The organism is Hahella sp. HN01 (genome assembly GCF_018986435.1).
GTDB lineage: Bacteria > Pseudomonadota > Gammaproteobacteria > Pseudomonadales > Oleiphilaceae > Hahella.
The window spans coordinates 1-114405 of record NZ_JAHMIN010000012.1 but is presented as its reverse complement, the minus strand read 5'-3'; the positions used below and the strand labels follow the sequence as shown (position 1 = coordinate 114405).

108 protein-coding genes and 5 tRNA genes are annotated in these 114405 nt (G+C 54.7%); 78 read left to right on the top strand and 35 right to left on the bottom strand.

The window, feature by feature from the left end; translation table 11 throughout:
- The first annotated feature begins 128 nt into the window (after positions 1–128).
- A complete protein-coding gene (locus KP814_RS13615) occupies positions 129–668 on the top strand; it encodes a hypothetical protein (protein WP_216737274.1) in 540 nt (179 codons plus the stop codon).
- Between the two features lie 23 nt (positions 669–691).
- Here the strand turns inward: KP814_RS13615 and KP814_RS13610 are convergent, their stop codons facing one another.
- Positions 692–1186 (bottom strand): hypothetical protein, encoded by a 495-nt coding sequence (locus tag KP814_RS13610; RefSeq protein ID WP_216737273.1) that lies wholly within the window; start codon positions 1184–1186, stop codon positions 692–694.
- 183 nt (positions 1187–1369) lie between these two features.
- On the opposite strand from KP814_RS13610, the gene KP814_RS13605 reads away from it, so the two are divergent.
- The gene (locus KP814_RS13605) at positions 1370–5509 is read left to right on the top strand and encodes a hypothetical protein (RefSeq protein ID WP_216737272.1); all 4140 of its coding nucleotides are present in this window, start codon (positions 1370–1372) and stop codon (positions 5507–5509) included.
- Between the two features lie 82 nt (positions 5510–5591).
- Positions 5592–6896 carry a M18 family aminopeptidase gene (locus KP814_RS13600; RefSeq protein ID WP_216737271.1) on the top strand — a complete coding sequence of 435 codons (1305 nt, stop codon included), beginning with the start codon at positions 5592–5594 and terminating at the stop codon, positions 6894–6896.
- A 200-nt stretch (positions 6897–7096) separates the two neighbouring features.
- Here the strand turns inward: KP814_RS13600 and KP814_RS13595 are convergent.
- Positions 7097–7173: transfer RNA gene (locus KP814_RS13595), tRNA-Pro, on the bottom strand.
- A gap of 25 nt (positions 7174–7198) precedes the next feature.
- Positions 7199–7274, bottom strand: a tRNA-Asn gene (locus KP814_RS13590).
- A gap of 110 nt (positions 7275–7384) precedes the next feature.
- On the opposite strand from KP814_RS13590, the gene KP814_RS13585 reads away from it, so the two are divergent.
- Positions 7385–8308 (top strand): universal stress protein, encoded by a 924-nt coding sequence (locus tag KP814_RS13585; RefSeq protein ID WP_216737270.1) that lies wholly within the window; start codon positions 7385–7387, stop codon positions 8306–8308.
- Positions 8309–8339: 31 nt separating this feature from the next.
- On the opposite strand, the gene KP814_RS13580 is transcribed toward KP814_RS13585, so the two are convergent.
- The 3 genes from KP814_RS13580 to KP814_RS13570 form a co-directional block, all read right to left on the bottom strand.
- Entirely contained in the window at positions 8340–10265 is a 1926-nt protein-coding gene (locus KP814_RS13580) for a methyl-accepting chemotaxis protein (RefSeq protein ID WP_216737269.1), read from the bottom strand.
- A 47-nt stretch (positions 10266–10312) separates the two neighbouring features.
- A complete protein-coding gene (locus KP814_RS13575) occupies positions 10313–11236 on the bottom strand; it encodes a hypothetical protein (protein WP_216737268.1) in 924 nt (307 codons plus the stop codon).
- 75 nt (positions 11237–11311) lie between these two features.
- Positions 11312–11986, bottom strand: coding sequence for an arylesterase (locus tag KP814_RS13570; RefSeq protein ID WP_253938358.1), 675 nt, complete (start codon positions 11984–11986; stop codon positions 11312–11314).
- Between KP814_RS13570 and KP814_RS13565 the strand changes: the two genes are divergently transcribed.
- Genes KP814_RS13565 through KP814_RS13550 form a run of 4 tightly spaced genes read left to right on the top strand, consistent with a single transcriptional unit; the run spans position 11985 to position 17413 of the window.
- Complete coding sequence (locus KP814_RS13565) at positions 11985–12662, top strand: ABC transporter ATP-binding protein (RefSeq protein WP_216737267.1); 678 nt, start codon at positions 11985–11987, stop codon at positions 12660–12662. The genes KP814_RS13570 and KP814_RS13565 overlap by 2 nt on opposite strands.
- Positions 12662–15181 (top strand): ABC transporter permease, encoded by a 2520-nt coding sequence (locus KP814_RS13560; protein WP_216737266.1) that lies wholly within the window; start codon positions 12662–12664, stop codon positions 15179–15181. Before KP814_RS13565 ends, KP814_RS13560 begins: the two co-directional genes overlap by 1 nt.
- A gap of 10 nt (positions 15182–15191) precedes the next feature.
- Positions 15192–16472, top strand: a complete 1281-nt coding sequence (locus KP814_RS13555) for a hypothetical protein (RefSeq protein WP_216737265.1) — start codon at positions 15192–15194, stop codon at positions 16470–16472.
- On the top strand, positions 16469–17413 hold the full coding sequence (locus KP814_RS13550; protein WP_253938357.1) for an alpha/beta fold hydrolase: 945 nt from the start codon (positions 16469–16471) through the stop codon (positions 17411–17413). The genes KP814_RS13555 and KP814_RS13550 overlap by 4 nt, the downstream gene beginning before the upstream one ends.
- Here KP814_RS13550 and KP814_RS13545 read toward each other — a convergent pair.
- Positions 17410–18900 carry a M48 family metalloprotease gene (locus KP814_RS13545; protein ID WP_371824059.1) on the bottom strand — a complete coding sequence of 497 codons (1491 nt, stop codon included), beginning with the start codon at positions 18898–18900 and terminating at the stop codon, positions 17410–17412. The two genes, KP814_RS13550 and KP814_RS13545, sit on opposite strands and share 4 nt — an antisense overlap.
- A gap of 139 nt (positions 18901–19039) precedes the next feature.
- Between KP814_RS13545 and KP814_RS13540 the strand changes: the two genes are divergently transcribed.
- The 3 genes from KP814_RS13540 (at position 19040) to KP814_RS13530 (ending at position 20822) form a co-directional block, all read left to right on the top strand.
- Positions 19040–19753 (top strand): DUF599 domain-containing protein, encoded by a 714-nt coding sequence (locus KP814_RS13540; RefSeq protein WP_216737263.1) that lies wholly within the window; start codon positions 19040–19042, stop codon positions 19751–19753.
- A 140-nt stretch (positions 19754–19893) separates the two neighbouring features.
- On the top strand, positions 19894–20385 hold the full coding sequence (locus KP814_RS13535) for a PaaI family thioesterase (RefSeq protein WP_216737262.1): 492 nt from the start codon (positions 19894–19896) through the stop codon (positions 20383–20385).
- Between the two features lie 2 nt (positions 20386–20387).
- Positions 20388–20822: a PaaI family thioesterase gene (locus KP814_RS13530; RefSeq protein ID WP_206618130.1), complete on the top strand. Its 435-nt coding sequence runs from the start codon at positions 20388–20390 to the stop codon at positions 20820–20822.
- 130 nt (positions 20823–20952) lie between these two features.
- Here KP814_RS13530 and xseA read toward each other — a convergent pair whose 3' ends face one another.
- The gene (xseA, locus tag KP814_RS13525) at positions 20953–22287 is read right to left on the bottom strand and encodes an exodeoxyribonuclease VII large subunit (RefSeq protein WP_216737261.1); all 1335 of its coding nucleotides are present in this window, start codon (positions 22285–22287) and stop codon (positions 20953–20955) included.
- Between the two features lie 167 nt (positions 22288–22454).
- On the opposite strand from xseA, the gene guaB reads away from it, so the two are divergent.
- The 6 genes from guaB to KP814_RS13495 all read left to right on the top strand — a co-directional run bounded on the left by guaB (position 22455) and on the right by KP814_RS13495 (position 29194).
- On the top strand, positions 22455–23927 hold the full coding sequence (guaB, locus tag KP814_RS13520; RefSeq protein ID WP_253938356.1) for an IMP dehydrogenase: 1473 nt from the start codon (positions 22455–22457) through the stop codon (positions 23925–23927).
- A 182-nt stretch (positions 23928–24109) separates the two neighbouring features.
- On the top strand, positions 24110–25690 hold the full coding sequence (gene guaA, locus KP814_RS13515; protein ID WP_216737260.1) for a glutamine-hydrolyzing GMP synthase: 1581 nt from the start codon (positions 24110–24112) through the stop codon (positions 25688–25690).
- A gap of 123 nt (positions 25691–25813) precedes the next feature.
- Positions 25814–26338, top strand: a complete 525-nt coding sequence (gene tadA, locus KP814_RS13510) for a tRNA adenosine(34) deaminase TadA (protein ID WP_253938355.1) — start codon at positions 25814–25816, stop codon at positions 26336–26338.
- A gap of 43 nt (positions 26339–26381) precedes the next feature.
- The gene (gene galE / locus KP814_RS13505) at positions 26382–27371 is read left to right on the top strand and encodes a UDP-glucose 4-epimerase GalE (RefSeq protein ID WP_216737259.1); all 990 of its coding nucleotides are present in this window, start codon (positions 26382–26384) and stop codon (positions 27369–27371) included.
- A 25-nt stretch (positions 27372–27396) separates the two neighbouring features.
- Entirely contained in the window at positions 27397–28746 is a 1350-nt protein-coding gene (locus KP814_RS13500; protein ID WP_216737258.1) for a UDP-glucose/GDP-mannose dehydrogenase family protein, read from the top strand.
- Between the two features lie 22 nt (positions 28747–28768).
- Complete coding sequence (locus tag KP814_RS13495) at positions 28769–29194, top strand: HIT domain-containing protein (RefSeq protein ID WP_216737257.1); 426 nt, start codon at positions 28769–28771, stop codon at positions 29192–29194.
- A gap of 10 nt (positions 29195–29204) precedes the next feature.
- Here KP814_RS13495 and fabR read toward each other — a convergent pair whose 3' ends face one another.
- The 8 genes from fabR to KP814_RS13455 all read right to left on the bottom strand — a co-directional run bounded on the left by fabR (position 29205) and on the right by KP814_RS13455 (position 37359).
- The gene (fabR, locus tag KP814_RS13490) at positions 29205–29849 is read right to left on the bottom strand and encodes an HTH-type transcriptional repressor FabR (protein ID WP_216737256.1); all 645 of its coding nucleotides are present in this window, start codon (positions 29847–29849) and stop codon (positions 29205–29207) included.
- A 71-nt stretch (positions 29850–29920) separates the two neighbouring features.
- Positions 29921–31039 carry an HD-GYP domain-containing protein gene (locus KP814_RS13485; RefSeq protein ID WP_216737255.1) on the bottom strand — a complete coding sequence of 373 codons (1119 nt, stop codon included), beginning with the start codon at positions 31037–31039 and terminating at the stop codon, positions 29921–29923.
- A 123-nt stretch (positions 31040–31162) separates the two neighbouring features.
- The gene (locus KP814_RS13480; protein WP_216737254.1) at positions 31163–31603 is read right to left on the bottom strand and encodes a PA2169 family four-helix-bundle protein; all 441 of its coding nucleotides are present in this window, start codon (positions 31601–31603) and stop codon (positions 31163–31165) included.
- Between the two features lie 243 nt (positions 31604–31846).
- On the bottom strand, positions 31847–33805 hold the full coding sequence (locus KP814_RS13475) for a response regulator (RefSeq protein WP_216737253.1): 1959 nt from the start codon (positions 33803–33805) through the stop codon (positions 31847–31849).
- A gap of 18 nt (positions 33806–33823) precedes the next feature.
- Entirely contained in the window at positions 33824–34279 is a 456-nt protein-coding gene (locus KP814_RS13470; protein WP_127969302.1) for a response regulator, read from the bottom strand.
- A complete protein-coding gene (locus KP814_RS13465) occupies positions 34272–35774 on the bottom strand; it encodes a CHASE3 domain-containing protein (protein ID WP_216737252.1) in 1503 nt (500 codons plus the stop codon). The genes KP814_RS13470 and KP814_RS13465 overlap by 8 nt, the downstream gene beginning before the upstream one ends.
- Positions 35767–35988, bottom strand: coding sequence for a histidine kinase dimerization/phospho-acceptor domain-containing protein (locus KP814_RS13460; RefSeq protein WP_011398684.1), 222 nt, complete (start codon positions 35986–35988; stop codon positions 35767–35769). The genes KP814_RS13465 and KP814_RS13460 overlap by 8 nt, the downstream gene beginning before the upstream one ends.
- 33 nt (positions 35989–36021) lie before the next feature.
- Positions 36022–37359, bottom strand: a complete 1338-nt coding sequence (locus tag KP814_RS13455; protein WP_216737251.1) for a sigma-54 dependent transcriptional regulator — start codon at positions 37357–37359, stop codon at positions 36022–36024.
- A gap of 269 nt (positions 37360–37628) precedes the next feature.
- Between KP814_RS13455 and KP814_RS13450 the strand changes: the two genes are divergently transcribed.
- The 16 genes from KP814_RS13450 to nadA all read left to right on the top strand — a co-directional run bounded on the left by KP814_RS13450 (position 37629) and on the right by nadA (position 50035).
- A complete protein-coding gene (locus KP814_RS13450) occupies positions 37629–37895 on the top strand; it encodes an FmdB family zinc ribbon protein (protein ID WP_011398682.1) in 267 nt (88 codons plus the stop codon).
- Between the two features lie 95 nt (positions 37896–37990).
- Positions 37991–39763, top strand: a complete 1773-nt coding sequence (gene aspS / locus KP814_RS13445) for an aspartate--tRNA ligase (protein WP_216737250.1) — start codon at positions 37991–37993, stop codon at positions 39761–39763.
- Between the two features lie 84 nt (positions 39764–39847).
- Complete coding sequence (locus tag KP814_RS13440; RefSeq protein ID WP_216737249.1) at positions 39848–40594, top strand: YebC/PmpR family DNA-binding transcriptional regulator; 747 nt, start codon at positions 39848–39850, stop codon at positions 40592–40594.
- A 144-nt stretch (positions 40595–40738) separates the two neighbouring features.
- Positions 40739–41257 carry a crossover junction endodeoxyribonuclease RuvC gene (ruvC, locus tag KP814_RS13435; RefSeq protein WP_216737248.1) on the top strand — a complete coding sequence of 173 codons (519 nt, stop codon included), beginning with the start codon at positions 40739–40741 and terminating at the stop codon, positions 41255–41257.
- A gap of 113 nt (positions 41258–41370) precedes the next feature.
- On the top strand, positions 41371–41985 hold the full coding sequence (gene ruvA / locus KP814_RS13430; protein WP_127969308.1) for a Holliday junction branch migration protein RuvA: 615 nt from the start codon (positions 41371–41373) through the stop codon (positions 41983–41985).
- Between the two features lie 54 nt (positions 41986–42039).
- Entirely contained in the window at positions 42040–43044 is a 1005-nt protein-coding gene (ruvB, locus tag KP814_RS13425) for a Holliday junction branch migration DNA helicase RuvB (RefSeq protein WP_127969309.1), read from the top strand.
- A 41-nt stretch (positions 43045–43085) separates the two neighbouring features.
- Positions 43086–43505, top strand: a complete 420-nt coding sequence (gene ybgC / locus KP814_RS13420; protein ID WP_216737247.1) for a tol-pal system-associated acyl-CoA thioesterase — start codon at positions 43086–43088, stop codon at positions 43503–43505.
- 67 nt (positions 43506–43572) lie between these two features.
- Positions 43573–44256, top strand: coding sequence for a protein TolQ (tolQ, locus tag KP814_RS13415; RefSeq protein WP_127969311.1), 684 nt, complete (start codon positions 43573–43575; stop codon positions 44254–44256).
- A 15-nt stretch (positions 44257–44271) separates the two neighbouring features.
- Complete coding sequence (gene tolR, locus KP814_RS13410; protein ID WP_253938354.1) at positions 44272–44694, top strand: protein TolR; 423 nt, start codon at positions 44272–44274, stop codon at positions 44692–44694.
- A gap of 27 nt (positions 44695–44721) precedes the next feature.
- The gene (tolA, locus tag KP814_RS13405) at positions 44722–45717 is read left to right on the top strand and encodes a cell envelope integrity protein TolA (RefSeq protein WP_253938366.1); all 996 of its coding nucleotides are present in this window, start codon (positions 44722–44724) and stop codon (positions 45715–45717) included.
- Between the two features lie 28 nt (positions 45718–45745).
- Positions 45746–47038, top strand: a complete 1293-nt coding sequence (gene tolB, locus KP814_RS13400; RefSeq protein WP_216737245.1) for a Tol-Pal system beta propeller repeat protein TolB — start codon at positions 45746–45748, stop codon at positions 47036–47038.
- Between the two features lie 27 nt (positions 47039–47065).
- The gene (gene pal / locus KP814_RS13395) at positions 47066–47629 is read left to right on the top strand and encodes a peptidoglycan-associated lipoprotein Pal (RefSeq protein ID WP_216737244.1); all 564 of its coding nucleotides are present in this window, start codon (positions 47066–47068) and stop codon (positions 47627–47629) included.
- A 36-nt stretch (positions 47630–47665) separates the two neighbouring features.
- On the top strand, positions 47666–48499 hold the full coding sequence (gene ybgF / locus KP814_RS13390; protein WP_216737243.1) for a tol-pal system protein YbgF: 834 nt from the start codon (positions 47666–47668) through the stop codon (positions 48497–48499).
- A gap of 93 nt (positions 48500–48592) precedes the next feature.
- A tRNA-Lys gene (locus tag KP814_RS13385) sits at positions 48593–48668 on the top strand.
- Positions 48669–48720: 52 nt separating this feature from the next.
- Positions 48721–48796 (top strand) — tRNA-Lys (locus KP814_RS13380).
- 177 nt (positions 48797–48973) lie between these two features.
- A complete protein-coding gene (gene nadA, locus KP814_RS13375; RefSeq protein WP_127969316.1) occupies positions 48974–50035 on the top strand; it encodes a quinolinate synthase NadA in 1062 nt (353 codons plus the stop codon).
- A gap of 43 nt (positions 50036–50078) precedes the next feature.
- On the opposite strand, the gene KP814_RS13370 is transcribed toward nadA, so the two are convergent.
- On the bottom strand, positions 50079–51515 hold the full coding sequence (locus KP814_RS13370; RefSeq protein WP_216737242.1) for a M48 family metalloprotease: 1437 nt from the start codon (positions 51513–51515) through the stop codon (positions 50079–50081).
- 210 nt (positions 51516–51725) lie between these two features.
- On the opposite strand from KP814_RS13370, the gene KP814_RS13365 reads away from it, so the two are divergent.
- Together KP814_RS13365 and KP814_RS13360 are read left to right on the top strand one after the other, a co-directional pair.
- Positions 51726–51965, top strand: a complete 240-nt coding sequence (locus KP814_RS13365; protein WP_127969318.1) for a sulfurtransferase TusA family protein — start codon at positions 51726–51728, stop codon at positions 51963–51965.
- Positions 51966–52000: 35 nt separating this feature from the next.
- Positions 52001–53062: an AI-2E family transporter gene (locus KP814_RS13360; RefSeq protein WP_216737241.1), complete on the top strand. Its 1062-nt coding sequence runs from the start codon at positions 52001–52003 to the stop codon at positions 53060–53062.
- Positions 53063–53124: 62 nt separating this feature from the next.
- Here the strand turns inward: KP814_RS13360 and KP814_RS13355 are convergent, their stop codons facing one another.
- Together KP814_RS13355 and KP814_RS13350 are read right to left on the bottom strand one after the other, a co-directional pair.
- The gene (locus KP814_RS13355) at positions 53125–53586 is read right to left on the bottom strand and encodes a peroxiredoxin (protein WP_216737240.1); all 462 of its coding nucleotides are present in this window, start codon (positions 53584–53586) and stop codon (positions 53125–53127) included.
- A gap of 112 nt (positions 53587–53698) precedes the next feature.
- Complete coding sequence (locus tag KP814_RS13350; protein WP_347815413.1) at positions 53699–54235, bottom strand: glycine cleavage system protein R; 537 nt, start codon at positions 54233–54235, stop codon at positions 53699–53701.
- Positions 54236–54590: 355 nt separating this feature from the next.
- Here KP814_RS13350 and dapA point away from each other — a divergent pair, with 355 nt between their 5' ends.
- The 10 genes from dapA to KP814_RS13300 all read left to right on the top strand — a co-directional run bounded on the left by dapA (position 54591) and on the right by KP814_RS13300 (position 62597).
- Positions 54591–55472: a 4-hydroxy-tetrahydrodipicolinate synthase gene (dapA, locus tag KP814_RS13345; protein ID WP_216737239.1), complete on the top strand. Its 882-nt coding sequence runs from the start codon at positions 54591–54593 to the stop codon at positions 55470–55472.
- 75 nt (positions 55473–55547) lie between these two features.
- Complete coding sequence (bamC, locus tag KP814_RS13340) at positions 55548–56519, top strand: outer membrane protein assembly factor BamC (RefSeq protein WP_216737238.1); 972 nt, start codon at positions 55548–55550, stop codon at positions 56517–56519.
- A gap of 26 nt (positions 56520–56545) precedes the next feature.
- Positions 56546–57256, top strand: a complete 711-nt coding sequence (gene purC / locus KP814_RS13335; RefSeq protein ID WP_216737237.1) for a phosphoribosylaminoimidazolesuccinocarboxamide synthase — start codon at positions 56546–56548, stop codon at positions 57254–57256.
- 197 nt (positions 57257–57453) lie between these two features.
- A complete protein-coding gene (locus KP814_RS13330; protein WP_216737236.1) occupies positions 57454–58185 on the top strand; it encodes a TIGR04219 family outer membrane beta-barrel protein in 732 nt (243 codons plus the stop codon).
- A gap of 110 nt (positions 58186–58295) precedes the next feature.
- Complete coding sequence (locus tag KP814_RS13325; protein ID WP_216737235.1) at positions 58296–59303, top strand: NAD-dependent epimerase; 1008 nt, start codon at positions 58296–58298, stop codon at positions 59301–59303.
- 3 nt (positions 59304–59306) lie between these two features.
- Positions 59307–59942: a carbonate dehydratase gene (gene can / locus KP814_RS13320; protein WP_216737234.1), complete on the top strand. Its 636-nt coding sequence runs from the start codon at positions 59307–59309 to the stop codon at positions 59940–59942.
- Between the two features lie 54 nt (positions 59943–59996).
- Positions 59997–60563 (top strand): molybdenum cofactor biosynthesis protein B, encoded by a 567-nt coding sequence (gene moaB / locus KP814_RS13315; protein WP_216737233.1) that lies wholly within the window; start codon positions 59997–59999, stop codon positions 60561–60563.
- Positions 60560–61831, top strand: a complete 1272-nt coding sequence (glp, locus tag KP814_RS13310) for a gephyrin-like molybdotransferase Glp (RefSeq protein WP_216737232.1) — start codon at positions 60560–60562, stop codon at positions 61829–61831. The genes moaB and glp overlap by 4 nt, the downstream gene beginning before the upstream one ends.
- Positions 61832–61949: 118 nt before the next feature.
- Positions 61950–62026, top strand: a tRNA-Val gene (locus tag KP814_RS13305).
- Between the two features lie 145 nt (positions 62027–62171).
- Complete coding sequence (locus tag KP814_RS13300) at positions 62172–62597, top strand: helix-turn-helix domain-containing protein (RefSeq protein WP_216737231.1); 426 nt, start codon at positions 62172–62174, stop codon at positions 62595–62597.
- 126 nt (positions 62598–62723) lie between these two features.
- On the opposite strand, the gene galU is transcribed toward KP814_RS13300, so the two are convergent.
- The 4 genes from galU to KP814_RS13280 all read right to left on the bottom strand — a co-directional run bounded on the left by galU (position 62724) and on the right by KP814_RS13280 (position 68363).
- Entirely contained in the window at positions 62724–63563 is an 840-nt protein-coding gene (gene galU / locus KP814_RS13295; RefSeq protein ID WP_127969330.1) for a UTP--glucose-1-phosphate uridylyltransferase GalU, read from the bottom strand.
- Positions 63564–63710: 147 nt separating this feature from the next.
- Positions 63711–64400: an NrdJb gene (locus tag KP814_RS13290; protein WP_216737230.1), complete on the bottom strand. Its 690-nt coding sequence runs from the start codon at positions 64398–64400 to the stop codon at positions 63711–63713.
- A 137-nt stretch (positions 64401–64537) separates the two neighbouring features.
- Complete coding sequence (locus tag KP814_RS13285) at positions 64538–66676, bottom strand: adenosylcobalamin-dependent ribonucleoside-diphosphate reductase (protein ID WP_216737229.1); 2139 nt, start codon at positions 66674–66676, stop codon at positions 64538–64540.
- A 646-nt stretch (positions 66677–67322) separates the two neighbouring features.
- Positions 67323–68363, bottom strand: a complete 1041-nt coding sequence (locus tag KP814_RS13280; RefSeq protein WP_216737228.1) for an NAD-dependent epimerase/dehydratase family protein — start codon at positions 68361–68363, stop codon at positions 67323–67325.
- A 225-nt stretch (positions 68364–68588) separates the two neighbouring features.
- Here KP814_RS13280 and KP814_RS13275 point away from each other — a divergent pair, with 225 nt between their 5' ends.
- The gene (locus KP814_RS13275; RefSeq protein WP_216737227.1) at positions 68589–69584 is read left to right on the top strand and encodes a metallophosphoesterase; all 996 of its coding nucleotides are present in this window, start codon (positions 68589–68591) and stop codon (positions 69582–69584) included.
- Here the strand turns inward: KP814_RS13275 and KP814_RS13270 are convergent.
- A complete protein-coding gene (locus tag KP814_RS13270) occupies positions 69538–71049 on the bottom strand; it encodes a hypothetical protein (protein WP_216737226.1) in 1512 nt (503 codons plus the stop codon). The two genes, KP814_RS13275 and KP814_RS13270, sit on opposite strands and share 47 nt — an antisense overlap.
- Positions 71050–71185: 136 nt before the next feature.
- Between KP814_RS13270 and KP814_RS13265 the strand changes: the two genes are divergently transcribed.
- From KP814_RS13265 to KP814_RS13255, 3 genes are all read left to right on the top strand, one after another.
- Positions 71186–72730, top strand: coding sequence for a long-chain fatty acid--CoA ligase (locus KP814_RS13265; protein ID WP_216737225.1), 1545 nt, complete (start codon positions 71186–71188; stop codon positions 72728–72730).
- Positions 72731–72903: 173 nt separating this feature from the next.
- Positions 72904–73107, top strand: coding sequence for a hypothetical protein (locus tag KP814_RS13260; RefSeq protein WP_216737224.1), 204 nt, complete (start codon positions 72904–72906; stop codon positions 73105–73107).
- A 129-nt stretch (positions 73108–73236) separates the two neighbouring features.
- On the top strand, positions 73237–73794 hold the full coding sequence (locus tag KP814_RS13255; protein ID WP_011398644.1) for a sigma-70 family RNA polymerase sigma factor: 558 nt from the start codon (positions 73237–73239) through the stop codon (positions 73792–73794).
- Between the two features lie 14 nt (positions 73795–73808).
- Here KP814_RS13255 and KP814_RS13250 read toward each other — a convergent pair whose 3' ends face one another.
- Positions 73809–75101: a serine/threonine-protein kinase gene (locus KP814_RS13250; protein WP_216737223.1), complete on the bottom strand. Its 1293-nt coding sequence runs from the start codon at positions 75099–75101 to the stop codon at positions 73809–73811.
- 331 nt (positions 75102–75432) lie between these two features.
- Between KP814_RS13250 and KP814_RS13245 the strand changes: the two genes are divergently transcribed.
- Positions 75433–75900, top strand: coding sequence for a flavodoxin family protein (locus tag KP814_RS13245; protein ID WP_216737222.1), 468 nt, complete (start codon positions 75433–75435; stop codon positions 75898–75900).
- A gap of 67 nt (positions 75901–75967) precedes the next feature.
- Here KP814_RS13245 and KP814_RS13240 read toward each other — a convergent pair whose 3' ends face one another.
- Together KP814_RS13240 and KP814_RS13235 are read right to left on the bottom strand one after the other, a co-directional pair.
- The gene (locus tag KP814_RS13240) at positions 75968–76603 is read right to left on the bottom strand and encodes a YchE family NAAT transporter (RefSeq protein WP_011398640.1); all 636 of its coding nucleotides are present in this window, start codon (positions 76601–76603) and stop codon (positions 75968–75970) included.
- Positions 76604–76774: 171 nt separating this feature from the next.
- Positions 76775–77527, bottom strand: coding sequence for an ABC transporter substrate-binding protein (locus tag KP814_RS13235; protein WP_127969340.1), 753 nt, complete (start codon positions 77525–77527; stop codon positions 76775–76777).
- A gap of 710 nt (positions 77528–78237) precedes the next feature.
- Here KP814_RS13235 and KP814_RS13230 point away from each other — a divergent pair.
- Together KP814_RS13230 and KP814_RS13225 are read left to right on the top strand one after the other, a co-directional pair.
- Entirely contained in the window at positions 78238–79083 is an 846-nt protein-coding gene (locus tag KP814_RS13230) for a helix-turn-helix transcriptional regulator (protein ID WP_216737221.1), read from the top strand.
- Positions 79080–79403 carry a cyclic-phosphate processing receiver domain-containing protein gene (locus KP814_RS13225; RefSeq protein ID WP_216737220.1) on the top strand — a complete coding sequence of 108 codons (324 nt, stop codon included), beginning with the start codon at positions 79080–79082 and terminating at the stop codon, positions 79401–79403. The genes KP814_RS13230 and KP814_RS13225 overlap by 4 nt, the downstream gene beginning before the upstream one ends.
- Positions 79404–79544: 141 nt before the next feature.
- On the opposite strand, the gene KP814_RS13220 is transcribed toward KP814_RS13225, so the two are convergent.
- Complete coding sequence (locus tag KP814_RS13220; protein ID WP_216737219.1) at positions 79545–80330, bottom strand: iron-containing redox enzyme family protein; 786 nt, start codon at positions 80328–80330, stop codon at positions 79545–79547.
- Between the two features lie 496 nt (positions 80331–80826).
- Between KP814_RS13220 and KP814_RS13215 the strand changes: the two genes are divergently transcribed.
- The 6 genes from KP814_RS13215 to KP814_RS13190 all read left to right on the top strand — a co-directional run bounded on the left by KP814_RS13215 (position 80827) and on the right by KP814_RS13190 (position 86413).
- Entirely contained in the window at positions 80827–81372 is a 546-nt protein-coding gene (locus KP814_RS13215) for a YbhB/YbcL family Raf kinase inhibitor-like protein (RefSeq protein ID WP_216737218.1), read from the top strand.
- Between the two features lie 128 nt (positions 81373–81500).
- Positions 81501–81962: a GNAT family N-acetyltransferase gene (locus KP814_RS13210; protein WP_216737217.1), complete on the top strand. Its 462-nt coding sequence runs from the start codon at positions 81501–81503 to the stop codon at positions 81960–81962.
- A 292-nt stretch (positions 81963–82254) separates the two neighbouring features.
- Positions 82255–84273 carry a methyl-accepting chemotaxis protein gene (locus KP814_RS13205; protein ID WP_216737216.1) on the top strand — a complete coding sequence of 673 codons (2019 nt, stop codon included), beginning with the start codon at positions 82255–82257 and terminating at the stop codon, positions 84271–84273.
- Between the two features lie 97 nt (positions 84274–84370).
- Positions 84371–85402 (top strand): oxidoreductase, encoded by a 1032-nt coding sequence (locus tag KP814_RS13200; RefSeq protein ID WP_216737215.1) that lies wholly within the window; start codon positions 84371–84373, stop codon positions 85400–85402.
- A 15-nt stretch (positions 85403–85417) separates the two neighbouring features.
- The gene (locus KP814_RS13195) at positions 85418–85828 is read left to right on the top strand and encodes a hypothetical protein (RefSeq protein ID WP_216737214.1); all 411 of its coding nucleotides are present in this window, start codon (positions 85418–85420) and stop codon (positions 85826–85828) included.
- 48 nt (positions 85829–85876) lie between these two features.
- A complete protein-coding gene (locus KP814_RS13190) occupies positions 85877–86413 on the top strand; it encodes an O-acetyl-ADP-ribose deacetylase (RefSeq protein ID WP_216737213.1) in 537 nt (178 codons plus the stop codon).
- A gap of 247 nt (positions 86414–86660) precedes the next feature.
- Here the strand turns inward: KP814_RS13190 and KP814_RS13185 are convergent, their stop codons facing one another.
- Entirely contained in the window at positions 86661–86927 is a 267-nt protein-coding gene (locus tag KP814_RS13185; protein ID WP_216737212.1) for a hypothetical protein, read from the bottom strand.
- A 134-nt stretch (positions 86928–87061) separates the two neighbouring features.
- Here KP814_RS13185 and KP814_RS13180 point away from each other — a divergent pair, with 134 nt between their 5' ends.
- Entirely contained in the window at positions 87062–87976 is a 915-nt protein-coding gene (locus KP814_RS13180; RefSeq protein ID WP_216737211.1) for a LysR family transcriptional regulator, read from the top strand.
- A gap of 4 nt (positions 87977–87980) precedes the next feature.
- Positions 87981–88970, top strand: a complete 990-nt coding sequence (locus KP814_RS13175; RefSeq protein WP_216737210.1) for a ribonuclease Z — start codon at positions 87981–87983, stop codon at positions 88968–88970.
- A gap of 130 nt (positions 88971–89100) precedes the next feature.
- Here KP814_RS13175 and KP814_RS13170 read toward each other — a convergent pair whose 3' ends face one another.
- Together KP814_RS13170 and KP814_RS13165 are read right to left on the bottom strand one after the other, a co-directional pair.
- Entirely contained in the window at positions 89101–89412 is a 312-nt protein-coding gene (locus tag KP814_RS13170) for a hypothetical protein (protein WP_216737209.1), read from the bottom strand.
- Positions 89413–89775: 363 nt separating this feature from the next.
- Entirely contained in the window at positions 89776–90267 is a 492-nt protein-coding gene (locus KP814_RS13165; RefSeq protein ID WP_216737208.1) for a hypothetical protein, read from the bottom strand.
- A gap of 402 nt (positions 90268–90669) precedes the next feature.
- On the opposite strand from KP814_RS13165, the gene KP814_RS13160 reads away from it, so the two are divergent.
- Both KP814_RS13160 and KP814_RS13155 read left to right on the top strand, forming a co-directional pair.
- Positions 90670–93252 (top strand): M14 family zinc carboxypeptidase, encoded by a 2583-nt coding sequence (locus tag KP814_RS13160; RefSeq protein ID WP_216737207.1) that lies wholly within the window; start codon positions 90670–90672, stop codon positions 93250–93252.
- 419 nt (positions 93253–93671) lie between these two features.
- Positions 93672–94103: a hypothetical protein gene (locus KP814_RS13155; protein ID WP_216737206.1), complete on the top strand. Its 432-nt coding sequence runs from the start codon at positions 93672–93674 to the stop codon at positions 94101–94103.
- A gap of 71 nt (positions 94104–94174) precedes the next feature.
- Here the strand turns inward: KP814_RS13155 and KP814_RS13150 are convergent, their stop codons facing one another.
- Together KP814_RS13150 and KP814_RS13145 are read right to left on the bottom strand one after the other, a co-directional pair.
- The gene (locus KP814_RS13150) at positions 94175–94381 is read right to left on the bottom strand and encodes a 4-oxalocrotonate tautomerase family protein (RefSeq protein WP_216737205.1); all 207 of its coding nucleotides are present in this window, start codon (positions 94379–94381) and stop codon (positions 94175–94177) included.
- Between the two features lie 41 nt (positions 94382–94422).
- Positions 94423–95613, bottom strand: a complete 1191-nt coding sequence (locus tag KP814_RS13145; RefSeq protein WP_216737204.1) for a YbfB/YjiJ family MFS transporter — start codon at positions 95611–95613, stop codon at positions 94423–94425.
- Positions 95614–95714: 101 nt separating this feature from the next.
- Here KP814_RS13145 and KP814_RS13140 point away from each other — a divergent pair, with 101 nt between their 5' ends.
- The 13 genes from KP814_RS13140 (at position 95715) to KP814_RS13080 (ending at position 109632) form a co-directional block, all read left to right on the top strand.
- Positions 95715–96569, top strand: a complete 855-nt coding sequence (locus KP814_RS13140) for a LysR family transcriptional regulator (protein ID WP_216737203.1) — start codon at positions 95715–95717, stop codon at positions 96567–96569.
- Between the two features lie 88 nt (positions 96570–96657).
- Positions 96658–97053 carry a diacylglycerol kinase gene (locus KP814_RS13135; RefSeq protein WP_216737202.1) on the top strand — a complete coding sequence of 132 codons (396 nt, stop codon included), beginning with the start codon at positions 96658–96660 and terminating at the stop codon, positions 97051–97053.
- A gap of 200 nt (positions 97054–97253) precedes the next feature.
- Positions 97254–99005: a phosphoethanolamine transferase gene (locus KP814_RS13130; RefSeq protein ID WP_216737201.1), complete on the top strand. Its 1752-nt coding sequence runs from the start codon at positions 97254–97256 to the stop codon at positions 99003–99005.
- An 88-nt stretch (positions 99006–99093) separates the two neighbouring features.
- Positions 99094–99816 carry a response regulator transcription factor gene (locus KP814_RS13125; RefSeq protein WP_206618045.1) on the top strand — a complete coding sequence of 241 codons (723 nt, stop codon included), beginning with the start codon at positions 99094–99096 and terminating at the stop codon, positions 99814–99816.
- Between the two features lies 1 nt (position 99817).
- Positions 99818–101050, top strand: a complete 1233-nt coding sequence (locus KP814_RS13120) for a HAMP domain-containing sensor histidine kinase (protein WP_216737200.1) — start codon at positions 99818–99820, stop codon at positions 101048–101050.
- A 312-nt stretch (positions 101051–101362) separates the two neighbouring features.
- The gene (locus KP814_RS13115; RefSeq protein WP_216737199.1) at positions 101363–101869 is read left to right on the top strand and encodes a hypothetical protein; all 507 of its coding nucleotides are present in this window, start codon (positions 101363–101365) and stop codon (positions 101867–101869) included.
- Positions 101870–101891: 22 nt separating this feature from the next.
- A complete protein-coding gene (locus KP814_RS13110; RefSeq protein ID WP_216737198.1) occupies positions 101892–102290 on the top strand; it encodes a hypothetical protein in 399 nt (132 codons plus the stop codon).
- 373 nt (positions 102291–102663) lie between these two features.
- Positions 102664–102975 (top strand): hypothetical protein, encoded by a 312-nt coding sequence (locus tag KP814_RS13105; protein WP_216737197.1) that lies wholly within the window; start codon positions 102664–102666, stop codon positions 102973–102975.
- Positions 102976–102999: 24 nt separating this feature from the next.
- Positions 103000–103692: a DUF6882 domain-containing protein gene (locus KP814_RS13100; protein WP_216737196.1), complete on the top strand. Its 693-nt coding sequence runs from the start codon at positions 103000–103002 to the stop codon at positions 103690–103692.
- Between the two features lie 147 nt (positions 103693–103839).
- Positions 103840–105615: an alkaline phosphatase D family protein gene (locus KP814_RS13095; RefSeq protein ID WP_216737195.1), complete on the top strand. Its 1776-nt coding sequence runs from the start codon at positions 103840–103842 to the stop codon at positions 105613–105615.
- 265 nt (positions 105616–105880) lie between these two features.
- Entirely contained in the window at positions 105881–107842 is a 1962-nt protein-coding gene (locus tag KP814_RS13090) for a methyl-accepting chemotaxis protein (RefSeq protein ID WP_216737194.1), read from the top strand.
- A 160-nt stretch (positions 107843–108002) separates the two neighbouring features.
- Positions 108003–108659, top strand: a complete 657-nt coding sequence (locus KP814_RS13085; protein WP_216737193.1) for a metallophosphoesterase — start codon at positions 108003–108005, stop codon at positions 108657–108659.
- 109 nt (positions 108660–108768) lie between these two features.
- On the top strand, positions 108769–109632 hold the full coding sequence (locus KP814_RS13080; RefSeq protein WP_216737192.1) for a CAP domain-containing protein: 864 nt from the start codon (positions 108769–108771) through the stop codon (positions 109630–109632).
- A 71-nt stretch (positions 109633–109703) separates the two neighbouring features.
- Here the strand turns inward: KP814_RS13080 and KP814_RS13075 are convergent, their stop codons facing one another.
- Positions 109704–110177 (bottom strand): Lrp/AsnC family transcriptional regulator, encoded by a 474-nt coding sequence (locus KP814_RS13075; protein ID WP_216737191.1) that lies wholly within the window; start codon positions 110175–110177, stop codon positions 109704–109706.
- Positions 110178–110304: 127 nt separating this feature from the next.
- On the opposite strand from KP814_RS13075, the gene KP814_RS13070 reads away from it, so the two are divergent.
- Positions 110305–111273 carry a hypothetical protein gene (locus KP814_RS13070; protein ID WP_216737190.1) on the top strand — a complete coding sequence of 323 codons (969 nt, stop codon included), beginning with the start codon at positions 110305–110307 and terminating at the stop codon, positions 111271–111273.
- 100 nt (positions 111274–111373) lie between these two features.
- Positions 111374–112183 (top strand): lipase family protein, encoded by an 810-nt coding sequence (locus KP814_RS13065; RefSeq protein ID WP_216737189.1) that lies wholly within the window; start codon positions 111374–111376, stop codon positions 112181–112183.
- A 9-nt stretch (positions 112184–112192) separates the two neighbouring features.
- Here the strand turns inward: KP814_RS13065 and KP814_RS13060 are convergent, their stop codons facing one another.
- Complete coding sequence (locus KP814_RS13060; RefSeq protein ID WP_216737188.1) at positions 112193–112711, bottom strand: GNAT family N-acetyltransferase; 519 nt, start codon at positions 112709–112711, stop codon at positions 112193–112195.
- 310 nt (positions 112712–113021) lie between these two features.
- On the opposite strand from KP814_RS13060, the gene KP814_RS33245 reads away from it, so the two are divergent.
- Positions 113022–114405 (top strand): DNRLRE domain-containing protein (locus KP814_RS33245; protein WP_216737187.1); only part of this gene is annotated, 1384 nt, incomplete at its 3' end.

Genomic DNA, 114405 nt, shown 5'->3' with positions numbered 1-114405 from the left:
AGCAGTGAAGCGAGTAACCAACAAGCCACAAAGGTTTTCAGCAAGGTAATATATTGTTACTTAACCTCCGGCGAGCTTCGGCTTCCGATGAACAAACCAATAAATTCAATAATAAAGGTGCAAGTGAAATGAGTCAGGGAACTACCGGCAGTCTCTCCGCAGTCTCCAAGTCGCAGGGGGCGGAGCTTATCCATCAGGATGGGGCGTTGATGCAGGCGCTGGGGCAGGCGTTTTTTGAAGTGCAGGCTCTGGAACATGTGCTGGCCTGTTTGTACGGCGCCAGCCCTCATGGACTGGGGGACTCATGGAGTCGCGAACTGCGCAGGATGCTCTACACCATAGAAAGCGGCGGTGTGGAAAAAACCGTGGAAGAACTGATATTTGATCTGGAGTTGCCGCAGGATCACTGGCTGCAGTTGCAGCAGGCTCTGTACCTGCGCGAGTGGGTGATCAGCGGTTTCTTCAGTGAGTTCGGCAGCCGTTTGCAGGTGCTGGAGGCGGAGGTCGGCGAAAAACTTGTGGAGCGTATGCGCGCAGCTTCTGAGGAAATCTCCAAGGCGGTGATGGATTTACAGGAGCTGGTGTTTCAGCGCGAGATGGATTGCGATGAGCCTATGTCGGAGCAAGTCCAGCGGGCGGCGCGGTTTTATTGGGTCGGGGCGGAATAGGGCGGCTGCGCCGCCCGGCGTAATCAGCGCAGGCGGCGGGTCAGTTCAGCCATGACAAAAACGTTGTTCTCCGCATTGAAACCGGAAAGGCCGTTTTCCAGCAGAATTTCCTGGCGTCGCTCAAGAAAGGTCTCGAAGTCCAGTTCCGGCAGAAAATCCGTGACCCGCGCCAGCTCAAAAGGCATGTCGGCGTCGAAGGCTTCGTACAGGCGTTCCAGCAACTGGGAGTCAGGATCGAGGCCATCGACGTAAACGGTGGCTTCCGCCAGATCGCTGGACAGGGCGCGGATGACGTCTTTGCCGGTTTCGCCCTGTTCAAATAAATGCTCCCGGGATAAGCCGTGACTGTGCTGGTAACCGAAGTCCCAATCCTCCCAGTCGTCCTCTGGAATGATCAGCGCCTTTTGGATGGCTCCATCCGGGTCGGTCCAGGCGATACAGATAGGGTAGGCGTCATCGTCCGGGCTGCTGGCTTCGATGTCCAGGAACAGGGCGTCTTCCAGGTGTTTGCTTTTCATAATCAGACTATTTGGGCTCGGCAAGTTATTGACATTCAATTATATTTGCTCAACCTTATTTCACCAAACAGACTTTGCAGGCGCCCGGGAGTCTGAATACGAAGGACGGCGTTGGAATCGGTTGTCGAGAGATTCCGGCGACTTGAGTCGTATTTTGTCCGTTTTATAGCTATGGATATATTAATGAAATCCTGTCTAGTCGCATGTTTTCTCTTTCTTTTTTGCATTTCCCCGGCTCAGGCCGCCCCTTCTGATATCCCGCAGCAGCTCGCCGACTGGTCCGGCTGGGTGTTGCACGACCATCTTGATAAAGACTGCACCGCAGCCCATGACGGGAGCGGCGCGAAAGTGTGCCTTTGGCTCAGCGCGCTGGAGCTGGATCTGGACCTGAAGCGGCTGGACTTCCGTTTTCAGGCGGAAAGTCAGTATGAGGGCTGGCTGTCGTTGCCGGGCTCCGCGCAATTCTGGCCTCATGAAGTGATGCTGTCCGGTAATCGGGTGGCGGTCATAAACGTGGACGGCGTGCCTTCTATCTGGCTTCAGCCCGGAAGTTACCGGGTCCAGGGGCGCATCAGCTGGGAGCAATTACCGCAAAGCGTTCCACTGCCTAAAGTATTCGCCATGACCAAGCTGAGCGCCGTGACGGCGCTGGAAGGTCGCGCATACGTGGATAGCGGTTCCGCGCTTTGGCTGGTGCGTGACCAGCTACAGGCGAATCTGCAGCCGGATTCATTGAAAATCAATGTGTTTCGCAAGCTGATCGATGACGAGCCAAAACTGCTGGAGACGCGTTTGCAGCTCGACGTTTCTGGTGGGGAGCGGGAGGAAGTCCTGGGCGGCTTTCGTTTGTCCGGCTGGGAACAGGTTTCTCTGACCAGCAACCTGCCCGCGCGCGTTGAGAAGGATGGTCGTCTGCGGATTCAGGTGCGCCCAGGCTCCTGGACGCTGGTGGCGCGCTTTCGGCAGACCAATCGTACGGATGCGTTCTCTATGGAGCCGGAGCCCGGGGGCGTCTGGCCTGAATCGGAATTGTGGGTAGTGGAGACGCAGCCGCAGTTGCGTCGCGTGGAGATAGAAGGGCGCGCCGTTGATCCGCAGCAGACGCTGTTGCCTGAGGAATGGCGGACATTGCCAGCGTTTCGGGTGGCGGAAGGTTCGCCCCTGGATTTGAAAGAAATTGAGCGGGGGATGACTTCTCTGGCGGGAAATCGTATTCGGCAGCGCACCCAGGGGTGGCTGGCGTTTGATCAAAGTCGCTGGATCTGGCGTGATCGCCTGACGGGTGAAATGTCACAGGGATGGCGTCTGGAGCAAGGCGCGCCTTATGAGTTAGGCAAGGTGGATCTGTCAGGGCAGGCGCAGTTAGTCACGCAGTCGCGCCAGGACTCCAGTCGCGGCGTGGAAGTGCGGCGCGCTGACCTCGACATGACGGCGGTCAGCAGCTCGCCGGTTGAGCGTGAGGCCGCCGCGTTTGTCATTCCCGCCAGCGGCTGGCGTGACGACAGCGGCAGTCTGGATCTTGAGAATGTTTCCAGTGACGTCAATCTTCCGCCGGGCTGGTGGCCCTTGGCCGCTTCCGGTGTGGACCGCAGTGCGGGAACCTGGTTTGATCGCTGGTCTTTGTGGGATTTGTTCTTGCTCCTTTTGATTACTGCGGCGGTGGCGCGTTTGGAGGGTATCGTGTGGGGCGGCGTGACGGTGGTGGCGCTGGGGTTCGCCTATCACGAAATCTATGCGCCGGTGGCGGTGTGGTTACTGTTGATTATCCCCAATGCGCTACTGCGAGTGGTTCGTCCCGGCTGGATGCTGAAACTGGTGACCGGCTGGCGTTGGGGAGCGTTGCTGATTCTGGCGGGTATGCTGCTGAACTATGGTGTGGCCCAGGTGCGTATGGCGATATATCCGCAATTGGAGCGTGACTCCGGTGTGGTTTACTTTGCGGATAATGCTGCGATGAGGCGTGATATGGCGGTGGAAGAGGATGTGCAGGCTGATTATATGCTGCAGGAGTCGATGGAGCCTGCGCCCCCAGCGCTGATGAGCGCGCCTATGTCTTTGAGGGAAAAGCAGCCTGAGGACGTGGCGCCGGAGGCTCCCGCGCCCACGGGGCCAGGAGTGCCGGACTGGAGCTGGCGAAAAGTGAATCTTACCTGGCAAGGGCCGCTTAGCGGGGATGAAAGCGCCAAGCTGTACGTGTTGAGCCCCATGCAGACGGGGTTTGCGCGTATTGTTCATTTTGCGCTGTTAGTGGTGCTGTTGGCTTGCCTGGTGGGGCGGCGTGGCGGGCGCAGCGACAAGGGTGGGGATGATTCGCCGCAACCCGGCGTCACCACCAAGCTGGCGGGACTGGCGTTACTGGCCCCTCTGGCGTTGATGGTGCCGGCGGAGCGGGCGCACGCCGACACCGATTATCCCAGTCCAGAAATGTTGCAGGCTCTGGAGCAGCGTTTGACTGCGCCGCCGCCCTGTACTCCCCGTTGTGTGGATGTTAATTCCGCCAACCTGATTCTGGATGGTTACAGTCTGACCTTGTCGCTGGAAGTCAGCGCGCTGCAGCCGATTGCATTGCCAATCCCCGCGCGCGCTGGTTTCTGGCGTCCTGAGAGTGTGTTTGTCAACGGGAAGCGCTGGGATCGCTGGAGCGCTGGCGAAGATGGCGTCTGGCGTATTCCGCTGGAAGCCGGCGTGCAGGAAGTGGTGTTGGAAGGCGGCGTGCGCGAAGTCGATCAGTTTCAGTTGGCGTTTCCCCTGCGGCCCCATCGATTTTCGGCGAAAGTGGCGGACTGGTCGATGTCCGGCGCAGGTAGCARTGAGCTGCTGAGTTCTAATATCAAGTTTGAGCGCACCAGCGTCAGCCAGCGAAGTTCGGAGTCGCGGCAATCTCTGTTTCAGGAACCGGCGCCCGCCTTCGTCAAGGTTTATCGGGAACTGGATCTGGGACTGAAGTGGCGTGTACGCACCCGGGTGGAGCGAGTGGCGCCATTGCGAGGCTCCATTTCGGCCAGCATTCCGCTGTTGATGGGGGAGTCCGTGACCTCGGGAGATATCGACGTCAGCAATCAGCGGGCGTTGGTGACTTTGGATGATCGTCAGGACAGCATGGAGTGGGTGTCCAACCTGAGCTTCCGTCAGCGTATCGAGTTGCTGGCGCCGACGAATAGCGCATGGAGTGAGCACTGGTCGATTCTGGTGGGGCCGCAGTGGAGCCTTGAGTACACTGGGCCAGCGCCTTACGAAATTATTCAGTCCGGCTATTGGCGGCCAAAGTGGCGGCCGCAGCCGGGAGATTCCCTGTTCTTGTCCGTTTCGCCGAATAAAGCCGTTGAGGGTCGCATGCTGACGGTGGACAGCCTGAATGTGACTCAGAAAGTGGGCGGCAAGCAGTTGCAATATACGGCGGATATTCGTCTGCGCACCTCACGCACTCAGCGCTACAGCTTTGATTTGCCGGATGGCGCAGTCCTGGATGCGGTAGAGCTGGATGGAAGAAATGTCGCCCGCAGTGAAGAAACCAATCGTGTGGATGTCGTGCTCGGTTATGGTGAGCAATTCTTAAGCATACGCTGGCATGAGGAGACGCAAGGAACGCAATGGCGTTATCAGACGCCGGCTCTGCAGTTGCCGGCTCCTGTCAGTAACGTTCAACTTCAAATTCAGTTGCCGGATCGCCTGTGGCCGTTATGGGTGGGAGGCCCGCAAATGGGGCCGGCCATATTGTTCTGGGGCGTGCTGGCGGTGATGTTGCTGTTGGCGTCAGTGCTGGGTTGGCATAGCGGCAATCCACTGGGCGTGGGGCGCTGGGCGGTGCTGGCGGCCGGAGCAGCGTTGGGCTGGGTGCAGGGCTTGCTGGTGCTGGCGGTGTGGTTTTACGCGTTCAATTACCGTTATGAGCTGGTCCACGCCTTGCCGCGTTGGGGGCGTAGATTATATAGCGCGCTGTTGGTGCTGTTGACGCTGGCTGTGTTGGGGTGGGTAATCGCCAGTATTCCCAAAGGCTTGATTGGGCAACCTGCGGATTATGTCGCCGGCAACGGATCTTTTGCGGGGCAATTGCGCTGGTATCAGGATGCGGCGGCGGGAGAGCTGCCGACGGCGTCGGTATGGACGGTTCCTGTTTTGTTCTATCGGGTGGCGATGTTGGTTTGGTCATTATGGTTGGCTTTCGCCATGATCAACTGGCTGCGCTGGGCCTGGGAAAAATTCTCTGAGCGTCTGCCGGAGGCGCCGGTCAAGCCCGGGCGCAAGGATAAGAAAGCGAATGCGGGGAAGGGAGATGAGAATTCTTCGCAAAACCAACTGGCCAAGCCGGAATCTCCCGTATAGGCTATGTGCAGTGCTTACGGTCGCTGTCGGCCCAGTGTCGACAGCCGTATAGAATCGGATAACGCGGTTACTTGAGTGAAGTATGAAAAAAGAAGAGTTTAATGAAGGATTATTGGCGTTTCTAAACGCCTCGCCGACCCCTTTTCATGCGGTCGCCAATATGGTGGAAATGCTGGAAAAAGCTGGTTTCAAGCGTTTGCACGAAGAATATGAATGGTCTCTGCAGGCCAATGAGCGTTACTTTATTACGCGTAACGGTTCTTCGCTGATCGCATTCAGCGGCGCGCAAGGACCGCTGGAGGTCAGCGGCGCCAGAATGTTTGGCGCGCACACCGACAGTCCCTGTCTGAAAATCAAACCTAACCCGGAATTGCTGCGCAAAGGCTATTATCAGCTGGGCGTTGAAGTGTACGGCGGCGTTTTGCTGAACCCCTGGTTTGACCGTGAGCTATCGCTTGCGGGTCGGGTGACTTATCTGAGCGGCGCCGGGGAAGTGAAAAGCACGTTGATCAATTGGGTGCGCCCGATTGCAATGATCCCCAGTCTGGCGATTCACCTGGATCGGGAGGTCAACAACAACCGCTCCATTAATCCCCAGAAAGATCTGCCGGTGGTATTGATGCAATGTCGCGCTGACAGTCCGCCCGAATTCCGTGGCTTATTGCTGGAGCAAATCAAGCAAGAACATCCTGCATTGGATGCGGAGCGCGTGCTGGATTATGAGTTGTGTCTGTATGACACTCAGCCCGCCAGTATTCACGGTCTGCAAAACGAATTCCTCAGCTCCGCGCGCCTGGATAACCTGCTGAGTTGCTATATTGGTCTGCAGGCGTTGTTGGATGCGGGTTCCAGTCAGCCTTGCTTCCTGGTCTTCAATGATCATGAGGAAGTGGGTAGTGTGTCTGCAGAAGGTGCGCAAGGGCCTTTCCTGCGCTCGGTGCTGCTACGTATTACGGAAGATGAGGCGCGTTTGAGTCAGATGATCAGCCGATCCATGATGATTTCCGCTGACAACGCTCACGGCGTGCATCCCAATTATGCGGACCGCCATGATGAAAATCATGGACCTTTGCTGAACAGTGGGCCGGTCATCAAGGTGAATTCGAATCAGCGTTACGCCACCAACAGCATCACCAGCTCGTTTTACCGTCGTCTTAGTGAGGAGCTTAAGCTGCCTTATCAGGTATTTGTGGTGCGGACGGATATGGCGTGCGGCAGCACCATCGGACCGCTCACCGCGGCGGAGTTGGGCGTCAAAACCCTGGATATCGGCGTGCCGCAATTTGCGATGCATTCCATCAGGGAAACCTGCGGTAGCGCAGATCCGCTGACGCTTTATGAAGTCAGCAAATCATTCTTCAATACGGCGACAATTCCACAAGCATAACGTAATCAAGGCCAGGGTAGGCGAGATAGTCCAGGGACGGGCTTTCTTGAACAAAGGGGTTGTGCTGAGGGGGGGGGCGCAAAGAAAGGCAAAGGCGCGACGCAACTTTTGTGTCGAAAACGCATGGAAAAGCGAGTGGTTAAAGACTAAATATGAATTTCAGATCTGGAAAAAGAAAAATAAGAAGGGAAGTGAAAAAGTGGTCGGGGTAGAGAGATTCGAACTCCCGACATCCTGCTCCCAAAGCAGGCGCGCTACCAGACTGCGCTATACCCCGAATGATCTTGACGATCCGAAAAGTTTGGCTCCCCGAGCTGGACTCGAACCAGCGACCCAATGATTAACAGTCATTTGCTCTACCAACTGAGCTATCGGGGAACGTCATTTTCGAGGCCGCAATAATAATGAGATGGGACTATCTCGTCAACCTTTTCTATTATTAAAAACGAAGGAAGTTGAAAAAAATTTTAAATCGCTGGGGAGAGGCTATGGAAATCAAGAAGCTGGCGGAGATTAAAAAGATATTGCTGGTTGTGGACCCGACCAAGGAAAGGCAGGAAGTCATTCCCCGTACGATTCGTCTCGCCAAGGCGCTGGGCGCGGAAGTGGAGCTGATGGTGGCGGAATATCAGCGGGCGTTGGAATCCAGTTACCCCTTCGACGCCAAGGCGCTCAGTTCGGCGAAAGAAAGTTGTCTGGCCAGTCGTGAACGCTGGCTGGAGGTTTTTGCGGAGCAGATGCGCGCCCACGGCATCGCCGTCACTCAGCATGTGCGTTGGGAGAAGCCTCTCTATAAGGCGGTGGTGGAGCGTTGCCGGGAGACGCAGGCGCAATTGATCATCAAAGCCACTCATCATCACTCTATTCTGCAGCGGGCGTTATTCACCAATACGGACTGGCATTTGATGCGGGATGCGGATGCGCCGATCTGGTTTGTGCGGGAAGAGCACCGCTGGGACGGCCATATCCAAGTGCTGGCGGCGGTGGACCCGATTGAGACGGAAGGCTCCATCAATAATCTGAACCCGCGCATCCTGGATATCGCCCACGAAATATCCTGCCGTTTGCCTGCGGAGTTGAATGTCGTGCATGCTTATGAGCCGATTCCCACCGGCATGCTGGTGGAGTTTGACGCCATCGTCGCCGATTACGAAGAATATCGTGAGAAAGTGAAATCCAAGCACCAAAAGGCGCTGGACCATTTGTTGGAGAGCTATGTGGAGTCAAGCACGCACGTATTTTTCGAAGAAGGCTCGCCGGAAAAAGTGCTGCCCGCTTGCGTCAATCAGCACGGACATGATCTGGTGGTCATGGGGGCGGTATCCCGCAGCGGCGTAGACCGCATTTTTATCGGCAGCACCGCGGAGCGCGTGCTGGATAATCTGGAGTGCGATGTTCTCGTCATCAAATAGCAGCGTCCGCTGGCGGCGCAGCCTACTGCGCCTAACAGGTCTTGAAGCGGCCGACGTTTTCCTGCAACTGCGATGACAGTTGATTGATATTCTCGCTGTTGGATGAGGTGGTGTTCACCTGTCGCCAGCTTTCATCCAGCAACGTCTCCAAGGTATGCATGCTTTGCGCGATGCCTTCCGCGTGCTTGGCTTGCTCCTCGGTAGTTTTGGCCACCTGGTCGATCAGATCGCTGGCCTCTGCAATACCGCTGTTGGTTTGATCCACAGTGACAGCCAATGTACTCATCTGCGAGACGCTGTTCTGCGTCATGCTGTTGCTCAGATTGATCATCTTTTCCGTTTCTTCAGCGTCTTTTTGCAGACCTTCCATGATTTCGCGGATTTCTTCAGTGGAGTCCCGGGTGCGTAAGGCCAACTGTCTGACTTCATCCGCCACCACGGCGAAGCCGCGGCCATGCTCGCCAGCGCGAGCGGCTTCGATCGCCGCGTTTAGCGCAAGCAGGTTGGTTTGCTCGGCGATATTGTTGATGACCTGCAGCACTTCTGAGACTTTCTGGCTGCTGCTGGCCAGGCGTTGCATGGAGGCGTAGGAGGTCTCCATTTGCTGGGCCAGTCGGGAAAGCGTGTCGGTGTTATTTTGCAGCAGGCGTTTTCCATTATCCGACTGCGAGGCGATGGACTGGGCGATTTCCAGCAATTTGCTCGCCTGTTGCGCAATGTCCCGGAAACTGTGGGAGATCAGTTGAGTGGACTCAGAGACAGTGACAAATTCGGCTTTTTGTTGCTCCAGGCAGTTTTCACCCTGATGAGCCACATCCTGCAAGGACTCCGCGGACTGCCCCAGTTCCTGAGACTTGTCGTTGATGCTGATGCATATCTGCTGAATGAGTTCGACGAAACGGTTGAAAGCCCGGGCAAGCCGGCCAAGCTCGTCCTGCCCCAGATAGGTCAGGCGCCGGGTGAGGTCGCCGCCGCCCTGGGCGATGTCCTCCATGGTGGCGACTACATCTTTGATGGGTTTGCTGATCAGCCGCGACACCAGTGCAGTCAACACCGTGGAAATGACCAGCGTAACTACGAGAAACAGCAGCATTTTCACAATATTGGAGTCCAGCGACTCCGCGATGTAGCCGCTGACGCTGCGCAAGTCGCTCCAGATGCTGGCTTGCTCTTCCGCCACTATGTTCAGGGTGTCGTTGACCAGTGGGCGCAGCTCGCTGTCCAACAGACTGTTTTGGCTGCGCGCGACATCGAAGATGGTTTTGGCCTTGCTCTCAAATTCTTTCACCAGTCCGTCGATCTCTCCAATCCATTTTTCATGTTCCGGTTTGCGCAGATGCTTCTTCAGATCGATCACGGCGTTTTGCGCGCCGTAGATCTCCATCAGGAAGGCGTCGGTCTCAGTGGGGGAACCGGTGCGCAGGAACGCGTTCAGGTTGATGAGGGCGGCTTGTATGTGATTGCTGACCAAGATGGTCCACTGGATCAACACCTGGGCGCTGGAGGGGTCAAGCGTCACCCTGATATTGTTGGATAACTCCAGGGTTTTCGGCACAAGGGTTTCCTGCACCGTGGCAATGCCGCTGCGTAGCTCGCGGTTTTTCGGCAGCAGGTTGCTGCGAAACAAATCGTCGATGCGCAGGCTAGCGGTTTGCAGGGCGTCGGCGCTTTTCAGTTTGGTGAAATTGGCGTCGGAGAAATACTCTTGCGCCTGCGCGCTGGCCTGATTGTACTCCTCCAGTGTTTTATCGGTCGGCGTGCGCAGATATTGCTGTTGCAGGCTGGCTCTGGTGGACAGATTGGCGCTGAGATCGCTGGTCAGGCGCGCAGTTGGCTCGATGACGGTGGAGAAGTGGTTGGCGCGAGTGGTGATTTCCCGCAGCGATGCGATCACCATCAGCGCATAGGCCAGTAGCAGGACCAGTATCAAGGCTGGAACCAGGCTCAACTTCAGCATTAATGGAAGATTCTGCAGACGCATTCCGCACCTCAGTTGTTACATCGCTATTGGCCAGCCGGGGTCATACCGCTCAGCAGGCTTATCAGCAAATCATGGATTTTTTTCGCTTGCGCATACAGGCTGTTCAGGGAGGCGTTGGCCTCTCCCGACGGCGCCGGGCTGCGCTGCTCAATATTGAGGCCGGCTTTCATGCGATGGATCTCCGCCAGCACGCTGCGCGCGCCATCGTAAGCATCCAGCACGGTCAAGGCGCCGCTGGGGATGGCTTCCGGACTGGTGGGCTCCACCTCCAGATTGCGTTGCAGCCTGCCAAGCAGATGGTAGTCCTGGTACAGCGCAAGCATCACGTCACGCACGCTCTTATCGCTGTACTGATTCTTTTGCGGCTCGGTAAATTTAAGATTTTGCGCCCGGGCCAGCAGCTTCAGCTCATCTTCGATCAACTTGAATTGTTTTTGCGTATCGCCGATGTCCGGCGGCGGCGCCAGCACGGACAACACGTTGGTGAGCTTCCACAAACTTTGATAAACGTCTGCGCCGGACTTGCCCAAAGGGCGTTCGAACTCTGCTTCCGTACTGATGGACTTGGCCTCCAGAATGGCGTTGAGGCCCTGGTCCGCTTGCTCTAACAGATCGTATACGTCTTTAGGTCTGAAAATCTGGAAGGGGAGTTGCTTATCTTCGATGGGAGGCAGGTTATTCAACGTCATCAACTGACGAATTTGCGCATAGGCGTCCAACGCCTTCGCATAGACTTGGTTGGGCAGCTTGTCCTGAAACACAGGCGCGTCAGATTCATCAGCAGATTTGTTCTGAGCGGCGATCAGGCGCTGGGCCTTGATCTGCATCTGTTCGCTGATCTGGAAAACGTTGTTGTTATTGATTATCGCCGCGCCGACATGGCCGCTAAACGCCCACGCCGCCAGCAGACACAACAACCATCCCGGTCGAATCCGCGGGATCACCATATAGCCGGCCTCAATAGTATGACTTACTTTAAGACTAGCAATAGCTATAAAGAGTGCAAATAAGCGTCGCTTGGATCAATGACTTAGCAGAGAATTTAAATGCGGCAACACATTTTCCACCAGCTGCGGCTGGCCCTTGGCGTTGGGGTGAATGCCGTCAGATTGCATCAAGCTGGGATCAAGCGCGACGTTATCCAGAAGGAAGGGCACTAACGTGACTTTTTGTTCACTAGCCAGGTCTTGGTAGATCTGATGGAATCCTTCAGCATAGGCCGGTCCATAGTTGGGCGGAATGCGCATGCCGATCAGCATGGCCTTTGCCCCGGCTTCAGCGATGCTTTCCAGCATGGCAGCCAGATTGTTTTTAATGATGTTGAGGGGAAAGCCGCGCAACCCGTCGTTGCCGCCCAGCTCCAGCAGGACGATATCCGGTTTGTGATCCTTCAATAACGCTGACAGGCGGGCGCGACCACCACCGGTGGTTTCTCCGGAAATGCTGGCGTTGATCAAAGTGAGGTTGGGGTGGGTGGCGCGCAGCTCGTTTTCCATCAGCGTGATCCAGCCGGATTCCAGCGGGATGCCGTAAGCGGCGCTGAGACTGTCCCCTAGCACGACGATTTTTACCGGCTGCGATTTATCTGTGACAGCCTGTGCGATAGGGCTTACCATCAGGCAGCAGAGCGCGAAAAAAGTCCAGATGGACTTGATGACATGACGTTGAAACAGATTGAGGAATGAGGTTGCTAGCATGACTTCGGTTGATGTGCTTGAGGTTAAATCGCTGACGAAAAGTGTCTCCAATGGTAGCGGTCGTCTGGACATATTGAAAGGCGTCGATTTGCAAATCAAGGTGGGCGAGTCGCTGGCGATTATCGGACGCTCTGGTTCCGGCAAGACCACTCTGCTGAGCATCATGGCGGGCCTTGATCTGCCGTCAGCCGGTCAGGTGCGTATGCTGGGCAAGGATCTGGCGCAGCTGGATGAAGATGGCCGCGCGGCAATTCGCGCTCAGCATGTCGGCTTCGTTTTTCAGTCTTTTCAGCTCATTCCCACCATGACCGCACTGGAAAACGTGATGCTGCCGCTGGATCTCGCCGGTGCGGCGGACAGCCGTGAGCGGGCGCGCCAGTGGCTGGATCGGGTTGGTCTGCTGGAGCGGGAGGGACATTATCCGCGTCAATTGTCCGGCGGCGAGCAACAGCGGGTTGCGGTGGCGAGGGCTTTCGCCACGGAGCCGGATATTCTGTTTGCGGATGAACCCACTGGAAATCTGGATCTGGAAACCGGACAGCACATCATGGATTTGCTGTTCGACCTGAACAGGCAGCATTCGACGACGTTGATTCTGGTCACTCATGACCGCGAACTCGCTGGCCGCTGCGGGCGTTCTCTCGCCCTGGATCAAGGCGTTCTGGAGGCCGCGTAATGACAGGTTCTACGCGATCGCTGCAACTCTGGCTGAGAGAGTGGCGACAGCCTTCATTCCGTTTGTTGTGGCTTGCGCTGTTTGTCGCCGTGCTGACGGTGGCGTCGATCACCGCTTTTACCGGGCGTTTGAAAGCCGTTTTTGATGACGGCGCTTCCCGCTTCCTCGGCGGCGATCAGGTGATCGAAAGCTCCGGTAATCTTTCTGACGCCTGGGTGAAAGAGGCGCAGCAATTGGGCTTGGATACGGCGTTTACGCTGGAATTCTCCACCATGCTGAACAGCGGCGACCAGTTTCAATTGGTCGCAGTCAAAGCGGTGGACGCAGGGTATCCGCTGAAAGGCGAAGTGGGCGTGGTGACTGCGGCTGGCGCGCCATCGGAGGTTGTGAAGCAGGGGCCGGCGCAAGGCGAAGTCTGGCTGGCGCCAAGACTGTTTTCCCTGCTGGCCGTGCAGTTGGGGGACTCCGTCGGCGTTGGGCGTAAGCAGTTAAAAGTGACCGGGTTACTGACGAAAGAGCCTGATCCTTCTTTTTCCTTTATGAATGTCGCCCCCCGCGTTTTGATGAACTACGAGGATGTCGCCGCCACGGCGGTGGCGCAGCCTGGAAGCCGATTGAAATATCGCCTATTGCTGGCCGGCGACGAGGCGCGACTGGAGCAGTTCAATGCGGATATCGCGTCGTCACTGACCGCCTCCGAGCGTATTGTCTCGGCGAAAGACGGTCGTCCAGCGGTGTCGCGGGCGATAGAGCGGGCTGAGCGTTATCTGTTATTAGGCGGTGTACTGGGCGTACTGCTGGCGGCGGTGGCGCTCACTGTCACTGCGCAGTACTACGCTCAACAACAGAAGGATACGGTAGCTCTGCTGAAAACCCTTGGGTGCCGCAGCGGTCAGCTGCGCATGCGTTTTGCGTCACTGTTGTTAATTTCCGCCGTCACCGCGTCGATATTGGGCCTGGGGTGCGGACTGCTATTTGAGCAATGGGCGGTATGGGCCATGGGCGACATGCTGCCGCCGCTGCACACGTCCCTGCCTCTGAACTGGATCTGGTTGCCGTTGCTGACACTGACGATTGTGCTGGCGGCGTTCGCCTGGCCGGTGTTTCGGGCTCTGGCCAAACAGCCCCCCATGTTTATCCTGCGGCAGGCGGCGGCTAATGCGGACTTTCAGCGCATGCTCGGGTTCTCCAAGTCGCGCATGCTATCCGCTCTGATCGGCTTTGCGGCGTTGTTGATGGTCTACAGCGGCGAATTAACTATCGTTGCTGCTGTGTTGGTCGGGCTGGCGGTGATGATCGCCGTGGCGGCCTGGCTCATGAAAATGTGGGTAAAACTGCGTCCGCCGCGTCGCACGGTCACTCCAGGCGCCCTGCGGGCCGGCGCCGATCAGTTGAAGCGTCGCCCCTGGTCGACGGTGCCGCACGTATTGGCGCTGGGTAGCGCCTGGGCTTTGCTGCTGACCCTGTTTCTGGTGCGAACGGAGTTGGTGGACAACTGGCGGGCGCAAATTCCGGAAAATGCGCCTAATCACTTCTTTATCAACATCGCTCCTTATGAAGTGGAGCCGATGCGAACCATGTTTGAGCAGAATCATATCGCTGCGGCGCCGTTGTATCCCATGGTGCGCGGCCGTCTGACTCACATCAACGGCGAGCCCGTGCGGACGGTGGTCAGCAAGGAGCGGGAAGTCGGCGCTTTGAATCGGGAGCTCAATCTAACCTGGATGGCGGATCTGTCGGAAGATAATCGAATCCTGAGTGGTACTTGGTGGGATGAGGCGTCAAGCGCGCAAGGCGGCGTTCCCGGCGTGTCCATTGAAAGCCAGTTGGCGCAGCGACTCGACGTGAAGTTGGGGGACTCTCTGACCTTTCAGATTGGCGGCGCCGCGTTGGAATCGAAAGTACAGAGCATCCGCAGCGTACAGTGGGACAGCCTTAAGCCGAACTTTTACATGGCTTTTGCGCCCGGCGCACTGGATGGCTTCGCCGCCACTTATCTGACCAGCGCTTACTTGAGCGATAACAAAACCGAGATGGTGAATCAGGTTAATCGCCAGTTTCCCACCGTGTCGGTGCTGGAGTTGGATCAATTTGTGGTGAAAGTGCGGGAAGTCATCGCGCAAGTGTCGCTGGCGATCGAAGCGTTGCTGGCGCTGATTTTCGCTGCGGCGCTACTGGTGGTGGCGTCGTTGCTGGCCCGCGAGGCGCCTTCACGACGGGCGGAGACTGCGCTGTTTCGCGCGCTCGGCGCCCATCGCCGCGTCGTGATTGGCGCGACCGTAGGAGAGTTCAGCCTGATAGGCGCCTTTGCTGGCGTCATGGGCGTTATCGTGGCCGAGAGCGTGGCGGGATTTCTGCAATATCGCCTGTTTGAACTGCCTTTTAGCCTGCACTGGGAGTTGTGGTTGCTGGCGCCGTTAATCAGCGCCGCCGCGACGGCGGCTTACGCCTACTGGCGTTTACGGGGCGCTCTGCTGGCGCCGCCTCACGCGACGTTGCAATCTGGCTTTGTGGAGTAGGCTGGCGTAAATGGCGGAGGCGAATGCGCTGGCGTACAAGCCCGGTAAGGCGATGGCCAAGTATCTGCGTGAGTACGCGGAAGCGGAAAGCCATGCGCTTGCGGGAATAGAGGGGCGGTGGCGCGGCGTGATAATCATCCCGGCGTTTGCGGAGGATTATGAGGGGCTTGAGCGCGTCGCCGCAGCTTTATCCCAAGCCGATTGCTTGCAAATCTGGGTGATCAACGCGCCGGTGGCGGCGGACGCGGATGCATTGACGATGACCCGTGCGTGTTTACGGCGCGCGCAAAGCGAAGGCCGCACCCTATGGCGCTACGCTAATCTGGAGCTGCTGGAGATCGATGGCTCAGCTATTCTGCTGGTGGATCGGTGCGCCGAGGAAACTCTGATTCCCAAAGAGCTGGGGGTGGGGCTGGCGCGCAAAATTGGCGGCGACATAGCTTTGGCTTTGATCGCGGGCGGCCATCTGCAAACGACTTGGATTCACTTCACTGACGCTGATGCGGAGCTTCCTGCTGATTATCTCGAACAAGCGGCCCAAACTGACGGCGGCGTGGCGCTGGTTTACCCGTTTCGCCATCGTGGCGAAGGCGACGACAGACAGCGGCGCCTGATGCGAATTTATGAAAACAAGTTGCGCAGTTACGTGGTGGGCTTGCGGGCGGCGGGGTCTCCCTATGCGTATCACACTATCGGTAGCACATTAGCCTGTCGCGCGGACGCCTACGCCATGGTGCGAGGAATGCCTCTGCGTGCGGCGGGAGAAGACTTTTACCTGCTTAACAAGCTCGCCAAGCTGGGTCCGGTGTTGCAGCCGACGGGCGAAGCAATTGTTTTAAGCGGGCGGCTGAGTAGCCGGGTTCCTTTTGGAACCGGACCAGCATTACAAACGGCGCTGGAAGGCGAGGGGGCGATGGCCTTCTATCACCCGGCGACTTACCCCTGTTTGCGCATACTTCTGCAATCCGTGGCGATGCTGTGGCGTTTGCGGGAGCAGCCGGAAGCGGCGATATCGGAGCTTGCCGGGGCGCTAAGCGCTTACACTGGGCGCGAGGATTTAGCCAGCCAGGCTCTGGAGGCGTTCGCCGTCGCCGGAGCGGTGCGTCGTTTTGCTGCGCAATCCTCCACTGAGCAAGCCTTCCGTCGCCACTTTCACTGCTGGTTCGACGGATTTCAAACGTTGAAATGGATACACTGGTGGCGGGACAACCTGTACCCCAGTATCTACTGTGATCGCGACGAGCAAGTACGCGCTTTGATGAATGAAATAGAGGATAAGGACGAAGTATGAGCCAAGCCTCACTCTCTGGTATGGCCGATGTGCACAAGGCGGCGCCGGAGTCTCTACTAATGACGTTGACTCCCTGGGAGTATGCCGCGGAGCCGGGGATGACGATTCGAGGCTGGCGCAGCCGCCCCTCGGGCAAACCGATACTGCACTTTATGCATGGCAACGGTTTCTGTGGATTAACCTATGAGCCTTTGTTGCGCCAGCTCGCCGAGCATTACGACTTGTTTCTCAGCGACGCCCAGGGACATGGTGACAGCGACGCCGGTGGGGCGTTTCGCGGCTGGAATGCAACGGCGGAAACCGCCTACGCCGCCTGGCGGCATTTTCGTGCGGATTATGGCGCGGTTTCTGTGCTAGGTATGGGGCACAGCTTTGGCGGCGTGTTGACGACATTGATCGCCGCGGCCCACCAGGATGCGTTCGATCAGGTGGTGGCGCTGGACCCGGTTTATTTCACTCCAACCATGTTGCGAGCGCTGACCGCTTATCGCTGGCTGCGATTGCGTGCGCCCAATCCCTTGGCCGCGCGGGCGGAAAATCGACGTGACGGCTGGGACGACAGAGCGGCTGCGCGTGAGTATTTTGAGGGGCGCGGCATGCTCAAAGGGTGGCGCGCCGACGCATTGGAGGCTTATATCCAACATGCGCTGCAGGAAACTGATAAGGGATTGACCTTGAAGTGTCCACCACGTCTGGAAGCGGCGGTGTTCGCGACCTTCCCGGATAGGTTGTGGCCTTCGATCAAACATGTGCGCCAACCCATGGCGATTATTTATGGAGAGAGTTCTTATCCGTTTGTCGTGAAATCCGCGCTGCGGGCGGCGTCAGTGAATCGTCGGGTGCGATTGCAGTCGCTTCCGGGCGGACATTGCTTTATGCAGGAAGATCCAGACGCCGCCTTAGCACATATCCTGGCTTTGGCGGCGTCCGCTGAGGGTTAGCGTAAACGGTAGCTATGCAGACGGGTGAGCAGCGATAAATCCTTGCGCTGCGCCGCCTCAGTCGCAATGGCGCTGAATACTGGCTTTGCCTGTTGGCCGGGACTGGCGGGTCCCAGGGTAAGAGTATCCTGCTTCATGACCCAGCCGCTGGCGTTTATCAAGGCCACTTCGACCACAATATTGTTCACTTCCAACGCGCTTTGATTGCTATAGGTAATGAAGGCGCGCCCCTGCTTATCTTTCAGTGTCTGCAGTTGCAGATAACGCTCAGGATTCTTCGGTAAATCCAGACGCGATAGCTTCTGGCGCGCTTCCTGGCCGTAAGCCCCTGACGCCTCCGCCGCTGCGCTGTAATGGCTGATGGCGGCGGCGGAGTTATTGCTTTGCGCCTCGATATCGCCCAGCGCCAGATTGGCTACGGACGTCGGCAGTAAATCGTTGGCTCGGCGTAGATCCTGGGCGGCTTTGGCGCCGTCTCCCATCTCTTTATAAGCCAGGCCGCGCTTGAGAGTGTGGGCGAAGTAATCCGGGTTCAGCGACACGGCCTTGTCATACTCTTTCAAAGCGGCGGACTCTTTATTCTGCTTTTTATAGATGTCGCCGCGCAGGGAGTAAAACATCGCTTCCTCCGGCTCCAGCTTGATGGCCTGATTGGCCCGTTGCAGTGCTTTGTCGGCGTCGCCCGCTTTCAGGGCCTGGACCCCCTCGTCGTAGGCGTCATAGGCGGGAACCGTTTTGCGCAGGCGCGCCGTCGCTTTCATGAAGGCGTCTTTGCCGCGATAGTTGGACTTGGGCAGCGTCAGCGCGGTGCGTCGATTTTCTTCCACGCGTTCAGGGGAGGGCGGATGTGAGGCGAACAAGCCTTCCAGCCAGTTCTGTGAATGCCCTTCAGAGAGTTTTACAAATAGTTGCTGCAGTTCCACAGCAGCCTGGGTGTCGTAACCGGCGGCGGCCATGTATTGCATGCCGTAGTGATCGGACTCCAGCTCGTGATCACGACCATATTTCGCCACCGCCATCGTGGCGCCCATGGCGGCTCCGCCTACTAATATGTCTCGATAGTCCTGATTGTCCAGCGCCAGTCCCAGGCCGGCCACGCCGGCTGAGATGAGCAGGTTCGACTGCATGCGCTTGGCGCTGTGACGGGCGGCGGCGTGAACGATTTCGTGGCCGAGCACGGCGGCCAATTGCGCCTCGTCATCCAGTTTCGCCAACAGGCCCCGGTTGATGGCGATTTTGCCGGAAGGCAGCGCCCAGGCGTTGGGGACCGAGTTGTTCAGCACCACGAATTCGTAGGGCAGGTCAGGGCGATCACTGACTTTGGCGAGCTTTTCCCCCACCTGGCGAACATAGAAGGTCAGCTCCGGATCAAGATAATACAGTCCGCCCTGGGATTGTTGTGCGGGTTGGTACTGTTCCTGTCCCAGGCTCATCTCCTGCTGCTCGCTGATGATCATGATCTCGCGTTTGCCGGTGACCGGGTTCACGCTGCATCCTTGCAGCAAGATCAGGATTAGGCACAGGCTACATGTAAAGAGGCGTAGCATTATCTTCTCCAAGCGTCTAAATGAATTTCTACAAAAAATGGTCAAAAATAATATCAAAGTATCTAACGATTAAGGTGTTATGAATCTACTGGATTATTTTGCTCTCGTCTGGTTCTTATTGAATTGCGTCGGTTACACCTATTATTCGGAGCACCGCGCTAAAACCCGGCCCTGCCTGTCCAATACGTTGGATCTGTATCGCGCCGACTGGATGCGTCGTACGCTGATGCGGGACGCTCGCATCGCCGACGCCTCCGTAGTGGGCAGCCTGGAGCGCAACGGCGCTTTCTTCGCATCCAGCAGCTTGTTGATCCTTGCGGGTTTGATCACTGCTATAGGGTATACGGACAAAGCCATGTCCGTCTTTAGTGATCTACCCTATATCGCCCAGACCGGCAAGTTCATGTGGGAACTCAAGCTGGTGGTGCTGTGCGCAGTGTTCGTGTATTCCTTTTTTAAATTCACCTGGTCAATGCGGCAATACAACTTCTGTGGCGTGCTGATCAGCAGCGCGCCGTTGACCTATGAGGACAAAGTCAGCTCCGGCGCGCGCGAGGCGCTGGCCCAGTCCGCCGCACGGGTGGCGAATCTGGCCGGGGATTCTTTTAACCTGGGTTTGCGGTCATACTATTACGGACTCGCCGTACTGACCTGGTTTATCCATCCGATATTGTTCATGGCGATAACCAGCGCAGTGGTGGCCATCCTGTTTCAACGGGAGTTCCGGTCCCGCGCTCTGAAAGCGCTGCGCGCCGGTAAGACCTTTGAGGATGCGGCGGCGGGGAAAGAGTAATCGCGGAGCGTCGACAATGTATCGCATGTGACGTCGCCGCGGTTGAATCACTTCTGCGCTTGGGGCGATTGAGATTGATGAATTTGGTCGCCGCCACGCAGGACGTTCATTCAATTTATATAGCGACGGATAACTGAAACATGCAGCAGTACGAACCCTGGGAGAACGACGAGATTCGTTTCGGCCGGGTATCGAGGTTTCTGGATAGCCTTAATCAATGTCGAGAACTTGGCATCAAAGTGACTTGCGCCAATGCGGATGGCCTGGAGCTGGAACTGCCTTACAGCGAACACATCGTTGGCGACACCGATACGGGCGTCATTCATGGCGGCGCCATCACAACGTTGATGGATACTGCTTCTGGCGGCAGTGTACTGTGTTGCCTGCCTGAGCTGGAGTTGTGTCCCACCCTGGATCTGCGGGTGGACTACATGCGTCCGGCGCAGCCCGGCAAAACGGTCTACGCGCGCGCCCGGTGTTATCGGGTGACCGGTACGATCGTCTTCACTCGCTGTGAAGCGTTTCAACGGAGCCCGGACACGACAGTGGCCAACTGCGTCGCCACGTTCATGCGGATTGGGCGTGATGCGTCCCCCGATTGGTTCTGGGAAAAGATCGAGGGCAGGAAGTAATCATGGAGTCTTTACAGCAACACGTCGCCCAGGCGCACCGCAGCGGCGACTACAACAAGCTTCTGGAACTGATTCCTTACGCCAGCACCCTTGGCGTGCGCTGTGAGCGTTTCGGCAATGAAGTGGTGTTTATTCTGCCCAAGCGGGAGCAGAATTTGGGCAATCCCATTTTGCCGGCGATTCACGGTGGCGTGATCGGCGGATTCATGGAGTTGGCCGCCGCCTTCCATCTTGCCATTTTCCTGGAGATCGACACTTTTCCCCGGATTGTCGACTTTTCTTTGGACTATCTGCGTGCGGGTCTGTATCAGGAGACCTATGCGGAATGTAAGCTGACCCGTCGCGGCAACCGCGTCGCCAATGTCAGCGTCAGCGCATGGCAGAAGAAGCGAAAGGACCCGATTGCATTGGCGCGCGCGCACTTTTTGCTCGGTTGAGCCGCTTTATCGAGCCGCGGAGCGTCGTCTGCGGCTTTTCCTTTATATACTTTCTTATATATGTTCCCGGTTTCCAAAGCTATTTGAGGGCTCGTCGCGCCAATGCGGGGATTAACCTGAGCCTTCTTAGCTAGGCGGGGGCGATCACTTCGCAATGAATCTCACCGTCGCTGAGACGGGCTTTTACTTTTTGTCCCGTGCGCACCTCTTTCTCGCTGCGAATAATCTGGCCGTTTTCGTCAGAGACGATGGCGTATCCTCGCGCCAGGGTGGCGATAGGGCTGACCGCTTCCATATGTCCGCACAACTTGGCGAAGTGCTGAGACTTATGTCTTAACACAGACAGAACGGCGGTTTGCAAACGGTGATCAAGGGCGTCCACGGTGGCGTAGCGGTTTTTTAAGGATTGCTTGGGGCTGGACGCCAACAGGCGGTCATGTAGATGGGTTAACTGATTGCGACGAGCCGATAGCAGGTTTTGCGCTTGCCGATGCAGGCGCATCTCCAAATCATCCAGGCGTTGCGCGGATTCCTGCAGACGGCGACCAGGATGTTTGAGACGCTCCCGAAGCTGGTTGAGACGCATGCCTTCCTGGCGTAGCAGGCGCTGCGCGGCGGCCCCGAGCCTTTGTTCATAAACCAGAAAGCGGTGTTTCCACTCGGCCTGGTCCGGGCTGACTTTTTCCGCCGCAGCGGACGGCGTGGGCGCGCGCAGGTCGGCGACCAGATCGGCGATGGTAATGTCGGTCTCGTGGCCGACGGCGCTGACGATAGGAATAGCGCTCGCTGCAATGGCGCGGGCCACGGGTTCTTCATTAAAGGCCCACAGATCTTCCAGCGAGCCGCCGCCGCGGCCGACAATCAGCACATCGCAGGCATTAAGTCGGTTGGCGCTCGCTATCGCTGCAACGATAGCTGGTCCAGCCTCTTTGCCTTGAACTGGTACAGGGAACAGCAAGACGGGAATGGCGGGAAAGCGTCTTTTCAGTACGGTGAGAATATCGCGCACTGCCGCGCCGGTCGGAGAGGTAATCACGCCAACCTGCTTGGGCATGGTCGGTAACGGGCGCTTGCGGCTCTCCTCAAATAGCCCTTCACGGGATAGTTTGAGTTTTAGCTCCTCGAATGCGCGTCGCAGTTCGCCTTCTCCCGCCAGCTCCATACCTTCCGCAATCAACTGAAACTCGCCGCGTCCTTCATAAAGGCTGACTTTGGCGCGCAAAGTAACCGCCTCGCCATCCCGGGGGCGCTGTTTCACAAACATATTGCGATTGCGAAACATGGCGCAGCGCACCTGTGCTTTGTCGTCCTTTAGAGAGAAATACCAATGTCCTGAACTGGGGCAACTGAAGTTGGAGATTTCGCCCGTCACCCAGACTTGCATGAAGCTGACTTCCAAAAGTCGGCGCACTTGACGGTTTAATTCACTGACGGAAAGGGGAGAATGGGGGCTGAGTTCGCTCATTACGCTGTATTTTTATCCAACTCTGTGGCTTGTTTTGCCCATTTGCAGGCGAAATACGGAATTTCTTAGAGAAAAGCGGGTATTAGGGAAGTCCGTAAGTTTACTGATTATGCCTTAAAATTTATAATAGTCCGATTAACTTATTTGCAAGCAAAAAGGCGATTCATATGCTGCGCATAGCTCAAGAAGCGCTAACCTTCGACGACGTTCTCCTCATCCCCGGTTATTCTGAAGTCCTGCCCAAAGACGTCAGCCTGACCACCCGACTTACCCGCGACATCACGATCAACCTCCCCCTTGTCTCCGCCGCCATGGATACCGTAACGGAAGCCCGTTTGGCTATCGCATTGGCGCAGGAAGGCGGCATCGGCATTATTCATAAGAATATGACGATCGACCAACAAGCGGCGGAAGTGCGTACGGTGAAGAAATTTGAAAGTGGTGTGGTGAAAGACCCCATCACTGTTTCACCGAGCAACACGGTCAGTGAAGTCCGCGCCATCACCATGGCCAATAATATATCTGGCCTGCCGGTGGTGGATGGTAAGGATCTGGTGGGCATTATCACCGGTCGCGACATCCGTTTTGAAAATAACCTGAACAAGAAAGTTCAGGAACTGATGACGCCAAAAGAGAAGCTGGTCACCGTCACCGAAGGTTACGACATGGAAACGGTGAAGAACCTGTTGCACCGCCACCGTATCGAAAAAGTGTTGGTGGTGAACAACGAGTTCGAGCTGAAGGGCTTGATCACGCTGAAAGATATTCAGAAGGCGCAGGACTACCCACGCGCATCCAAGGACGAGCAAGGGCGTTTGCGCGTCGGCGCTGCGGTCGGCACTGGCGAAGGCACTGATGAGCGTATCGCTGCATTGGCCGCCGCTGGCGTAGACGTCATCGTGGTCGATACCGCGCACGGTCACTCCCTCGGTGTGTTAAATCGCGTGCGTTGGGTGAAGACTCATTTCCCTGAAGTACAGGTGATTGGCGGCAACATCGCCACGGGCGAAGCGGCTCTGGCGCTGGTGGAAGCTGGCGCAGACGGCGTCAAAGTGGGTATCGGCCCCGGTTCCATCTGTACTACCCGTATAGTCGCAGGTATCGGCGTACCTCAGATGTCAGCCATTGCGAATGTGGCGGCGGCCCTGAAAGACAGCGGCGTTCCCTTGATCGCAGACGGCGGCATCCGCTTCTCTGGCGATATCGCCAAAGCGATCGCCGCTGGCGCCTCCAGCGTCATGGTTGGCGGTCTGTTGGCGGGTACTGATGAATCTCCAGGTGAAGTGGAGCTGTATCAGGGCCGTAGCTACAAAGCCTATCGCGGCATGGGTTCTCTGGGCGCCATGGCGCAAAGCCAGGGCTCCAGCGACCGTTACTTCCAGGACGCCAGTTCAGGCGTTGAAAAACTGGTGCCGGAAGGCATTGAAGGTCGCGTCGCCAGCAAGGGACCATTGACCAATGTCGTGCATCAGTTGATGGGGGGCCTGCGTTCCTCTATGGGATACACCGGCTGCGCGACAATAGAAGAAATGCGCACCAAGCCCCAGTTCACCCGCATTACCAACGCTGGCATCCATGAGAGCCACGTTCATGACGTGACGATCACCAAGGAAGCGCCTAACTACCGTTCAGGCGGATAGGGACGCTCGGGTTGAAGATGGCGCATATGCAATTCTCGTCAGGCTCGGCTCATAAACCGTGCCGCGCGTCGAGACTGCGCGCCTCGGCGCCCTGTGATAGCGGCTGGCGCCGAAAAGATGTTTTTTAAACTATGGCGGGGCTGAAAGGCCCCGCCCTTGTTTCTGTCTGAGGAAGGCTTCGAATGTCCGAAAATATTCATTCCCATCGTATTTTGATCCTGGATTTCGGTTCTCAATACACGCAGTTGATTGCACGCCGGGTTCGCGAAATCGGCGTTTACTGCGAAATTTACCCCTTCGATATGAGCGAAGCGGATATTCGCGAGTTCAATCCTAAAGGCGTGATCCTGGCTGGCGGCCCTGAGTCTGTGACGGAAATGGGCTCGCCGCGTGCGCCTGAGTGTCTGTTTGGCATGGATCTTCCTCTGTTGGGTATTTGCTATGGCATGCAGACCATGGCGGAGCAGATGGGCGGCAAGGTTGCAGGTTCGAATGTGCGGGAGTTCGGCTATGCGCAGGTGAAGATCGAGCGCTCCGAAGACGGTTTATTTGAAAATATCAAAGATCATGTGGCGGACGACGGCAAGCCTTTGCTGGATGTCTGGATGAGCCATGGCGATAAAGTCGTGACTTTGCCGGAAAGCTTTGTGATTAGCGCCTCTACGCCCAGCGCGCCTATCGCTGCGATGCAGCATGAGAGCAAGCCCTGGTTTGGCGTTCAGTTCCACCCGGAAGTGACTCACACGCTACAGGGACGCCGCATGCTGGAGCGGTTCCTGGTGAATATCTGCGGATGTAAGCAACTGTGGACGCCTGGACGCATTATTGAAGACGCCATCACGCAGATTCGTAATCAAGTAGGACAGGACAAGGTGCTGCTGGGTCTGTCCGGCGGCGTGGACTCCTCTGTGGTTGCGGCGCTGCTGCATCGCGCTATCGGCGATCAGCTGACTTGCGTATTCGTGGACAATGGTCTGCTGCGTTTGAATGAAGGCGATCAGGTCATGGACATGTTCGCCAAGAACATGGGCATCAAAGTCGTGCGCGCTAATGCGCAGGAGCAGTTTCTGAGTAAGCTGGCGGGTGAAAACGATCCAGAGCGCAAGCGCAAGATCATCGGCCATACTTTCATTGAAGTATTTGATGAAGAAGCCGCCAAGATCAAAGACGTGAAGTGGCTGGCGCAGGGCACTATCTACCCTGACGTCATCGAGTCCGCCGCAGCGAAAACCGGTAAAGCCCATGTCATAAAATCCCACCACAATGTTGGCGGATTGCCGGAAGACATGGAGATGCAACTGGTTGAGCCTTTGCGTGAGCTGTTCAAGGACGAAGTCCGTAAGATCGGTCTGGAGCTGGGCCTTCCTTACGATATGGTATATCGCCACCCCTTCCCGGGACCGGGTCTGGGCGTGCGTATCCTTGGCGAAGTGAAGAAAGAATATGCGGATATTCTGCGCGAAGCGGACGCGATCTTCATCGAAGAGCTGCATCACGCGGAGCTATATCACAAGGTGTCGCAGGCGTTTGCAGTGTTTCTGCCGGTTAAGTCGGTTGGCGTAGTCGGCGATGCTCGCCGTTATGAATACGTCATCGCGCTGAGAGCGGTGGAAACCATCGACTTTATGACGGCTCGCTGGGCGCATCTGCCTTATGAACTATTGGAAAAGATCTCCAATCGTATTATTAATGAGATTTCCGGCGTGTCACGGGTGGTTTATGACGTTTCGTCCAAACCGCCTGCTACTATTGAGTGGGAATAATCACACTGATAGTAATCTGTTAATCGGAATAGCCTAGAGGGATTTGTCCCCATATAGAAGGAGCCTGAGGGCTCCTTTTTGTCGGAAGCTCCCTGGCGAAATTTGTAAAGTTGAAAGAGTAATATGCAGGACGGTTTTAATTCGTTTCCCGGGAAACCGGATGAGGACGAATACTGGATGCGGCGGGCGCTTGGCCTGGCGGCGCAGGCGCTGGCGTATGACGAAGTGCCGGTGGGCGCCATTCTGGTGCGGGATGGTCAGGTGTTGGGGGAAGGGTGGAATCAGCCTATCCGCAGCCATGACCCTACCGCTCATGCGGAAATCAGTGCGATTCGCAAAGCGTCCGCGGTAGCGGGGAATTACCGCTTGCCGGGCTCCACGTTGTATGTGACGCTGGAGCCTTGCGTCATGTGTCTCGGCGCGCTGGTGCATGCGCGCGTGTCCAGACTGGTGTTTGGCGCCTATGAACCCAAAGCCGGCGCCGTATGCAGTAGCAGCCGCCTGCTGGATGAGCATAACTTTAATTGGAAACTGGAATGGACCGGCGGCGTGCTGGAACAACCCTGTTCGCAACTTCTCAGTGGTTTTTTTCAGCGCCGGCGTTCTGAAGCCAAAGACGAGCGACGGAAGCAACAGCCATCCTCTTAAGAATTCAGCTAACCTCAATGAAAATATTTAAGGATACGGATTAATGAAAGTATTAGTTACAGGCGGCGCCGGCTACATCGGCAGTCACGTAGTGCGTCAGTTGGGCGAGGCCGGGCATGACATCGTGGTGTACGACAACCTGTCCACTGGCCACCCCTGGGCTGTCACTTACGGCGAACTGGTGCAGGCGGACCTGGCGGATACAGACGCGCTGGATGCGGTGTTCGAGAAAGGGCAGTTTGAGGCGGTGTTGCACTTCGCCGCCAACATTGTGGTGCCGGAGTCGGTAGAGAATCCGCTTAAGTATTACAGCAACAATACCCGTAATACGCTCAACCTGTTGGGCGCGATTCAGAAACACAAGGTTCCTTACATGGTGTTCTCTTCCACGGCGGCGGTCTATGGCATGCCGGAGAACACGATGATTACCGAAGAAACGCCATTGATGCCGATTAATCCTTACGGCGCTTCCAAGATGATGAGTGAGCGCATGATTCAGGATCTGGCGTTCGCAACCGACCTCAACTACACCATTCTGCGTTATTTCAATGTGGCGGGCGCTGACCTGGAGAGCCGCATTGGCCAGGCGACGCCGGAAGCGACTCACTTGATCAAAGTGGCCTGTGAATGCGTACAGGGCGTGCGCGCAGGTATGAAAGTGTTCGGTACTGACTACGATACCCGCGACGGCACCTGTATCCGTGACTACATCCACGTAGATGATCTGGCCAAAGCCCACGTGATGGCGCTGGATCATATGAAGGCGGGCGGCGGCTCCAATATTTTCAATTGCGGCTACGGACGCGGCTTCACCGTGAAAGAAGTGATTGATGTCGTGAAAGCGGAGTCCGGCAAAGACTTCCCGGTTGAGGAAGTTGACCGTCGCGCAGGCGACCCTGACGCGCTGGTGGCGATGAACGATAAAATCAAATCTGTCCTGGGCTGGAAGCCCGATCATGATGATCTGAATGTCATCGTTAAGTCCGCTTTGAACTGGGAAGCGGTCTGGCAGAACAAACAGAAAGAGATCTGAGATTAAGCAATAGGAACGTGCACTCATGAAAATAGCCATCTTCGGCACCGGATACGTAGGTTTGGTGACGGGCGCCTGTCTGGCGGACGTCGGACATCAGGTGCTCTGCGTCGACGTGGACGAAAAGAAGATCCAGAACCTGAAAAACGGTTTGATTCCAATCTATGAGCCAGGGCTTGAGCCCATCGTGAAGCTGAATGTGGAGGCGGGACGCCTGTCATTCACAACCAATGCTGAAGAAGCCGTGGCGTTTGGCGACTTGCAGTTTATCGCTGTGGGTACGCCGCCGGACGAAGATGGTTCTGCGGATCTGCAATATGTTTTGACCGTGGCGCGCACAATCGGGCGCCACATGCAGGACTATAAAGTGGTCGTGGATAAATCAACGGTGCCGGTTGGCACCGGCGATAAGGTTGGCGCCGCTATCAGCGATGAGCTGGAGAGACGAGGCGTTTCGCTGGATTTTGACGTTGTCTCCAACCCTGAGTTTTTGAAGGAAGGCGATGCGGTGGGCGACTTTATGAAGCCGGACCGCATTGTCGTGGGTGTGCAAAGCGAGCGCGCCGTCAGTCTGATGCGTGAAGCCTACGAGCCGTTCAACCGTAATCACGACCGAATGGTGGTGATGGATGTGCGTTCGGCGGAGCTGACCAAGTACGCTGCCAACGCCATGTTGGCCACCAAAATCAGCTTTATGAATGAAATCGCCAACCTGGCGGAACTGCTCGGCGCGGATATCGAACAGGTGCGTAAAGGCATTGGCTCTGATCCTCGTATCGGGTACCACTTCATTTATCCTGGCTGTGGTTATGGCGGCTCTTGTTTCCCAAAAGACGTCAAGGCGCTCGTACGCACCGCCAAAGATGTGGCTTACGATGCAAAGTTGCTGTCTTCGGTAGAGTCTGTAAACGACTCCCAGAAGCACGTGCTGTTCCGTAAACTCAGTGAACATTTCAATGGCAAGCTGGCGGGACGCACTTTTGCGCTGTGGGGGCTGGCGTTCAAGCCGAATACGGATGACATGCGGGAAGCCTCCAGCCGTGTTCTGATGGAGTCGTTGTGGGCTGCTGGCGCCAAGGTGCAGGCGTTTGACCCGAAAGCGATGGAAGAAACCCAGCGTATTTACGCCGACAAAGACGAGCTGATGTTGTGCGGTACGAAAGAGCAGGCGCTGAAAGGCGCGGACGCACTGATTATCTGTACGGAGTGGAAGGAGTTCCGCTCCCCGGATTTTGGCTATATCGTCAGCGCACTGAAAGAGCCCGTGATTTTCGACGGCCGCAACCTGTATGACCCTGAACGCGTGCAGCGTAAAGGCGTGCAGTATTACGGCATTGGTCGTGGGCTAAGTATCAGCAAGGGTGTGGAAGCCTGAGTTCAGATAAAGGAGAAACGCTGTGAGTTTTGAGCTGCACGCGCAGTTGGCGAAAGATACGATAGTGATCGGCGATTTGCCTCTGTGCCGCCTGTTGCTGATGAATGACGCCCAGTACCCCTGGTGCATTCTGGTTCCGAGAGTGGAAGGCGTTCGCGAGGCTTATGAGTTAGGCCACGAGGCGCAAGAGCAGTTGACGCGTGAGTCGGCGATAGTCGGCAAGACGCTGATGGCGCTGTTCGATGGACATAAGCTGAATGTGGCGGCCCTGGGTAATATGGTGCCGCAGCTGCATCTTCACCATATCGTTCGCTTTCCCACAGATCCAGCCTGGCCGAAGCCGGTTTGGGGCGTGAGCCCGGCGCAGCCCTATTCAGAGCAGGATGCGCAGGCGCTCAAACAGAAGATTCACGGGGCGCTCAGTCCGCTGATCGCCATCACTGGTTGAGCCACTGATATTACCCGCCTGGGCCGCTTGTTTTGGCGGCGCCAGGCTTCCTTTCTTGCACAAGTCCGCCTCTCAGCACCATACGTAGCTGAGTGGACAGTTTTAGTTTCAGTTGCTTTCTTTCCGCTGCGTCGGCGTCCAAACCTTCTGAGCCGCAGTTAAACACCAGCACCACCAGCGCATCAGCGACTGCTTTCGGGTCTCGTAACGGCGCGCCGCCATTTTCTCCAAATCGCCCCAGGTCCGCCGCCAGCTCCGTAATGAAATGATCGGTTTCCGCTTTAATGGCTGTGCGAAAGCGCAACGAGACGCCGTTTTTTTCCCTCAGCAGTAAGCGAAACAGGTTGGCGTTGGAGTTCAGATACTCGAAAAAAGTATCGATGGAGGTTTCCACCAGGCCTCCTTTCTTGGCGACCCTTTTGCGCGCCTGTCGCATTAATCTGCGCAGAGTGATGCCCGCTTCGTCCACCAGAGCCAGGCCAAGCTCTTCCAGATCGTTGAAATGGCGATAAAAAGAGGTGGGAGCGATGCCTGCTTCGCGCGCGACTTCTCTCAGGCTGAGGCTGGCGAAGTTGCGGTCTGGGCCGAGTTGTTGCAGGGCGGCGTTCATTAGCGCCTGACGGGTGCGCTCTTTCTGTTGGGCTCTCGTGGTCAATAGCGAAATCCTGATTGGACGATCGGCGTGCGCCGCACTCCTTCATAGGAGTGCGGCTTGTTCAAGGCGGGCTAGTATAACTCGTATTTCAGTGGTCGGATGACGGCGTTAAACACATCGACCCATTTTTGTGAGAACTGGCTGCCGGAGCGGCTGTTAATTTCCAGCACCGCCCTGATAAAGGGACGTTTATAGCGACTGGAGTAGATGCGTGGGTGAGAAATCGCTTCGAAGGCATCCGCGATGGCGATGATCTTGGCTCCATCGCAAATCTCCCGGTCCCGCAGTCCAATAGGGTAGCCCTTGCCGCTGACATGCTCATGGTGTTGATCAATGATGCGGCGTGACTCCTGCCACTCAGGCATGTTGATCAGCAAGGCGCTGCCTACGCTGGTGTGCTTATGAATGCTGTGGTCTTCTGACTCGGAGAGACTGCTGCTTTTATGCAGGATATCGAGGGGAAGGAAGGACATGCCGATATCATGCACCAGGGCGGCGGCGCTAAGCTGAGCTGGATCTACTGGTTCGCGCGCGTGCCGATTCATCGCCAGGGCGAGTAAAAGCACACGTCTGTTTTTACCCAGCCAAAAACGTGACCGTGCTTCAGCCGGCGTCGCGAGACTGAGGAAGAACAGCAGGTCGGCGTTGGTATGGACATCGTACTTTCGCCACAGCGCCAGCAGCTCGGAATAAACGTCATTCGCGTTGCGTCCCGCCGTTTGCGCACTGACTTCCGGGGCGAGCAGCGCCAGAAGCTCCTGCATGGCCTCGTTGCGACCGTTCGCGACGGTCTTGGGAAGCTGACAAAGCAGATCGCTGATTCTGGCGTTCTCCACCATTTGAATATTTTCGAAGCTGCCGTTATCGATAGCGACGGCGCAAACCTGGATGCGCTCCATCGCCAGCAACAGCAGGTCGCTGATTTCCGGGCGGAAGTTCAATTGCTTGTCAGCAATTCCGGCCATGATGGTGTAAATGCCCTGCATCAATGATCCCAGTTCGATCTCGGCGAACTTTATTTCCTGTGCGATGGCTTCGTAGTTTGCACAGAGACGGGCGATCAGTGTGGCGTCGTTGGGGGCGGCTTCCAGCTCTACCAGATTTTTTTCGAAACTTTCACGCAAGTCCGACAGTATGTCTGGCCTGAGAGTGGTTGCATGGAAATAGGGAAGAGGGGATGGTTGGGCCATATCTTATTACCAGCATGGATACAGTCATACTTTGAAGTATAGCCAGAAAAATAGTTATTGCCCGACTTCGCCGCACGGGCGCCTTGGACCTCCCGGCGGCGTATGGGGAGCTAATGCGAGTGATTACGCAGTAGCGCGCTGCAGGCGGCTCATTTCGTCGTGACAGCGTTTCAAAGTGGGATAGATATCCTGCAGAGTGGCTTGAACGCCGGGGGCCTTCACTTCTTCGATGGCGTCGCGGATTTTTTCCAGGGTTTTGTCCTCGACTTCCTCCAGCTGCTCGATATACACATGTTCCGAATCGTCCTTGATGGCGGCCAGGATTTTTGCGTAATGCTCGCGCAGAATGCCGCCGAGAGTGTGTCCGGTCTCTTTTTCACCTTTTTCGAAGACAATATAGGGCTGCAACCGGCCTACTGCGCCTTCGCGAATGGCTGACATGCGTTCGAACACCAAACGCACCGCATTGCTCTTTACCTTGTCTTTGGCTTCGGTGTAGAAGTCAATGCCGTCGTTAAGCACCTTTACCAGATCTCTCAAGCTGTTTGTTTCTGAATTAGTCATCATTGATCTCCTCAGTATTCCTTGGATCTACTTCTTGCGGTTTGTCCGCAGTTCATAAGTAGTACAGCAACAGCCGTGCCAAGCGTAAAAACCCATTTAATTTATTGAAAAATATGGGTTTTTGTCTGTGATGGGCGATCGACGGGAAATAATGGGAAGAAAGTCGTGTAAATAAGAAAAAAGGAAGGCCGCTTTGTTGTGGCTTTTACAAGGCGACCTGGAGGTAGAGAACGCCAATAGGCGTTAAAGCGAGTTTTTAGCGGGTAGCACGGCTGTCAGTTCGCCCAGAGAAACAGGCTTCATCAAGTGGTGCTGAAATCCTGCCTCTGAGGAGCGTTGTTTGTCCTCAGCATAACCGCTCAATGCAATGAGGCGGGCGTCTGGAAGGCCTTGGTCGCGTATTCTCCGGGCTAGACTGTAGCCGTCAGTATCGGGAAGGTTCAAATCCAGCACGACCGCAGAAGGCTTTATCCGCTCCGCCATTTCCAGCGCTTCGGCGCCGTTTGCAGCGCAGTGTACGCGCCAGCCCAAGTGCTCCAGCAGGGCGGCGGTAGCGGCGCTGGCGTCCGCATTATCTTCCACTAGTAATAAAGAGGGTGACTTGGCCTGTGTGTTCGGTAGATGACGCTCAATCAGTGTGAATAGCTGACTGACGTTGACCGGCTTGCTCAAATGATCCGTACAGCCGCTGGCCAGGCAGCGTTCCCGTTCACCACGCATGGTGGCGGCGGTCAGCGCCAGGACTGGCGTTTCGTGGCCGCGGCGACGCAGTTCGCGGGTAGCGGAGTGTCCGTCCAGCACGGGCATATGCATATCCATGATCACCAGATCAATCGGGCTATCCGATTGCGCGGCCTCAGATACGATGCGTACCGCCTCTGCGCCATTTTGCGCGTAACTGACTCGCGCTCCGGCGCTTTCCACCAGGTGGCCGATCAGGCGGCGAATATCCGGCAGATCGTCAGCGACCAAAAGGTGGCCCTGCACTTGATGGGTTCGCGTTGCATGAGGTTCCGCCGCGCCGCCTGTTTCCAGGTCTGGTTGAATGCGTTTCACGCCTTCCAGCGGGCCGGGTTTGACGATAGCGGTGAAATCGCTGCCTTCACCAGGTCTGCTGCTCAGTCGAATGTCGCCGCCCAGTCGGTGCGCCAATTGACGACTGATGGCCAGGCCCAGCCCCGCGCCTTCGCCGCGGCGCATACTGTTGGCGTAAACCTGAGTGAAGGGCTGAAAGAGGCGCTTTTGGTCCGCGAGGCTGATGCCGGGGCCGGTGTCCAGCACTTTGAACTGGACTTTCTCCTGCTCCTCTTCCTTGACCATCTGTACGCGTACGGTGACTTCCCCTTGTTCGGTGAACTTGATGGCGTTGCCGATCAGGTTCAACAATATTTGTCGCAGACGAATAGGGTCGGTTTCAATATTTTCCGGTAGAGGCGAGTCGGCGATAAAGCTCAGTTGCAGGTTTTTATCCTGTGCGGACACCGCCATGAGAGAGTAAAGGTCGGCCAGAAATGCCTGCAGGTTGACGCGCACAAACTCCATTTCGAGCTTGCCCGCCTCGATCTTGGAGATGTCCAGAATGTCGTTGAGCAGGCTTAATAGATGCTGCCCATTACGTTGGACGATCTGCAGATAAGACAGGTTGTCGGGCGCATTGTCCTGCGCGATGAGCAGCTCGGTATAACCCAGGATGGCGGTCAATGGCGTGCGCAACTCATGACTCAGGTGCGCCAGGAATTCACTTTTGGAACGGTTTTCCGCTTCCGCCTTCAGTCTTTCCAGTCTCTCCGTTTCCATTTCCCGGCGCGCTAGCGCATAACGGATGGATCTGGCCAAATGGGCGGAATTAAGATCGGATTTCACCAGATAATCGACGGCTCCTCCACGAAGCGCGTCGGCGTCAAGGCGGCTGTCATCCTGGCCCGTAAGCATGATTATCGGCCCGTGAAAGCCCAGCTTGGGAGCCTCCCGTAATAGCATCAGGCCGTCATCCGGGCCTAAGCGATAGTCCATAAGACAGACATGGTGTTCGTCTCTGGCCAGGGCGGCGCGGGCTATTTCCGCGTTGCTGGCCCAATCCAGCTCGAATTGCGAGGGTGCTATCTGCTCCAGGAGATCCTTGGCGATGATATAGTCGTCTTCGTCGTCCTCCACCAGCAACAATTTGATCGGTGTGGGGAAGTTCGTCTGGTTCTCCGTCATTAGCGCCCTCCGTGATGATCAATGGCCGTGATTGGGCAGTTCCACGAATTCGACCCAGTAATGTCCCAGCGCGCGCATGAGGGCGACCAGTCCTTCAAAGGTCACTGGCTTGGTGATGTACGACGCGGCGCCCAGATCATAGCCGCGCAGCATATCCTGCTCTGCTTTCGAGGTAGTGAGAATGACGACTGGCGTGCGTCGCAGCGCCGGGTCCGCCTTAATCTCCGCCAGCGCTTCGCGGCCGTCTTTGCGAGGCATGTTCAGGTCCAGAAGTATGATGCCGGGAGTCGGCGAGTTGGCGGGATCTTCAAACTCGCCTTCTCGACGCAGATACTGCATCAGTTCAAAACCATCTTTCACAAATCGCAGCTCGTTCAGCACACGGCTCTCGCGCATGGCTTCCAGGGCGAGCTGTCGATCATCTTCGTCGTCATCCGCCATTAAAATGACCAGTGGTCTCTTGGTGTCAGGCATATTGTTCAGGCTCCATTTCAGAAATAGGCGTATGCTGCAGCGGCAGGTGCACAATGAATGTGGCGCCCTGGCCGGGGGCGCTCTCGGCGTTAATGGCGCCGCTATGGCGTTCAACGATGCGACGGCATACTGCTAGCCCTATGCCGGTTCCCTCATATTCTCCGCGCTGGTGCAGGCGCTGGAAAGGGGTGAATATCCGGTCTTTGAATTTTTCTTCAAAGCCGATTCCGTTATCGCTGAAACGAAGCTCGCACCACTCCGTTTCCTCGCCTCCTTCCAGCAGTGAATGTTGATAGCTCTTCACGCTGATGGTGATTAGCGGCTGCTGTTCAGGAGGAATAAACTTCAATGAGTTGCCAATCAGATTTTGCATCAGCTGGCGCATTTGCGTGGGGTCCGCGTCCAGTGTCGGTAGCGGAGATGCATTGATTTTGGCGCCGCTTTCATTGATGGGAATCTCCAGGTCCTCCAGCACCTCGTCGAGAATCTCGTTCAAATCCACTTGCGTGAATGGTTGCGCCTTGGTGGAAACCCGGGAAAAGGAGAGCAGGTCATTAATCAGGCGAGACATGCGCTCTGCGGCGGATTGCATGCGCCGAATATAGTCGGCGCCGCTGTCTTCCAACTTATCTGCGTACTTCTGTTGCAGGCGGTCGCCAAACGCGCGAATTTTTCTTAACGGCTCTTGCAGGTCATGGGACGCGACAAAGGCGAAATCCTGCAACTCCCGATTGCTGCGTTCAAGCTCTTTGGAAAAGTGAGTCAGCACAGCGGTGCGTTCGGAGACTTTTTCCTCCAGTCGATCATTCTCTGTCTGCAGAATTTCTGTGATGCGGGTGTGTTGGCGAAGATTTCTCTGCAGCAGGTAATAAACGAAGCCAATCAGCCCCAGGCTGGCCAGTGTGGCGGCCACCAGGGTGAAGATGGTTTCCCGCTGGTTCAAATAGGACTCGTGGCGTCGTTGCGCCAGTAGCGCATATTCTTCCGCCTCCATTTCCTCCACCAGCTTGCTGATGATGTCCATGAGGCGCTTGCCTTTGTCGGTATTCACGATTTCCGTGGCCGCCGCCACGTCGCTGTTTTTGCGCAGTTGGATCACTTCGCGCATTTCGCTGATCTTGCTTTGGGTGACCTGACGTAGGCGCAGGAAGCGTTCCTGCTGCCCTGGTATTTCCGAGTCAGTCGCCTGCAGCTGATTAAGGTAAATCTCCAGCGAATTCATGGCGTCATGGAAAGGCTCCAGATAGGCCTCGTCGCCGGTGATCAGGTAGCCCCGTTGACCGGTTTCAGCGCCTTGGATGGCCGAGAAGGTGTTCCTGATAATGCCGATCACTTGCAGAGTATGGGAGACGCTGCTCTCAATGCGCACCAACTCGCGCATGGCGCGGTAGGAAGTGAGTCCATTGATGACCAGTAGCAACGCCACGGCGGCGAAGGCGAAACGCCAGCGCCGGCTCAGCAATATTGGACTGTGATCCAGAAGTCTGTTAGGCATTATCCGCATCCGTTGCGCTGGCGTTGACCAAGTCGTTGATGCGCGCGCTACAGCGTTTGCATTCTTCCAGTATGCGCTCCACGCACACCAGGATTTCTTCCTTGTCGCGATTGGTCTGAAGTTGGAGCTTGGCCAGCTCCGCATTCACTGAAATGCTGTTCAACGGATTGCGGAGGTCGTGCGCTAATTTGGCGATATCGGCTTCCTGGGTCATAGGGGCATCCTGTCTCTTTTATTGGGAAATGACTTATACGGGCGTTTCCGTGTTTTCATTCTCTCCATAGCTGTTCAGGCGGTTATAGAGGGTTTTCAAGCTGATGCCGAGCATGTCCGCCGCGCGGCGCTTGTCGCCATCTAACTGGGCGAGGGTGAGGGTGATAAGCTCGCGCTCCATCTCCTCTATGGTTTTGCCCACCTGCAGTCCGGGGGAGCCCTGTCGCTCGCGGGCGAAAGGAGAGGCGAGATTGTCCGGCAGGCTCAGTTCGGATTGAGCTGGATCAGTCATAATGAACGCGCGATGAATAGCGTGACGCAGCTCGCGCACATTGCCTGGCCAGTCGTAATCCTGTAGTCGTTTGAGGCTGTTTTCCCCCAGTCCGAAAGCGGAGCCATTCTCTTCGTTCAGCTCCTGCAGGAAGCGTCTGGCCAATAGTGGAATATCTTCCCTGCGCTGCCGCAAAGGCGGAATCTGAATGGGGAATACGGCCAGACGGAAGTAGATGTCCTCACGCAGGCATTCGTCTTCCGCCAGCTGTTGCTGGGTGCGGTTGGTGGCTGAAACCACTCGGCAGTCCACTGGAATCTCTTCGGCGCCGCCGACTCGGATGACTTTATTGGTTTCAAGTACTCTCAACAGCGTTGGCTGCATGTCGATCGGCATCTCGGTGACTTCGTCGAGAAACAACACGCCGCCTTTGGCTTGTTCGAATAGACCGATTTTTCTGCTGACTGCGCCGGTAAATGCACCTTTTTCATGTCCAAACAGTTCGCTGCCGATTAACTCGCGGGAAAGCGCGCCGCAGTTGGCCGCCACGAATGGCCCTTGAGAGCCCCCGGCGGCATGGATGGCGCGGGCGACCAGTTCTTTGCCGACGCCGCTTTCGCCTTGCAGCAGCACATTGGCTCTGGTTTGGGCGACGCGTTCGATCATCTGGTAAAGCTCGCGCATGGCCGGCGATTCGCCGATCAAACTATTGAAGTGGCGGGGCGCGTCGATTTCCGACTGTTCCGGGCTGGTCTTTTCGATCAGCGCTTTTATCTGCTCAATATCAATGGGTTTGATCAGATAGCTGATGTTGGGGCCGCAGACCGTTTTCACTAGCGATTTTACAGTCGGGTGGCCCGTAACGATGGCGATGTGGCCGGGTTGCTTGCGGGAGCCATTCAGGGCGTCCAGCACATGTAGACCGCTTCCATCAGGAAGCATCAGGTCAAGTAATACAATATCGAACTGATCAGCCTGCAGAATCGCGTTGGCTTCAGCGACGCTGGCGGCGGAGCGGGCGTCATGCCCCAGCATTTCTAGGAGTGTCCGCGTGGCTTGTACGAAACCTTCATCGTCGTCCACGAGCAATATACTTGCCAAGGTGTGTTCCCTCGTGTGATTTTGAGTTCCCGCCGGTTAATATACCAACCGGCCGAATTGGGCGCTACCTGATAGTTGGGGCGAAAGTCGCTAGTATCAAGGGTTTACAGGTTAGGACTGATTTTGCGAAAAATAATGTTTATAATACAGCGCTTTTTTTGTCCGTCTGCGGTTGTTCCCTCTGTGGAATGACCTGTCCAAGGGCGTCTAGAAGCCTTCTAAACTTAATATGATTTTTTAGTTTTTTCTGGAAAAGAGGTCAGAGAAAAATGCCGATTTACGAATACGTTTGTAAATCCTGCGGGTTTGAGAAAGACGTTCTACAAAGCTTGAGTGAAGCGCCGTTAACCGACTGCCCAAGCTGCGAGAAGCCCGAGTTTAAGAAGAAGATTTCAGCGGCGGGTTTTCGTCTGAAGGGCGGCGGCTGGTATGAGACAGATTTTAAAACCGGCAAGAAGAAAAACTTGGCGGGCGATAGCGGCTCTTCGTCCTCTAGCGCGGGTTCCAGCTCTAAAAGCAGCAGTTCCGCGGACTGATCGGCGCGGCCCTTTATACATATCATGCAGCCGGAGCGCGGTCTCCGGCTGAAAATTAACAGACAGTAATCAGAATTTAAGACAGGATCAGGATTATGCGCAGTCATTATTGCGGTGAGGTCAACGAATCTCTTGTAGATCAAGAAGTTACGCTGTGCGGTTGGGTTCATCGCCGTCGCGATCACGGAGGCGTCATCTTTTTGGATCTGCGAGATCGGGATGGTGTCGCGCAAGTAGTGTATGACCCTGATACAAATGAAGTTTTCCAGTTGGCAGAGCAGATTCGCGATGAGTTCGTAGTGAAGGTCACGGGGCGCGTGCGCTTAAGACCGGATGGAAAGGCCAACGCCGATATGTCCACCGGTAAGGTGGAAGTGCTGGGCAAACAGCTGGAGATTCTGAGCACGGCGAAAACGCCTCCCTTCCAGTTGGACGAATTCGTTCAGGTGGGCGAGGACGTACGTCTGCGTTATCGCTACATGGACTTGCGTCGCCCTGAAATGCTCAACAAGCTGCGTTTCCGCTCCAAGGTCACCAGCTACATCCGTAACTTCCTTGACAGCAATGGCTTCATGGATGTGGAAACGCCAATCCTGACTCGGGCTACTCCAGAAGGCGCACGGGATTATCTGGTGCCCAGCCGTACTCATGAAGGCAGTTTCTTCGCCCTGCCGCAGTCTCCGCAGTTGTTCAAACAGTTGCTGATGATGTCCGGCGTAGATCGTTACTACCAAATCGCCAAGTGCTTCCGTGATGAAGACTTGCGCGCAGACCGTCAGCCTGAATTCACCCAGGTGGATATTGAGACTTCCTTCTTAAGCGAAGACGAAATTATGTCCATCACTGAGCGTTTGGTGCGGGATATGTTCCGCGATCTGCTTGAGGTGGAATTACCAGAATTTCCGCGTATGCCGTTCGCCGAAGCGATGAATCGTTACGGTAGCGACAAGCCTGACCTGCGTATTCCTTTGGAACTGGTGGATGTGGGCGACCTGTTGACCAACGTGAGCTTCAATGTTTTCAGCGGTCCGGCTAACGATCCGAAGAGCCGTGTGGCGGCATTGCGTCTTCCCAAGGGCGGCGAACTGCTGTCCCGCAAACAGATTGACGACTATACCAAGTTTGTTGGCATCTACGGCGCCAAAGGCTTGCCTTATATTAAGGTTAACGAAAAAGCCAAAGGTCTTGAGGGGCTGCAGTCTCCGATCGTTAAGCACATCGCTGACGTTATCGACCAGTTGTTGGAGCGTGTGGGTGCGGAAGATGGCGACATTATCTTCTTCGGCACCGACAAGACCCGCGTCGTCAATGAGGCGCTGGGCGCATTGCGCGTGAAGCTGGGTCATGACCTTAACCTGCTTGAGAAACAATGGGCGCCGCTGTGGGTTGTCGACTTCCCCATGTTTGAGGAAGACGGCGAAGGCGGCTGGACCGCTATTCACCACCCATTCACTGCGCCTTCCTGTGCGGTGGAGATGCTGGAATCCGACCCTGAAAACGCGTTGTCCCGCGCTTATGACATGGTGTTGAACGGCACCGAATTGGGCGGCGGCTCCGTTCGTATTCACGATTCTGACATGCAGGAGACGGTGTTGCGCATTCTGGGCATTGGTCAGGAAGAAGCGCAAGAGAAGTTTGGCTTCCTGCTGGATGCGCTGAAGTTTGGTTGCCCGCCACATGGTGGTTTGGCGTTTGGTCTGGATCGTCTGGTTATGTTGATGACAGGCGCTCAGTCTATTCGTGAGGTGATTGCATTCCCGAAAACCCAGAGCGCGATGTGCATGATGACGCAGGCTCCAGGCAAAGTGGACCCGAGACAACTGCGCGAGCTGAATATTCGTCTGCGTAAAACCGAGCAGCCTGAATAAGTTTGAGTGACGCCAAAGCGCTGTCTTTGGCGTCGGCATGGCAAATCTATTTGTTGAAAGTAAAAGTATTTAGCGGAGAGTAACATGGCGGGGCACAGTAAGTGGGCCAATATCAAGCACCGTAAGGCGTCTCAAGACGCCAAGCGCGGAAAGATATTCACCAAGCTGATCCGGGAAATTACCGTGGCGGCGAAAAATGGAGCATTGCCTGAAGACAACCCAAGGTTGCGCGCGGTCATGGATAAAGCCCTGACCGTGAATATGAAAAAGGACACCATTGAGAAAGCGATTCAACGCGGCGCAGGCGGCGGCGATGACTCCAACTTTGACGAGCTGACCTACGAGGGCTACGGTCCTGGCGGCGTCGCCGTGTATGTTGAAGTTATGACTGATAATCGTAATCGCACCGTAGCGGAAGTGCGTCATGCATTCAGCAAACATGGCGGCAACCTGGGCACCGATGGTTCCGTTGCATACTTGTTCAGCAAGACCGGCGTAATTTTATTTGCGCCAGGCGTTGATGAAGATGCAGTGATGGAAGCGGCCCTGGAAGCAGGCGCCCAGGATGTTATCGCTAATGATGACGGTTCTGTGGAGGTGCAAACCGCCGCTGAAGACTTCATGTCTGTCAAAGACGCGCTGATGGCGGCGGGCTTGACGCCAGAATCGGCGGACGTCTCCATGGTGCCGGCGACCATGGCGCCTTTGGATGTGGAAAACGGCGAAAAGGTCATGAAGCTAATCGAAATGCTGGAAGACCTGGATGATGTTCAGAATGTCTACAGTAATGCGGACATTCCTGATGAAGTGCTGGATAGCATGGGCGGTTAATTCGCGACATGCTACACATGAGCTTCTCCTGAAAGGCGGCCTTAGCCGCCTTTTTTGTTGGCGTTGCCGTAGTTATTGAGGCTTGCGTCATCCGGGCGGCTCATATAGAAATGAAACGGTTCTGACGGGCTAAGTGGCCAATTTATGTTGAAAGTGTTAGGTATAGACCCCGGTTCGCGATTCACGGGTTATGGTGTGGTGGAGTGGGGAGGCGGCAAGCCTCGCTATGTCGCCAGCGGTTGTATTCGCGTTACCGGGGAGACATTGGCTGAGCGCCTGCGTTGTATCTATCTGGGGGTAACTCAGGTCGTCAGCATGTATGCGCCTCACGAAGCGGCGATTGAGCAGGTTTTTATGGCTCGTAACGCGGACTCCGCGCTGAAGCTGGGGCAGGCGCGAGGCGTGGCGATTCTGGCCATGGCGGAGCAGGGACTGCAGGTGGCGGAATACTCCGCCAAAAAGGTAAAGCAGTCTGTCGTAGGTAAAGGGAATGCGGAAAAGTGGCAGGTGCAACATATGATGCAGGCAATGCTGGCTTTGGAGGCCAAGCCGCAGGCGGACGCGGCGGACGCTCTGGCGATCGCTGTCTGTCATCTGCATACTCAGCAAAGTTTGATGCGTATTGGATCGGTGTCGGGCAGTCGCCGTGGTCGCATGCGATAAGTACTTTTTACTGAGCGCTGGTTAATTGTTGGCCGCTTATGGTCGCGTGTTAGGTTTTTGATACGATTGCGCTCCTGAAATTATTGGCTGATATATAAAAGAAGAGGTTTCCCTTGATCGGAAGACTGGTCGGTAAGTTGGCGGAAAATCATCCGCCTTTCGTATTGTTGGATGTGAATGGCGTAGGTTACGAAGTGGAAGTGCCTTTGTCTGCGCTGGGATACTTGCCCAAGTTGGGCGAATCCTGCTCTTTATTTACGCATTTCGTGGTGCGCGAAGACGCGCAACTGTTGTACGGATTTATCCGTCGCGAAGATCGCGAACTGTTTCGCTTGCTGCTGAAGGTCAATGGCGTGGGCCCGAAAATGGCGGTGGCGATTCTGTCTCACATGTCCCCGAATGAGTTTGTTGAGTGCGTTCGCGGCGATAATCTCACTCGCCTGACCAAGATGCCTGGCGTGGGTAAAAAAACGGCAGAAAGGCTGTTGATCGAAATGCGTGACCGGATCAAAGACTGGGGCGCAGGAGATCGTGAATCGGCGACGCCGGAGCTGCTGAATCAGTCTGCTGGCGGGCATTCCCATCTTGAAGAAGCGGAAGCCGCTTTACTGGCTTTGGGCTACAAGCCGCAGGAAGCCAGTCGCGCGATTAACGCGGTATATAAGGACGGCATGGGGCGTGATGAGCTGATCCGCCTGTCCCTGAAGGGGATGGTAAAAACCAAGTAGCCACGCTATGATGCCCCGAACGTTTGACGCCAATAAAGACCTCAAAAACACCCCATGATCGAAGCAGATCGCATTATCTCGCCAAGCGCCACTCTGCAGGAAGATTCTCAAGATCGAGCCATACGCCCTAAAAGGTTGGAAGACTATGTCGGCCAGCCTCAGGTGCGTGAGCAAATGGAGATCTTCATCAATGCTGCGCGTGGACGCCAGGAAGCATTAGACCACACCCTGATATTCGGTCCTCCTGGGCTGGGTAAAACCACGTTAGCGAATATCATCGCCAACGAGATGGACGTCTCCATCAAAACCACCTCTGGCCCCGTATTGGAAAAAGCCGGCGATCTTGCTGCGCTATTGACCAATCTGGAGCCGAAGGACGTGCTGTTCATCGATGAAATTCATCGGCTCAGCGCGGCGGTTGAGGAGGTGTTATACCCGGCGATGGAAGACTACCAGCTGGATATCATGATCGGGGAAGGGCCGGCGGCGCGCTCCATCAAACTGGATCTGCCTCCGTTTACCCTGGTGGGCGCCACCACCCGGGCGGGACTGCTGACGTCGCCGCTGCGAGACCGTTTTGGAATCGTGCAGCGCTTGGAGTTTTACTCGGTTGAGGATTTGCGCCATATCGTTTCCCGTTCGGCCAGCTTGCTCGGCGTCTCTATTGATGACGGCGGCGCCCATGAAATCGCCAGACGCTCAAGAGGAACGCCCCGTATCGCCAACCGCTTACTGCGTCGCGTGCGCGATTATGCGGAAGTAAAAGCGGATGGAGCCATTACCAATGATGTGGCGGACAAGGCTCTCAACATGCTGAACGTGGATTTGCACGGCTTCGATCATATGGATCGTCGTCTGTTGCTGGCCGTCATGGAAAAGTTTGATGGCGGTCCGGTGGGTGTGGAGAGTTTGGCTGCGGCTATCGGTGAAGAAAAGGGCACGATCGAGGATGTGGTGGAGCCATATCTGATTCAACAGGGTTTCCTAATGCGCACGCCGCGCGGCAGGGTGGCGACTCAGGCAGCGTACGATCACTTCGGATTAACCATGCCGGAGTAGAGATGACAAGGCTTTTGGCGAAATTTTATTAAGGGAATTTAATGACTTCCGGCTCGTTTGTGTGGCCCGTTCGAGTATATATTGAAGACACTGACGCTGGCGGTATCGTTTTCTACGCCAACTATCTGCGTTTTATGGAAAGAGCTCGCACCGAGTTCATCCGGTCTCTTGGGTTCCCCAGACTGGAGACGGTGGATCTTGACGCCCAGTTCGTCGTGCATAGTTTAGCCTTGCAATATCACAGCCCGGCGCGACTTGACGACGAAGTGGCGGTAAGCGCCAACATTGTCAAATTGGGGCGCACCTACATGGAGTTTGAGCAGAACATCACTCGAGGCGCTAAGGCGGAACTGCTGGTCTCGGGTAGAGTCAAAGTCGCCTGCATCGACAAAGTCAGCTTTAAGCCCAGGCCGATTCCAGGAAATTTGGCCTCGGCGCTGCAAAAAGGTATAAACGTTTAGTTTTTGCGGCTCCGCTATGAAAGGCGGCGGCCCGCCCACGATAAAAACAGCAATAGGAGTCCTATAAGTGGAGGATAAACTTTCAATTTGGGCGCTGATTAGCAACGCCAGCTTTTTGGTGCAGATTGTCATGCTGATCCTGCTCGCAGCCTCGATTGTCTCCTGGATGATTATCTTCCAGCGCGCCAGAATATTTGGCTTGGCGCGCAGGGCGACCACCAAATTTGAGGAGCGTTTTTGGTCCGGCATGGATCTCAATCAGCTCTACCGCGAGTCCAGCGCCGCGCCGAACCCTAATAGCGGCATGGAGCAAATTTTCCGTTCCGGTTTCAAAGAATTCTCCCGTTTGCGTCAGCAAACCGGCGTCGATCCTGATGCGGTGATGGAGGGTACGCAGCGTTCAATGCGTGTCGCCATGTCCAGAGAGATGGATCGGTTGGAGGCTCATTTGCCGTTTCTGGCGACAGTCGGCTCCACCAGTCCTTATATCGGACTGTTCGGTACGGTATGGGGGATCATGAACTCCTTCCGTGGGCTCGCGCAAATTCAGCAGGCCACTATCTCTACCGTGGCGCCGGGTATTTCTGAAGCGTTGATTGCAACGGCCATGGGGCTTTTCGCCGCAATTCCGGCGGTAATCGCATACAACCGTTACTCGGCCAGAAGCGAGAGTCTCGCCAATTCCTTTCAGACTTTTGCGGAAGAGTTTTCCAGCATCCTGCATCGCAGAGTTCACGCAAAGTCCTCTTAAAAGGAGAGCCAATCCTTGGATTTTACTCGCGTAAAGAAAAAGCAGATGGCGGAAATCAACGTCGTCCCCTACATCGACGTCATGTTGGTGCTGCTGGTCATTTTTATGATTACGGCGCCCATGTTGATGCAGGGCGTGGACGTGGATTTGCCGCAAACAGAGTCGGAAGCATTACAGATTTCTCCCGATACGCCCCCTCTAGTGGTGTCGGTTGACGCGTTTGGCGCTTACTTCGTGGAAGTGGGCGACGACCGTTCCAAGCCCATGCCTCTGGATGATGTAGTGAAGCGGGTGAGCACCGTGCGGGAGGCCAATAAGTCTGTGATGGTCCTGGTGCGAGGCGACCGTAATGTGCCGTACGGAACGATAGTGGGGCTGATGGCGGCGTTGAAGGACGCTGGCGTGGCGAATGTCGGGCTGATTACAGAGAAGCCTTAAGCTGTTATGGGTGAAAGATAAGCTGTGATGGATAGCCCCGGTAATCAACCAAAAAGCGGATACATCGGTCCGGCGCTGTTTTCCGTTATCTTGCACTTGGGTATTGCGGGTCTGGCGTTTCTGGGCTGGTCCGCGCATACACCCCCGACTCCTGTTGTCCCTCATATGCAGGCGATGGTGATTGACGCCGAAACGTTGAAGCAAATGACCAAGCCTCAGCCTAAACCCGCGGTCAAGAAAGAAGAGCCGAAGCGGGAAGAAGAGCAACAAAAGAAACAGCAAGATCAGGAAAAGCAGCGCCAGGAAGAATTGAAGCGTCAAGAACAGGCGAAGCAGGAAGCTGAGCGCAAGGCTGCGGCGGAAAAAAAGCGTGAACAAGAAGCCATTGCGCTGAAGAAAAAGCAGGAAGAGGAGCGCAAGAAGAAAGAGGAAGAAAAACGTCAGGAAGACGAAAAGCGTAAGGCCGAAGAAAAGAAAAAGGCTGAAGAAAAACGCAAGGCGGAAGAAGAGCGTAAAAAGAAAGACGCTGAGCGTAAGAAAAAAGAGGAAGAAAAACGTCTGGCCGAGCAAAAGCAAAAAGAGCTTGAGCGTCAGATGAAAGAGGCGCGTGAGAAGAAGCGCCAGGAAGAACTGAAAAAAGCGGAAGAGCTGAAAATGGCTCAGGAAGCGGCCGAGTATGAGCGTCGCTTGCAAGAGCAGCTTGAAGCGGAGAGTTCTGCACAGCGGCAACAGCGTGAACTAACTGAAGTTGAGAAGTACAAAGCGCTGATTTATTCCTCTTTGGTTCAGGCTTGGCTGCAGCCTCCGGGGGAGATCAAAGGCTTGAAGGCGGAGCTACAGCTTCAGTTGCTGCCAACTGGTGAACTTTTGTCCGTCAAGGTTGTTAAATCTAGCGGCAATAGCGCTTTCGATCAGTCTGCGATTGGCGCCGCGAATGCGGTAAGAAAATATTCTGTACCCTCTGATCCCGGTTTGTTTAATCGGGAATTCAGAAACGTAACCATTATTTTTAGTCCCAAATAAAAATCACTGCCTATTTGTAAATGTTCCAATGAAAAAACATATTTTTTTTACACTGGTGTTATTGATAAGCGGGTTGGCGAGAGCCGATCTGGTCATTGAAATTGATAAAGGGAGTCGGGCCGCTATACCTGTGGCGGTGGTTCCATTCGCCAATGAGTCAGGGCAACCGCTGGCGGAAGATATCGGGCAAATTGTCACTGAGGATTTAAAGCGTTCCGGAGATATAGAACCTCTTGACCGCACCAAAATGCTAAGTATTCCCAGCAAGGCTGAGGAAATATATTTTCGCGATTGGGGATTGCTGGGGCAGCGTTACCTGCTGGTCGGCGGCGTTCAATACGATGCGCCATCGCAGGTCTATAAGGTGCGTTACGAACTCTACAACGTTCAATCGCAGCAACGTGTCCTTGGCAAAGTTCTCAGCGGCAAAAGCGAGAAGTTGAGAGACATGGGGCATGCTGTTGCTGATGCTGTGTACGAGGCGGTTACTGGGATTCGTGGTGTATTCTCCACGCGTATCGCTTACGTCACTTTGGAAAAGAGCGGCACTAAGAATATTTACAGGTTGGAAGTGGCGGACGCCGATGGTCGCCGTTCGACGGAGCTTCTTAAGAGATCTATGCCCATTATTTCGCCTGCTTGGTCTCCGGATGGGAAAAAGTTGGCATATGTTTCATTTGAGTCTCAGCGTCCTGCTATATATGTTCAGGATACTATCACCGGTACGCGCACGCAGGTTACTTCCTTTAAAGGTCTGAATAGCGCCCCTACTTGGTCTCCTGATGGAACCAAACTGGCGGTGACTTTGTCGAAAGACGGCAATGCCGAACTTTATGTGCTGGACCTGCGTAATAATTCCCTGAAGCGATTGACCAATCACTGGGCGATCGATACTGAAGCTTCATGGTCTCCAGACGGCAGAACTATTGCTTTTACTTCGGATCGCGGCGGCGGCCCGCAAATCTACTTGATGGATGCTTCTGGCGGCTCTCCCCGCAGATTGACCTTCGAAGGTCGCTATAATTCACGTCCTCGTTTTAGCGTTGACGGCAAGAAGGTCTATTATGTTCATCAACGTGACGGTTCATTCAATGTGGCGTCACTGGATTTGGAGTCAGGACAGGATCAGATTTTGACGCAAACCGAAATGGATGAATCTCCAAGTGTCGCGCCCAATGGAAGTATGATAATTTATGCAACCCAGAAAAACGGTAAGGGCGTATTGGCGGTTGTAGGAGTGAATTCCGGATCGAAGTATACCCTGCCGGCCCAGTTTGGCGACGTGCGGGAACCGGCCTGGTCCCCGTATATTTCAAGATAAAACAAGCTAAGTATGTAAGGAAAAGCTATGAATGTACTGAGTATTCGTAATATTTTCGCGCTGGTGTTGGTCTCTTTTATTGCAGCAGGTTGTACTTCAACCGATACCAAACCAGACGAAACTGTTGGCGTAGTTGATCAAGACGGCGCTGACGCAGGCGGCGTTGGCCTGGGCAACGGTTCTGGTTTGTCTGAAGAAGAATTGGCTGAGCAGCAGCGTCTGGCTGAGCAAAACGCAATGACTGCAGAGCAAGACGCTCTGCGTGAAGTGCGCGTATTCTACTTCGATTTCGACAAAACTATCGTGAAGCCAGATTCTCACATGTCTCTGCGCGCTCACGCGGCGTTGCTGGCGGCTAACCCTGCGGTAAAAGTGGTTCTGAACGGCTATGCGGATGAGCGTGGCACTAAAGAATACAACCTTGCGTTGGGCGAGCGTCGCGCGCAGGCGATCGAGCGTTTCCTGGTAGTCAATGGCGCCAGCGATAGCCAGATCGAAACTGTTAGCTATGGTGAAGAGTTCCCGGTTGATCCTTCTCACAACGAAGCAGCTTGGAACAAGAACCGTCGCGTAGTGATTGAGTACAAGTAATCTTATTTGAACTATTAAGGACGGATAGCCGAACTGATGTCTAAGAAAACTATTCGGAAGGTAACTCTCCTTGGCGTATTGGCGTGTGGAGCATTGTCTCCACTGGCGTTGGCGGCTTCGTCAACGACGACGCCAGTGCTGCAGGTGCGTCCGGCGCAACAGCAAGCCCCTTCTGCGGGCGGTTCTGCGGCGGAAATGCTCTACATGTTTGAGCAGATGCAACAGGAGGTGAGGGAGCTCAGAGGGCAAGTGGAAGAGCTCAGGCATCAGGTTGACCAGATGAAGAAGCAAGAGCGTGAGCGCTACATTGATCTGGATCGGCGAATATTGGAGTTGCAGCGCCAGGGGACTCAGACGCGGGAAACCCGTCCCCCTGTCGCTGTTGACGGACCTGCGCCCACGACGGGCGTGGATGCGTCAGTTACGCCAACTCCAGGTCCTGCGAGCAGCTCTGATGAGTCGCTGGTGTTGACGCCAAATAAAGCGCCTCCCTCTGCAGCGGAGCAGCAAGAGTATGATCAGGCGTTTGATTTGATCAAGCGGCGTGAGTATGACAAAGCGGTGGAAGCCTTACATGCTTTCATCAAAAAGTATCCGGAGTCTGATCTTTCCGCTAATGCGTATTATTGGTTGGGAGAGGTGTATCTGGTGATTCCTAAGCTCGAACAGGCGCGTCAGGCGTTTGTTGTGGTTGTGGGAAAGTATCCAGAACATAGAAAGGCTCCAGACGCCATGTATAAGCTTGGCGTTACCTTTCATCGTTTGGGCGATAACGCTGAAGCGAAGAAGTATTTGAGTGAAACTGTCAGCCGTTTTCCGGGCACTTCCCCTGCAAATTTGGCGAAAGATTATTTAAGACAGGTGCAGTGAGGGCGTCTGAAAAAAAGATGCGTTTTTTCTGAAAAAAATTTGAAAAAACCTCTTGTCATTTCCCTCAGAATCAGTAGTATATGCGCCTCGCTTGGGTCGTTAGCTCAGTCGGTAGAGCAGTTGGCTTTTAACCAATTGGTCGATGGTTCGAATCCATCACGACCCACCATTAAATTCCAGATTGTCGTCATCGAGACGATAGTCATCCAAGAAAGTTTCTTGGGTCGTTAGCTCAGTCGGTAGAGCAGTTGGCTTTTAACCAATTGGTCGATGGTTCGAATCCATCACGACCCACCATTCTTTGCAAAGCGGGGCCTTCAAGGCCCCGTTTTTGTTTCTCCCGCACTCCAGTTCCTTGCGCTCCTTATCTGTATGTCGATGAAAGGCTTAATCGGCGTTCATCATGTCGTATAATGTCGCTATGGCGGTAAAATGCTGTGGATACAAAATACTATTAAATACGGGTCAAAATTGATGAGTGCTATAAGCGACCGAATTTTTGTTCAGGAGCATCTCGCTCGAGAGCACGAAGCCAGTGAATTAAGTCCGGAGGAAGCGGAGCGCCTGAAGGCGGAGATAAAAGAGCTGTTGGTGCAGGAAGACGCTGTGCTGGTGGCTCATTATTACACTGATCCTTTGTTGCAGGCGTTGGCGGAAGAGACCGGAGGCTGCGTCGCAGACTCTCTGGAGATGGCCCGTTTTGGCAATCAACATCCAGCGTCCACTCTGATGGTGTGTGGCGTTCGTTTTATGGGGGAGACGGCGAAGATCCTTAACCCTGAGAAAACGGTTCTGATGCCCACTCTGGAGGCGACATGCTCACTGGACATCGGTTGCCCCGTAGAAGAGTTCTCTGCGTTCTGTGATGAACACAAAGACCGCACGGTAGTGGTGTACGCGAATACTTCCGCGGCGGTGAAGGCGCGCGCAGACTGGGTGGTCACATCCAGCATCGCCCTGGATATCGTCGAATACCTGCATGAGCGGGGCGAGAAGATCATATGGGCCCCTGACAAGCATCTGGGCGGCTATGTGAAAAACAAGACTGGAGCGGATATCTTGCTGTGGGATGGCTCCTGTATCGTGCATGAGGAGTTCAAATCAAAAGGTTTGTCTGACCTCAAGCAGCTCTATCCTGACGCTGCGGTATTGGTGCATCCTGAATCGCCGGAGGCTGTCGTGGATATGGCGGACGTTGTAGGCTCTACGTCGCAGTTGATCAACGCGGTCAAGAACATGTCGAACGAGCAATTCATCGTCGCAACGGATGCTGGCATTTTCTATAAGATGCAGCAAATGGCTCCAGAGAAAACGCTTATCGAGGCGCCGACGGCGGGGAATGGCGCTACTTGTAGAAGCTGTGCGCACTGTCCCTGGATGGCGATGAATGGGCTGGAGAATTTGCGTGACGTTTTGATCAGTAAGCGTCAGGAAATTATCGTGGAAGCGGATTTGCGGGAGAAGGCGCTTATCCCATTGCAGCGGATGCTTAACTTCTCCAAAGAGCGCCAGATGGCCGTAAAAGGCAACGCGTAATCATATGGCTATGAAGGCGCTTCGATATGGAGCGCCTTTAGTGCTAAAACTTAAATTCCTTTCCTGCCTCGGCAAAGTCTTTCATCCGTTTTTGGATGACCGCCATTCTTTGATAGTTCCCTTCACTTTTGCTGAGCGCCTGGCGTAACTGTTGCGTCGCTTTGGCGATATTTCCGGTCAGATAGAAATATTCCGCTCGCGCTTGATGTAGCTCGGCGATTGAGCCAGCCAATCCATGGGTTTCCGCCAGTTCATACCAGAGGCTGGGCTCGGCGCCGTAACTGGAGGTTAATCCGCGTAGCAGGCGCTCCGCCTCCTTGTGATCGCCCCGTTGATTCAGCAGGCGGGCCAAATCCATACTGAGCGGATAGTTGCCTGGATTGCGCTGCAGATGCTTGTTAAGCACCTGAATGGCTTCATCGTTTCTCTTGCTTGCCGCCAGCCAGTCCGCGTAGGCGATGACGATGGAGATTCGATTGCTGTCTACTTTAAGCAGTTGCTCCATTGCCTCTTTGGCGTCCTGCGGGCGCTCCACTTTGTTGGCGCTGATCACCTGTCCGTACAACGCAGCCAAGCGCGAATTTTCTGTGCCGCCGGTGGCTTGCGCCTTGAAAAGATTAAAGGCGTCCTCGGCGTTCTTGGCGTAATGCAAAAGCACGCGGCTTTGCATGATATAGTAGTCAGGGTCTTCTTTGTATACGCCGGCTGGATAGTTGGCGGCTCTGGCGGCGGTGTCCGATACGCGGCTCTCTGTCAGAGGGTGAGTGCGCAGGTATTCAGGAAATTGCTGTGCGTAGCGGTTGTTGCGCAGCATCTTTTCAAACATGGTGGACATGGCGCGAGGCTCCATGCCGCTGGCTGCGAGGGTTTCCAGACCGAGCCGGTCCGCCTCTTGCTCGTTCTGTCTGCTATAGCTCAATTGTTCCTGTATCGAATAGGCCTGTGTTGAGGCTAAGGCTGCGACGCCAGCATCTGAACCGGCGGTGGCGGCGATAATCACGCTCGCTAGAATTCCCGCCATGTTGAGAGCCGTGTGCATCTTGCTTTCTTCCAGGCGTCGGGCGAAATGGCGTTGGCTTAAGTGGGCGATTTCGTGAGCGAGCACGCCGGCCATTTCCTGTTCGCTTTGGGCATACAAAAACAAGCCGGCGTTGACGCCTATAACGCCGCCGGGAACGGCGAATGCGTTCAGGATATTAGAGTCGACAACTACCGTGGTCAGGTTGTGGTCCTGCAGCTCGCTGTTAGGCGCCAGCTTGTAGATCAGGTCTCGCACGTAAACTGTCAGTAACGGATCAGCGTATGTAGGAAGCTGAGAGCGCAGCGAGCGCAGCCAAGCCTGTCCCAACGCTTGCTCTTGGGCGGGCGTAATGATTGCGCCGCTGCTGTCGCCCAGCTCCGGTAACGTGGATTCGTCGGCGTGAGTGACGGGGGAAAGAGTCAGGCTGAACAGTAATGGGATAAGGTATTTTTTGCGCATGGGACCAAGTTTCGGCAGCAGAATCCGTCAAATGGCGGAATGCGTGATTTACACGACTTTAAGCTGTTTTGGAGAAATCTTCTAATACTTTAACGCCTGAGATTGTACGTCAATCGGCGGAAAGAAGTGACGTCTTATCAATTACAATATAGCAATATGTAGTTGATATCCCTATCATGCGGGGCGAATCAACCGGTATTTGGAGGGGCGATGTCTAATCAGGAAGCGGCGGTCAGCACGCTTGATTTGAGGGGCTTGAAATGCCCGATGCCGTTGTTGAAGACCAAGCAGAAACTGAATGCGATGGCCGCTGGCGAACAATTGTTGGTGTTAACGACGGATCCAGGTTCGCAAAGGGATTTTTCTTCCTATTTGCAACTTAGTGCGCACACTCTGGTGGAGAGCAGGGTGGAAGAGGGCGAGTTTCATTTCCTGATCTTGCGCGGCTGATTCTCTCCGGTGACATTAGATGTGAGCGCATTTCGATGTTAAAAGTATTTAAGAGCTGGTTTGACAAGTACTTCTCTGATGAGGAGGCCGTCATTCTGTTTATCCTGCTGGTGGCGGGCGTTCTTGTGATGGCGTTTTTCGGCGCCATGCTGGCGCCGGTGATCGGTAGTATTGTTATTGCTTATATTCTGCAGGGGCTGGTGATCAAGCTGCAGCGTCTGGGAATGGGGCATATTTATGCAGTGCTTTCCGTATTTGCGCTGTTCGTAGGCGTGACGCTGGCGAGCGTGCTGCTGATCCTCCCGTTGATGGTGCGTCAGGTCACCTCCTTATTTCAGGAGCTGCCCACCATGATGACTAATCTGCAAACCTTGATAAAACTCCTCCCTGAGCAATACCCTCAATTCTTTACGGAAGAGAGTGTGGTGGGGCTGTCTCGTCAATTGACGACAGAAGTGAGCAAAATCACGCAGTGGGTTTTCTCTTTCTCTTTATCCAGCATTCCCACTTTGCTTGCGATCATGATCTATGCGGTGCTGGTGCCGATCATGGTGTTCTTCTTCCTGAAAGATCGCGGCGTCATTTTGAATTCGCTATCGACGCTGCTGCCGACAGAGCGTCGCTTAATGACCAATATCTGGGCGGAGGCCAACATGCAGTTCGCCAACTACATCCGTGGCAAGGTGTTGGAGATTCTGATCGTGGGAGTGGCGACCTATGTCGCATTCGTACTGATGGGGCTCAACTATTCTCTGCTGTTGGCGGTTTTGGTTGGGCTGTCGGTGGTGATTCCCTACATTGGCGCGGCGATTGTGACCATTCCTGTGGCGTTGATAGCGCTGTTTCAGTGGGGCTGGGGTCCTGATTTCATCTGGTTGATGGTGGCCTACGGCGTTATTCAGGCGCTGGATGGTAATGTATTGGTGCCATTGTTGTTCTCCGAAGTGGTGAACCTGCATCCAGTGGTGATTATTGTCAGCGTATTGGTATTTGGCGGGTTGTGGGGTATTTGGGGAGTGTTTTTCGCGATTCCTCTGGCGACCTTATTGAAGGCGATCTTTTCAGCCTGGCCAACCGTCAAAGCGGCGGGAGTGTAATGTCAGGACGAGCCCGGCGATCCGGGCTCGTCCATAAAATCAAGAAAGTTCTTTGGCTGCCTTTACAACGCTTTGGCGGCTTCCAGTACTTCCGCTACGTGTCCTTTCACCTTTACTTTGCGCCACTCGTTGCGCAGCACGCCTTCGGCGTCAATGAGAAAGGTTGAGCGATCAATTCCCATATATTCCTTGCCATAAAGCTTCTTCAGTTTGATGACGTCGAATACCTTGCATACGACCTCGTCCGGGTCTGTGATGAGTTCGAATGGGAAATCGTGTTTCGCTTTGAAGTTTTGGTGGGTTTTCAGGCTGTCTTTAGAGACTCCGAACACTACTGTGTTCAGCTTTTCGAATTCGGCGTAGTTATCTCTGAAGTCCTGGCCTTCTGTGGTGCACCCTGGAGTATGGTCCTTAGGGTAGAAATAAATGACGACATTTTTGCCTTTCAGGTCGCTCAGTCGAACGGTTTGATCTGGAGTGGCCTGGGCCTCGAAATCGGGAACGGTTTGTCCTGGTTGCGCCATGGTGGCTCCTTATTTCTGTTTTGGTCGAATTGATTGGGATTAATAGATGCGCGGAGCGCCTAACTGTGCGTTTTACGTTGGCGCTCTAATGACGGATGTGTGTCGCGCTAAGTTAAATTGAGCGCATTGGCTCCAGTACTGCGTCCAGATTAAGGTCGTCGCAGAACAGCATGAACTCTTCGCGCAAACTCGCCAAGTGCATATCCGCAGGAATGTTTACGGTCATGTTGATATTAAACATCTGCGTGCCGGAATGCGGGGCGCTGTAGGTGTTGGTCTGTAGCTCATCAATATTGATTTTGCGGGAATAAAAGAACTGCGCAATCCGGTAGACGATGCCTGGGTGATCCAGCGCCACTACATTGACGTTATAAGTGAGCGCGCGCGCTGGGCGTCGGGCCTGAGTCTGTTTAATGATCAGGTTTAGATCAAGCTTGCGGGCCAAGGGGGGGATTATATTTTCCAGTTTGGCGATGGCGTCCCAGCTGCCGGACACCATCATGACCAGGGCGAATTCGGTTCCCAGCACCGTCATGCGACTGTCGACAATGTTGCACTGGTAGTCTGAGCAGGCTTTGGCCAGTTCGTTAACGATTCCCGGGCGGTCTTCGCCAATAGCGGAAATGACCAGATAATTTTCTCTAGGCAATGTATTTCCCATTCTTAATGTATATGTGTAGATGGATTGCAACGCACATACTCCTCCGGGCCCCCGCCACTGTCAAGTGTCCCCGGGGCGTGGCGTTGCGGGTCCTTTTATCCGCGCCAGTCTTGTTAATATTAAGGGTGGGAAGTACCATACCCGGGTTAGTAGAGGAAGGGCTCTCGGCGCCGTCCAAGCGCTGTTGTGAAATCGCTTTACAGCACATTCCGGAATTATTCATGGCATTCCTATTCCGCATGGATGGCGAGCGTTGTCCATAGGCGGCGCGTTTTATTCCACAAGCGTCCTGCGACGCCGGTTTAGTGCGTAAAGAACTAGTTGTTAATACGTGGAGAACAAGATGATAAAAGGTAGCTTGGTTGCATTGGTGACTCCCATGCTTGAGGATGGCGCCATTGACTGGCCAAACCTTGACCGATTGCTCGATTTTCATATTGATAACGGCACTCACGGCATTGTCGCCGTAGGCACCACAGGGGAGTCCGCGACCCTGGATTTTGAAGAGCACGAAACAGTTATCAAGCGGGTGGTGGATTACGTCAACGGACGCATCCCCGTTATTGCAGGCACGGGCGCCAACTCCACGACCGAAGCCCTGCATCTCACGGCGCAGGCGAAAAAAGCCGGCGCTGACGCCTGTCTTCTGGTGACTCCTTACTACAACAAGCCCACTCAGGAAGGTCTTTTCCAGCATTTCAAGAAGCTGGCGGAAGCCGTCGATATTCCACAGATTCTTTACAACGTGCCAGGGCGCACCGCCTGCGATATGTCCAATGAGACCGCGCTGCGATTGGCGCAGATCCCTAATATAGTGGGGATTAAAGACGCGACGGGTAACCTGGAAAGAGGGCGGCAGCTTATTAACGCTTCCCCTGAGGGGTTTTCGGTTTACTCTGGGGATGACGGCACTGCGGTTGAGTTAATGCTCGCCGGTGGCAAAGGCAATATTTCCGTCACCGCCAACGTAGCGCCTAAATTATTGTCCAGTCTGTGTGAGTTTGCTTTGAAAGGCGATGCGGACGCCGCTCGCGCCCTGCAGGAGAAACTGCAACCGCTGCATAGCGCCATGTTCGTAGAATCCAACCCTATCCCGGTGAAGTGGGCGATGGCTGAAATGGGGCTGATCAGTTCCGGGATTCGTCTCCCACTGACGGAGTTGAGCTCTGAACGCAGACCTCAAGTGCGCGACGCTCTAATGGCGTTGGATCTGATTAGCGAATAACGGACGGCCTCTGTTTTGATGAAACGTTTATTAAGTAGTGTTCTTATTGCGGCGGGGCTGTCGGGATGTAGTCTCATGACTGACCGTTCCAATCAATATATGCAGGCTGAGCGCGGCGATCCTTTGGTCGTGCCGGAGTGGTATTCCACCCGTCGCTTACAGGACCGTTTCCCTGTGCCGCACGCGGAAAAGGCGTTTGTCGCCAGCAAGGACTTCGTGGTTCCGCCTCCGCCAGCGCCTGGCTCTGATCTGTTGCAAGAGCATTTCGCCATCAAGAAAACGGCTGACGATATCTGGTTGCTGGCCAGTGAGCCGCCAGGGAAAGTCTGGCCTGCGCTGAAACGCTATTGGGAGTCCATCGGCGGCAGCGTGGCGGAAGTGGATACCGCGGAAGGGCGCATGCAGGTGAGTCTGCCGATGAACTCGCTGAAAGCGTCTGAGTTCGTCAGCAAAATGCAGTTGCAGCCTTATGTCAGCAATGAGCAGTTGCAACTGCAAGTGAGAGTGCAGCAAGGTTTGAAAAGACTGAGCTCGGAAGTTCGAGTGACGGTCCAGGGTATGCCATTGATGGGTCCAACGCCTCAGCAGGAAAGCCTGTTGACGGATATGCGTCAGTATATGAGCGATCAAGGCGAGAGCCTGGGTAGTTACTCACTGGTGGCTCAGAATATCGGCGGCGAGTCTCGCGTATCGCTGGTGGAGAATGCTGATCAGCCCTATCTGCGGGTGGATCTCAATTATGACCGCGCCTGGTTTGCGCTGGGGCAGGCGTTGAATGACAGCCGCATTCCCGTAATTGATATCAACCGGAGCGAGGGTGTGTACTTCGTGCGCTTCGTCGAGAAAGAGCATGAGAAAAACACAAGCTGGTGGTCTGGCTGGTTTGGCGGTAAAGAGGAAGAGAAACTGTCCGACAGATTCAACTTCCGTGTTTTGCTGTCTCCCGCAGACGATGGCGTACACATATCCTCCGAACCAACGTCCTCGGACGTTGGCCGGCAAGAGCAGTTGATCCTGCTGAACAAGATTCTGGATAACATGTCTTAATTCAACTAACTGCGGAGACGCCCTCAATGCAAAAGCTCGAAGAGCTGTATTCTGGAAAAGCCAAGTCGATCTTTAAAACGGATGACGCGGACCTGTTTGTAATGGAGTTCCGTGACGATACTTCCGCTTTCGACGGTGTAAAGAAAGCGAAGCTGAGCCGCAAGGGTGAAGTAAACAATAAATTCAATGCGTTCATTATGAGCAAGCTGGCGGAAGCTGGCGTGCCCGTCCATTTTGTTCGCCTGCTTTCCGAGCGTGAGTCCCTGGTGAAGCGTTTGCAGATGATTCCTGTGGAGTGCGTTGTGCGTAACGTGGCCGCCGGCAGCCTGTGTCGCCGTTTGGGAATTCGTGAAGGCATGGAGCTGACTCCTCCTACTTACGAACTGTTCCTGAAGAACGATGAGCTGCATGATCCGATGATTAATGAGCATCATGCGCGGGCTTTCGGTTGGGCGACGGACGAGCAGCTGGAGGAAATGAAGGCGCAGACTTTCAAAGTGAACGAGATTCTGAAGTCTTTGTTCGACGCCGCTGGCATGACCCTGGTGGATTACAAGCTGGAGTTCGGCCTGGTTGACGGCAAGGTCACGCTGGGCGATGAATTCAGCCCTGACGGCTGCCGTATCTGGGACAAGGCCACTGGTGAGAAAATGGACAAGGACCGTTTCCGTCAGGATCTGGGCGACGTCATCGAATATTACGAAGAAGTCGGCCGCAGGTTAGGCGTCCAGTTCTAATCACTCTCCTAATCGGGCCGGCCATCGCCGGCCCTTTTTGTAAATAAAGTTGGTTCAGCAAGCGTTCATAATCAATAATTAAGCTGTGCCCGGGAGCCTTCGCACGACGCCCGGCCTGACGCAGGCTCCTCTCATTACTTTAAGCCCATCTGGTAAAGCAGGGCGGGCTATTCGCCAATGAAATAGAGGAATAATTAATGAAAAGAGCAACGATGACGTTATTGGCGGCGATTGCCTGTAACGGCGCTTATGCTGATACGATTGGGCTGTTCGCCGGCGTGAGCGGCTGGAACGCGGACTTTACCGGCGACGTCCAGTCGGGTTCAGAGTCCGTGGATCTGGAAAATGATCTGGGGTTGGGCGACGACACATTCATTCAGGGCTATGTGGCGTTTGAGCACTTTGTTCCCGGGCTGCCCAATTTGCGTCTGCAGTACACCGAGCTGAGCCAGAACGGCCAAGGCACGTTGACCAAAACATTCGATGGCGTGACCTTTACTGGCGATGTCGACACTGACGTGGATCTGACCCATACCGACCTTATAGCCTATTGGCGTCTTTTAGATAATGTCGTATCACTTGACCTTGGTCTGCAGGCCCGTATTTTTGACGGTGAGATCACTATTAAGCAAAAAGGCGCATCCACGAATGAAAGCACCACGGCCATCGACGAAGTCGTGCCGATGCTGTACGGCGCAGTGGGTGTGGACCTTCCTCTTACCGGCTTAAGCGCCGGCGCATCTCTTGCAGGCCTGAAATACAGCGACAACCGTATGCTCGACGTTACCGCCCGCATCAACTATGAAATTGAGGTGGTGGGCGTTGAGCTGGGTTGGCGTGAAATGCAACTGGAGCTGGACGATGTCAGCGATGTGGACGCTGATGTGAATATCGGCGGACCATATCTCGGAGTAAGCGTTCATTTCTGATGAGATTGCGCCCTGATTGTTTGCAGGGCGCTTGAGTTGTTTTTGAGCGTCTGGCGCACTGTTTTTCGCCAGGCGCGCTTCGAGACTGAATTCGTATAGGGGGATGTAAAATGAAAGTATTAGTAACAGGAACGGCCGGCTTTATCGGCTCTCATGTCGCATTGAGGCTGCTGGATCGTGGGGATGAGGTTATCGGTGTTGATAACCTCAATGATTATTATGAAGTTTCCCTGAAAGAAGCCCGTCTCGCACGTTTGACGCCATACAAAGGCTTTACTGATGTGCGCCTGGATGTCGCGGATCGCGAAGGCATTGAAGCGCTATTCGCGAAACACAAGCCTGATCGCGTGGTTCACCTAGCCGCTCAGGCTGGTGTTCGTTACTCCATCGAAAACCCGCATGCCTATGTGTCCGCGAACCTGGTGGGACACATGAATATTCTGGAAGGCTGCCGTCATAACAAGGTTGATCATCTGGTTTACGCTTCCAGCAGCTCTGTATACGGCGCTAACGAATCCATGCCTTTCTCCGTGCATGACAATGTGGATCACCCTTTGAGCCTGTATGCGGCGACCAAGAAGTCCAATGAGCTGATGTCCCATACCTATAGTTCGCTGTATGGGATTCCGACGACGGGTTTACGCTTCTTTACCGTGTACGGTCCTTGGGGGCGTCCGGATATGGCGCTATTTATTTTTACGCGCAAAATCATCGCTGGCGAACCAATCGACGTATTCAACTATGGCAAGCACAAGCGCGACTTCACTTATATCGACGATATTGTGGAAGGCATCATCCGTACGCTGGATCATGTGGCGCCCGGCAACCTGGAGTGGGACGGCATGCAGCCTGACCCCGGCACCAGCAAAGCGCCGTATCGCATTTACAATATCGGCAGCAACAACCCGGTGGAGCTGTCCCGCTATATAGAAATTCTGGAAGAGTGCCTGGGCAAAAAAGCGGAAAGAAATCTGCTGCCCATGCAGCCTGGCGATGTGCCCGCCACCTATGCGGATGTGCAGGCGCTGATCGACGACGTGGGTTATCGTCCCTCCACGACAGTGGAAGAGGGCGTTAAGAAATTTGTTGAATGGTATCGTGACTATTATCGTGTGTGATAGATGGACGAAATTAATCAGCTTCTTATAAACAACAAAAAATGGTCGGAGAAAATCCGTAAGGCCGATCCCGACTTTTTTCCAACTTTGGAGCGCCAACAGGCGCCCACTTTCATGTGGATCGGCTGCTCCGACAGCCGCGTGCCGGCGAATGAAATCGTCGGCATGCTGCCCGGAGAGGTCTTTGTGCACCGCAACGTCGCTAACGTGGTGGTCAACTCTGATCTCAATTGCCTTTCCTCCATCCAGTTTGCGGTGGAAGTCCTGAAGGTGCGGCACATTATCGTCACCGGACATTACGGCTGTGGCGGCGTGCGTGCGGCGTTGGGCGCGGATCAGTTCGGCTTGATCGATAACTGGCTGCGGCATATCAAGGATATCTACGCCCAGCATCAGGATGAAGTGGACGCCATTGAAGACATGGGCGAGCGCGTCAACCGTATGTGCGAGCTCAATGTCATGCATCAGGTGCGCCACGTTTGCCATACAGGCATCGTTCAGAATGCCTGGAGCAGAGGGCAGCCGTTGTCAGTGCATGGATGGTGCTATGGGCTTAGCGACGGGTTGCTCAAAGATCTGCAGGTGACTCAATCCGGCCCTGAGCAACTGGGTTCCGTGTATACCTATATTGGGAAATAGTAATTTCTGCCTGCTCCCGGCAGAATCCGACACAAATGGTCAAGGTGTAAAATCATGGGACAGCATATCGTAGCCGAGTTCATGCCGCTCAATGTGGCGGTGTTGACCGTTTCCGATACTCGCACGCAGGAGACGGATACCTCCGGACAGGCTCTTGTGGACGGCGCGCGGGGAGCGGGGCATGAAATTATCGATCGGACGTTGATTCCAGATGACGTCTATCTGATGAGGGCGGTGGTTTCCGCCTGGATTGCGGACCCGCAAGTGCAGGTGGTGTTGATCACCGGCGGCACTGGTTTTACCGGTAGAGACAGTACCCCGGAAGCGATCAAGCCGCTGTTTGATAAAGAAGTGGAAGGATTTGGCGAGCTGTTTCGCGCCATTTCCTATCAAGAGATTGGCACCTCTACTGTGCAGTCCAGAGCCATCGCCGGGCTGGCTAATGGCACGGTGGTTTTCTGTATGCCGGGCTCTACCAACGCCTGTAAAACCGCTTGGAATAAAATCATCGCCGAACAACTGGATGCGCGACATAAACCTTGTAACTTTGTTGGCTTGTTGAAGCAGCCGGGAAAGTCTGCTGAGGGCTCTGAGAAGCCCGGCTGCGGACCTCGCGGATGAGCGCCTCCAATACTCAGGCGCATAGTCGCCACAGTTGTGACGCGCCGTTTTCTGGACTGCGTCCTGTCGCGGACGCCAAGCGTATTCTGCAGGCGGCTGCGCAGCCTATCGTAGGGGATGAGATTATCCCTCTGCTTGAAGCGGCTGGCAGAGTGCTGGCGGAGGATGTGGTATCGACCATTATGGTCCCTCCGACGGATAACAGTGCTGTGGATGGTTACGCTATTCCCAGAGACGCCTGCGAGGCGGAGTTGGAAATAGCGCTGCCAATTTCTCAGCGTATTCCTGCGGGAGAAAGTCCTGCGCCCTTAAAAGCGGGTTCTGCGGCGCGCATTTTTACGGGGGCGGCTATTCCTGAGAGCGCCGCCGCTGTCGTCATGCAGGAGCACTGTCGGCTGGAAGGCGAGACCGTGGTTGTTCCCGCTGGGGTGCGACAAGGCAATAATCTGCGTCAGGCCGGTCAGGATATCCAGGTAGGACAGACTGTTGTTGGCGCAGGTAAGAAGCTGCTTCCGCAGGACCTGGGTCTGATCGCCTCCGTAGGCGTGGCGCAGGTTAAAGTGCGTCGCAAACTTCGGGTGGCGGTGTTGTCCACGGGCGATGAGCTGGTCGAGCCTGGCGCGCCTCTGCCGGCGGGTAAGATTTATAACTCGAACCGCTACACTCTGTGTGGCCTGTTATCTCGCTTTCAGTGCGAGATTTTCGATCTTGGCGTGATAGCCGACACCTACGAGGCGACGGAGCAGGCGTTATTGCAGGCGGCCGCGGATGCGGATTTGATTATCTCCAGCGGCGGCGTTTCGGTGGGAGAGGAGGATCATGTCAAGGCTGCGGTGGAAGCGAACGGGGAGCTGAATATGTGGCGGTTAGCCATAAAGCCCGGTAAGCCCCTTGCTTTTGGTCAGGTTGGCGCAACCCCGTTTCTCGGCCTTCCTGGTAACCCTGCCGCAGTGTTCGTGACTTTTTGCATACTGGCGCGCCCCTATATTTTGAAGATGCAGGGCGCTGCTGAGAGTGGGGCGTCTGCGGTGGCGCGCCTGCCTGCGTTGTTTGATATTCCCAAGCCTGGCGGGCGTGAGGAATACCTGCGCGTGAGAGTCTCAGTGGACGATGAGGGAAGGGCGGGGCTGGAAATGCACCCCAATCAAAGCTCAGGCGTGCTGTCTTCCGCAAGCTGGGCGGATGGCTTTGCTGTAGCGCCAGCAAATACGACGATTCAACGTGGAGATCTGGTAGAGTATATTTCCTTTATCTCCATGGGCTTGTGAGTACGTTTTTTAGCCGCATTTCGTGGAAAGAATCAAATATTTATCGGATGTGCGTAATATGAATAAAAGTGCTTGCTCAGGTCAGGCTTCTTTGTTATCTTACGCACCCGCTGACAGCAGGACCGTAGCTCAGTTGGTTAGAGCGCCACGTTGACATCGTGGAGGTCACCAGTTCGAATCTGGTCGGTCCTACCAATTCCCTTCTTTGTCAGTGATCTTTTTTAGTTTCTGAAATTATTCAAAAATAGTTTGTTGTCTTCGGCCCTTGTGGCGTCCGAATGGCTGGTTTGTATTGACTTTTTAGTGATACGATTGCCGAAAACCAGTCACGGAGCGGGGCATGAAGTATCTTCGAACCTTCTATCAGCGCCTTCGGGATTTTCGGCACAAGAAAAAGCTTACCCTTGAGGACATCGCTACCTTTTGTCAGGTGGATGTCACGGTTGTGGCTGGTTGGGAAAATCCTATTGAATCCCAGCGTTGTTTCCCTTCTATCGATAATCTGTTTGACCTTTGCGTAAAGACGGGCGTTTCCCTGGATGCGCTGCTGGACTTTAATCAGAACGAAAAAAACAATCCTCAGTTGGATCTGCCTGGTTTTGAGGTGGGCGAGGATGGGGACTTGGATACGGTCATTGAGCGCCTGACCAAAGTGATGGAAGAGGCATTGCCCGATTCGACGGAGCGGTTGTTGCTGAAACGCTTTCGCGCCAGTGACGAAGATAAAAAGCGCTTTATCCTGCAGTTAATGAATAGCGGAGAATGATGCTTCCCTCAGTTCGCGTCTGTTGTCTTTGTCTTTGTCTGAATGCTCTGTACTAGATGGCGGGGCGCTCCAAATAAAAAAGCGCCCATTTAGGCGCTTTTTTGGTGCATGGAAAAAGGTGATGAATTACATCAGGCCTTTTTTGTACACGTTTTCGTAGACATAGTTGGTGGCTTCAACAAAGCCATCGATGCTGCCGCAGTCGAAACGACGTCCCTTGAACTTATACGCCAGTACGCAGCCGTCTTTGGCTTGTTTCAGCAGTGCGTCGGTCACTTGAACTTCGCCGTTCTTACCGGGCTCTGTGTCGCGGATGATGTCGAAAATATCCGGCGTCAGAATATAGCGGCCGATAATGGCGTAGTTGGACGGAGCCTGGTCGACGGGCGGCTTCTCCACCATGTCTGTGACGCGGAACAGGCCTTCTTTCATTGGGTCGCCAGCGATGACGCCATACTTGTGAACTTCGTCGTGTGGAACTTCCTGGATGGCCACAATGCTGCAACGGAATTGATTGTACAGCTTGGTCATCTGGGCCAGCACGCTGTCTTCGCCTTCTTCCACCATGCAGAGGTCGTCTGCAAGTACGACCGCGAACGGCTCGTCGCCGATCAGAGTCTGTCCGGAAAGAATAGCGTGTCCTAAACCTTTCATTTCATTTTGGCGGGTGAATGAGAATTTATTGTTATTTATCAGGCTGCGAATGCTGGAGAGAAGCTCTTCCTTACCGGTTCCCTTGATCTGTTGTTCCAGCTCATAAGAAATATCAAAGTGGTCCGCAATGGCCCGCTTACCCCGGCCGGTAACAAAACCGAAAGAGTTCATGCCAGCGGCGACTGCTTCTTCTACGCCGTACTGAACCAGTGGTTTGCTTACGACAGGCAGCATTTCTTTAGGCATGGCTTTGGTGGCGGGCAGGAATCGGGTTCCATAACCCGCTACCGGAAACAGGCACTTTTTAATCATATATTCTCCTTGAAGTTGTGTAGGGCGTTAGTCTACTTGGATTTAGTTATCTTGCAAATCTCGGTCCACCGTTTCCAAAAACGAAAAAAGGAGGGACTCACCCTCCTATTTTGACATTGATTTCATAACAACTTTATTAACAGTTGTTCAGCCGCACTTACTGTCGCCACAATTGAGACAGGTTTGGCATCCATCCATCAAGATCACGGATTTTTGGCTGCATTTCTTACACATTGTCGCGTTTGCAGGGAAGGCGGAGCCATCCGCATTCGCTTCATTTTTCTGTCGCGCCTCGTACTCTGCGCGTTTCTCCGCGATCATGCGTTTATGAGCGTCGCTCATTTCCTCGGACTCGATAATGCCTAGCGCTTTCATGTGCTTTTCAATGACTGCGCCGATTTCCGCCACCAGGGAGGGGACAAAAATGCCACCTTTCTTGTAGTAGCCGCCGCTGGGATCATGCACGGACAGCAGCTCTTCCAGCAGGAAGGTGATGTCGCCGCCTTTGCGGAACACGGCGGAGATAACCCGCGTCAGTGCGATAACCCACTGAAAGTGTTCCATGGATTTGGAGTTGATGAAGATTTCATACGGACGACGAGCTTCGTGGTCGGTGCCTTCATTCAACAGGATGTCGTTGATGGTGATATAAAACGCATGCTCCGACACCGGGGGTTTGATCTTGTACGTCGTGCCGAGAAGGAAATCCGGGCGCTCGATTTTTTCATTCATTTCAACCGGCTGTGGTTGCTCCTGAACCGGTTCGCTCGCCGGCGTAACGTCACTGGGCTTGTGAACTTTGTAGCCGACAATTTTCTTTTCAATTTTAACAGCCATGACTGTATACCCTTGTGTACGGTGGCTTTGCTCAGGTTTTCCCGGGAAAACCTAGCTGCAGGCGCATATTATGCGCCCATTTTTAACATTTTCTATGGAGAAACCTGGCGATTTTACGAAATCGCCAGGACTTCGCCTCAGTATTTTCCGTAAGTGCCTTCTTTCAAGGCGTCGAACAGGTTGGCGGCGGTGTGGGTTTCACCGTCATACTCAACTTCTTCGTTGCCTTTCAGCTTAATGGTTTGGCCATCTTCGGTGGTGAACTCGTAGAAGGTGTTCTCCAGGTCTTTCTCTTTGACCAGTACGCCCTGGAAAGCTTCCGGGTTGAAGCGGAAGGTGGTGCAGCCTTTCAGGCCTTTTTCGTAAGCGTACATATAAATGTCCTTGAACTCCCCATATGGGAAATCGGTCGGGACATTGGCGGTTTTGGAGATGGAGGAGTCCACCCACAGTTGCGCCGCCGCCTGAATATCCACGTGCTGCTTGGGCGTCACGTCGTCACTGGTGGTGAAGTACGCAGGCAATTGCGCTTCGGCGTCCTCTGAGAATGGCATGGCTTTGGGATTGACCAGGTGGCGATACGCCAGCAGCTCATAGGAGAATACGTCCATTTTCTCTTTGGTCTTCTTGCCCTGGCGAATCACGTTACGGGAATAGTGATGGGCGAAGCTGGGCTCAATGCCGTTGCTGGCGTTGTTGGCCAGTGACAGGGAAATGGTGCCAGTAGGAGCAATGGACGTATGGTGCGTGAAGCGCGCGCCTTTTTTAGCCAGTGCGTCGACCAGCTTGGGATCAGCTTCCGCAACGCGCTGCATGTAGCGGCTGTACTTGGCGTGCAGCACTTTACCTTTCAGTTTGTCGCCGGCTTTCAGGCCGTCTTTCGCCATTTCCGGACGCAGGCGCAGCATTTCTTCGGTGACGACAAAAGTGTCTTCCATGATAGGAGCCGGGCCTTTTTCTTTCGCCAGCTCCAAACCTTGGCGCCAGCCTTCCAGCGCCATCTCGCGGCATACTTCTTCAGTGAAGCTGACGGATTCGTCTGAACCGTAAGGCATGCGCAGCATGGCTAGCGTGGAGCCCAGGCCCAGAATGCCCATGCCGTGGCGGCGCTTATACTGAATTTCGTGACGCTGACCTTCCAGCGGCAGACCGTTGATCTCCACCACGTTGTCCAGCATACGGGTGAAAATGGCCACAACCTTGCGATACTTGTCGAAGTTGAACTTGGCGTTTTCGGTGAACGGGTATTCCACGAACTTGGTCAGGTTCACTGAGCCAAGCAGACAGCTGCCGTAAGGCGGCAGAGGCTGTTCGCCGCAGGGGTTGGTGGCGCGAATGTTCTCGCAGAACCAGTTGTTGTTCATTTCATTGACTTTGTCGATCAGGATGAAGCCTGGCTCGGCGAAGTCATAAGTGGACGTCATGATGGCGTCCCAAATAGAACGCGCTTTAACTGTGCGGTAAATACGGCAGGCGACGCGACCGCTTTCATCCGTCATATAGCCGTCTTTTACCGGGAAGTCGCGATACAGGTATTGAGTTTCGTCGTTGACGTCAATGTTGTCTTCTTCCGCTTCTTTGCGAGTGATAGGGAAGGAGAAACGCCAATCTTCGTCGTTTTGAACCGCCTTGATGAAGTCTTCAGTGATCAGCAGGGACAGGTTGAACTGACGCAGGCGGCCGTCTTCGCGCTTGGCGCGAACGAAATCAAAGACGTCCGGGTGATGCACGTCGAAAGTGGCCATCTGCGCGCCGCGGCGTCCGCCGGCGGAGGAGACGGTGAAGCACATCTTGTCGAAGATATCCATGAACGACAATGGGCCGGAAGTGGTGGCGCCGGCGCCGGCCACATACGCGCCTTTCGGACGCAGTGTGGAGAATTCATAACCAATGCCGCAGCCAGCCTTGAGGGTGAGGCCGGCTTCGTGGTTTTTCAGCAGGATATCGTCCATTGAATCCATGATGCTGCCGGATACGGTGCAGTTGATCGTGGACGTGGCGGGCTTGTGTTCTTCCGCTCCAGCGTTGGACATGATGCGACCGGCTGGAATGGCTCCGTTTTCCAGCGCCCATACGAAGTCCGCCAGCACCTTCTCGCGTATGCTGTCGGCTTCCACGGAGGACAGCGCCTTGGCGACGCGTTCGTAAGTACCCAGGATGTCTTTGTCCACAGGGCTTCCAGACTTGGTTTTCAGTTGGTATTTGGTTTCCCAGATATCGACGGAAGCGGGCTGCATATCAATAGGCGCGATAAGCTGCTGGACTTTGGCGTTCATAATATCCCTCAAATCTTCTAACCCCGAACAAGGTTTATTTTAAAACTGCAGTGTTGTTGGTCAGACCGCCAATTTCAGATAGCGCTGCGAGATACGACTGATTCGCAAGGTAAACTTCCTGTGTTGCGTTACAAAAACTGGCGACCACAATATGTTGTGCACCTTACTTGTGCGGCAGGTTGTGAAAAACCTGGTGTCCGATGAAGTTCTGTGTATGTCCGGGCCTTTGCGGCCCTGGAGAGAACGCGCCATTTTACGGGTAGAGACTCCCATCGGAGACTTGACTGTCAGAATGCGGGCTGTTAGCGGCTCTGACCCTATATATGGCGATTTCCGCAAAGTATAGCACTATATAATGTGATGTGAAGGCTTGTGAAAAAAATCATTTTAGCGTAGGTAAAGGTCTGTGGAAGGCGTTTATCAGACCTTTGGCCGCCGCATTTCTGGGCTGACGGGGAATATGACAGCAAGGTTGCATAGTAAAAATACGTCTATCAGGCGTCTACTATATATAGTGTTGCTATAAAGCTTAAAATTTAACCAAAATGATGCGCGGTAGAGGCTAATGAGCTGAAAGGAAGTAAGGCCGTGGCAGCCTTACTTTCTATACGGGCTTGAGGCTATACGGGCTTGTCACAGGTTCGCCTTAAGCGGAAGCCGGATGGGTGGGGATTTTGGGCGCCACTTTGGCGGCGACGCGAGGTTTCAGTTTGTTCTGGGAAAGCAGCCAGGCGATGCAGTCCTTCAGTGTCTCTTCCGCATCACGAGGTTTGACTCCCAAATCTTTGGCCGCCTCGCTGCAATCATAGTACGCATAGCGACCCACAACTTCGTAGACCAGATCGTAGGTAAACGGCGGTTTGATATGTAGCAGCTTGCACAGCGTCTCCACCACGCGGGCGAATGTCAGAGTGAGGCCGCGGCCAGTCGGCAGATGGATCGGTTTGACGCCGGTGAGGCGTTTCAAGGCCGCGCCAATTTCTTTAACTTCGATATTCTCTCCGCCCACGACGTAACGTTTGCAGTTTTCCCCTTTGCTTAACGCGGCGACATGAGCGGCGGCGACGTCGCGTACGTCAACCAGGTTTAATCCGCCAGGGTAGGTTTGCCCGAAACCGTTCAACCAATCCATCACTAACTGGTTGGAAGGAGTGATGCGATAGTCGTTCGGGCCCAACACGATAGCGGGGCAGATGACCACCAGGTGGATGTCATATTCGCGGGCCAGTTTCTGCGCGGCTTTTTCGCTGCGGGTCTTGGCGACGTAGTAGGCGTTTTGCGCGTCGTCGTTCCAGTCCTCGCCGCTGCGTAATGCATGCGGATCATAGGAAAAACCGATGGAGGCCACGGAGCTGGTGTATACCACACGCTTGACGCCGTGTTTGTGGGCGGCCTTGAATACATTTTCCGCGCCTTGCAGCGCCGGTTCGACGATTTCCTCGACGGACTTGGCGATGGTTTTGTACACCGCGGCCATATGAATGATGGCGTCGCAACCTTCGGCGGCGGCTTCCACGGCGGCGGGGTCTTTGACGTCGCCGTAGGCGAACTCCGGCTTGAGTCCGTTGAGCCCGCGCAAATCTGAGCTTTTGCGCACAAAGGCGCGTACTTCATGGTTTTGGTCGAGTAGTTGCCTTACCACGTGGGAGCCGATATGTCCGTTTGCTCCGGTTACCAATACTTTCATGATGTCTCCAGCGTGATGGTCTTGTCTTTGTCTATTGTAATAATCTAATCGGTCATAAGTACTATTAGCATTGGAATGCGGGTAGCTTACCTCCATCGGAGACGCGAGCCCAGACGAAATGCCCCTTGCAGGCGAATTTTTTGCCCTTTCTCGACTATGCTTAGTTCACATTGGTCATAAGTTATCCGGCCGATGGCGGATCAACCCAAAGGATCACTATTTTTCATGAGCGATGTGAACCGGACGCTTGCCCGCTCCATTCCAGAAACTGAAATACACGATGACGCGGATTTACTGACGAGGCTGGAGCAGCGTCTGGGATTTGTGCACGCACGTCAGCGTCTGGGAATAGAACAGGATCATGCCCAACGGGTATTCGGCGGAGGAGGCATTAACTTTTTTCACCCGGAAAACTGGTACTCCATGCAAACTCTGATGCGCTGGACCTTCAAGCTGGCGGGAATGTATGAATGGGGGCGACGCAACGCCAGAAACATTCAAGTGACTCACAACCCTGTGCGGCACAGGAAGATTCCTGCTGCGTTCAAGGGCTTTCGCCTGCTACATCTCACGGACCTCCATGTGGATATGGATGAAGCGATCACCGCCAGATTATTGGAGATCACCGGTAGCCTGGAATATGACCTCTGTGTGATCACCGGCGATTATCGGGCGCAGACCTATGGTCCCGAAGAGGGCGCTCTGGAGGGAATGCGCCGCCTGCGTGAACGACTGCGGGGCGAGGCTTACGCCATTTTCGGCAACCACGACAGTATCCGCATGCTGCCGCCTCTGGAGGACATGGGCTATCGCATGCTGATGAACGAGTCTGCGCTGATTGAGAGAGAAGGAGAGAAAATCCAGATCGTGGGCGTGGACGATCCTCACTACTATCGCGTGGACAATCTGCAGATGGCGGCGCAGGGCCTGGATATGTCGCGCTATACTCTGTTGTTGTCGCATACGCCGGAAATTTTCAAGCAGGCGGCGCACGCGGGCATTGATCTCATGTTGTGCGGTCATACCCACGGAGGTCAGGTGTGTCTGCCTGGCGGAACTGCGATTACGCTCGACTCGGATTGTCCTCGCTTTGTCGGCAGAGGAAACTGGCGCTGGCGCGATATGGATGGCTACACCAGCACCGGCGCCGGCAGTTCGTTATTGCCGGTGCGCTTTAATTGTCCGCCGGAAGTGGTGGTGCATACGTTTTATCCGGGTTAAACCTGTTTTCCGTGGTGAAGTAGCGCTGAAACAGCAGCGGGTCATCCAGATGGCGCCGACTGGCGAAGGCGACGGCGTGATGTCCCCATTGTCGCATGGCCCCTGCGGAAGGGACGCCCATATTCCAAATCAGAAATCGCTCCAGTCGCTCCGTCCCTTCTACTAAACCATCAGGTTGGAACAGACTTAGCCATGTATCGCCGTCGCGCATCAGGCGCAGAGCGTTGTAATCCTGTAATCGATAAGTCGGGGCTTTCTCTGGAATATTCTCGCGGGGACGGTGCTCCAGTCCCACGACATAATGCGCGCCTGAGCTTAAGTACAGGACTGGCGTCTCGGAGGCCAGTTCGGGCGGCGGCGGTAAGATGATCAGGCGTTCATCGTCTGGCGGCGCGCCCGCAAAGCGAATGTTGGGCTGAACGGGATACCATTTATGATAACAACCACAGGGATGCACGCTATCAAAGAACAGAGGGACGCCTTGTGGGTCCAGCGTCACTCGCCACATCAGGCCATCCAGGGTTCCTCCCAGAATGTCGAAGGGACTGGTTTTGGGGCGGCTGTTAAACCAGAAAACGTAGACAAGCTGCGGCAGCCACTGTCCTTGCCAGTAAGTCTGCGAGACCAGCGTATAGGCGGTGGGCGTCGCATCAGTGGTCCAGCTTTGCCCTTCGCGCACTGGGCGTCCGGGGATATCGAAGTCGCCTCGCGTTTCGACTGCCAGATCCGGGCTGTAGTAAGCGAATAGGCGCCGCCATTCCTGCTCGGAAAGTGAGGGTAATCCCAGGCTGTCCTTGGGTAATGGGAAATTGACTGGCGGCGCGCTGATCTGGGTGGCCGGTATGTAACGTCGCCATTCACCTGTTGGCTGATAATGTTGATACGCCGCAGTCCCCTCGTCATTCAAGACGTCAACACGCCAGCTGATTAGTGGTTGCAATACGGCGGATAATCCCAGCCATCGGCGTAGACTGATGTAATCCTCTGGATAACTCAGGGTATGCAGATGACGCCAGAATGCGGGTTGGCCGACTAATTGATCAGCTTGCTGATGCAGGCAGCTTTCCAGCGCATCGAGAGAAAGCGGTTGAAAAAGGCGCTGGTTTTCCATGTGTCTGGTAAGGCGGCCTTTGGCGTAGGCGCGAGCCAGCCAGTCACGTCTTTGTTCTGTATCCAACGTACTCTTGCTCAGGAGCGACAATGTGCGGTCCATGCGCAGGTATTCGTAATCGGGAACCGGCCAGTCTTGTCCGTCAAATGTATGCTGACGAGAGACTGCCTGCTGAAATTGGCTCCAATCGTCGGCGCAGGGTAGGGGCAAAGGCGTCGCTGGCGATTCTGCCGGGTGGTAGCCAACGGAGGCGCAGGCGGACAGGGTCATTAATAAGACCGTTAACGTTAGACGCTTGATGGCGGTAATCATATCGTCCTCGTTACGCATGGATGGGTTTCGCGGCTTGTTCATACAGGGCGGGATGCGTGTCTCGAATAAGGCGGACTGACCCAGTTTTTGTCCTGACCGGCTGTTTTCGTAAGCGGCGGCCCGGACTATGATGAATAAACATCTGCCTATACAAGAATAATACTTGCGGAGGGAATCCATGTTGAATTTAGCCACTATTCTTACTGAGAGCGCCAAACGTCATCCTCAAAAGGAGGCGCTGGTGTGCGGAGCCGTTCGCCTGACCTACGACCAGGTTGAACATATGACGAATCAGGTCGCCAATAATTTGCTGGCGGCGGGCATTCAGCCCGGCGACCGGGTGGCGCTAAGCTGTCCTAATCTCCATTTCTTTCCTGTCGCTTACTTCGGCATCGTCAAAGCCGGTGCGGTAGCGGTTCCGTTAAATGTGTTGCTCAGCGAAGATGAAATCGCCTATCACCTGCGCGATTCGCAAGCCAAGGCCTATATCTGTTTCGAAGGCGTCGCTGACCTGCCGTTGGGGCCACGAGGCGTGGCGGCCTATCATGCTGTCGCCGAGTGTGAGCGCTTTTGGTTGATTCCCAGCGGAGCGGGATTGGTAAAAAGCGGCATCCCCGCGCTGTTTGATGAGCTTCTGTCGGGTGATGAACCGGCGCCGGATATTGTGACTCAGGCGGATGACACCGTCGTGGTTCTATATACCTCCGGCACTACTGGTAAACCCAAAGGCGCTGAGCTGACTCACGCTAATATTTTCCTGAATGTGGCGCAATTCGCCCGGCTCAGCGAAGCGCGCCTTGATGATAACCAGCTGGTGGCGTTGCCGTTGTTTCACACATTTGGACAGACGGTGCAGATGTGCGGCGGCTTTTATAACAGTAATAAACTGGTGCTGATTCCCCGTTTTGATCCTAAAGCTGTGGTGGACGCCATGGTGAAAGAGGACATTACCGTATTCTGCGGCGTTCCCACCATGTATTGGGCGTTGTTGCACGGCATTGAGCTGGACGAAGCCACGGTTGTGCGGATTCGCGACCGCCTGCGGCTATGCGGATCGGGCGGGTCTTCTTTGGCCATCGAGATTCTGCGCGGCTTTGAAGCCAAATTTCAGGTGCCGATTCTGGAAGGTTACGGCCTCTCCGAAACGTCGCCGGTCGCCTCTTTTAATGTGCTGGATCGTCCTCGTAAGCCCGGCTCGGTGGGCGTACCAATCTGGGGCGTGGATATCAGGGTCGTCGATGAGAAAGGCGCTGAGGTCGCCCGAGGGCAGCGGGGAGAAATTGTTATCCGTGGGCATAACATAATGAAGGGGTATCTGAATCGACCTGAAGCGACGGCGGACGCCATTCGCAAAGGCTGGTTTCACTCTGGCGATATTGGGTATATGGATGAAGACGGCTATCTGTTCATCGTGGATCGCCTGAAAGACATGATTATCCGGGGCGGTTATAACGTTTATCCCCGTGAACTGGAAGAGACTATCTTGACGCACCCTGCGGTGTCTCTGGCTGCGGTGGTGGGCGTGCCAGACTCGCAATACGGCGAGGAGATCAAAGCCTTCGTTATATTAAAGGAAGGCGCCAGCGCCGACGCGGATGCAATCCGGGAGTGGTGCAAGAGCAAAATGGCGGCCTACAAATACCCGCGACTGGTGGAGGTGTGCGATAGCCTGCCGATGACGGCCACCGGCAAAATTTTAAAGAGGGAGCTCAAATCACTTTAAAAGCTGCGAACGCCAATGCCCTTGAGTCCAAACAAGAAGGGGCATAGGCGTTTTGTTATAAAAAATGACGAAAAGATGACGGCTTTTTCTTTTTGAGGGCGCTTATTAGGGGGAAAACAGGCAGTAACGACCCTGATATATGACGAAGGCCCCTCAGGCCTAAGGGAAAGAAAATGAAAGCACACATCTTTGCAGCACTGCTTGCGTTAATGATGGTGATGTTCCAAGTATTTCTAATGCAGAACAGCAGCGAAAAAACCGTTACCCAGAAAACCGGCGAGCAAGAAAACGCGCATGCCGCCATTCAAGAAGTCGCATTCAATTTCACTTGGCAAGAACCGCAACTGCTGAAAGCCGTTGACGAGCAGTGGAACTAGCGCGAAGGATCGCGCTGTCTGAAAATCTAGTTTGCTAGCCGCCCCTCAGCTCCCTAAAATACGAAGAATAAACAAGATTCTTCAGCATAGGGAATGCATGTTCCCCCGAATTCAGCAGGACTAAAGACTATGGCTGGCTCTCGCAACGTAACTCAGCTACTGGCCGACTGGCAGGCCGGTGATTCGCAAGCCCTTAATCATATTATCGAATCTCTGCACGGCGAACTGCGCACCATTGCGGGTCGCTACATGGCGGGCGAGCGTCAGGGGCACATGTTGCAGGCCACCGCGCTGGTGAATGAGGCCTATTTGCACCTGGTGGATGCAGAGGTCGCCTGGAACGATCGTATTCACTTTCTCGCCGTGGCGGCGCAGACCATGCGTCGCATCCTTGTAGACCATGCCCGTGCGCAGAAGCGTAAGAAGCGCGGCGGCGACGACATTCAGGTAACGCTGCATGAAGCGCAGATTTGCGATGACGGCAGTCAGCCGGACCTGCTTGACCTGGAAGACATCCTGCAAAAACTCTCCAATGTGGATGAGCGTAAGGCGCGCATCGTGGAGATGAGCTTCTTCGGGGGCATGACTCAGGAAGAAATCGCAGAATATCTGCAAGTCTCCCTTTCCACGGTGGAAAGGGATCTGCGTTTCGCCAAAGCCTGGCTGGTGAAAGAGCTTAAAATCTAGTCACGGCGCTCTGTTCAGAGCGCTATCTCTTTCAATTGCTGACTCACGATTTGCCGGTATTGGGGCTTGATATGCCCCACCAGCGAATTGATCAGAATTTCACGATTATCTGACGTGGATGCGTAACGCTGAATCAGTTTGGGAGCGGCCGGGCCGACATGGGCGGTGAGAGCCGCCGCCAGACGCAACAGATACAAATCCGTCAACTCCTCCTTCACTACCGCTTCCTGATTCTCAATGCGCTGATCCTGACGAGCCCTGTTTTTGGCCCCGGCCTGAGCGATAGGCTGGATAGTAGTGAGCCATTGCAGCACTTTGCCCATGGAGTCGAGGCGTTTTTCCGGCTTTTTATGCAGCATCGCCGTCAATAATCGCTTGAACAGCGGGTACTCCTGAAAAACCGCCAGACTGTAGTCCGGTTCTTCGTGCATGACGGCGTGTAATACGGTGGAGGATTTTTCGCCGTCGAACATTTCCCTGCCGGTCAGCATTTCATAAATCAACGTCGCCACGGACCAGACGTCTGTCTGCAGTCCCATGTCGCGACCTTGCAACTGTTCTGGCGACATATAGCGCAAGGTGCCCATACGAGCGCCGCCCAAGGTGATATCGACGCCAGACAGCTTGGCGATGCCGAAATCCAGTATTTTGACGATGCCGTCCTCGGAAAGCAGGATGTTGGCGGGTTTGATATCCCGGTGAATGATGTCGCGTTGGTGGGCCGCCTGCAGACCATAAGCAATCTGCTTGGCGATGCGAACCACTTGATCTGGCGCCAGCGCGCCTTTGGTCAGCGCATTTTCCAGCGTCTCGCCGCTATAGTACTGCATGGCGATATACATGCCGCCGTCACTCATGGCGCCGACATCATGGATAACACAAACGTTTGGATGATCCAGGCGGGATATGGCTTTGGCTTCCTGCATCAGGCGAAAACGGACGCGTTCGTCAGTCGCGACTTCCGGCGCCAGACACTTCAGGGCCACAAAGCGCTCCAGCCGCGTGTCTTCCGCCTTATACACCCAGCCCATGCCGCCTTCTCCGATCTTACGAATGATCTTGTAAGGGCCGACCATGACGCCGGGATGCATCTTCGGCAGCACCAGTGTGGCCTCGGCGGAGGCGATGTCATATTGCTTGGGGAGGATGTCGTCGACGTGCTCATCAGCCTGCACCAGTTGCAGGACTTCTTTCTTCAGCTCGTTGTCCTGGCAATGAATATCCAGGTAAGCCCGTTGTTCTTCTGTGGATAGGTCCGCGATTGCTTCGAACAGTTCTTGTATTTGATTCCAGCGAGATACATCCATAATGCGCAGTAGCTTATTTGTCTTAGTTGCTGCTGTTCGGACCGGCGCCGGATGTCCAGGACGGCGTGGGTCGGTTTATTGGGGATAGCGAGTGACCCGATGGCGCGGCGCATCGATATCCTCCAGTCCTGTGGAAATTATAGCCTCAGGTGCGGGCCAACCTCTGATTATTGCAATAATCCATCTGCGCAAACATTAACCTGAGGGCGGTTCGGCTTGGTTATATTAACCTCTAAGCGCTGAAATGTCGCAATTGCCCGTCGCTGGCGTTGCAGACGATGTCGATTAAGCCAATCATGGTTGGTGGACGAAGATGTTTAAGGAATGGGATATGGCTGAAAAACACCTGCTCATCGTCGCGCATGCGCCTTCCCCCAATACGCAGAGACTGGTTGAGGCGGTGATGCGCGGCGCTGGGCATGAGGATATCGAGACGGTGACAACGACGTGGACTCCTCCGCTTCAGGCGACGCCGGAGGATGTATTGGCCTGCGATGCGATTATCCTCGGGACGACAGAAAACCTGGGATATATGAGCGGAGCCTTGAAAGACTTCTTCGATCGCTGCTACTACCCCTGTCTTGAGAAAACCCAGGGACTGCCTTATGCGTTATACATCCGCGCTGGCCATGATGGGACGGGAACCCGGCGCGCGGTGGAGAGCATTGTCACCGGTTTGCGTTGGCGCGCGGCGAGAGAGCCTTTGATCTGTCGGGGAGAGTTTCAGGAAATATTTGTGGCGCAGTGTGAGGAGTTTGGTATGTATGTGGCGGCGTCGCTGGACGCCGGCATCATATGATAACGATTCTTTTGCTGTAGAGCAGAAAAGGGCGCATGACCACGCCCTTCAAAACCGAACCCAGGTATTAGGCAAGAACAGGGAAAAGTCCTTTCAGGCCGTTGGCGATAAACTCAATGGCGATCGCCGCCAGAATTAAACCCATGATACGGGTGAAGATATTGATGCGGGTCTTGGTCAGATGGCTGGAAAACCAGGGGATCATCGAGAACACAAGCCACAAGGTCAGACAGAGTATCAAAATCGCCACGCCCACCAAGGCGTAGTGGGCCGCGTCAGTGCCCCGGTGGGCGTAAAGAATCACGGTGCTGATTGCTCCTGGGCCCGCTAGCAGCGGCATCGCCAGGGGGACAATTGCGACAGAGTGATGATGTCCTTCCTCTTCCACGGTTTCTTCTTCTGTATGCACGGTGGCGCTGACTTTAGCGTGCAACATGGATATGGCCATCAACAGAATCAGGATGCCGCCAGCTACCCGGAATGAGTTGATAGTGATGCCGAAGAAGCTCAGCAGGTATTCGCCCAACAGCATGGATATCAGCAGGATCAGGCCCACGGCGATGACCACGGATTTGCCGATTTTCTTACGTTCCGCTCCGCTGACGTTGGAGGTGAAGGCGACGAATATGGGAACCGCGTTAACCGGGTTCACGATGGCCATCAGGCCGATGAGAATCTTGGTGTATTCATGGAACTCAAGCATAGACGGCGCGCCTTTTACTCGTAAGTAAGGGGAGGTAAAAATTCGGCGCAATCATAGCGGCGGGCCGCTTAATAATCGAGGTAATAAATATACCTACCGTCGGGCGCCGCCATGCTCGTCCGAGTTCCGGCTGCCTATCCGGGACGGGGGAGCGTCCCGGATATCGACAGCTTACTGCATGTAAACGTCAGTAATGGATTTGGCTTCACCGGAGTCGGTGATGGCCTTGAAGCCGGCCTGCAGCGCTTTCAGCACTTCGGGGCTGGTTTCTTTGTTGATCGCCATGTACATCGGGGTGGTTTTGAACACCAGGGCGGGAACCAGATTGGTCATGTCTTCCACTTCCGACGCCACGTAAGGACCGGACAGGCCGTCAGTCACCCACAGGTCGATCTGATCCAGCGCCAGACGGCGTGGGTTCAGGCTGTCGTTGGCGATGGTGGATACATTAAAGCCGCGCTCGATGAGATAGTTGCTCATGACGTCGCCTTTGTAGCCGCCGATACGGTACTTTTTAGCCTGATCAAGGCTGGTCAGCTTCAGGTTGGAGCCCGGTTTGGCGAACAACGTCCATCTGATCTCCGCCAATGGTCCGATCCACTCGAAATAGGGGAGGCGGTCATCGGTTTTGGAGACGCAGTAAATGGCGTGGTTGGGTTTGTTTTTGGAACGGTTCATGGACGTAGCCAGATCCCGCAGTTTCAGAGAATACTCAAGAGGCGTACGCTTCAGCAGCGCTCTAACCATCTCCGTACACAACCCTGCAATCTCTTCTTCTTTATGGGCGAAAGGCTGCCCGCTCAGAGACATGTTATAGGGAGGGTAGTTCTCGGTAAAAATATGCAGCTTTTCCGCAGCCAAGCTTTTACCGCTGACAAGGGCCGCCAGTAGCATATAAGTCCAAAAAGCCAGTTTGGATCTCATATTCAAATATCACCTCTATTTACTTAAAAACGCTTCGTTGGCGCCCGGATGCATCCCGTGCGCCGGCCTTATTAACCAGGTTTGTGATTGTTCCGGCTGCGAGCGACTCCAAGCCTGCTGCTACCGACAATAACCCACACGCAAACTCCGGAAATCAATTCCGGGAATTCGTCCGTAAAAAAACCCTTTATAGACGGAAGATTCTGTCAGATGGATTACTACATTTTTTTGGACGACTTGTCTGTGGCAAGTCTTTGGGCTCTGCGTCGGCATACGGCTGATTGCCGGTTTGGTCCGCGCGCCCGATTTGTTATATGAAAGGCGCAATTTTATAACACTTTGATGTAATGTTTGTGAGCTTATTGTAATGATAGTTCATGATTTGTTAAGCGCCACATCGGGCGCGGATTCTTGTCTGACGGGCGATTCCACGGCAGGAGAGTGGATGGCGGTGGGCTAACTGGCTCGCAGGCTGCATTAAGTTAAGTTTTATTCTTCATTATCCTATCCGACAGTTTTGCCTCGTAGATATACCGATAGGAATACGCAATGGATTGACGTGCTTTTGATAGGCGACAAACGGGATTAAATGTAATGATAGAAACGGGCGAGCGCGCGTCGCCTGACAGGACTGAATTTCGCATTTAACTGACTGGCGGAAAAAACTGTTTATCACAACTGATCACAACTGACCACAACGGGAGACGAAGGTGTTGCTGGAAACCATGCGGCCAAAGTTGATTCGCCTGATGCAGCGTGAGGAAAAAGAATCCGTCGCGCTGCCTTTCAGCGTCTATCGGTGTCTGCAGCCGCAGAACCTGCACGGCGTGCCGTTCATTGATCCTTGTCTCATCATCGTACTGCGCGGCGCCAAGGTGTTGAGCTTGCAGCCGGAGTTGGCGTGTCGGTCGGGCGAATTCATTTTGGCTCCGGCGGGTATTGAGCTGCAATTCATGAACCTGCCGGAAGGGGAGTATATCGCTGTAGTGATTGGCTTCTGCGCATCCGATCTGGAAGCGATCCCCGTTTCCGCGTCCCCGGACAGAGACGGCGCGGCCATCGCCAAAGTGGACCGGACGCTGGCGGAATTTCTCAATCAGTGGATTAACTGGATTGACATCAGTCCGCCGGAGTTGTGGGCGTTGCGGCGCAAGGAGCTGGCGCATTTGCTGTACGCCAAGGGCTACGGGTCTTTGTTGAAAAGTCGTAGCGGGGCGTCCTGGCGTCGTAAGGTGAGTGAGATTCTAATACAGGAGCCGGCGAAAGACTGGAGTTTATTGGAGATCAGCCGCTCGCTGGCGGTGAGCGAATCCACTTTACGTCGTCGCCTGCAATCGGAGAACGCCGGTTTCCGTGATTTGCTGGAGTCCGTACGTTTGGGGATGGGATTGCATCTGGCGCAAACCACGCTGCTGCCGATCGCCCATATTGCGGATCAATGCGGATATCAGTCGCAATCTCGTTTCACTGAGCGTTTTAAGCAGCGATTTGGCATGACGCCGAGTGAGCTGAGGCAAACCCGGCTGGAGGAATTAGGAGAGGGCATTTTGACGTGAGCGAAGTTTATAAAGTTTATCTGGACGATGAGCGTCCAACACCGTCGGGCTGGACTCGGGTCTATTGGCCGGATGAAGCCATTGCGCTACTGGAGACGGGCGCGGTGGTGGAGATCAGTCTGGATCACGATCTTGGCGACGATGAGCGGGGAACCGGCTATGACGTTGTGCTCTGGATTGAGGAAGCGGTGGCTACGCGGGGTTTCAATCCGCCGTTGATTCGGGTGCATTCCGCAAATTCCTCCGCACGCAAGAAGATGGAGTTGGGAATAGAGAATATCCATGCTCTGGCGAAGAGATTAAGTGCGGTCGTCGGTTAGGACTAACAAGACAACAGCGGTAAGTCTTTTGCGAGCTTTGGGGGCGGCTCCTTGTGCCCCCGGCCTTCCTGGCGGTTCAGATAATTCCTCCTGACCTGAATGCCTCTGTTCCGATTTAAAATTAAAGCTCCGTGCTGCCTGCTATTGCAGTCTGAATTGCGATCCTGGCGGATTGATCAACTCTCCCTCGTCATCGAAACGGGGCAGGTAGTCCACGCCTATCCACGAATGCAGCATCGCTCCCCACAGTGAGACGCCTTCCAGCGCCTTACGCAGCAGCACTTTCGCGCGATGAGAGTCGGCGGGATCGCAGTCTTCTGGAAATGACGTCAGATACTCCAGGCCCATAATGGAGTGGTGCTCGTCCGCTTCCACATGGATATCGAAGTAACAATGGCCGGCGTTCAGCTCGTACATCTTAGGCGCCACGACCTTGAAGAAGTCATTGGAGCAGCGCTCGATGCCGCTATTGATGGCGACAAGCCACTTCTCCTGATCCTGCTCAATCGCCAACTGATAGGCCATATTGACGCAGGCGTTGGTGTATAGACTGGTGATGACGTTATCCAGCTCCGACGCGTTGCGAATAAGCCCATGCTGCAACATCCAATCGCGCAACAGCATGTGATGATCCGCCTCGCCGAAAGCATGTTTGGCGTAAAACGGCATCATAGGATTGTTGCGTAGCGACGTCATACCGAGCATTAGTCCGAGCACTTTGGGAAAAGTCGCGGAATGGTAGTACAGTTGCTCCGCCACAGGTTTGAACTGCCTGGCGTCATTGAGGTTTCTTACCCAAGTAAAGAAAGGCAGCCGGGTGATATGGTCGCTGGCGCGGTAGATGGGCTCCACCAGCCAGGCATGTCTTTTTCTCAGCGCATCCATTTTTCCATGATCAACCACTTCATATACGGTCTGTTCAGTCATGATCCATCTCCTTTTGACTGTATTGAGAACATTGCGTCGCACCGAAACTGGGTCCTCGGGCGCGTCAATGAAGCGTTAGAACCTCCGTGGAGGTAAGGCTACTGTCCGTAATATCCGGCGCGCCGACAATTTGAAAACCGTAACGAATTGCGACGCCCCTGTAGTGATGCGTTATTGCTGTGAGAAAACAATGTGTTTGCGGCGCCAAATGCAACGAATTGTGTGAGAGGCCTAAGAGTGCGATGTTGCTGTGAGGATCTGAAACCTCCTGACGCTAAAGGCGATGGGCGCATATTCTGAGCGATAAAGAGTTGATCGCTTGAAGCGGCGGAGGGGCGAATTTCAATAAAACGTAACTGCTGGTCACACAAGCATGCAAAAACAAAACTGAACGCATCAGGCGAACTTTTGACGTTTTCAGGCGAACGCCGGCGGGCTCTTTTGGGTAGATTGAAAGCCTGTTATTTAACTCAGTCTGACTAATAAGGAGACGGCCATGAAAACGACGACGGCGGCATTATTGGGGCTTTTGGCGGCCAGCATGTCACATGCGGAGATGACCCTGACCAGCCCGGAAGTGAAGGACGGCGGCAAGCTATCGAAGCAGCAGGAATATAAAGGATTTGGTTGCGATGGAGGAAATCAGTCGCCGGAGTTGGAGTGGCGGGGAGCGCCAGAGGGAACCAAGAGCTTCGCCATCACCGCCTATGATCCAGATGCGCCCACTGGCAGCGGCTGGTGGCATTGGCAAGTGATCAACGTACCCGCCGATAGTAATAAGCTGGAGCGCAATGCTGGCGTGGAGAACTCAACCGCTCTTCCCAAAGGGGCGCAGCAGATTGAGACGGATTATGGCTCCGCTGCATTCGGCGGCGCCTGTCCTCCTGCTGGCGATAAGCCCCATCGCTATCAGTTCAAGGTATATGCGTTAGGCGTGGAAAAGATTGATTTGCCTGCCGATAGCTCCAACGCCCTGGTGGGCTACTATATTCACGCCAATATGCTGGATAGTGCGGCGATCGAAGCGACCTATCAGCGTTAGAACGTTTCCTGCTAAAACCTAACCTTTAGGAATCACCAGTCATAGTGGAACAAAAGGAACAACGAGCGTAGACGAAGGTGTGCTACGCTCGTTTTCTTTTATGTCATTGGGAAAATCAGGGAGCGTTGATGACGGCTGTTGAAGAAATTCTTTTTTGTTCGCCGCGAGATCCTATGGCGGCGACATTGGTGGAGGAGCTGTCGCAGGTGTTGTGTAATCTGACTGGCGATGACGGACGTTCGTCCTTCTCGGAAGCCGATGCGGAAACGCCGAACTCCGCGTTTGTGGTGCTGTTGCAAAATGGCGCGCCAGTCGCCTGTGGCGCGCTGCGACCACTACAGGATGACTGTGCGGAAATTAAGCGCATGTACTCCCGGCGCCCTGGAGGCGGACTCGCTGTGCTGCTGGCTTTGGAGCGGCGCGCGAGGGAGCTGGGCTACCGTGAAATTTGTCTTTCCACGCGTAAAATCAATGATCGGGCGGTCTCCTTCTATCGTAAACATGGGTACGTCATTGCCGAGCCTTATGGGAAATATCGGGAGTCGGATTTGTCAGTCTGCTTCTTTAAGCGGCTGCTACCAAATGCCTGAGAAAGGAAACCGAAGCGGCGTATTAGGTAACAGAAAATAACTCGAAAATTTTCCGCTTTGCCTCTATAAATTGTGATAGGCGTCACAAAACGAGGCGTCTCTGCAGAATGAATGACGTTATAAGGACAAGACGGTCAATTCCCCATAAAAGGAATTCACACCGCATAAATAGTAGTAAGTAAATAGTATCCCTTCCGAACCCAAGCGTGTCCCGCTGGATTCTGATCTGCCAAAGCAGAAGGACCTGCGGACAGCCTGATGAATACGCCTGAGAAAATTCGAGGTGGACGCCATGTTCAGACGGTCTATAGCAGTACGCCTTTCCAGCGTGGTGGCTTTATGCATTGCGGTGGTGCTAGGTGTGGCTTCCTTTTTCCTGATTCGTTCGGTTGACAAATCCGTCACCCAACTCACCCGGTCGGACTTACAGCACTTGGTCGGCGCCGCTCACATGGCGGCCAAGGCGTACAGTGAAGAGCTGGATAACGAGGCGGTGCGCCTGTCGGAAGTATTTGGCCTCACATTCCCCGGTGAGTTCAGCACCAGCGCAGGGGAAAAAGTGGATGTCGCGGGACAAAGCGTCTTTCAGATGTACTCCGGCGACACCCCGTTAGCGGGAAATTATACGGCGGTAGATAATTTCGCCAGCGCCACCGGCGGCAATGCGACGATCTTTGTGCGGCGTGACGATGATTTTGTGCGCCTGGTGACTTCAGTGAAAAAGGAAGACGGTTCTCGCGCTGTCGGCACACTACTGAGTCATTCTTCTCCTGCCTATGAAAAGAATCTGAGTGGCGAGGCCTACACCGGCAAAGTCACGCTGTTCGGGCGCGATTTTATTACCAACTATACGCCGATCAAGAACAGTCGCGGCGATGTGGTCGGCATTCGTTATATCGGCATTGAGTTCTCCAGCTCCCTGGCCAACCTGAAACGTCAACTCGGTTCTCAGCAAATTGGAGAGGAAGGGCTGCTCTTCGTGGTCAACGCCGATAAGGGTGAAGCCCGTGGGACCTTCCTGCTGCATCCTTCGCTGGAAGGCAAAAACGTAGTGGGACAGGACGGACTTGGGCAGGCGGTTACCGCCATGTTGCAAAAGCATAATGGGGAAGTCACTTTCACAGCCCAGGACGCCAATGGCGTACAGCGCAGCTATCTGGCGTTTTTCCAGGAGGCGCCAGAGCTACGCTGGGTAGTCGCCGCCGCCATGCCCATGGACGAGATCTCCGCCACCAGCGACTGGTTGTTGAACGTGATGATCGTAACCGCTGTCTTGATTGTGGTGATTCTGTCCATCGTCATCTGGTTCGCCACCAAGCGTATGGTCGGCAAACCGCTTGAAGAGGCCGTGTTCTGGATGGAGGAAATGGCGCATGGCGACTACTCCCGCGATATCGAGGTCAATCGCGAGGATGAGGCGGGCAGGCTGCAAGAGGCGCTTAACACCATGCACCGGCATATGCGCGACATTGTTAAAGATATCGCCTCCACTGCGACCGACTTGGCTTCAGCCTCGTACCAACTCTCTGACGCCAGCAAACAAGTGGCGGCAGGCTCCACACAGCAAAGTCAGGCGGCTTCCTCTATGGCTTCAACCATCGAAGAGCTGACCGTCAGTATCGACAGGCTGTCGGAAAACGCCGACGAAGCGCAACGCCTTTCATCGGAATCATTCCATACGGCGGAAGACGGCGCGGTGGTGATCGAGCGGGCGGGAGAAGAAATGCAGCGCATCTCTACGACTGTGAAGGAGTCTTCGGAAACGATTGGGGCGCTGGGAGAACTATCCGAGCAGATCTCTTCCATCATCATGGTGATTGAGACTATCGCCGGGCAGACCAATCTGCTGGCGTTGAATGCGGCCATTGAGGCGGCTCGGGCGGGAGAGCAAGGGCGCGGCTTCGCCGTCGTGGCGGACGAGGTGCGCAGTCTGGCGGCGCGCACGACTGAGTCGGCGCGGGAGATTACCTCCACTATCGCCAAGATTCAGGAAGGCTCGCTGGATGCGGTGGAAACCATGAGTCGCGGCGTAGAGCAAGTGGAGCAGGGCGCCACATTGGCCGGACAGGCCGGAAGCTCCATTCATGGCATTCGCAATAGCGCCAAGCAGGTCATGGACGTGTTCAGTGATATATCTCTCATGCTGCGTGAACAGGCCCAGGCCAGTACTGATGTCGCGCGCAACGTGGAGCAGATCGCCACCATGACGGAAACCAATAATCGTGCGGTGCAGGATGTGGCGACTGCGGCCCGCGAGCTGGAAAATATGGCCGGCGGCCTGAAGACGCTGGTGGGACGTTTCCGCACTTGATGCGCCGCTGCGAGCGGCCCGTTACTCTGCGTTAAGGTGACAAAGGACTGTCGCCTGCAGTATAAAGCGGTTTTAGCCGATGTAGATGGAGAGGACAATGCGTCCGGTACGAACCGCCTTGATTGGCCTGGGATTTTCCGGCCAGACCTTTCACCTTCCGTTTCTTAAAACCCTCCCTGAATTTGAAGTCAGCGCTGTATTGACCCAGCGTGAAGAGCTGGCGCAATCCTTGGCGCCTGAAGTCGCGCATTGCCGCACTATGACGGAACTGCTGCAACAGGATATTGAGTTGGTCGTCATCACCGCGCCTAATGTTGAGCATTATCCGCTGGCGCGACAAGCGCTGGAGGCGGGCGTGCATGTCCTGGTGGAGAAGCCTTTTACGCCCGAGTCCGAGCAGGCCAGGGCTTTATGTGAGCTGGCGGCGCAGCGTAATCTTGTGCTCAGTGTTTATCACAATCGCCGCTGGGATGGAGACTTTTTGACGGTCAAGTCGTTATTGGACAGCGGCAGGCTGGGCGACCTCTACCATTTTGAAAGCCATTTTGACCGTTTTCGTCCCCAGGTGCGTGACCGCTGGCGCGAGAAGCCAGGAGCGGGCAGCGGCTCGCTGTATGATCTGGGCTCCCACTTGATCGATCAGGCGCTGTGCCTGTTCGGTCCCCCCAAAGCGGTTACAGCGCAAGCTCTGAAACAGCGTCCGGGTTCGGAAGCGGTGGACTATTTTCATGTCGTGCTGGATTACGCGCCGCTGCAGGTGATTCTGCACGGCAGCGCCTTGACCGCCCAGCCTGGACCTCGCTTTCAGCTGCATGGCGACCGCGCCAGCTATATCAAGCACGGGCTGGACCCGCAGGAAGACGCACTGCGCGACGGGCAGGTTCCAGACAGCGCCAATTGGGGGCTAGAGCCGGAGCACTGTCATGGCATGGTGACGGATGCGGAAGGCGCTCAGGCGCAGGCTACTCAAGCCGGGGATTACAAGCTTTTTTACCGGCAACTGGCGATGGCGATTCGCGGCGAAGCCGATAACCCCGTACCACCGGAACAGGCGATGCAGGTTATCCGCATCATCGAACTGGCGCAGCAAAGCAGCGACGAAGGACGACGCCTCGCATTCACTAAATAAAATTAAGGATATCTGATGGAAGTAACAGGACTGGATCATATCAACATTACGGCGCCGCTGGCCCTTTTGGAGAACGTGCGCGATTTTTATCTGCATGTGCTGGCGCTGCGACAAGGGCCGCGCCCCTCCGGGTTTCGGCGTCAAGGTTTCTGGTTGTATGCGGGCGAAGCGCCGATTCTGCATCTGACAGTCTCGGAAGCGGCTAGCTGCGACAGTGTGGCGACAGGCCATCTGGATCATGTGGCGCTGCGTTGTCGCGGTTTGCCGGAGACCTTGCGGCGGCTCGCGGAACATGGCCTGAGCCATTCGGTTGAGGTTGTTCCCGGGCTGGGACAAACGCAGATCTTTCTGCGCGACCCTTCCGGCTTGGGCGTAGAGTTGAATTTTGTCGATGAATTTCCGCAGGATGCGGATCGATCAGTCTGACCTCGTCTAGCGAAACCAATAGACTGTCAGCAAAGGGAGACGAAAACCATGTTGCAGGACAGAATCGATATTATTCGTGGAGACATCACCCGTTTGCAGGTTGACGCTATAGTCAATGCGGCGAATAGCGCTCTATGCGGCGGCGGTGGGGTGGATGGCGCCATTCATCGCGCGGCGGGGCCGCAGCTTTTGCAGGCGTGTCGCACTTTGGGGCGCTGCGAAACGGGATACGCCAAAGCCACTAAAGCATACAACCTGCCTGCGCAATGGGTGTTTCATGCTGTCGGACCGGTCTGGCGCGGCGGCGACGCCAATGAAGACGCACAGCTGGCGTCCTGTTATCGGGAGTGCTTCCGCCTGGCGCAGCAATATGCCGTCACCTCTATGGCGTTTCCCGCCATCAGTTGCGGCGTATATCGCTTTCCCATCGACAGGGCTTGCCAAATTGCAATGAGGGAGGTGATGGCAGGGCTACAGCACAACTCCCAGATTGAGCAGGTGATTTTCGCTTGTTTTGACGGCCAGGTTGAAGACGCGACGCGAAAAGCCTATGCGGAGATCGTTGGCTCGGACGAGTCGTCCTGAGCTTCAATTTACTGGTTTAGTGGATGTAATAGGGGCGGGACTTCAAGCGCGTAAAAGCGTCGAGAGGGGAAAAGACGCGATATTCCTGTTGGGAGAGAAGGAATATCGCTGCCGGCGGTTCAGGGACGGGAGCCCGTTTTTGAGTCGGTCCTCGCCCTGATTTCGCTCCTTGCCTTGCCGCTGTGAGGCGGTCATACGCGTCATCCGTGATGGCGGTTAGCCGCCGACGTCTTTATCCTTGCGCTTCTCAAGACTCTTCGACTACTTCACCGCGGATGTACTTCACTGTACCGGTGTACTGACCGTCGACCACTTTCTTGTCATCTGCAGACTTAGCTACTGGGATGCGCTTGCCTTGCTCAAAGCGGTAGTTTCCGCTGTAGTGAGCGTTAGGGGTAGGCACGTCCTGAACGCTTTCAGCGCGACGGTCCGCCAGGGATTCAGCGCTTGCTACGCCAGCCATTGCGGAAAGAGATAAAGCAGCTACTACTGAAAAAAGTTTTGAAGTTTTCATTTGAAATTTTCCTCTAGGTTTTGATTTCAATCGTTGTGTGGTGGCTACTTTATAGATACCATGATTGGGAATAAACATGCCTTTCTGAAATTAATTGTTTCTAATAACGAAACAATACTAAGGGGGAAATCCGGATGGATAGAATTCAGGCAATGCGTGCGTTCGTCGCCACCGTCGATCATGGCAGCTTCGCGAAAGCGGCGGACATTCTTGATTTGTCTCGACCCGTGCTGACACGGCTGGTGTCAGGGCTGGAAGATAGTCTGGGCGCCAAGCTGTTGCATCGCACGACGCGTCGGCTGAGTCTGACGGAATCTGGAGAGCGCTTCCTGGAAGCCTGCCGCAATGTGTTCTCCCTGCTGGATGAAGCGGAATCCGATCTTTCCCAACAAACCCAATGCCCCAAAGGCGTTTTGCGACTGAGCGCGCCGATGGCGTTTTCTTTATTGCATCTGGAGCCGGTCATCGCAGAGTTCATGACCACTTATCCCAGCATTGAAGTGGATATGGAGCTGGCGGACCGCCGCGTGGACTTGGTGGAAGAGGCGTTCGACCTGTCCATCCGCATCGCTCACGAGCTGGAACCGGGCCTGATTGCACGCCGTATCGGCGGCACCGCGCTGGTCACCTGCGCTTCCCCGGAATACCTGAAAGTAAACGGCTTGCCGGAAACGCCAGATGACCTGAGAACCCATGAATGTATGGGGTTCTCGCTGGCCCGGCGCAACTCATGGAGTTTCTGGGAGAATGATAAGGTGCGCTACGTGGATGTTCGCGGGCGGTTTAAGTCCAATAACGGCATCTTCCTCGCCAAACTGGCGGAGAGCGGCAAGGGTATCGTGCAACTGCCTTGTTTTATCGTGAATGAAGCCCTGCGTGAGAAACGTCTGGTCACGGTATTGAAGGACTACCAGCCGCCGAATCTGGATATTTTCTGCGTGTACCAAAGTCGTGAGTATCTGCCCCAGAAAGTGCGGTTGTTTATTGATTTTATTAGTGAATACTTTTCGTGTAATTGTCAGAAAATAGTGACTTTGAAAAGCGCCTGAACCTATGGAACTTACATTTCTCGGCACCTCCTCCGGCGTGCCGACAAAAAGCCGCAATGTCTCTGCGGCCTGCGTCAAAATGGCCGAAACCAAAGATTGGTGGCTGGTGGATTGCGGAGAGGGGACGCAGCATCGTTTGCTGCATTGTCGACACACTTTGAAGCAACTGCGTGGTGTATGCATTACGCACGTGCATGGCGATCATTGTTATGGCCTGCCGGGTTTATTGGCCAGCGCCAGTATGAGCGGGCGCACCGAGCCCCTGACAGTGATTGGTCCGGCGCCTCTGCAAACGTTTTTGCAGGCGGTGATTGAGACTACGCAGTTGCGCTTCACCTACGAGTTGCGTTTTGTGGATGTCGAAACCTTGTTGCATAGCGATTTCGTTGATGCGGACTTTCAACTGCGCGCTCATGCGCTTTCTCATCGGGTCCCTTCCTATGCCTACTCATTTACTGAAAGGCATGTGGAGGCGAAGCTGGATGTGGCGAGGCTGCAAGCGGACGGCGTACCTCCGGGTCCCATCTGGGGACGCCTGCAAAAAGGCGAGAGCGTGACCCTGGATAATGGCGCCGTGATCCATGGCGCGGACTATCTGCTGAGTGCGCGAGCGCCAAGACGCATGGTTATTGGCGGCGATAATGACCAGCCGGATTTGCTGAGGGAAGCGTGCGTTGGCGCTCAAGCGTTGGTGCATGAAGCGACTTATACCCGTGACGTGGCGGAAAAGGTCGGACTGGGCCCGCAGCACAGTTGCGCGCTGGCGGTAGCGCAATTTGCTGAGTCTGTGGCGGCGCCTAATCTGATTCTTACGCATTTCAGCCCCCGCTATCTGGATAAGGCGGATGACAAAAGCGCCTCAATTCTCGATATTGAGCGGGAAGCCGCGTCAGCGTATTCGGGGAGTCTGTTTTTGGCGCGGGATTTTGAAGTCTACCAACTGGACAAAGAAGGGCGCTTACACAGAAGCGGAGACGTTGTCGTTGATATCTGACAGCGCTGACGGATGTCGCGCTCTGCTAAAACGGCCCGCCGCATCGGCGGCTGGACCCAAGCCTAAATCTGCAGGCGAGACCTGCAGATTTAGGTAATAAAAGCCATCTCTCAGCTAAGATTAAGGTAACTTATTCAGTTACCGGCTCATCCAGGATTTGCTCTTCGTTTGCAGAACCTGAAGCGGTGGCTTCACCAGTGTAGATGGAATATTCCTGTGGGCTGATAACGCCGTCTTTGTCGATGTCGACAGACGCCCAGTTGTTAGTCAGCTCAGTGTTGCTGCTGGCTTCAGATTCATCAAGCACGCCATCCTGGTTAGCATCCAGAGCTGAGAATTGTTGCTCGGACGGCATTTTTTCGGAGGCTCCCAAATCGCCTTCTGCATAGGCGGCGGAAACGGCCAAAAATGATGACAGTGCAAGTGCGCTCAGTTTGTTCATGTTAATCACCTCTCTGTGATCCTTTGAAATCTTTAAGTTGTCCGCAATGAACATTGTCCTTATCCAATGTTGGCCTTCGTACTCCTGTAGTAATCCCTGCCGATGCGGTTCCTAATGCGCTTTAGCGCTCACTGTAGAGATTCCAAATTCGGCGCCAGAAAATGAAAATCATTATAAATCAAATGATTGGAGGCTTTCTGGGGAAGGGGCGGTCGAGAACGTTGTGCTGAAACGTCCCCGTTTTGCGACGCTTGGTTGTGGGTGAAGATAAGAATCCTTATAAATCATAAGCTTAAGCGTCCGTGATTTGCGACAGTGCGTTTTCAGCGTTAGCGGACGCCTCTGGGAATTGGCGCTGATTGATTATTCCCAACTATATAGCCAGCCTGAGGCCGTTAAGGTTTCGCCATCGAAGGCGAATACCAGCTGGTCATGGGCGCCGCGCCAATCATAGACCCATAGTGAACCTTGCGGCTTGCCTTTCCATTCAGTCATGCGAACCACTGTGTCGAAATGCTGATCTCCCGGCTTGAGTGTGCGGTCGGGCCCTCCCATCAGCTCTCGGGTGCGAGTGGCGTCAAGACGCTCCGACGCGACTTTAGCGCCAAGCACCTGCATGACCTGATGCTTTTTGCCCTGCCACTTATCCACATCCTCATTCCATTGACCGCCGTTGAAGTGGCCTTTGACTTCGCGCAGTTCCCGATAAACGTCAGGGGCCTGCGCCTCAAGTCCAGGTAAGGGTTTACCTGTATTGGCGGGAGAGGCCTGTGCGCAGCCTGAAAGAATGGCCGTTGCGGCGAACGGCGCTAAAAAATGCCCTAATTTACGGCAAAATGGTGTGATATGTCGCATAAAGCGCCCCTTTTTGGCGAGTTTTCCCTGCGTGTTTTAGAGAGTGCAAGACAGAGTTTTCTCGTCTCGATACCGCCTTTGATATTGCGGATTGTACTTATATTTGTCAGGAATAAGCAGTAGCGCAACCTTTCTGGATTGACACTAAACAGCTTAGCTTCTACGTTAATCGAGGCTGTTTAACGCTGTTCAAATTTGATGATTGGGAAATAGGCTTAATCTCTAAGGCCACTTTCAGCCTGAATAGATTTTGTCACATTATGCGTTTTAACAGCCTCAGTGGAACGTCGATTGCAGTAACGGACCGCGCCGCCCATACCCGGGCGCTGATAATAATCAAATCGATCTCCCTACAAGGGAAAAATAAATCACCGGGAACCTGGATTCCAAGGAGAAATAACAATGAAAAAGAAAGCTAGCGGCTTATCTGTGGCCACTCTCATGGCGGGCGCTTTGGTAAGTTGTTCCGCGCTGGCCGCCCCTGGACACGCCCACGACGCCTATCAACTACTCGAACAGGAAAAAGCGTCGGATAACATTTATAAAGCCTATTTCCCTAATCAGGATATCGCTCGCAAAGCGGCGATCAGTTTTCACGCCCAGATGCTGGAGTCCCACTACGACGACGGCTATCTGGTCATGCAGTTGCAGCCGGAGGAAATGAAAAAGCTGGAGCAATTCGGCTTCACCTTCGAAACGGCGACGGATTTTATTGAACAGCGCAATTCCATTCTGACCCAAATGCAGGGTTTGAGCAGTCTTGGCGTTTTCTCCGCGCAGTCGGTCAACGGCTCGGTAGCAAGCTCAGAAGCCATGCTGGCGGGTATTCCCGGTTACCCCTGCTATGAAACGGTAGAAGAAACCTTCGCTGCGGCGGAAGGGTTCGCCAGCAGCCATCCAGAGCTGGCGGAATGGATCGACGTTGGCGACTCCTGGGAGAAGAAACAGGGGATTGGCGGCTTCGATATGCGCGTCCTGAAACTGACCAACAAAAATACCGGCGGCGACAAACCCAAGCTGTTCATCAACAGCGCCATTCACGCCCGTGAATACACCACTGCGCCTTTGGCTCTGGAGTTTGCGCGCTGGCTGGTCAATGGTTATGGAACCAACGCAGACGCCACCTGGATCATGGACAACCATGAAGTGCACCTGATGTTGCACACTAACCCGGACGGACGTAAGAAAGCGGAAACCGGTTTGTCCTGGAGAAAGAACGCCAACCGCAATTACTGCGGTTCCACCAGCAACAGTCGCGGCGCGGACTTGAACCGCAACTTCACTTTCGGCTGGAACAGCACCAATGGCGAAGGCTCCAGCGGCAGTCAGTGTAATGAAACCTATCGCGGCCCCAGTGCTGGCTCTGAACCGGAAATTCAAGCGTTGGAAGGATATGTGCGCAGTCTGTGGCCGGATCGTCGCGGTCCAGGCAAAAACGACCCGGCGCCCAGCGACACCAGCGGTATCCACCTGGATATTCACAGCTACAGCGAACTGGTGTTGTGGCCATGGGGCGACACCAATCAGGCGGCGCCTAACGGCACAGCGTTGCAGACATTGGGTCGTAAGTTCGCTTTCTTCAACGGCTACTCGCCGCAGCAGTCCATCGGTCTTTATCCCACCGACGGCACCAGTGATGGCGTCAGTTACGGCGAACTCGGCGTAGCGGCTTACACATTCGAGCTGGGCACATCGTTCTTCCAGAGCTGCAGCACCTACGAGAGCAAGATCAAGCCGGACAACCTGAACGCATTGATCTACGCGGCGAAAGTCGTGCGCGCGCCTTATGTCACGCCAGCGGGTCCAGACGTCACCAGTCTGGCGCTGAGCGGCGGCGCTTCCAGCGGCGGTGTGGAGCCGGGTACGCAGGTGACCTTGACAGCATCCGTTACGGACACGCGCTTCAACAACAGCAACGGAACTGAGTCCACTCAGAACCTGACGGCGGCGGAATACTATCTGGATACGCCGCCCTGGGCCAACGGCGCTCAGGCCATCGCGTTGTCCGCTTCCGACGGTTCATACAACTCGAAGACGGAAGGCGTCACCGGCGTGATCGACACTACCGGCATGAGTGAAGGCAAGCACATCGTTTATGTGCGCGGCAAAGACGCCAGCGGCGCCTGGGGTGCGGTCAGCGCCGTGTTCCTGGTTATCGACAGCGATCCGACCATTCCGCCTGCGGAATACTGCGATGCAGCCAGCAACAGCTCGAATGACGAGTGGATTTCCGGGGTACAGGTCGGCGGCTTCCTGAAGTCTTCCGGAGCGTCCAAATACAGCGACTTTACTGAAGCCCAGGGCGGCGAAGTAGTATCCCTGGTGAAAGGCGGCAACAGTGTTACCTTTACGCCCGCATTCTCCGGTCAGTCTTACAAAGAGTACTTCAAGGCTTGGGTCGACCTGAACGGCGACGGCGACTTTGACGACGCTGGTGAGGAAGTCTTCGACTCCGGATCAGCCTCTTCTTCGCCCGCCAGCGGCACGTTGACCATTCCGGCTAGCGCGTCCTTTGAGAAGACCACCATGCGTGTGGCGATGCGTTATAACGCGGCTCCAACTCCATGTGGAACCTTCAATTATGGGGAAGTGGAAGACTACACCGTGTCCCTCGGCGATGGCGGCGAGCCGCCGACAGATCCAGACGCTTATGAGAATGACACCGACGTCAGCATCCCGGACAATAACGCCACTGGCGTCAGCAGCCCGATTGATGTGACTCGCAGCGGCGCTTCCGGCTCCGTGAGCGTAGCGGTGAAGATCAAGCACACCTATATCGGCGACTTGATCGTGGATCTGGTGCATCCGGATGGAACAGTCTATAACCTGCACAACCGCACTGGCGGTTCTACAGACGACATCGACCAGACCTACACCGTTGACGTGGGGGCGAAGGATTCCGCAGGAACCTGGAATCTGAAAGTACGTGACAGAGCCAACCGCGACACCGGCAACATCGACAAGTGGGGCATTACTTTCAAGTAAGCCTGCCTGACGTGCGCCATGGCGATGACGCTATCGGCATACTGAACTAGATTAAGGCCGTCCTTCGGGGCGGCCTTTTTTGTAGGGTTAATTTCTTTATAAAATTTTTATGTCCGGCGGGTATCGCAACAGGGCTTATGGGGCTAGAATTTTAATGCTTCCTGCGGCGCCGAAGTCGTTAAGGATAATCGATATTCAGGGAAGGTCCGCTGCGAACGGGAGAGTTCTTGTTCTTCATCACCGGCTTCGTTTGATTGTCGCCTTGTTCTTAACAGTAGCGCTGGCGGCCGTTGTGAGGTGTCCGGGCGCGTTGCGTTCGGGGTACGCTATCAATCGATACAGCCCGCCCTCGTGCGGTTAACAAGTTTGGGTGTCCTTCTTGTCGGCTGTCTAAGTCGGGCGGTGAAGGAGATCTTTCAATGGAAAACCCACAAAAAACACCCGTCTCTTCTTTCGTTGAACACAAGCTTTATAAAGTTTCCGGTATCGGCATTGCGACCTTTTTGGGGTCGGCATTGGCTGGCGGCATTCTGTTGGCGAAGAACTTTCGCAAGCTGGGCAAGGAGTCTCATGCCCGCAAGGCGATCGTTGGTTCGTTGGCGGCGACAATAGGCGTTATTATCGCCGCTCTGCTGGTTCCGGCGGAGTGGCATGTGCCCAAGCTGGTGTACTTCGCCCCGCAGATCATGGTGATGCTGCAGTTGGCGAATCTGTTTCAGGGCAAAGCCATCAGAGGGCACCGCGAAAGCGGCGGCGAGCTGGCGTCCAATTGGGCGGCCGCCGGCGTGGGCGTCACGGTGCTGCTAACCCTCGCCGTTTTAGCGGCTCCCGTCTTGTGGATGTTGCAATAGCGTAGGCTGAATACGCCTGGAGCCAATGCGTTCAGGCGGGCGTGGGCCTGCTTGAACGCATTCATCCGCTGTCAGCCCGCTTCGCGTTTGCGACGCGCGGTGACAGATTCGCCGCCAATTCCCCAGTTGTCTGTCTCCACCTCATCAATGATCACGAAAGTGGTGGCGGGATTCTTGTTCAGCGTTTCCTGCAAGAGACGGGTAACGCCTTCGATCAGCGCCGCTTTTTGCTCTGCGGTGGCGCCTTCGCGGGTGATTTTGATATTAACGTAGGGCATGCTGGCTCTCTCTTGTTGAGTTGGTTCGCGACTATTAATAGTCAGGTGTATGACAGGGCCTGGCGGCGTTCACTCTGCTCCACGCTTTTCAAGGCCAGCAGTAGCAATACCCCCAGCGCCATCACAGCGGCGGCCAGATAAAGGCCGTCCGCATAGTCGCCGCCTGTCGCCGCCAGCCTGCCGGTAAGAGCGGGGGAAAGAATCTGTGCGACGCCGTAGGTCAGGGTCATTTTGCCCATCATTTTGGCGGGGCGTGACGGGTAGAAACGTCCCGCCATCGTCAGCACTAAACTGACGATTCCCATAAACGTGGCCCCGAAAAACGCGCCGCCAAGCAACGCCATGGCGAGGCCGCCCTGTGTCGGCGCCAGTATGCTCAGAGCATGCAAGGCCGCCGCGATGATCAAGGCGTTGATGTCGCCGATGCGTCGCGCCAGTAAATCCCAAAGGATACAGGCGGGCGCGGCTGCGGCGCCCACAAGAAGGAATACAAAAGCGCCTTGTCCCTGTAAGGCCGGTTGCTGATCGACGATGGCCACTAAAAAGGTGGCGCTGACCACATACCCCACGCCAGCGCAAAAATAGGCGGCCATGAAAATACCCATATAGAGACGCGAGGGCGGTCGGTCCTGCATTGCGTCCTCATGTTGAGAACGGCTGGCGGCGGTGGGCGAGGGCAACCATAGCCAGGCGGGGATGGCGAACAGCAACCCGCATAGCGTCAGCGCCACCCATTGCTCGCGCCAATCGAAGTGGGGAGTCATAAGATCCACGGCGAGAGAGCAACACAGTATACCCAGACCGACGCCGCTGAAATGGATGCCCAACTCGCTGCGGTGACCGTTACGGATAAGCCAGTGCATGATCAGTCCAGAGCCAATTAACAAGCCTGCGGCGCTGCTCAACCCGGAGATGAAGCGCATGAACGCCCATACCCATACGTTGTCGCACAGCGCCATGCCGGCGGTGCTGATGAGGGCGATCAGTAAACCTGAGCGGTATAGCTTGTCTTTCAGCGTCAGGCTGCTGATAGAGGCGGCGATTAAGGCTCCGCACAAATATCCCAGATAATTTACGCTGGCCAGCCAGCCACCTGCGAAAGCCGATAGTTCCGCCTGCTGTTGCATGATGGGCAGTAGCGGCGTGTAGGCGAAGCGCGCCACGCCCAACATCAGCATTAGACTGAGTATGCCCGCCGTCAGCACTTGCAAGCGTTGTAGTTGAGCGCTCATGGTTCACTTCCCGTTGTATCTCTGGGAGAGAAGATAAATAATGCGAGCTATCAATACAATCGAATAATAGAGAAGAAAATATTCTCTAATGGAGAATGGTTATGGAGTTAGTCGCGTTGCGCACCTTTCTCGCCGTAGTGGAGGAAGGCGGCATCCTCGCGGCAGCGAGTCGGCTCAATACGGTGCAATCCAATGTCACGACCCGCATTCGCCGTCTGGAGCAGGAACTGGAGGTGCAGCTGTTCTTTCGCAAAGGGCGCGGACTGGAGCTGGCGCCTGCAGGACGAGTGCTGCAAAAACACGCGCAAGAAATACTGCAAATGGCGCAGCAGACCGCCGCTGCCGTGCGCTCAGCGGGTGAAGCCACCGGCGAGCTGCGCATCGGGACCATGGAGACTTTCGCTGCAGTCAGACTACCGGCCGCGTTGAAAAAAGTGCGCTCCCGACACCCTGGGCTGGATCTGCAGGTGCAGACGGCCACCTCCGCGGATCTCATTGAGCGCGTGCTGAGCCATAAGTTGGACTGCGCCTTTATTGGCGGCCCTTTGGATCACCCCATGCTGATCGCGGAGCCTGTGCTGGCGGAGGAACTGGTTTTGGTGACGGCGAAAGGCGAGGGCGATCTACAGGAGCCTCTGATTTTGTTTCGCGAAGGCTGCGTCTATCGCGCTCGCGCGCTGGCCTGGCAGCGGGAGTGTGGTCATCAGATTGCATCTGTTATGGAGTTGGGAACGCTGGAAGGCATACTGGGCTGTGTGGCGGTGGGGCTTGGTTGCACGCTGATGCCGCGGCGGGTGGTGGAGCAATCTCCCTATGCGAAGGAGCTGGCGATATCCGAATTGCCGGAGCATATCGCCCACACGCCTACCTTGATGATCCGTTATCGGGACATCCCTTTACGGGGCGGCATGCAGACTTTGCGGGACGCCGTCGCCGGCCGACCTCTGACAAAGTAACGCCTGAGCTACTCCCCGGACGGCTTTGTGACTATACTGTCATCGCATTACAGTAGTGAGTATTCAGCAGTCAGGAGCCGTCAGTCCCATGACCGATTCGTCCGAAAACCTTTCCTCTCCTTCAATTCAGCCTAAAGGCGCCACGGGCATAAAACGCATTATTCTGGCGACGGGCTATTCGATTAACGGGCTGCGCGCCGCATGGAGAAATGAGTCCGCAATCCGTCAGGAAATGGTCGCCGCTTTGATTCTGGTTCCTCTGGCGCTGTTTTTGTCCGTCACCATGGTGGAGAAAATACTGATGATCGGCAGCGTTTTGCTGGTGCTGATCGTGGAGTTGATCAACTCCGCCATTGAAGCTGTGGTCGACCGCATTGGCGCCGAGCGTCATGAGTTAAGCGGACGCGCCAAAGACATGGGCTCCGCAGCGGTGCTGGTGGCCTTGAGTCTGGCTATGTTCACCTGGATTGGCATTCTGATTTAAGTCTCTCGCCGCATGGGCGTTATGTTCATGCGGCCGTCTCGTTATAGTCTCCCGCAGTCCGCATTCTTCGCTTCTTCCTCTGTCTCTTCTGTCTCACCTCCTCCCCCTCGTCAGACGTCCTTTACTCGCTTTGATATTTCCTTGATGTTTTCTTGAGATTTGCTTGGCTCGTGGTTTTTTAAACTCTGCAGATAGCTCTGATGAGCGTGCGTTATTTGCAGGAGGGGGAGTTGATTCGGGCCAAACTTAACAAACTGTTGGGAGCGGGCATTTCGACATGGCTCATGTCGTTGGTGGTGTCCGTGTATCTGCTTTGCGCCTTCAATACAAAGTTTTTCGCCACGGTCTTTCAGCTGCGGGGCGATGAAGGCTCCGGCGGCTTGATGTTTATGGTCAGCGTAGTTTTATTCCTGCTGGTCATTTTTAATCTTTTCCTGTCCCTGTTCGCCTTCAAGTATCTGTTCAAGCCGACATTGATGTTCATTCTGGTGACGGCGTCACTCGCCGCATACTTCATGAACGCCTATGGCGTCATGATCGACAAGACCATGATTCAAAATATGATGGAGACGGATTACCGGGAGTCTATGGAGCTGATGGACCCATGGTTATTTGTCTACGTTATTGCTTTGGGCGTGGTTCCCGCGGCGCTGGTGGCGTGGATTCCCATTGACTACAAGCGGTTGCCGGGAGAGTTGGTGAATAAGCTGCTGGCGGCGGTGCTCGCCGTTGTGGTGATTGGCGCAATCGCCGCCGCTTTCTATCAAAGCTACGCCTCCTTATTCCGCAACAATCGCTATATCCGCGACTTGATCGTGCCGGTTAACTATATCTACTCAACGTCTTCTTATATTCGCAAGCTGACTCCGAAAACGGAGGTCGCCTTCACTACGTTGGGAGAAGACGCCGCGCGTGTTGAATTGAGAAAAGTGTCCAGCGACCCCCAACGCAAGCTAGTGACGGTTCTGGTGGTCGGAGAGACCGCTCGCTCCCAGAATTTTTCATTGAATGGCTACGGACGCGAGACGAACCCCAACTTGAGCAAAGAGAAAGTGGTGAGTTTCGATAATTTTCATTCCTGCGGTACGGCGACGGCCGTATCCGTGCCCTGTATGTTTTCTCGCGCAGGGCGCTCGGACTTTGACGGCGGCATGGAGCGTTACACGGAAAATCTGCTGGATGTGTTCAAGCATGCTGGCGTGGAAGTGCTGTGGCGAGACAATAACTCCGGCTGCAAAGGGGTTTGCGATCGCGTGGAGTTTGAAAATCTGAACTCGGAACAACTGGCGGGCGTTTGTCGTCTGGATGAATGCTACGACATGGTGCTGCTGGACCGGTTACGGCAGAAAATTGAATCCGCCAAAGGCGATATGCTGATCGTGCTGCATCAGAAGGGCAGCCATGGGCCGGCTTATTATCTGCGCGCGCCCAAGTCGTTTCAGCAGTATCAACCAACCTGTCACTACGTGCAGCTGCAGAAGTGCTCGCAAGAAGAGATTACTAATGCCTACGACAATACGATTCTATACACGGATTATTTCCTGTCGCAGGTAATCGGGTTGCTCAAATCCGTAGACGGCGCGGCGGACGCCTCTATGGTTTATGTTTCCGACCATGGCGAGTCCCTGGGGGAAAACAATATTTATCTGCACGGGCTTCCATACATGATCGCACCGGATGAACAAACCCACGTGCCTTTCATGGTGTGGATGTCCGAGCGTTTTGAGAAGCGCTTTAATATCAGCTCAGAGTGCCTGCAGGCGGAAGCCTCCCAAAATTTTACCCAGGATAATTTGTTTGATTCTATGCTTGGGTTAATGGGCGTGCGGACGCAGGTTTACGAGCCGAAGCAGGATCTTTTCAGGCCTTGTATCGGAACCGGTCTGGAAGTGGCCTCTCCCTCGGGAGATCCACGGGAAGAAGTGGGCGCTATGGCGGCGTCTCCAGGTTGAGAGTATTCTGAGGGCCTGCGCGGGGTGGCGTGGGCTGCGATAAGCGGTAATTAAGCGGATCTGTAAGGAAATCGAAGGCGAATTATACGTGTTGAGTGATTGGAAAATGGCGGATCGTACGATTACCGACAAACTTCGGGTGCTCATCGTTGAGGACCATCGCAGTCTGGCGGAGAACCTGTTCGAATTTTTGGGAGAAGAGCGCTACAGTCTGGATTTCGCCGCCGACGGTCTGACGGCCCTGCATCTGCTGGCGACGCAACACTACGATGTTATTGTGCTGGATGTGATGCTGCCTGGGGTCAACGGATTCACTTTATGCCGGCGCATCAGAACGGACCTGGGCAAGAAAACCCCGATTATTCTGGTCACCGCCAGAGACTCCATTGAAGATAAAACCGAAGGGTTCAACAGCGGCGCTGATGACTATCTGGTGAAACCCTTCAACATGCGCGAGCTGGAGCTAAGAATTCAGGCCCTGTGTCGTCGTCGCCAATTGGCCGACGACGATCTGAGCGCCGGAGACATCCGCTATTCCCCAGGATCGTTGACGGTCATGACGGGGCAGGGCGAGCGTCTGGCTTTGAGCGGATACAGCGCCACCATCTTTGAGGCGCTGATACAGGCATATCCCAACTTTGTCGCCTATGAAACACTCAGTCAGCGACTGTGGGGGAACGCCGACGGCGACCCGCACACCATTCGTACGCATGTTTATGTTTTACGCAAAACGCTGAAGACAACGTTAAACCGTTCGATGATTCGCACTCTTCATGGCCGCGGATATCGCCTGGAGCCGGAACTGGCTTAGCATGGCGACCTCCATTTCCCGACGCGTTTTCACCATATTTTTCTGGAGCAACGTGCTGAGCCTGTTGCTGGTGATTGCTGTCGCCTGGGGAGGGCTGGAGGCGCTGGAGGCGACCGTTTTGGAGATGGACCAGCAGGCGGAGCTGGAGCACTTCCAAAGCCGCTATGACCCTGATGAGCCCCAGTTCAATCAAACCGCCACGCTGACCATGTTCTATTGGCCGGGCGAGGCGCCGCCTGAAGAAAAACTTCCCGCGGTTTTCCGTGGACTGACGGCGCCATACAACGGTGAAGTGGATGTCGATGGCAAGGATTATGAAATCCTCGTCAACGAAGTGCCGGGGGGCGTGTATTACCTGGCCAAAGATCTGGCGCTGTTTGAGCAGCGCGAGACGCAGTCCACCATCGTTATTCTGGGGCTGGCGCTACTGGTTTGCGCGCTGAGCTTTTTTACCGCGCGTTTGGCCAGCCGTAAAATTTCCCGTCCGTTGCAGGGGCTCACTGGCGACATTGACGCCGCCGCGCCGACGGGGGGCTTCCGTTTACCTCTTGATTATCCCGACTCGGAACTGACCCAAATTTCCCAGGCGATCAATAAATTCCTGGATCAGATAGATGAACTGGTCAAGCGTGAACGCTCGCTGGTCAGTCTCGCCAGCCATGAATTACGCACGCCTATCGCAGTGATTCTGGGCGCGGTGGAAGTCATTGAACATCGGAATAAACTGTCTGCGGAAGACAAGAAAACCCTGGGGCGCATCAGCGCCTCCGCTCAGGAAATGTCCGCCAATGTGCAGGCGCTTCTTAAGCTGGTGCGACGTACAAAAGAACCCTACGTGCCGGTCAGCTTTCCGGTGGGCGATATTCTGAAAGAGCTGGCGCAGGAGCATGGTCTGTCCGCGACCGAAAACGAGGGCAGACTGGAGCTTTCCCTATCGGCGCAGCAACCGGTTGCGCTGGGCGATCCCGTCCTGGCGAAAATTCTCATCAATAATCTCATCATTAATGCGCTGAACCATACTCAGGGCCAAGTCTATGTGACGGAGTATGTGAAGCATCTGGAAATTCGTGATGAAGGCGCCGGCAACATAAATGGCTTCTCACAGGAGGCGCCCAGCTCCAGCGGTTTGGGACTGTTTATCGTCACCCTGGTATGCGAGCACATGGGGTGGCGGTATGAATTGACCACGGATGAATCCGGCTCTCGTGTCAAAGTCTGGTTCTTAGCCGCCTGAGTTCCAGATTCTGCGGACCTCTCTAAACGATAAAACAGCTAAGCGCGGCCCGATATGTCGGCGGCTTTTCTGGCTGTTTTGAAGTCTCAATTCTCCTTTTGAATACCCTGTTTTCCTTCTTGTTAACTCCTCTCTAATCCATCGCTTTTTGTTGTTTTGACCTGTTCTGACGTCTTGGTCAATGGCGCCGGATTTATACAATCCCTGCTTCTCCCACATGGATATTCTGAACCTATGAAGACACGGGTCCCAGCGCGGCTTTAACGCCCGGGGGGCAAGCATGGCGCGGAAAACACGGGAGGAATTTCGACAATGAAACGGACTTGGATATTGCTTGGAGGCGTTTTGGTCCTGGAGTGTCTGCAAACCGGGTTGCTCTGGACGCGAACTCAGGAAGCCAAGACGCAACCAGCACCGGCGATGGCTTACGAGGCGGCGCCAGCCGCAGTGATAGAACCTTCTCCACAGTTCGCCAGTGACGTACAGGCGTTGGAGCTGCAGATCGCCAAACTGGAGCGGCTGTTGTCTCAACACAGGGAACATAGCGCTCCCGCTGCGACGGTTACTCAGAGCCAGTCCGATAAAGGTTCTACTGCTCAGGAAGAGCGTCCCGCGCTCACTTATGACGAAAACTTTCAACAAGGGTTGTCTGTGGTGGAAGGCGCCGTATCGGCGGGCGCCTGGGGGCAGGAAGACAACCGAAGGATGTTCGAACTGAAACGGACCCTGACTCCGGCTCAGTACGAAGCGCTGGTGGATGAAATATCCACGGCGATCAACCAGGGCGCGCTGACGATGCAGGCGCCCCCAATCTTGTAAGCAATCATAAAGGAATATCTGTATGAAAAATCTAGGCAAAGCATTAATGATGGCGGCGGTATGCTCAGTCGCAACGACAGCGATGGCGCAACCTAACGGAAACGTGGAGGTGGCTGACTGGTTCAATAACCACATCATGTTGAGCGCTCAAATCGGAGATCAATATACGGGGGGGAACAGTGGCGGTGGCCAAATTTCCGCTAATCGCTCAGGGACTGGCATCAATTTTTCCGGGCATGATCCAAAAAACGGTAGAAACTTTACATGTAATGTGTACAAGGGCGATGCCTTGTATGAAGCTGCTTATAACGCTCTTACCGATTTGCGTGAAGGGGGCAGGGTGTTAATCATTCGGCCTGAAAATAGCAACAAGTGCAGTGAGTTCGTAATAACCGGCATTTCCTTCAACTTTAGTCAGTAATAGATGAGTTCAGCCCGGCCTCAGAGTCGGGCTTTTCTTGGCATCAGCGTAGAAGCACAAAATACTCGCCTTGCAGCACGCCTTGCGTCGTACGCATATCCTCCACTGCGCCTGTCAGGTTCTTTCCATTCAGATCCCAGCGCCACCGTTCAGACCACCATGCGGATACTTCCGCTCTGTCGTGGCATTGTATTGGCGATAAGCGGAACTTTAAAAAACGGGATTCTGATTCACACTATGTTAAGGGCTTGTAAGGGTGTCAGGACTGGCTAAATCCATCCACTTGGCATACCCTAGCAAACTGGCGCCAAATGTTGGCGCAAGGGGCTAAATTCCATATTTGGAATTGTTTTTACAAGGAAAGTTGCTAAAAATGAATGGTAAACGACGCGCCTATGCGCCGGGCGTTATGGCGTCCGATATATCTCATCCGTTGTCTTCGTGTTATTCACGCGATATCCCTCCGTCTGACTCGACGGACAAGTCCTCTGACGCCGATGCTTTTGAGCCTGCCCAGGCGCAAGCGCGTCAGCAGGAGCATTATCTTCCCAGCCGTTTATTTAGAACCATGATCCTCGCCAACCTCAAGTCAACCAGCACGTCTGCGCCTGCGCAAGACGATGACATTGAAGAGTGGCTGGAACATGTGGACCGTTTGATCTCAACGCCAGGGAAAAGCGTATGAGCTATAAAAGTCAGGATAAATAAAATGGAAAAAATGGATTATTTCAGAATGGACGCGACAGCGAAGGTCACTTTGGACTCGCTGAAGGAATTATACCTGCTGCCTCAAATCAGCCGTTATCAGCGGCTGCAAACGGCTTACCCCTGTGAATCGCCGGTGGAGTACAACCTCTACGAAGGCGTCGCTCGCTATGGCGATACGCGGCGGCGCATCCAGCTTATCGGCACCTATGCGACAGGCAGTCGCTCGTTTTGCTGGGCCTGGGCGAGCCCTAATCCGCTGCCGGAAACGGTGATACAGGCCAGCCTGCAGTTGGTGGCCTGGGCGGAAGCCGCCAAAATTGAAAGCTGGGGCGTTATCAAAGGCGTCTGCGAACCCGTGGAGCCTGTGGTGGTGTCATCCATTGCGGCGGGGGTATTGAATCATGATTATGTCTTCGACGTATGGGAGTTCACGGAAACGCTGCATGGCTGTGTCCTGGTGGAGCACTCCGACGACCTCCCCAAATTGGGATTGCATGCTATCTGCCGGGTGCTGCAAACGGCGTTGCGGCGGCTCTCCACGCGCCAGAAAACCCCTGTCCTGGAGTATCTGCGTCAGGAGGGCTTCAAACTGCGTGAGGAAGGTTCTTTCTGCTATGGCTCCCGGGCCGACGGTGAACTCACGCTAACCTTTGACGAACGGGGCGGCGTGCGCCAGATCACCCCCAGCCATTAATCGCTAACTGTCAGGCGGCCGCTTAGGAGCCAACTATCCTCTTCTTCGGGTAACGAAGTCTTCACGAAGCTTTAACAGTGTTTCATTAGCATTGTCTCGCTTTGGCGGCTTCACCACTAAACAAAAACCGAAGAAGAGGAACCCAGAGTGCCTGACTATAATAGACGACAATTTCTGTCACTCATGGCGGCAGGGACCGCCACGCCGTTCTTGCTTACTTTCAGTGCGGATAAAGCGCTCGCCGGCCTGAGCCGCGCCGCTTATCCGGATAAAGCTCCACTACCGCTCAACCGAACTGACCCCTCCGCCGTATTTGATCTGTCCGTCGCCTCCGGCGATCCCACCGCCAGCGGCGTCATGCTGTGGACTCACATCCGCTCCGAGCAATATGACCCCAACGAAAGCCTGACATTCCAGGTGGCGGTTGACCCTGGATTCACTCTGCTGGCGTTGGAAGGCAAAGTGCGAGGCGAGCAGTTCGGCGCGGACCGGGATCATACCGTTAGGCTGGACCTGGATGGCCAACTGAATGCGGACAGCTATTACTACTATCGCTTTCAGTACCGGGGCGTATTCAGCCGTACGGGGCGCTGTCGCACGGCTGCGGCCGTCGGGCAGTCCGTGGACAGCGTCAAATTCGCGTTGCTGACCTGCCAGGATTACACCAACGGCTACTACGGCGCGTTGAACTATGTCGCGGACGACAACAGCATCGATTACGTGGCTCACCTGGGGGATTTCATCTACGAGAGCGTAGGCGACCCCCGCTATCAGGATCTGCCTTTCGAGGACCGCAGAATAGAGCTGCCCAGCGGCTTCCCCGTGGCGATGAACCTGGAGGATTATCGCTTTTTACACCGCACCTATCGCAGTGATCCTTTTCTACAAAAGGCGATGGAAAATCATACCTGGATCATCACTACCGACGATCACGAGACCTGTAACGATTGCTATTGGGACTATGAACAGGACACGCTGGGATGTCCGGACCACCCATACAGCACGGACCCGCAATTCAATAATGACGCGGATTTGAAACGCCAGCTCAAACTCGATTCACAGCGGGCCTGGGCGGAGTATATTCCTGCGCGCATCGACATTGACGAGGGGCGCACCCATCCCCATTTGTATTCGCGCATCTATCGGCAGTTCCGGTTTGGCGATCTGGTGAATCTGAATATGCTGGACACGCGCACCTACCGAACGCCTCATCCATGCGGCGAAGATGCGTTTCTGGGCCGTTACGTTCCTTTCGGCTGCGGCAATCTCAATAATCCCGAGCAGAGCATGATGGGTGAAACCCAGCGGGAATGGTTGATCAACACCATGGCGGCGTCGACGGCGCGCTGGAATATGCTGGGCAACCAAACCTACATGGGGCGTTTGGGTATCGACCTGGGTGAAAAGGCCAAGCTGCCATTCAATGTCGACGCCTGGGATGGGTATGACGCCGAGCGGATATGGCTGATGAACGAGGTGCAATCCAACTCAATCGAAAATCTTGTGGTGGTGACCGGGGATTTGCACACCTATATGGCTTCTCAAGTAAAGAAGAACTACGCGGATCTGAATCCGTTTAACTTCTCCAATCAGGTTGGCGTTGAATTCATGACGCCTTCGCTGACCTCCGCGGGGCTGTTTGACGTGCTGCTGGCGCAGGCCCCGGACGACGAGGTCAGAGATTTTCTGCTGAATGCGACCAGCGAGGGCGCTGTACGTCTGACCAACCCGCATATCCGTATGTTCAACAGCAAAGACCATGGTTATTCGACGATTGAATATACCGATGGCTATTGCGAGTGGATTGCTTACAAGGTCAACAAAAACCTCAATAGCAGCGAGCAGGAACGCAAGGCGCTGGCGCGTTATCGTAAATATGAAGCCTGGCCCTGGATGACGCAAAAGTCGGTGCAAGGCTACTAATAATCAGGCGGAAAAATAGCTTCCTTTTATTTGTCCGCAACGACAGGGCCCATACATGTCTGGCCCTGTCTTACACGGCTAGTCGCCGCACAGGCGCAGACAAATTTACGTTCTTTTGCATATTTTTAGCCCGTTTTCTTCATGAAAAACGGGCTTTTTGCATCTAACTGCTAAAATTTAAATATAAGTGACTATCAAGCCATGGAGGTGTGAATGGTCTTTTACCAAACCTAACAGCGCCAGACCTCTATGTCGGGAGACGCTTATGTTCGCCAACATGAAGCTCCGTACGAAGCTGGCCGCAACTGGCGTTGCGCTGCTGCTTCCTCTGATTTGGGTAACCTATCTTCTGTCCGATGAAATGGACATCCGCATCAATTTCGGCGCGCAGGAAATCCTTGGCGTTGAATATCTCAACCCTTTACAAAACCTGTTGGATCAAGCAGGCGAATATAAGGTCGCCGTCGCCGCTAACAGCAGCGTGACGCAGATCGTTTCGCGGCTTGAGAAAGCCATGTCCGCCCTTGAAAAAGAGCAGCAACGCTCCGGCGTCGCGCTCAAAACGGCGGAACAGTATGCGAATCTGCAAAAGGCCTGGGGGCAGGCGCGGGCTAAGCCTGGCGTTACGGAAGCGGACGCGCTGATCGCCGCCACGCGGGAGTTGATCGCCAAAGCGGGAGATACTTCCAACCTGATTCTCGACCCGGATCTGGATACTTATTACGTGATGGATGCGTTGCTGCTGAAACTGCCCAACAGTCTGGATTTATTGGCGCAGATGCGGGAATTCGGAACCGGGCTGATGAACAGCGGCTCAATGAGCGGCGATGACAAAACCCGTATGGTAGTTTTATCCGGTCTGTTGCAATCAGACCTGGACGGGGTGAATTACGACAGCAAGGTGGCCTATGAAAACAACGCAGCGGGAGACATGCCCCAGTCCGTTGCAAAAGCGGTGGATAGCTACACCCAGGCCATTGGAGGTTTTCTTGGTTTTGTGGAAAAAAACATTACTGGCCGCAGCCTGAATGTTGACGTGAATGGCTTTAAATCCGCCGCTCAGCGTGCCGTGGAAGGCAATATGGCGCTCTATCAGCAAGCCTCGCCGGCGCTGAAAAGCATGTTGCAACGGCGTATTGATGGTTTCTCATCTCATAAGCTCGGGTTGTTGGCGGGAGTGATCGTCTTTGAACTGCTGGCGATTGCATTCAGTGTCATGACGGTGCGTCGGATATTGAATCAATTAGGCGGCGAACCTGAATACGCCGCGGATATCGTGCGAGCTATCGCGGCTGGTGATTTGACCCGGCAAGTGAAAATCAGCGATGGCGATACGACAAGTTTGCTCGCAGGCATCCGTAATATGCAGACAGCGCTGCACGATCTGATCGTAAAAGTCAGCGACAGCGCGAGTAAGATCTTGTCGTTCTCCGCGGAAATCACCCAGACCACGGAAGCGATTGTCACCAGCTCCAGCCGCCAGAGCCATGCCACCGCCACCATGAGTTCAGCGGTGCAGGAAGTCGCCGCGAGCCTGCATGAAATGGTGGCCAGCGCGGGTGAGGCGAGATCGCTGTCACTGGAGTCCAATCAGCGCTCCAGCGAAGGCAAGGATATCGTTGAGCAAGTGTCCGAGGACATTCGTCGGCTCTGTGATTTTGTGGGGGACTCGGCCAAATCCGTACAGAGTCTGGGGCAGCAGTCGGAACAGATTTACTCCATCGTCAATGTCATCAAGGGCATCGCCGAGCAGACCAATCTGCTGGCGTTGAACGCGGCCATCGAAGCCGCCCGGGCGGGAGAGCAGGGGCGCGGATTCGCCGTGGTGGCGGACGAAGTGCGTAATCTGGCTGCGCGCACCGCCTCCTCGACAGTGGAGATTACCGATATGATCCAGCGCATCAAAGATGATACTCTGGCCGTCGTCAAGCGTATGGATTCCGGTGTGGAGGAAGCTTCCCGCAGCGCCGGCCGCGTGACCTTGACGGTGGACACCATCGCCGCCATCAGCGACTTGTCGGAAAGCGTCAACCGCTCTGTGACGGAAATATCCACAGCTCTCGAACAACAGGCTCAGGCCAACGAACTGCTCAGCGAAAATGTCGATGAAATTGCGCAACTGGCCGAGCAGAATCACGGCAGCGTCGAGAAGACTGCCGACAATCTGAGCGAACTAAAAGCCTTGGCGGATACGCTGGAAACCGCCATCGCCAGCTTCAAGGTATGACGGCGTTAGCGCCGTCATCATCCGTTAAAACGCCAAAAATCGCATAAATGTTAGAAACCCTGACTGCAGAAGCCTAAAATAAGGACTGGTTGTCAGCTTAAGGATGTGCATGGAACTTTTTAAACGTCTTCCCCCAAATACTGCTGGTATAGATTTTTTTGTGGGAGATATTCACGGTCACTACAGTGAACTGATGAAAGCCCTGGAGGCGATAGATTTCAAATTCGACAAAGATCGACTGATCAGCGTCGGCGATCTGATCGACCGCGGCGAAGAGAACGAACGCTGTATTGAGTTGTTGCATGAGCCCTGGTTTCACGCCTGTCTGGGCAATCATGAATGGATGATGATTGGCGCCTTCGTGTATGAAGATAGATATGACCTCAGCCTGCAGCGCGGCAATGGCGGCGAATGGCTGGATAATCACGATACCGATCAACTGACGGCATGGGCGCACCTGCTGCAACAGTCCTGTCCGCTGGCGATAGAAGTCCCCGGCAAAGGCGACAGGCTGATCGGAGTTACTCACAACGATGTAATCAACAGCGACTGGACGCGCATGGAATCGGCGCAAAAGGGCGATATCGACGAATGCGTGTGGAGCCGGACGCGTTTTGCGTCGGCGCTGACGAATCCCTCATTGGCTGAGCCCATCAAAAATATTGACGCGGTCGTATCCGGCCATAATTCTCATACAGGCATACTGCTGGCTGGCAATCAGCTCTACATCGATACGCTCTGGAAGAGCGGCCAGCTGACCCTTCTGTCAGCCATGGAAGTCTTGGCGGTTGCGGCGCGCGGTAAGCTTCCCGCTTAGTTTCGGCGATTCACCTTGCATTAAATCTGTTTGTTTTTTGAGCTAAACTTGTGTTTGCGGCTATTGCAGCCGCTCGCATGAGCGTAATAAGCAAAAAAGGAATTTGCATATGAAAAACAGACTGTATTTGGTATTCACCGCTACGATTCTCATCCTCCTTCTCGGCTCTACGCCGGTTGTTCTTGCTGATGTCCTTAAAAATGGCGAAGCGCTTGAAAATCTGTCCGGCGCTAGAGATAGCGAAGTGAGCTACTCCATTGATGTTGGAGAAAAATCACTTAGTCTGGTTGTGGAAATATGGGGCGGCCAAGGCGACGCTGACCTGTATGTCGCTTTCAAGCGCGAGCCCGATAAGTCCGATTTCGACTGCCGGCCTTATGAATGGGGCAATAAAGAGACTTGCACCTTCAAGCCGCCGGAACAGGGTACTTACCACATCATGTTGCACGGCTATGACCAGTATTCAGGCCTTTCTCTGAAAGCCACATACGTGCCGGATAGCGGCGGCGACCCCGACCCTGATCCGAAGTGCGCCGATGGCGGGGAAGGCCCTTCCGATGTGCAGAAGGAGTTATTGACCGCTCACAATAAAGCGCGCAGTCAGGGACGCAGTTGTGGCGGCGTTTATTATGACGCAGCGCCGGCTTTGACCTGGAACTGCAAACTGGGCAAGGCCGCCACTAAGCACACAAAAGATATGGTGGACAATAACTTCTTCAGTCACACCGGATCTGACGGCTCTAGCGTTAGCGACAGAGTGAGAGCGCAAGGTTATCAATACCGCACGGTGGGTGAGAATATTGCGGCAGGGTATTCCTCCGTCGAGCAGGTCATGGACGGATGGCTGAAAAGCCCAGGACATTGCGCCAACATCATGAGAAGCAGTTATACAGAACTTGGGGCTGAAAAAATCAGCACCTCAACTGCGGACTATCCGCACTACTGGACCTCCGTCTTTGGCGCGCCGCAGTAAATCGGCGCCTGATTCTTAAGCTAAACAGACCGCAGCCGCCGCTGCGGTCTTTGCAGGTGAGTAAAACTTCGTCAGGACGGAATGTCGTCCAGGTTTAACGTGGTATCGAACTTATGCCGCTGCATGGAAATCAATGTGCGGAATTTGCGCATGTTGGGCTCAGCATAGAGCACCTCATTACAGAACTTATCGTAGGCGGTCATATTGGGGACCGTCACCACTAACACGAAATCCACCTCTCCGGTGACTTGATAACACTGCTTAACTTCCCTGGCGGCGGTCGCTCGCTTAAGGAACTGCTGATATAGATCCAGACGGTCTCGCTCCATCACCACTTCCACCACCATATGCAGGCAGGCGCCGAGGGCGTCCGGGTCGAGAATCGCCACCTGTTTCTGAATATAGCCTTCCTCGCGTAGTTTCTTCACGCGCTTGAGACAGGCGGGAGGCGACAGGCCAACGCTTTCCGCCAGATCGAGATTGGTTTGGCTACAGTCGTTCTGCAACAGCGAGAGGATTTTCTTATCAATGCGATCTAGCGACATGGATTAATAAAATTAAAAAATAATGGAAACAAACAAATTATATGAAAAGAAAAATGTAAAAGAGAGGAAATAATTAAATGTCTAACTTTTAAAATAGCAGGCATTAATGCACTTCAAGGGAAATGTCATGTCCGCCTCACAATCTGGCAGCAGTTGGATTTCGCGTTTAAAGCAGGAATTGGTCGAGCTGGCGAAAAGTATTTTCAAAGTCTATTGGACCCTGATCAAAGTTATGGTTCCCGCCCTGGTGGCGGTGAAGCTGCTGGATATGGCGGGAGGAACCCAGATATTGGCCTGGATGTTGTCGCCGGTTATGAGTCTGGTTGGCCTGCCGGAGTCGATGGGCGTGGTCTGGTCCACGGTGTTGCTCACCAATATTTACACCGGTATGGCGTTGTTAGTGGATATCACTGCGCAGGACCCTTTGACGGTGGCGCAGGTATCCGTATTGGGAGCGATGATGCTGGTGGGGCATGGGTTGCCCGTTGAAGGCGCTGTCGCCAAGAGCGCAGGCGTCAGCTGGCGCGCGACTTTGGCTATTCGAGTGGGCGGCGGCCTGGCGCTGGGCGCTTTGTTGCATCTTTTTTATAGTGCGACGGGGTTGCTGCAGCAGCCTGCGCATTTCTTGTGGCGTCCGGCTGAAGGTCCGGCGGACATGTGGTGGGTGGCGCAAATTAAAACGCTGGGCGGCATCTTTTTCATTATCGTCTTCCTGCTGACGTTTCTGCGCATACTGCGCTGGCTGGGAGTCGAAAAGTGGATGCACGCCTTGTTGTTTCCTGTGCTTCGGCTGCTGGGGATCGGGCGCGAAGCAGCGAACGTAACTGTCATCGGCGTTACTTTGGGATTAAGTTTCGGCGCAGGATTATTGATAGAAGAGGCTCGCTCAGGGCGTCTTACACGTCGAGATATTTTCCTGACGATTGGTTTCCTGGGGCTCTGCCATAGTCTGATTGAAGACACTCTGGTGATCATGCTGCTCGGAGCGGATATGTCCGCCATTTTATGGGGACGTTTATTATTCGCCCTGGTCGTAATTGGCGTTCTGGCGCGGTTGCCGGCGCTAAACCGACGTTTGCAGGAAGCGGCCGCATAGACAGTCTGCACGGCGTGCGTCGTATTCTGGACTATGCTCAATCAATAGCCGGCTCCTGCATGCGCCGGCTTCTGTTTCCAAGGAGCACAGGAGAATACGAATGAGCGCCATCCCCATGTATTTCCCTCCCGCGCCTTTCCATATGGAAGACGCGAGAATTTGCGCCACCCTGGTGAATACCGCCTACGACATGTACGACCAATGGGTGGATCAGAAAAAGCCTCATAAAGATCATTTCAAGTGGACCCCGAAAGGGCCGGCGATGAACTATAGCCAACCTATTTGGGGCGCGGAAACCTTACTGTGGATTTTTAAAACCTCGGAGCCTTTCGCCTTTGTCTCCTGGACGGATGCGGGAGATGTTTATCTGATGTTTCGCGGCACGGAGTCTCTGGATGACTGGATTGACGACGCTGAAGCCGGGCAGAATCCCTATCCACAGGTATTTGGCTACGGCAAGGCGCATGACGGCTTTCTGAAGCTCTACGGCACAATGAATCAGGCAATTCTGGAAGCCTTACAGCAGGTTAGTAATCCCAGGAGCCTTCTGATCGGGGGGCATAGTCTCGGCTCTTCTCTGTCGACACTGGCGACGCCTGACGTCATCAATCATTCCGCCTATAAGCCCGGCGCTTTGAATGTGCGGCATTACAATCTGGCCAGCCCCCGTGTAGGCGATCCTGAGTTTGTGAATGCTTACAATCAATGCGGCGTACCCACTTATCGCATCGTTAACACCACGGACTTAGTGCCGGAAGTGCCTCCCGGCGTATTGGATCGAGATCTCTACGAGCATGTCGGAATTCCCGTGGACTTCACCGCGCAATACGGCTCCATGGCCGGCAATCACAGCGCCTCAGACTGCTATAGCTACGCGCTGAACCACCCCGACAAACCACAGTCAGACTAACTAACGAAATTAGTCATACAACTCATAAAAGCGGGCGGCGCTGATGGCGAAGGTCAACAGCCCGTCCGCATCATAAAGTCGTTCGTTGTCGTTCGGCATCATACCTATTTTCTGCAGTATGGCGACTGAGGCCAAGTTGTCCTCTTTCGCAACGCCGAAAACCTGCTCGAACTCCTCCCGCCCCAGCGCATACTCGATACAGGCGACCGCAGCCTCTTTGGCGAAACCCTGTCCCACATGGGCGCGCGCGACGCCGTAACGTAAATCGAAACAATCGGGATGGGGGCTCTCTTCCACGCCCACATAACCCACATACTCCGTACTGGACTTACAAATGATCATGAAAGAACCAAATCCGCGCTGCCAATGCTCCACCCGGTTGCGGACATAACTTGCAATCTGCTTTGTAGAGTAAGGCCCTTCGTTAGGCAGGAAGCGGGTCGAAACAGGGCAGGAAAGAAAGCTTTTGAAGAACGGCAAGTCCGTGGATTCAACCGGGCGCAGAATTAATCTCGAAGTCTCAATCATTGTTACAGCGGGCGTCTCTTCTTAAAAAAGGGCGCTATTAAAGGCGATTTTGAGAAAAAATGGAATAAAATCAAAGTGATTTGTCTTTGTTTCTACATACTTAGAAGGGCTAATTATTGAATAGTCTTCAATATAAGGACTAGTGGCTAGTCGCTCAAAATACATGGAGTGTTCGGATTGGTGATCGCACGGACACTTAGCTTTTAATGAAGTCTTTGATCGGATACAAAACAACGCCGTAACTGAACTGATTGTCACGCCGTTGTGTAAATAATGGTCATTTCCTCTGATCAATATTTGGGAGTGGCGCATGGCGGGTGATTCAAACCAGAAGGTTGGGCGGATAAGACGCAAGTTGGCGACAGGCGTTAGGATTGCGATGGCGCTTGGCGCGGCGCCTGCCGTAGCGCAAGCGGGAGTGGTGGTGCTTGAGCCGGTTGCGGACACGGTTTTACAGGAGCAGTTAATTGACTCCAATCAGGGCGGCAGCCCTTATTTGTCTATTTCACCAGAAGCCAGTGTGCAGCGTGCGCTGGTAAAGTTTGACCTCTCTTCCTTGGCGGGTTACGCCGGTAACATCACCTCAGTTAAGCTGGCTTTGAATGTCGACTTTAACGGCAATGACTGGGCCGGAGGCGGGTCGTTGATCGATCTGCACCGTGCGCAGGAGGACTGGAGCGAGAGTCAGGCGACATGGCGTTGCGCCAGCGCTCCGGTTTGCGGTTGGGATGGCGGAGATTTTAGCGCCGCCGCCACCGATAGCGTAGATGTTAAGAACATTAATAGCGGTTCCGTTCAGTTTGACGTGACGTCGGACGTCGCCCAAATGCTGGCGACAGGAACCAATTATGGCTGGGCATTAAAGAAACGCCGGGAAGACAAGGACGGCAGTATTAGCTTCAGCTCGAAAGAGGGCGCAATAGCGCCGAGGCTGATTGTAACGACTAATGGAAGTGTTGATCTTCCTCCGTCCATAGAGATAGCTGCGCCTACATTCCCGATTCTTATAGATTCCGATCCCACTTCTTTTGTTATTCGTTACTCCGATGACGTCGGCGTCGACTTGAGTTCATTAGTGGTGACATTGGATGGCGTTGACCTGACGACTTGCTCTGTAACCCTGAATATGGCGACTTGCGCCTATTCCGGGCTGACTGAAGGCGTGCACTTATTGCAGGCGGGCATTCTGGATAACTCTGGCGACGCCGCCAATTATGCAGTGGCGCAAGCCAGCTTTCTGTACCTGAATGAACTTGGCGGGGGCGGCGTCGCTTCTAAATGGCATACAGGGTCAGGAGCGCCTTCTGCATCGTTGGGTGTGGAAAGCGATCTGTATCTGGATAAGAGCAATGGCGACGTCTACGAAAAATTAAGTGCGGGATGGTCATTGGCGCTGAATATTAAAGGCCCACAGGGGGAGACAGGTCCCCAGGGTGAAACCGGCGCGCAAGGGCCTCAGGGTATTGCAGGGCCGGTAGGCCCCCAAGGTGAAGTAGGTCCGGCTGGCGCTCAAGGTCCGCAGGGCGCGGCGGGACCACAGGGTGAAACCGGTGCGCAAGGCCCTCAAGGTCTGCAGGGAGAGCAGGGTGAAGCTGGTCCACAGGGAGTGCAAGGCGAGGCAGGACCTCAGGGTGTGCAGGGTGAAACAGGGCCGCAAGGGGTAGCGGGGCCGGTGGGGGCTCAAGGTCCTCAGG

Coding starts and splice junctions, on each gene's coding strand:
- KP814_RS13285 (WP_216737229.1), bottom strand. CDS start 66,676: ATGAACGCCAAAGTCCAGCAGCTTATCGCGCCTATTGATATGCAGCCC.
- KP814_RS13205 (WP_216737216.1), top strand. CDS start 82,255: ATGTTCAGACGGTCTATAGCAGTACGCCTTTCCAGCGTGGTGGCTTTA.
- KP814_RS13115 (WP_216737199.1), top strand. CDS start 101,363: ATGAAACGGACTTGGATATTGCTTGGAGGCGTTTTGGTCCTGGAGTGT.
- KP814_RS13460 (WP_011398684.1), bottom strand. CDS start 35,988: ATGACCCAGGAAGCCGATATCGCCAAATTAGCGCACGACCTCCGCAAT.
- KP814_RS13300 (WP_216737231.1), top strand. CDS start 62,172: ATGAAGTATCTTCGAACCTTCTATCAGCGCCTTCGGGATTTTCGGCAC.
- KP814_RS13240 (WP_011398640.1), bottom strand. CDS start 76,603: ATGCTTGAGTTCCATGAATACACCAAGATTCTCATCGGCCTGATGGCC.
- guaB (WP_253938356.1), top strand. CDS start 22,455: ATGCTGCGCATAGCTCAAGAAGCGCTAACCTTCGACGACGTTCTCCTC.
- KP814_RS13180 (WP_216737211.1), top strand. CDS start 87,062: ATGGATAGAATTCAGGCAATGCGTGCGTTCGTCGCCACCGTCGATCAT.
- KP814_RS13195 (WP_216737214.1), top strand. CDS start 85,418: ATGGAAGTAACAGGACTGGATCATATCAACATTACGGCGCCGCTGGCC.
- KP814_RS13290 (WP_216737230.1), bottom strand. CDS start 64,400: ATGGCTGTTAAAATTGAAAAGAAAATTGTCGGCTACAAAGTTCACAAG.
- KP814_RS13365 (WP_127969318.1), top strand. CDS start 51,726: ATGTCTAATCAGGAAGCGGCGGTCAGCACGCTTGATTTGAGGGGCTTG.
- KP814_RS13610 (WP_216737273.1), bottom strand. CDS start 1,186: ATGAAAAGCAAACACCTGGAAGACGCCCTGTTCCTGGACATCGAAGCC.
- KP814_RS13480 (WP_216737254.1), bottom strand. CDS start 31,603: ATGACTAATTCAGAAACAAACAGCTTGAGAGATCTGGTAAAGGTGCTT.
- KP814_RS13550 (WP_253938357.1), top strand. CDS start 16,469: ATGAGCCAAGCCTCACTCTCTGGTATGGCCGATGTGCACAAGGCGGCG.
- KP814_RS13120 (WP_216737200.1), top strand. CDS start 99,818: ATGGCGACCTCCATTTCCCGACGCGTTTTCACCATATTTTTCTGGAGC.
- KP814_RS13110 (WP_216737198.1), top strand. CDS start 101,892: ATGAAAAATCTAGGCAAAGCATTAATGATGGCGGCGGTATGCTCAGTC.
- KP814_RS13330 (WP_216737236.1), top strand. CDS start 57,454: ATGAAAAGAGCAACGATGACGTTATTGGCGGCGATTGCCTGTAACGGC.
- KP814_RS13450 (WP_011398682.1), top strand. CDS start 37,629: ATGCCGATTTACGAATACGTTTGTAAATCCTGCGGGTTTGAGAAAGAC.
- KP814_RS13165 (WP_216737208.1), bottom strand. CDS start 90,267: ATGCGACATATCACACCATTTTGCCGTAAATTAGGGCATTTTTTAGCG.
- KP814_RS13475 (WP_216737253.1), bottom strand. CDS start 33,805: ATGACGGAGAACCAGACGAACTTCCCCACACCGATCAAATTGTTGCTG.
- KP814_RS13535 (WP_216737262.1), top strand. CDS start 19,894: ATGCAGCAGTACGAACCCTGGGAGAACGACGAGATTCGTTTCGGCCGG.
- KP814_RS13565 (WP_216737267.1), top strand. CDS start 11,985: ATGACTTCGGTTGATGTGCTTGAGGTTAAATCGCTGACGAAAAGTGTC.
- KP814_RS13600 (WP_216737271.1), top strand. CDS start 5,592: ATGAAAAAAGAAGAGTTTAATGAAGGATTATTGGCGTTTCTAAACGCC.
- KP814_RS13250 (WP_216737223.1), bottom strand. CDS start 75,101: ATGGATGTATCTCGCTGGAATCAAATACAAGAACTGTTCGAAGCAATC.
- xseA (WP_216737261.1), bottom strand. CDS start 22,287: ATGAGCGAACTCAGCCCCCATTCTCCCCTTTCCGTCAGTGAATTAAAC.
- guaA (WP_216737260.1), top strand. CDS start 24,110: ATGTCCGAAAATATTCATTCCCATCGTATTTTGATCCTGGATTTCGGT.
- KP814_RS13105 (WP_216737197.1), top strand. CDS start 102,664: ATGAATGGTAAACGACGCGCCTATGCGCCGGGCGTTATGGCGTCCGAT.
- ruvB (WP_127969309.1), top strand. CDS start 42,040: ATGATCGAAGCAGATCGCATTATCTCGCCAAGCGCCACTCTGCAGGAA.
- KP814_RS13560 (WP_216737266.1), top strand. CDS start 12,662: ATGACAGGTTCTACGCGATCGCTGCAACTCTGGCTGAGAGAGTGGCGA.
- KP814_RS13145 (WP_216737204.1), bottom strand. CDS start 95,613: ATGAGCGCTCAACTACAACGCTTGCAAGTGCTGACGGCGGGCATACTC.
- bamC (WP_216737238.1), top strand. CDS start 55,548: ATGACTGACCGTTCCAATCAATATATGCAGGCTGAGCGCGGCGATCCT.
- KP814_RS13200 (WP_216737215.1), top strand. CDS start 84,371: ATGCGTCCGGTACGAACCGCCTTGATTGGCCTGGGATTTTCCGGCCAG.
- KP814_RS13065 (WP_216737189.1), top strand. CDS start 111,374: ATGAGCGCCATCCCCATGTATTTCCCTCCCGCGCCTTTCCATATGGAA.
- KP814_RS13060 (WP_216737188.1), bottom strand. CDS start 112,711: ATGATTGAGACTTCGAGATTAATTCTGCGCCCGGTTGAATCCACGGAC.
- tolA (WP_253938366.1), top strand. CDS start 44,722: ATGGATAGCCCCGGTAATCAACCAAAAAGCGGATACATCGGTCCGGCG.
- KP814_RS13355 (WP_216737240.1), bottom strand. CDS start 53,586: ATGGCGCAACCAGGACAAACCGTTCCCGATTTCGAGGCCCAGGCCACT.
- KP814_RS13135 (WP_216737202.1), top strand. CDS start 96,658: ATGACCGATTCGTCCGAAAACCTTTCCTCTCCTTCAATTCAGCCTAAA.
- KP814_RS13140 (WP_216737203.1), top strand. CDS start 95,715: ATGGAGTTAGTCGCGTTGCGCACCTTTCTCGCCGTAGTGGAGGAAGGC.
- glp (WP_216737232.1), top strand. CDS start 60,560: ATGAGCGCCTCCAATACTCAGGCGCATAGTCGCCACAGTTGTGACGCG.
- aspS (WP_216737250.1), top strand. CDS start 37,991: ATGCGCAGTCATTATTGCGGTGAGGTCAACGAATCTCTTGTAGATCAA.
- KP814_RS13570 (WP_253938358.1), bottom strand. CDS start 11,986: ATGCTAGCAACCTCATTCCTCAATCTGTTTCAACGTCATGTCATCAAG.
- nadA (WP_127969316.1), top strand. CDS start 48,974: ATGAGTGCTATAAGCGACCGAATTTTTGTTCAGGAGCATCTCGCTCGA.
- KP814_RS13575 (WP_216737268.1), bottom strand. CDS start 11,236: ATGGTGATCCCGCGGATTCGACCGGGATGGTTGTTGTGTCTGCTGGCG.
- KP814_RS13255 (WP_011398644.1), top strand. CDS start 73,237: ATGGCTGGCTCTCGCAACGTAACTCAGCTACTGGCCGACTGGCAGGCC.
- moaB (WP_216737233.1), top strand. CDS start 59,997: ATGGGACAGCATATCGTAGCCGAGTTCATGCCGCTCAATGTGGCGGTG.
- ybgF (WP_216737243.1), top strand. CDS start 47,666: ATGTCTAAGAAAACTATTCGGAAGGTAACTCTCCTTGGCGTATTGGCG.
- KP814_RS13470 (WP_127969302.1), bottom strand. CDS start 34,279: ATGCCTGACACCAAGAGACCACTGGTCATTTTAATGGCGGATGACGAC.
- KP814_RS13155 (WP_216737206.1), top strand. CDS start 93,672: ATGGAAAACCCACAAAAAACACCCGTCTCTTCTTTCGTTGAACACAAG.
- KP814_RS13440 (WP_216737249.1), top strand. CDS start 39,848: ATGGCGGGGCACAGTAAGTGGGCCAATATCAAGCACCGTAAGGCGTCT.
- KP814_RS13185 (WP_216737212.1), bottom strand. CDS start 86,927: ATGAAAACTTCAAAACTTTTTTCAGTAGTAGCTGCTTTATCTCTTTCC.
- KP814_RS13175 (WP_216737210.1), top strand. CDS start 87,981: ATGGAACTTACATTTCTCGGCACCTCCTCCGGCGTGCCGACAAAAAGC.
- galU (WP_127969330.1), bottom strand. CDS start 63,563: ATGATTAAAAAGTGCCTGTTTCCGGTAGCGGGTTATGGAACCCGATTC.
- KP814_RS13485 (WP_216737255.1), bottom strand. CDS start 31,039: ATGGCCCAACCATCCCCTCTTCCCTATTTCCATGCAACCACTCTCAGG.
- KP814_RS13190 (WP_216737213.1), top strand. CDS start 85,877: ATGTTGCAGGACAGAATCGATATTATTCGTGGAGACATCACCCGTTTG.
- KP814_RS13270 (WP_216737226.1), bottom strand. CDS start 71,049: ATGAACAAGCCGCGAAACCCATCCATGCGTAACGAGGACGATATGATT.
- KP814_RS13260 (WP_216737224.1), top strand. CDS start 72,904: ATGAAAGCACACATCTTTGCAGCACTGCTTGCGTTAATGATGGTGATG.
- purC (WP_216737237.1), top strand. CDS start 56,546: ATGCAAAAGCTCGAAGAGCTGTATTCTGGAAAAGCCAAGTCGATCTTT.
- tadA (WP_253938355.1), top strand. CDS start 25,814: ATGCAGGACGGTTTTAATTCGTTTCCCGGGAAACCGGATGAGGACGAA.
- KP814_RS13245 (WP_216737222.1), top strand. CDS start 75,433: ATGGCTGAAAAACACCTGCTCATCGTCGCGCATGCGCCTTCCCCCAAT.
- KP814_RS13360 (WP_216737241.1), top strand. CDS start 52,001: ATGTTAAAAGTATTTAAGAGCTGGTTTGACAAGTACTTCTCTGATGAG.
- KP814_RS13370 (WP_216737242.1), bottom strand. CDS start 51,515: ATGCGCAAAAAATACCTTATCCCATTACTGTTCAGCCTGACTCTTTCC.
- KP814_RS13080 (WP_216737192.1), top strand. CDS start 108,769: ATGAAAAACAGACTGTATTTGGTATTCACCGCTACGATTCTCATCCTC.
- KP814_RS13160 (WP_216737207.1), top strand. CDS start 90,670: ATGAAAAAGAAAGCTAGCGGCTTATCTGTGGCCACTCTCATGGCGGGC.
- KP814_RS13215 (WP_216737218.1), top strand. CDS start 80,827: ATGAAAACGACGACGGCGGCATTATTGGGGCTTTTGGCGGCCAGCATG.
- dapA (WP_216737239.1), top strand. CDS start 54,591: ATGATAAAAGGTAGCTTGGTTGCATTGGTGACTCCCATGCTTGAGGAT.
- KP814_RS13130 (WP_216737201.1), top strand. CDS start 97,254: ATGAGCGTGCGTTATTTGCAGGAGGGGGAGTTGATTCGGGCCAAACTT.
- KP814_RS13465 (WP_216737252.1), bottom strand. CDS start 35,774: ATGCCTAACAGACTTCTGGATCACAGTCCAATATTGCTGAGCCGGCGC.
- KP814_RS13280 (WP_216737228.1), bottom strand. CDS start 68,363: ATGAAAGTATTGGTAACCGGAGCAAACGGACATATCGGCTCCCACGTG.
- KP814_RS13275 (WP_216737227.1), top strand. CDS start 68,589: ATGAGCGATGTGAACCGGACGCTTGCCCGCTCCATTCCAGAAACTGAA.
- ybgC (WP_216737247.1), top strand. CDS start 43,086: ATGACTTCCGGCTCGTTTGTGTGGCCCGTTCGAGTATATATTGAAGAC.
- galE (WP_216737259.1), top strand. CDS start 26,382: ATGAAAGTATTAGTTACAGGCGGCGCCGGCTACATCGGCAGTCACGTA.
- KP814_RS13530 (WP_206618130.1), top strand. CDS start 20,388: ATGGAGTCTTTACAGCAACACGTCGCCCAGGCGCACCGCAGCGGCGAC.
- KP814_RS13325 (WP_216737235.1), top strand. CDS start 58,296: ATGAAAGTATTAGTAACAGGAACGGCCGGCTTTATCGGCTCTCATGTC.
- pal (WP_216737244.1), top strand. CDS start 47,066: ATGAATGTACTGAGTATTCGTAATATTTTCGCGCTGGTGTTGGTCTCT.
- KP814_RS13090 (WP_216737194.1), top strand. CDS start 105,881: ATGTTCGCCAACATGAAGCTCCGTACGAAGCTGGCCGCAACTGGCGTT.
- ruvC (WP_216737248.1), top strand. CDS start 40,739: ATGTTGAAAGTGTTAGGTATAGACCCCGGTTCGCGATTCACGGGTTAT.
- KP814_RS13150 (WP_216737205.1), bottom strand. CDS start 94,381: ATGCCCTACGTTAATATCAAAATCACCCGCGAAGGCGCCACCGCAGAG.
- KP814_RS13235 (WP_127969340.1), bottom strand. CDS start 77,527: ATGAGATCCAAACTGGCTTTTTGGACTTATATGCTACTGGCGGCCCTT.
- KP814_RS13500 (WP_216737258.1), top strand. CDS start 27,397: ATGAAAATAGCCATCTTCGGCACCGGATACGTAGGTTTGGTGACGGGC.
- KP814_RS13580 (WP_216737269.1), bottom strand. CDS start 10,265: ATGCTGAAGTTGAGCCTGGTTCCAGCCTTGATACTGGTCCTGCTACTG.
- KP814_RS13100 (WP_216737196.1), top strand. CDS start 103,000: ATGGAAAAAATGGATTATTTCAGAATGGACGCGACAGCGAAGGTCACT.
- KP814_RS13070 (WP_216737190.1), top strand. CDS start 110,305: ATGTCCGCCTCACAATCTGGCAGCAGTTGGATTTCGCGTTTAAAGCAG.
- KP814_RS13555 (WP_216737265.1), top strand. CDS start 15,192: ATGGCGGAGGCGAATGCGCTGGCGTACAAGCCCGGTAAGGCGATGGCC.
- KP814_RS13540 (WP_216737263.1), top strand. CDS start 19,040: ATGAATCTACTGGATTATTTTGCTCTCGTCTGGTTCTTATTGAATTGC.
- tolB (WP_216737245.1), top strand. CDS start 45,746: ATGAAAAAACATATTTTTTTTACACTGGTGTTATTGATAAGCGGGTTG.
- KP814_RS13220 (WP_216737219.1), bottom strand. CDS start 80,330: ATGACTGAACAGACCGTATATGAAGTGGTTGATCATGGAAAAATGGAT.
- KP814_RS13585 (WP_216737270.1), top strand. CDS start 7,385: ATGGAAATCAAGAAGCTGGCGGAGATTAAAAAGATATTGCTGGTTGTG.
- KP814_RS13615 (WP_216737274.1), top strand. CDS start 129: ATGAGTCAGGGAACTACCGGCAGTCTCTCCGCAGTCTCCAAGTCGCAG.
- can (WP_216737234.1), top strand. CDS start 59,307: ATGGACGAAATTAATCAGCTTCTTATAAACAACAAAAAATGGTCGGAG.
- KP814_RS13210 (WP_216737217.1), top strand. CDS start 81,501: ATGACGGCTGTTGAAGAAATTCTTTTTTGTTCGCCGCGAGATCCTATG.
- KP814_RS13075 (WP_216737191.1), bottom strand. CDS start 110,177: ATGTCGCTAGATCGCATTGATAAGAAAATCCTCTCGCTGTTGCAGAAC.
- KP814_RS13170 (WP_216737209.1), bottom strand. CDS start 89,412: ATGAACAAACTGAGCGCACTTGCACTGTCATCATTTTTGGCCGTTTCC.
- KP814_RS13265 (WP_216737225.1), top strand. CDS start 71,186: ATGTTGAATTTAGCCACTATTCTTACTGAGAGCGCCAAACGTCATCCT.